This is a genomic window from Paenibacillus sp. J2L1-98 (assembly GCF_056269405.1).
In genome coordinates, this window is the sequence record NZ_JBWDNW010000010.1 from 1 (window position 1) to 115,343 (window position 115,343).

Genomic DNA, 115,343 nt, shown 5'->3' on the forward strand with positions numbered 1-115,343 from the left:
CAACGAACGGTTACAAGCAAAACTAAACGGCCTCAGTCCAATGGAATACAGGACCAAGGCCGCCTAATTATTTTTATTATTTGTACTGTCTACTTGACGGGGAGCAGTTCAGTTTTGGACTGCCGCTGTCTTTATTTTTGTTAGCATTCACTTAAGCGGGATACAACATTTTCGATTAATTTGATGCCTGCATCCCCGCGCAAGGTAGCGATTGATTCGGGATGGAATTGCACCGCTGTAATTGGCAGCGTTTTATGCTCGATTCCCATGACGATTCCATCTTCAGAGACCGCATTGACATTTAAGCAGCTCGGCAGTTCCTTTGCATACAAAGAATGGTAACGGCCTACATGAAATTTCCCAGGCAATCCCGCCCAAATATGGCTTAACCCGTCGGTCTTAACTAATGAGGATTTACCGTGCTGAGGATAATCCAGCACATCCAGACTCCCCCCAAAATATTCAACAATACCTTGCAGTCCCAAGCATACGCCAAAAATAGGTATTTGCTTCTCCAAACAGACAGCAATCGTTTTATTCAATGCAAATTGGGAAGGCTTGCCGGGACCAGGAGAAAGCACAACCATATTGAACGTTTTTTCTTTTAAAATATCCCGGGCATAGGGTGCGCGCAAAGTCATTACGTTCGCGCCGGTTTGCTTCATATAATTGGACAGCGTATGGACAAAAGAATCTTCATGGTCGATAAGCAAAATATTTTTGCCCTGTCCTGCATTTGAGCGAGTCGGTTTAGATTGTTCAGCTCCCCCGCTATGGGATCCGCGCACAGCTTGGACTAGAGCAGCCGCTTTGGTGAGCGTTTCCTGTTCTTCTGCCTCCGACACAGAATCGTATAATAACGTTGCCCCAACACGAATTTGTGCGACACCGTCTTGAATTCTGATCGTCCGCAACGTCAAACCCGTATTCAAATCACCATTGAAAGCAAAATAGCCGACAGCCCCGCCGTACCATCCCCTTGGGGATGTTTCATGATCTTCAATCCAACGGATAGCGGCGCGTTTAGGAGCGCCTGTCACGGTAACAGCCCACATATGGGACATAAATGCATCCAATGCGTCAAACTCAGGACGTAAGATTCCCTCCACGTGATCGACAGTATGAATAAGGTGGGAGTACATTTCAATTTGCCGTCTCCCGATCACTTCAACGGAACCAGGTTCGCAAATACGGGATTTATCGTTCCGGTCCACATCCGTACACATCGTCAGCTCAGATTCTTCCTTAACGGAATTTAACAGCTCTCTAATTTGATCTGAATCTTCAATCGCGTTACTCCCGCGTTTTATTGTTCCTGATATCGGACAAGTCTCCACTCTTCTGCCCTCGACTCTAACGTACATTTCGGGAGAAGAACCGACTAAAAATTGATTACCCAAATTAATAATGAAGCCGTATGGGCTCGGATTAATCCGCTGCAGCCGCTCGAATATCGTTGATGGAAGGCTGGAACATGACTCATACAGCGTGTGGGAGGGAACGACTTCAAACAAATCCCCCACCTTGAAGGATTTAATGGCTTCCCGCACCAGATTGGCATAGTTTCCTTCGGTATAACTATTTAACGGGATTTGCCCATAAAGCTCCGGCTTTGTAAGCGCCCCTGTTCTTTCGAGTCCGGCGGTACTTTCATCATTAAACCTGAAATCATAAGATAACTGATAAGCGGAATTCAGATGGCGGTCAACAATAATGATCTCATCAGGAAAATAAAGGATTACATCTGAGTCACGGCTCTCCCGCTCATGCTTGAGTTCCATAGGTTCAAACTGAAAAACCAAATCATATCCAAACGCCCCGTACAAGCCAAGAAAAGAATCCTCAGGCGAATAAAAAAAATCTCTGATCGCACGGATTACAGTAAAAATAGAAGGCTGTTTCGTTCTTTCCTCTTCATTAAACACCGCTTTACTGATTTTAATGTTTCCTGAAACTTTGCTTCCCGTATAATCGAGATTTTCAATAACGTCGATTTCTCTAAGTTTGTGAAAAGTGGCATGTAATAATATTTTTCCTCTTTCATTCTCCGCCGTCAAACTGAACCCGTTTCCACTAGCTGCAAGCTCCAATGCGGGGTTTCTAAAACCAATGTCCCAACGCGAATAACGTCCAGGATATTCAAAACCGCTGGAAAATAACGCACCTTTTTTATTATCGATTTCTTTTAAGATGACTTGATTGGCTGTCGTGACATCAATGCGGTCTGCCGTACGGGTAATTTCAATGTTTCCTTTGGTGGTGTATAAGCTTTGGCGGGGAATAGAAACGAACGATGACAAAATACTCATGCGGATTACCTCCTCTAAATTTTAGAGGAGAACAGGAATAACCTAAGAGAGGATATTTGGGATTGAAAAAACTCAAAACTAAATACACTTCGCATCTCTCGACTAGTCTCATCTCTTCTCGGCTCAGCTAACCTGTTCTCATCTCAACTGCTTAAAGTTTAATAGGTTTTCCAAATATTTTCAAGACACAATTTGAAACTCTGCCATTCTGTAGGTGTTCTCGATTGTGATGTGTTATAAAAGCTAATAAGGCTGCCGATTCATTCGCTTAGGCAGCCCCGCTGATGGTTATTTAGCTATTGCATTGAAACAAACAATGATCTTATTTAGCTGGTATATAAATATCAATTTGAGCTGCTTCACTTTCCAATGCATGTATATCGTGCCAATATTCAATATCAATTGGTCTTTCGCCATACGTCTTGTTTATAAAATCATAAGTTGCACCGATCTGTGATTCTGCATCTTTATGTATAATTTTGATATAACGGCCGGAAGGCACAGTATGCGTTATCATGTCATTAGGAATTTCGCCATACGAGGTTACTTCGAAGCCGATCACATGTTGATATGACACATGATGAGTCCAATGACCGTCATAAGGATAAATTTGGATTAAGTAAATGCCTGATCCTTTCCTGTTTTCGATTTCATTCACCCGTTTCTCCAAACCCTCGCGTAACGATCCAATAATCTTCGATTCTAAAACAGCGTTTAGACTTGCGGTTATTGAAAAACCAACCAGCCTGATCTCTTCTCTTTCCAAACTATCGACTTGATAACTTTTCATTTTTATATCCCTCCCGTTATATATAAAAATGCACCTACAAATAGATTAGCAAATTTACGTTCGCTTGTAAGGTGTATAACGTAATCATTTGCTAGAGAAAAAATCATAGAGCATTACAAAAGAATAATCGACCTAATGGCGGACATACTAGCGCCTGAAAGGAGTGTGGAAGATTTTCACTTATTGGATCGATCACTCCCCTTGTGGCGTTCTAATTTCATTAAGCCTCTTTTTATAAATCTCGCCCCATTCTTTCATGGATCTTATGATCGGTTCCAACGTTTTGCCGAAATCAGTGAGAGAATATTCCACTCTGGGCGGAACTTCTTTATAAACTTCTCTATGGATGATGCCGTCCCGTTCAAGCTCACGTAACTGAAGTGTTAGCATAAACTGCGTAATACCCGGATTAAGACGCCGGATTTCATTAAATCTTTTCGTTCCGCTGATGAGATGATAAAGAATGATCCCTTTCCATTTGCCCCCGATGACATCCAAAGTTGTCTCCACAGGACATGCCTCCATGTTTGGACTGGCACCGTATTTGTTTCTTCGGTCTCCCATTATTCTGTCTCCTCACAATGGTATGATTTTTAATACTATGTAATAAAATTATGCGTACTTTCTAAAAGTAAGTATACAGCATATAATTCAAATGCACGATATACCAACTTGAAAGGAAGTAAAATATGAGCAATCACCAAAAAATGAAAGCAGTCGGAGCTTACCGATATCTCCCTTTAGCCGACCCGGAGTGCCTTGTTGATCTGTATATAGAAAAACCGAATCCAACCGGCCGTGATCTATTAGTAAAAGTAATAGCCATCTCTGTTAACCCTGCAGATTTGGGCGTTCGGGAGAAAAACAACTATGAAGAAGAATCACCCAAAATTCTTGGTTGGGATGTATCCGGGATCGTGGAAGAAGTTGGACCTGAATGTCAATTGTTTAAACCTGGAGATGAGATATTTTATGCGGGCAGTGTGACCCGCCCAGGGGGGAATAGTGAATTTCACTTGGTAGATGAACGAATTGCGGGAAACAAACCGAAGAGTTTAGATTTCGCGCAAGCTGCCGCTTTACCGCTTACCTCGATTACGGCTTGGGAGGGTTTATTTGATCGATTAGGAATTAGTCATAGCGTAGAAGAAAACAAAAATAAAAGCTTACTCATTATCGGTGCAGCAGGAGGAGTAGGGTCGATTGCTACTCAACTTGCAAAATTAGCAGGCTTAACTGTAATTGGCACTGCTTCCCGCCCAGAGTCCATCCAGTGGGCCAAAGATCAAGGAGCAGATTTTACAATCAACCATAACAGCCATTTTTCATCGCAACTTAAAAATATTGGGTTTGAGACCGTGGACTATATATTTTGCTTAAATGATACGGTACAACATTTTGCGAATATGGCTGAAGCCATAACCCCCCAAGGCAAGATTTGTTCAATCGTTCCAGCAGATAAAGCATCATGGACGGGAAGTTTGGATATGGATATGCTTTTTTCTAAAAGTATCACGTTTGTTTGGGAGCTGATGTTTACCCGTTCCATGTACCAAACTGGAGATATGATCAAACAACATGATCTACTGAATAAACTGGCTGATTTAATCGATAACGGGAAGTTGAAAACGACTTTAGCTGAACGAATTGAACCCATTAATGCAAAAAACCTGCGTTTAGTACATGAAAAAATGGAAACAGGAAGAACGATAGGAAAGATTGTGTTGGAAAATTTCCAATAAAGCTTCAATGATAAAGGAGCAGCCGGCACACTGCTCCTTTGAGTCGTATCGAAGCGACTCCTGTGTAAAGTTCCCCGCTAGTTCAATCTCTGGTAATCTCATTTCGCTCATTCCACTTCAGCAAGACGTATCTTTTTATTTGTTCTGCTACTTCGGATGGTGGGGTGGTAGTCGTATCGATTGTTGGCATCGGGGGATTGTCGATATAGGGAAAGTTTTCCTATAAAAATATTCAACCGCAGCCGAATGCTGATACGCCGGTTGCCTGTCTATACCCCTTCAGCCGGGTCCATCGAAAGCCCAACAACCTTATGAGGTTGTTGGGCTTCTTAGTACTCCAATCACTCACCCATGAATTCGTCTATTTCATTCTTTCGATGTTCGCATTCTATTGTGCAATCCCGCCGTTTAGGTTATTTGAGGTGGTTTTCTCACTAAGTAAATTTATCAGGCAGCGCCTTAATGATTTCTTCATACTGTAGAGCAACTGCCACTTCCAGAATATGTATAGGGTTTTGATGAGCGTAAGCTACAAGCAATTCTTTATTAAACTCATCATCATTTAATTTCAAACTTCTTTTTATCAATTCCATCATAGCTCTTTGATTGCGAAAATTAAGCTGCTCTATTTTTTCCATTGCCAATTCAATATCACCCTGCATAGTACACCCCAATATCCGTGATCCGTGGTTTTAGTTTATTTTTAAAATAACTTATCGTTCGTTATACATAATACTAATTCGATGTACTTCCATTTTTTCAGGGGGGATGATGTCAATTTGGTAGGAGATTGGATTGGTTTCAAGACGGTTGACTTCGATTTCATATAGAAATTCCACAGCATGAATAACCCTTTTTTGTGTGCAAAAAAATGCCTGTCCTCCGAATTCGCCATGAAACATGAGAAAATTTTAACAAGATTATCCGATTAAAGCTGTGCTAGAATAAACGACACCAAAGGAATTCTATAAATTTACTATTATTCGTATACGGAGGAATTCAACATCATGTACAGATTTCTGACTCTATTCACCCTACTCGTACTAGTTACCGCAGCCGCATCAAATCACAAGATCGATGCTTCGCCTGTCTTGAAAATCGGCAGCGAAGGACAGGTAATTTCGGATCTGCAGTTCCGGCTTCATACGCTCGGATATTACAATTTACCGATCGATACAAATTTCGGAAAAGTAACCCGCAGCGCGGTTCAAAGCTTCCAAAAATATAACGGACTTCAGAGTGACGGCATTGTAGGCCCGAAAACATGGAGGAAGCTCAAAAGATTGTCGGTCAACAAAAAAGAGCTTTCCATGCTTGCGCGTGTCATTTATGCAGAGGCAAGAGGGGAAAACTATAAAGGCCAAGTGGCGGTCGGTGCGGTTGTTATGAACCGCCTGCAGTCTCCAAAGTTTCCCAAAACAGTGAAAGAAATCATTATGGAGCCCAATGCTTTCTCAGCCGTAAAGGACGGACAGTACTGGCTAATACCGAATCAAAAGGCGTTCACGGCGGCAAAAGCTGCGATAAAAGGTATGGACCCGACCGGCAATGCATTGTTCTACTATAATCCAGATATTTCCAACTCAAGTTGGTTCAAGACGCGTACAGCCACCATGAAAATAGGCAATCATCTATTTACACTGTAGGTATAGCCAAGAAAGAAAAAAATAATTATCCAGAACAGGGGAACGAATAAATGAGAATTGATACCAAAATCCGACAAAAGGCAAGAGTTGAAGTGGTAATTGATATTATTAAAGATATTTCTGAGAAAGAGACCATTCCGGAAGCTTTCAAAGATAAATTAAACGCTATGAGCTATGAAGATTTGGGAACCTTGGTTATGAATATCGTTAAAACCCGATCCGTTGATGAAATCCTTAATTGAATACGTAATTGAGTCCATTTTCGGAAACCTAATATAAAAAACGAAGCCGCACCTATAGCTATGCTGGGTGCGGCTTTATTTTATGAGCTTCAACTAAACAGCCATCAATCGATAAATGGCTTGAGCTGCCTCGGCGCGGGTCATTGGCGCTTTCGGTACGAATCGATTATCATTACGTCCTTTCACTAAGCCGATCTTCAAGGCGGACTTGATGGACGACATAGCCCACTCGTCTATCCGGTCAGCATCATCGAAAGGCAGAACATGCTCCGATGTTATGGAGCTATCCGTTTTAAACGAGTAAGCCTTCATCAGCATGACAGCCATTTCTTGGCGAGTAATCGAAGCATCGGGATCAAAGACCGACTTACTGCGGCCGTTGATGATTCCAGCCTCAAATGCGGCGGATACAGCTTCCGAATACCATGCATCAGCTGCTACATCGGTAAAATTATGCTCCGTTCCTCTTGTAAGCTTAAGGACTCTTACCAGCAAAGCCGCGAACTCCGCTCGGCTGATTGAACGGGCCGGCTCAAAGGTGGAGGCGGTTGTTCCTTTAACGATCTGCTTCGCCGCAAGCTCGTTAATGACGTCACTTGCCCAATAGCCGGCCGGAACATCGTCAAACTGCATCGTGACCTTGAGCACCGCGTACATACTGAAATGATTGATTTGCGCGATCCGCTCGCCATCGATCAGCATGCTCTCCACATACTCCAGACTGCCATCCCCGGCGATATAATAGACGCCTGCTTTATCGGAATTAAAAGCTTCTTCTTGCTTAAGGCGGATCGTGATCGGCTTGCTGAACTGCGTCAGGACCCGTTCATCTCCCGCGCTGTTTTTGATGGACAGCTTGAACTCATAGGCTTCTCCAACGATGTCAATTTGAGTGTGTTCCGTTTGCTTGCCGCTTTGTGCAAGCAGCTGTTCCGTATCTGTTTTGCCTACAGGCTGCAGCTTTAAAGTTATGGAGCTGTTAGCCGTATCGGTCAGTTTGTTTTGGAGCTCATGGAACAGCTCGGCCGGAATCTCAACGGATAGGTTATCCGTTTGGAATTTCACAGGCTGCTTATACAACCGATCATAGAGAGCTGACGGAATCACGACCTCCGAGACAGTCGCAGGCAGCTTAACCGTGCTGGTCCCGTCCTCATTCACCGTTATTTGTCCCGGTGAAACCGTAACCTTGCCCGGCGCCGGATCACTGCCCGAATTTGCTGTTCCCCCCTGCTCAGGTTCAGCCTTTTTGTCCATTACGAGCTCAATATCATCGAAATAACCCCACGTTCCCGCTGGCGCTTCAACGTCAAAGCCGACCGTTGCTTGACCGTTTGTTACGTTAATATTTTGCACGGTATATTCCTTCCAGATATTGTAACCTGCATTGACGACATCGGTGCTGAGCGTCGTCCCGCTCCCCGTTTCCGCGAAAAGCTTCAGCTTCGTTTCGCCGCCGCCGCCCGAAGACCAAGCTTTAAGCGTATAGGTTCCGTTCTCTAAGCCGGTCACGGTTTGTGTTAATTGATAAGCGTAATTCGAACCATTCCAATAATTGAAGGCATTCGTACCGGAATGGGCATTGCCCGCGTTTTCTTCAATTTTCCCGGAGTTCTCTGTTCCCGTTAAGAACCAGTGGGTCAGACTGCCGCTTTCGAAGCCTTCGTTCTGAACTAGGTTAGGATTAGCCAACACCGTTATTTCCATCGATGCCTTCTGATCTAGTCCGGCGACTGTGCCTTGAAGCGTGAATTTGCCCGGCACATTCAACTTATCTTTATCGATGGCATCCCAAGTTACGGCTGCCTGGGATATGGAGCCCTCGTTGTACAGCACGCCTGCTGTAGCTGGCAGCGAAGGCATCGCGCCCTTCGCAATGGTTATGGCCGGTGAAGTATAAACCATAACCGGAACCTTTGCGGCATTTGTGTCTGGCGTAAACTTGAACGCGTTAAGAGAGCTTAGTGCATTGCCGTCAAAATCAAACATCGCTTGATTTTCCCAGCCGTTTCCTTCGCCGGTTTTCCAGCCTACCCCCGCCAGCCATGCAGGCTCCCAATAGAAGACGCCGAGGCCTTTGTTGTCTTTCACATGGGCAACCGTATTCATGACGAGCTCTGTCACCAGCTGTTGATTTTCAGGCGTAGCTTCAAAACCAGCATTCCTAACTTGATCCGCACCGGCAATATTGCCGGGTCCGTCTGCATCCGCGAGTGTGTGCGGGTAAGCCGTTTCGGCAACGACAATCTGTTTGCCGTAACGGTCAGCCATATCATCCATATTCGTCTTCAACTGCTGAAACGTGCCGTGCCAATAAGGATAATAGGACATGCCAATGACATCGTAGTCCACTTCCAGCGCTTTAACTTGATCGAAGAAGCTGCGGAATTTATGGTTGTCGCCGCCTTCCGCCAAGTGAATCATAATTTTCGTTGTTTGGCCATCCGGAGTCGTCTCGCGGACCGCGCTCACTCCTTCCTTCAACAGCTCAGCCAATTTCGCAAATTGACTGGTCGAGCCGTCAGGAAGCATCATGCCGTTATTGATTTCATTACCGATCTGTACCATGTCCGGATAAGCATTAACCGCTTTCAAACCGTTCATGACTTCAGCGGTATAATCGTATACGGCCTGCTTCAATTCAGGAAACGTTAAGTTTTTCCAGGCATCCGGCTTCACCTGTTGGCCGGGATCGGCCCAGAAATCGGAGTAATGGAAATCGACAAGCAACTTCATGCCGGCCGCCTTCACCCGCTGAGCCATCGTTATCAAATGAGCAGCGTCGTTAAAACCATCCGAATGCATCGGATTATTCCACACACGCAAACGGACGTAGTTGACGCCGCGTTCTTTGAGAATGGCAAGCAGCTCCTTCTCTTGCCTTTGGTCATTTACCTGGTCATAATATTTAATTCCCTTCGCTTCAATCGCCTGAAGCGTCGAAATGTCTACCCCTTTGATGAAGGTGTCCGGATCGGACAGCGCCGCTGCGTAAGCCTGATCTCTCGTCCCGGAAACGATAATCGTTGTAAGCGCTAACACAAATACCAATAGAGCGCTTAATCCTTTTCGAACCCATGCTCCCATCACATTAATTCCTCCTTAGCAGGTTATGTATACCATTTTAGTAGGGGGACCGCATGCCCTTGAACGGTCGATTTTGTTGTGCTTAATGAAAAGGAGGAGGCAGCTGTCACCTCCTTTTTGCTTTTATTTATTTGCTGGCAAGAAATGCGTCGATTTGAGATTGAAGCTCTGTCTGAAGCTTATCAATGCCGGCCGCTTTCAGCTGCTTGATCAGATCCGCTTGACCTTTATCAATATCCTTAATTAGGCCGTATTCGAGAGGAATGGCGTAACGAATCATAACATTGCCGACGTTGGCAACTTCGTTTTTCACCTTCGTATCGTCGAATACGAAGGTTTCCAGATCGAAGTTATAAACCTTTTGCTTCCATGCGTTTTCGATAGCGTCCCCTTCAGCTGGGTAAGAAGCATCCTTGCGGTTCAGCGGCGAGTTAGCGCCCCAGTTGGAGAAGCCCATGAAGTTAGCCGTGCTTGCAGTCGCGTTGAATTTGTCGTCGCCTACCGCTTCATAGTGGGTGCCTGCAATGCCGTACATGAACAGATCATGAATTTCTTTATCGTTTTGCAGCAAATCGATGACCATCAGTGCGCGCTCCGCTTTTTTGGACGTTTCGTGAATCGCAAAGCCGTTTTGCGTTGAGATCGCGGCAATTTTCTTTTTGTCAGGCGTAAGATCCGCAATCGCGAGCTCCACCTCCGGCTTCTCTCTGCGCAGCTCGGCCAGGTTCGAGGATAGCGTACCCAGGTTGTGAACGTAGGATGCCGTTTTGCCGGCTTTCATATCCTGCCATACGTCATTCTTATTATTGACTATGTTTTTCGACCATGCATTGTTGTCAACCAGATCTTTGTAATATTTCAGAAGCTCTTTGAATTCCGCCGTATCGTAAATGTTGAATACTTTTCCGCTTGCATCGTCAAGTTTGTAAGCCAGCGGCATGTTGTAGTCTACCAGATTCCACTCATTTTTCTGCTCGAGCAGAATTTGATCCAGCTCATGCCATTTCCATCCGTCAGCGGGTTTAGCGCTGTAAGCGTTAATGCCTTTTTCGTTAGCAGCGATCGTTTTTACGTAATTTGCAAACGTTTCAGGGCTGTTAACAGGGTCGAGATTGTATTTTTTGCGCAGGTCTTCGCGGATTAGAACCGCTTTGTCTATCACCTCAGGATTGTTGTTTGGAACCATGTACTGCTTGCCGTTCACCTTCGATTGCTCCCAAGCGACTGTCGGCATCGCTTTCCACGTAAGCGGCATATTTTTCTGAAGCAGCTCGTCGGTCAGCTCAAGGAAGCCGCCTTTAAGTGCTTGGTCGTTATAGAACGCCCAGTTTGCCGTATATGCGATATCGAAGTCTTCGCTGGCAGCGAATTTCAATGGGTACTTTTGATTCCAATCGGACCAATCCAAAAACTCCGCTTGAACTGTTGCATTGATTTTCTCTTTCAGCTTTTTGTTCAGCTCTCCAAATACCGTATCATAGTCGATCGGCTTTCCGCCAAGGAGAAGCATCTTAATGACAAGTTCCTCCGAATTTCCGCCATTAGTTGTCGGCTCCGTTGTTCCTTCAGCTGGCGCGTTGCTTGCTCCGGTATTATTATTGCTTGCAGTGTTGTTGCTTCCGCATGCGCTTATTACCGTTGTAAGCACAAGCATTAAGGCGAATAATAGCATGAGTGTTTTTTTGTTCTGCATGACGGGTAATTCCCCCTTAAAATAATTTTTATATGATAACCAGGTTGCCCTGAGGTCATCCTTTCACAGCGCCAATCGTTAAGCCTTGCACGAAATACCGTTGAATGAACGGGTATGCGAGCAGAATCGGACCGGTAGCGACAATCGTCATCGCCATCTTCAGGCTTTCGGTCGGGATATTCATCGTAGCGACCGCTCCTGAGCTGACCATTGCCTTGCGCATGCCGTCCATATTGCCAAGCATTTTGTACAAATAATATTGAAGCGGCATCAAGTTTTCACTGCTGATAAACAACAGCGCGTTATACCAATCGTTCCAGTAAGCCAAAGCGATGAACAATCCGATCGTAGCTAATGCGGGCTTGGACAGAGGCAGCATGAGCTGGATAAAAATCCGGAAGTCGCCCGCCCCGTCGATCTTCGCTGACTCCGTAATAGCTTCGGGAATGCTGCTCATGAACGATTTCATAACGATAATATAGAACACGTTCAGCAGCATCGGGAGAATGAGCACGATCAGCCTGTCCTTTAAATCAAGATAGTTGACGATCATCAAATACCAAGGCACAAGCCCCCCGCTGAACAGCGTCGTAAAGAAGAAGAAAAACGAAAACTTGTTGCGCCATTTAAAATCCTTGCGCTGCAGCACGTAGGCCGTCATCGCCGTTAAGAACAGTCCGGATAGCGTTCCGAGCGCCGTTACCGCAATCGTTACTCCGTACGCCTTCAGCATCTGCGCAGGATATTTAAACAAAAGCAAGTATGCCTCTACCGAGAAAGCGGTTGGAAACAACTGAAAGCCGCTTTCGACGATTTTGGATTCCTCTGTCAGTGAGGAGGAAATGATTAACAAAAAAGGTATGATGCATACAATCGCCAGCAGTGAAATAAACACATATCCGAGAATCGTAAGCAGCAGGCGGTCCATTTGCTTTTTTCCTGCGCCTCTCAGCGCATTGTCTGATTTTTCTGTTGTCATAACAGTACTCATGGTCATCCCTCCGTTTTAGAACAAAGCGTGATCTTTGTCATATTTACGTACCGCGTAGTTTGCCAGCAGGATCGTTGCAAAACCAAGAACGGATTGAAAAAAGCCCGCGGCGGCCGACAGTCCGATTTCATTCGATGTCGTCAGTGACCGGAATACGAAGGTGTCAATGACGTCGGTTGACGAGAACAGCAATCCGTTATTGCCCACCATGTTGTAGAACATTCCGAAGTCGCCTCTAAAGATGTTGCCGACAGCAAGCAGTACCAAAATAATAATCGTTGGATACAGGTTAGGAATCGTAATATGGATAATCCGCTGGAAAACGTTCGCGCCGTCGATTTCGGCCGCCTCGTACATTTCCGTATCAATGCCGGTGATCGCCGCCAGATACATAACCGAGCCATAGCCGAGCGCCTTCCATGCAGATACGAATACGAGAATGAAAGGCCAGTAGGCAGGCGTATTGTAGATGTCAATCCGCTCGAGGCCAATCGCTGTCAGGATGGAGTTCAACGTTCCTACATCGTAGTTGAACAGGTTATATGCGATAGCGCCTACGACGACCCATGAAATGAAGTATGGCAGAAACATAACGGTTTGTGATAACTTACGGAACCATTTGCCCACCGCTTCGAATAATAGGATTGCCGCGGCGATTTGCAGCACATTATTTACGATAATAAACGCAATATTGTAAAGAGCGGTATTTCTCGTTACAATCCATGCATTGCCCGATTCGAAGAAAAACCGGAAATTGTCCAGCCCGTTCCAAGGGCTTCCGAATATCCCCCCGCCGTAATTAAACTGTTTAAAAGCAAGCACGATACCGGCCATTGGCACATAAGCGAACAATATAAAAAACAGGACCGCCGGTGTCAGCATGAGCAGCAGCGTTTTATATTTTCGTACGTCGTCCCAAAATCCATGTCGGTTCATTTGTACTCTCCTCCCGTAACTCTTTGTGTGTACTCATTATATAAAGAAGTCCGGAGCGCGATAATGAAGGCAAACAACTAAAAGTAATACATAATCTACGATTTGAAACAAAGAAGTTTATATCCGTTGGCCTGACAGCAAAAAGCCCGCTATCGGTTACGACACGGGCTTACGTTTTTCATTCCGGCTATATTTTATGTTTTTTACGGTATTCTCCCGGCGTCATTCCCGTCGACTGTTTAAACTGGCGGTTGAAATAAATAATATTTTTATAGCCTACCCGGTCGGCGATCTCGTATATTTTGAGCGTAGGATCGGCAAGAAGCTCGCATACCCGGTTCATCCGCCTCTCGTTCAAAAAATCGCTGAACAGCATACCTGTTTCCTCTTTGAACAACGTTCCGAGATAATTCGGCGTAAAATCAAAGAAGGCCGCAACTTCCTTGAGCGTAATGCGCTGCTCCAGCCCTTCGTCGATATATTTCATAATTTCTTCGATCAGCTTACGCTTTTGCTTTTGCTTCTTAACATACAGGAACTCCGATAATTCGAAAAATCTCCGTCTTAGCCATGAGAGGATATCATCCATCGTCTCAAATTGAAACAGAACGGCCGGCTGGTGCGATTCCCATTTGAGCAGCTCATACAGATTTTCGTTTTTCTGCAGCAATTCTGCATGAAGCTTAGACGTGATTCGAATAATAAGATCATAAATGTCGCTCTTATGGGACAGAGGCACATGACGGTTAAATAGCATTAGCAAGCAATCGTCAATCGTAACTAAATCATATTCCAGAATGGCCTCAAGCATCTTCTCGACGTTCTTGTCTAAATTGGGAGTGAAAACTCCTGTCTGTGTTAATGCAGTGACATCTTTAATCAAACGATTTTTCCCCAGCAGCCACTTCGCGCTTAAGGCAGCTAGCGCTTGTTGATAGGACTTGTGGAGTTGACTCATCTCATACGTGTAAAAACCGGCACCGATCGTTATCGTAACGGGGAATGATTGGCGAACCGCATGAATGAGTTCCTCGAGCAACGCTGTGAAATGATCCTCCTTAACTGCCGACAGTATGATAAACCGATAATCGTGACTAATAATCAATGTGCCCAAGCCGTTTTTCTTTATAAATTCTTCGATAAATTGTGAAACATTCGTCATGAAGGCCCGTCTTTCTTCCTCCGGAATTTTCCATTCCACATCATCGGTTTCAATAATGGCCACGGCCGTACCGAATTTCAGCTGCGGCTCCAGAAATTGTCTGACGTGGTGCTCGCTAGCTTCTCCGAGTGACGGGTCATTGAACCAGCGCAAAAGCAGCTCCTGATTTACAAGTGATAAGGCCTTTGCCACACTGCGGGTTTGTTCCCTTTCCTTTTCCACCTTATCGCATAAAGAGGCGAGCATGTCGTACAGCTCAGCATCGTCTACGGGCTTCAACAGATAGCCGGAAGCATTGATTTGAATCGCCTCTTTGGCATAGCTGAAATCCTCATGCCCGCTAATAAATACGATTTGAACATGAGGATGGAGCTCCCTAACCCTGCGCGCAAAATCCATTCCGCTCATGATCGGCATCCGGATATCGGATAAAATAATATCCACATGCTCCGACTCCAAAATCTTTAATGCGCTAAATCCGCTGTTAGCTGTTCCGATCACATTTAAAGCTAAATGATTGTTAACCACCCTGCGGCGGAGCCATTCAAGATCGACCGCCTCATCATCAACCAACAAAATATTCATCGCTGCCTGTGCCCCTTTGCTGTTATGAACGCCTAACGCCTTATCTCTCACTCTCACCGTCATGATATTTATCGCCCAGATCGAACGGAAGCCTGATTCTCACCGTAGTTCCCCCACCGTAGACGCTCCCGATTTGAATGCCAAACTCATCGCCGTACCTGAGCTTTATACGGTCATCCACATTTTTCAGTCCATAGCTATCCGATTGGCTCGGCCCGACCAGAAGATGCTTCACCATATCCGGCTTCATGCCAATTCCGTTGTCGATGACCTTGAGCTCGATGTTTGGTCCAATACGCCTGCCGGTAATACGAATCGCAATCCGGTCACCAAACCAAGCATGCTTAAAAATATTTTCAACGAAGGGTTGTAATATCAATTTAATAACCTGACAGCCGGCGATCTCCGAATCGATATCGAAATAAACACTGAAAGCATCGGCATACTTGATTCTTTGAATATCCAAATAGGTCTCGATCTGTTCCAGCTCTTTCATGAGAGGAATATAAACGTTCCCTTGGTTTAATGACAGCCTGTAAAATTTCGCCAGACCGCTAACCATGCCCGTTACCTTCTGCGTTTCCCCGAGATTGGCCAAACTGCTTATGGTTGAAAGCGTGTTATATAAAAAATGGGGATTGATCTGCGCCTGCAGCGCCTCAAGCTCCGCCTGCTTCTTCTGAATCCCCTGCAAATAGACACTCTTAATGAGCTCCTGAATATTGGATGCCATAATATTATAAGCATCGGCAATATGGACAAACTCATCGTTTCCGCTGAAGCGCAGCCTCTTCTGGAAATTATCTTCCTGGAAAGAACGCAGAAACGTTACGATCCGTTTCATCTTGCGCCCGGACAATCGCGCCACAATAAAGCCGATAAAGGCCATAACGAGGAAGCTGATTGCGCATACTGTAAAAATAGCGGACTGCAGCCGGCTGGCGTCTTTGGCAAGGTACGAGTAAGGGACAAGCGTCTCAATGACAAATCCCGTCCCGGGAACACTTTCCCTCAATATAAGGTAGGAGTCCGGGCTGACCGGTTCTCTCGTTTCACCGCTTTGATACAGGTTAGTACCAGAAGCTTCTTCAAGCAGACGCAGGACAATACCTTCTTCAACCGGGAACGTATTGAAATCGCCTAGCAGATCATCCAATCGGGTTGTTATTCTGATGTAACCAATCGTAGTCTTATAGTCGTTATAGGATACCAGCCTGCGAATATGTGAAATATTGTCCAGATTCTGATCTGTATCGATCTGCAGCCATAAGTTATCTTTTCCAGAGCTTTGAAGGGAACGATACCACCTGCTATCCGCAATATCGGTAAACGGGAGCACGTAATAATCGCTTTCCTCTATCTGCTCCGCCATATTGTCGCCAAGAATATAGTTAAGATTCTCGTTCGTCGCATATACGGCCAGGCGGATATGATTTCCGAACAAGTGCAGCGGCGCTTGCATTTGCGGAACAATCTCATCCAGCATAGTCAAATAAACTTCCAAAGGATCTCCTTTTTTCTGAAGCGCGCGCTGAAAGGGCTGACTCCCGAAAAAGGTATCGGACATTCGTTGGATTTCATCCAGCTGGTATTTTAAATTATTTCGAGTCTGTTCCATCGCGGTGCGAATATTGGTTTCGGCCATTTCGGTCCTCGATTGAATCAGCATCGAATAGGATATATAGCCGATAAATACGTCGGTCATTAACACCAATATGAGGTATGGAATCATCATCTTATAAGTGAAGGGCATAAAGTTTTTTTTCCGTTTCTGGTTCATCATTTGCTCCTCCGGCTCTTATCGCAGTAATAGGACAAATGATAAACCATCTCTCAACAGAAATAAATAGCGCTCCGCAGGGGGCGTAAGAAAGCGGCAATCCGGAATAGGTTAGCCTGTACATCACTATTTATCGTTCTTCCCCCGATACAGCCGGTCTTCCAATTACTGTTCCGGTCGTCTCTAGCTGTAATTTAACATGGATATCGAAAGGAATTTCCGCATATTGCTTGTCCCAGGTCCCTTTCATTTTTTTCCATTTTTTCGGGTCCGAACTTGCAATCTTGTTGCCAATCCCAATGATATCGACTTTTTTCTTTTGAAGATCATAGACTGTCTCCAGCATTTGATGTTTGATCTGGTTTTCCATTTTATGAGTGAATTCAGCTTCATCTTTTCTTGTCTTAATGATTGTACACTTCAATTCCCCGACTGCCCCCTGCACCTCAGACTTGACCTGTACGCTTACCTTATTTCCTATCAGCTTCGGCTTCAATTTCGTTTTGAAGTTAAGAATTTCAAGTGACTCCGTTTCAAGCTTTTTGCCTGGACAAGGGATTTCGACAATCCCGGATACAATCTCATTTCGCAGCATGACCAGACCCTCCACTTTTTTTGATGACAAGATACCCATCATTTTACCTTTTTTCAGAAGGGCAAGACCGGTCGCGTTTAAAACATCCTTTTTGTTCTTGTCTTCATAAACATAGGTAATAGAGGCATCCCCCTCCGGGCTTTTCATTTGCAGCGCTAATTTGAGCAGTGTGGTATCCATCGATTTCGCGGATTTTTTGAAGGATACTTGCTTAGTCAACATAAGCTGCTGGCCTATCGTCTTCTCAATGTCCGGCGTCTTTTCCAATACTTTTTCCGCACGCCCTTTCGAGATCATGATAGATACCGTATGCCGCGGCTCATGATCACGGTAAAAATAGTCAATCAGCTTACCGACGTCGGTTGCAGCGGCAAGCTTCTCTCCTATTACAATAATACGCAAATGACTCCACTTGGCTTTTCTGCCCAAATGCAGCGGGATGTCACGGATCGCTTCTAACACAGAATCATCCGACGTCCTGATCAGAAGATTCTTTTCTTGTTTTAACTGACCTCCACTAACGCTTTTCGAGTTAGTCGGACGGTATATTTGTGTCGTTAATTCGAGTATCCCATCCTTACCCTGATCCAGCGCAATTGCCATCGCAAAACCGGATTCATCCAGCTCCTCTTTGTTCCAGCAGCCTGGAAGGATGAATAGAATAGCCGACAAGAAAATAAAAACCATGCCTTTATTCATCATTTCTCATACTTTCCGGATTTATATTTGTCGTATGCTAATTAATTGCCATTGCGAAATTTTCAGGGGCAAGTCCCACTGTTTAAATCTAATGACTATTTTGCTTAGTGTAATTATGGATCTTATTTACAGAAACCATTCACAGGTTTCGTTATCTTCCATATAGTATGAGCTTCCTCACAAGCCTGCGAAAGGAAGGCTCTTGAAAATCCTCCGGATGGCCAAGCGTCGTCATGAATGTGCATCCTCCGAAATCGTTCTTGAAAGTCCATGCTTCTTTGGCGATCATCGCAAGGGTGTGCTGTGATTGATATTCGACTTCCGCCGCAATAAATACGATATGGAACGGTTTCAGCGACGCATTCTTGTCAGGCATATCATTTCCCCTTTTGGCAGGAGGCTGGTGTCCTTATCAAATCTGCAGCTGAGAAATGTAATCGGCAGTGCGGATGGCCAGCGCCACAGTCGTCAATGTAGGATTGGTCGCTCCAATACTCGGAAGCACACTATTGTCAGCAACAAAAAGACCTTTAATACCGTGAACTTGCCCATGACGATTAGTAGCCGAGGTGTTCCAATCATCCCCCATGCGGCATGTTGCGGCCACATGATAATCGCTTCCCGGAATTTTGGTGCACACGGATTCGATCGATATGTCTAATTGATTCGCGAAGGTTGGAATCTCATCAACTGCTTGTGCAAATATGCTGCGGTCCCGGTCGCTTGGATGAAAGCGGGTTGAAATAAGAGGCTGACTGTAGGCGTTTAGCCTGCTGTAGTCCAGCGAAATGCTGTTCGGATAGCGGGATTCCACCTTCGTAAATAGCGTCAATGTAATCCCTTCCGGTCCAGAGTACATATTTTTGTGGTTAAGCCTGTCAGGCTGCTGGGGGATAAATACGGGTTGAAACGCAGGAACGGGGTTCGACGGCTTTGCTTTGAGCGTTGCAACGATAAAAGGATGATGGACCAAGAAATGTCCGATAGCCTTGCCTTGAATGCCGGACGAGAGCAGCAGCCGCGGCGTCTGGAACGCATTAGCTGCAAGAATGACGACACGAGAGCGCACTTCGAACCGCCTTTGATCCGGGGTGGCTGCGATTACACCGATTCCGCCTCCTTGATAAGGCTTTATTTGTACGGCGCGAGCGTTCACGGTAATATCAACGGGACTTAAATTTATCGCTTTCCCAATTGCTACCAGAGAACTGTATCTGACCTGCTCCTGTATACGGCCTTCTTGAAGCCCTAATGATCCCGCGTTCGGAATTTCCATTGCCTTAGTGTAACCATACGCCCATAAGCGGTTCAAAAATTGTTCCGTTCCCGAGGTGCGCGGAGGCACCGAGACGTTCATGACTTGTTCGGCAATGTTGTAATAATACTCCATTTCCTTCTGCGTAACGGGCCAATCCGCATATTCAAACGGCTGAAAACGGATAGAATGGCCTGCCCAAAAAAGCGACTTTCCGCCAAATGCAATGGCTTCTCTGTCTCCGGGCAGATCTGGCGCTCCGATCGGATTTGTGATCCGCGGATTCAGCATGTAGTTGTCTACATGACCTGCTAATGTCGGGATATTATTCACATGCGTCGGCAAAAGAAGATTACCCGCTTCGATAACGCCAATTTTTTTGATTTTCTTGCTCCATTGCTGGCAAATCCGCCAGAGCGCTGAGCCTCCTCCAGCACCGCTGCCGACAATTAAAACATCGTATTCGTTTTTTTGCATGTCTTCCAGTGAAACGAGCGGGATCCACGTATTCAAAAAGTAGTCAGGGCCTGCGGGGCAGAAACCTTCACTCATTAAAGATCCATGGTCCGGGGCATTTGAGTCAAGTTTGGAATATGCCATAACATCCTCCCCCGTTTTAAAACTGGATTTCTATTTCCGGTACCTTCTCCACTTTTATCATATGAACATTTTTCCATGTAAAGACTAACTAAAAAATGGTCCGTGTCAGCGCATTTACAAAGACGCATAGATTACGATTTGGATACATGACGAGTCCAAAAACTTATGAATAACGGATAAGCTGTGCGGATATTTTTATATAATGGCTATTTCAGCCGGAAGGACGTCATTGGAGGGAAGAACATGCATACGATTAAAACGATCGTTTTTGATGCGTATGGCACTTTGTTTGATGTAAATTCCGTCATCACAATGGCAGAGCGATTATTCCCCGGTGAAGGAAAAAAGATAAGCGAACTGTGGAGGCGGAAACAGCTGGAATATACCTGGCTGCGTTCATTAATGGGACGCTATGAAGATTTTTGGAAGGTCACGGACGATTCTCTGGAGTATACTCTAAAAACATTAAACTTACAGTCCGATGCCGAAATCCGAACCATTCTTCTTAATGAATATTTGTTTTTAAAGCCCTTTCCCGACGTACCCGCAGCTTTAAATCGATTAAGACATTATACCTTGGCAATCCTCTCCAACGCCGCTCCCCATATGCTGCATTCGATGGTGAATCATGCGGGGCTAAACCATATTTTTGCCGCTGTAATCAGCGTGGATGTATTAAAAATTTATAAACCTTTTCCGGGGGTATACCAACTTGCCCTAACTAATCTAAATATCAGAAAAGAAGAAGTTCTGTTTATATCAGCCAATTCATTTGATGCGGCTGGCGCAAAAAATTTCGGCTTTAAGGTTTGTTGGGTCAACCGGATTAATACGATCTTTGATGAATTAGATGTGACACCGGACCTGGTTGTGGGCAACTTAAATCAATTAACGAATATACTTGTCAGCGGCAGTTGAATAAAAAAAGAAAAGGGCTGCCAACCGGCAGCCCTTCAAATATTGTAAGCTCATGTCGTTAATTTAGCATATACCACAAAGAATACCGCCACTTCTCCAATGATCATAAGATTTGATGTCTGGAAAAATAAATCCAACGCAAAAAATATCCCAAGTAATCCTAATAATAACGCAAAATGATATATCCCGAGTCTAAGATGAATATGCCTATACTTATGGAACACCCATGTAGTTGAAAAGAAGTAGAGCAGCACCGATCCAAAAATAAAGCACAACATAAAAGTATCATTTAATTGTTCCATAAATAACAATTGAATCGAAGCCGCAATCATGCACATGGATAAATAAATGAATAGATGGCCATAAATAATGGTTTGCCCGGCCGTCATTATCGTCTTATCCACTTTCTTCTCAATATTGTCAAAGTATTGCCACCACATCGCAATAATTAACAAAAAAGTGATTGCCGCAAATAGAACCGACTGCCATGTCCACTCGCTGGACTGCAATACGGCGAGTATGCTGATTACAGATTCGCCTAGCAGAATCAGTGTAAACAACGAGAAGCGTTCTAATAAATGATAAGTATTAATGGGGGTTTTCACCAAAAATCGCCTGCCGATTAATGGGAGAAAAATGTCTACAACAATTCCCGCATATAAAACGGCATAACGAATCCATGAATCAAAGAATAGTGAAAAAGAAGAGATTACCAGTCCGATCCAAAAGCGGCTGCCTAAATAACGGGCGGTGATCTTTCTATGTTCCACTTCTTTTTTATGTACCGAAAGATATTGAATGGCTGTCATCGCTCTTAAACCAACATAGCCAATAAAAAAGGAAACATAGTACTGGTCAAAATTAACCGATAGGCTGGCCGTCATGATTAATACAAAAAATAATTGTAAAATTAGAAATATCCGGTGCGATGCGGTATCTTGTCCAAAACGATTTACAAAAAGAGATTGCCCCACCCAAGCCCACCAGATCGGAACAAATATGAGCACGAATTTGGTTAAATATTCAAATGAAATTGTACCATGTTCGACATGCAGCAACACATGACTCGCTTTTGAAACCGCCGCTACAAACAGCAGATCATAAAAAAGCTCCAGCCAAGTAACTTTTTTCTCCGCAAATGCAGTGCTGCGTTGAATATCCGGTGTGTGTTTATTCATCGTTTTACTCCTTCGCCTTGATGAGGTTGAAGTTCCAATCACAGCTCAATTAAGAACATATCTATCATAAACGATGTAATCGGTTACAGTATATAAAATTCCTTCGAGCATCTTTCACCCCCCGCTAACTGCGAACTTCTCTTTTGTTACTCTATTCTCCTGCAGCAGACCAAACGCCTCATCAGGCGGCAAAGGCCTGCTTATCAGGTACCCCTGTACTTCGTTGCATCTTCTGGAAGTTAAAAATGCGAGCTGTTCTTTTGTTTCCACTCCTTCAGCAATCACTCTTAAATTGAGTCTTCGCCCCAATGCAATGATCGTTTTGGTGATTGCCGTATCTTTAGGAGCCACGGGAATATCTTTAATAAACGACCGGTCAATTTTTAGACTGTCTATCGGAAAGTGCTTCAGATAGTTTAACGATGAGAACCCTGTACCGAAATCATCAATAGATATTTTGATACCCAGCTCTTTCAATTGCTTCAGCTTTACAATGGTCATTTCTCCATTATTCATAACGACGCTCTCCGTTAACTCGAGCTCCAATAAATGAGGTGCTATGGCTACCTCTTCCAAAACTCTTTTGACGGTATCGAGAAAATCATTATCTTGAAATTGAAAAGCTGAAATATTAACGGACAAGCTTACAGGTGAAGTCATCTTCGTAAGCCAGGCTTTGTGCTGAATACAGGCCGTACGCAGCACCCACTCCCCAATCGGGATAATTAATCCCATTTCTTCGGTAAGCGGTATAAAATCTGCCGGGGATACGAAGCCGAGATCCGGATGCTTCCAGCGGATCAGCGCCTCCATTCCGGTAATTTTTTCGCTAGCCAAATCGAATCGGGGTTGATAATAAAGAAGAAACTCGTCACGCTCCATAGCTCTGCGCAAACTGTTTTCCATTTGCAGCGTTTTTTCAGCTTTAATATTCATATCGCGATTGTAAAAGCGATAGTTGTTTCTGCCTTGGTTCTTGGCGGCGTACATGGCAATATCGGCATTTTTAACTAATATCCCGATTTCATCCCCGTCGTACGGATACATACTAATTCCAAGGCTCGCCGAAATGAAAAGTTCATGTGAATTGATCTTAAAGGGCATTTTTAACTGGTTGATTACTTTTTCTGCAACGATCCTCGCTTGGCTGATTCCGCCGATTTCCAGAAGCAGAAACAAAAATTCATCCCCCCCCATTCGGGAGATCGTATCGCCCTGACGCAAACTTTCCGTCAGCCGCCCAGTAACCGCTTTCAACAATAGGTCTCCCGTTTCATGACCAAGCGTATCGTTAATAATCTTGAATCGATCCAGATCCAAAAAAATAACGGCCAGCAATTTCCCGGATCCGTGCGCATCGGATAATGCGATTTTAAGCCGATCGTTGAACAGAATGCGGTTAGGCAAACCGGTTAATGCATCATAATAAGCATGGTATTCAATCTTTTCCTCATAGCGTCTTCTCTCTTCCATCATATCGGAGAAGGCATCCGCCATCGTATTAAATGCATGGTCTACATGCTGCAGCTCATCTTGTATCTGAAGATCAATACGTGTAGATAAGTCTCCTCTCGAAAATTGAAGAGATGCCTTTTTTAACGTAAACACAGTACGGATGATGGATTCATAAAATGCACTAAAGAGGTAAAATATAGATAAAATTATCATTAATGAAAATCCGATGACATAACGCTTCTTCTGTGACAATTCATGAATCCGCTCTACTAGCAAGCTGTTTAGGCGAGGGGATTCCATATCATAGAGTTTAAACCCCGAATCAATCGCGTTTGTTGATATCTTGTAAAATTCGCCTGTTTGAATATGGATCGTTTTTGCATCAATAATATCATTGTTAAGTATCTCTAAAAATAATTTCGTTGCAGTAAAGTGATCCAGAATATATGGCTGCAAGAGTTCGTTTAAATGGGGGTTTACGAATTCGTTCCTTTGGCCGCTGACATCATTTATCGCAGATTGGACCATTCCGGTTAAAATAATTAATTGAATTTTTTCTTCCGGTGTGAGTTTCTTTTTTGCCGCAATCCCTGAGCCTAAACCTCTTAATTGGCCTGTCGATTCAATAATCAACGGAAGCTTATTGACGATCGTGTCCATTAGAAGATAGCTATCGTCACCCGGGTCTAGTTTAAGTCTAGAGATATCCCCAACATGAACAATAAGGGAGAGCAGGTCCGATATCATTTCGGTATGCGATTCGAAATTGTCTTTAATCAACCTGGTATGTAATTCATCATTTTGTTCCGGCCCTAGAAGAAAAGATTTTTTATCAAGTATGTACCACTTATCTTTAATCGCCTTCCATTTAGCCGTTGTTTCTAAATAACTCCCCAGCTGCAGGTTTAATCGGTCAAGGTTACGGATGTCCTCCTTTATCTCGATCCTCTTGCCCAACAGCACTTCCTTAAAAGACGTATCCCCATTTAAGCTTGCGTTCGCCATGCCTCTGTGCTGCTGGAGATGCTCCAGCAGCTTTCGAATGCCGTTGTTATACTCGATCCCTAATCGTTCATTTTTTGCAAACTTGATTTCCTTGTCTATATTGGTGACAAGCATAAACATCGTTAACCCCACAGGAAGCATAAAAAGTACAGCAATCAATAAAAACTTCTGCAAATATTTCAGCCGGTTCATTAATGCGACGGCAGGGAAAAGCAAGCTTCTCATCATAAAATCTCTCCAATAATAGCTATATTTCTGCCTGTAAATCTAAGTGTGCTTTTCGCAGAATCTCCGAACGGTTTCCGTTTAGAAAGCATACAGCCATGCTTGTTATGCCATTTTTTTCTCCGTCATTTTGGATATATTGATTTTATAGAAATGTTCTACCACATCAGGATGGTAACGCGTTCCGCTCATACGTTTGATCTCTTCCAATGCCTTCTTCGGACACATCGGATAATGATAAGACCTTCGCGATGTCATTGCATCATACGAGTCGGCAACATGAATAATGCTTGCTGAAAGCGGAATGCTCTCCCCCTTCAATCCTTCCGGATATCCGGTTCCATCCCAGTTTTCATGGTGATACAAAACTCCGCCCAATAACTTATTGAACGGATCAACCGGTTTAAGAATATTGAATGAAACGACGGGATGCCGCTTGATTTCAAGAAATTCCTCGGTGGTCAGGGGACCGCTTTTGAGTAAAATATTGTCTTGGATGCCGATTTTCCCAATATCATGGAAAAGAGCAGCGAGGCGCACCTGCTCGCATTTGGAAGAGGATAAGCCCATACTTTTAGCAACTTCCCATGACAGTTCACTAACGCGCCGGGAATGCCCCAAAGTGTATGGATCCTTCACCTCTAATGCGTTATTTAATGCTTCGACAATGCCCACCACCAGCTTCTGATTCGCGATCACCTGATCGTCCAAATTAAGTTTCGTATCAGACAGCTGCTTAATCACTTTAAAAAATTCTCTTTCTTTCTTTACCAAATCACGTTGAAACAAGGAAAACAAGTAGTCATTCATTACGGTCACTCCTAATGTTTTCTCTCGAAAATCACATTGCTATCCAAATTACTATTTATCTCTCTATATTACTTTCTCTATCAATGCTTGCTTAAGACTCCATCCATTCATTAACGATATCCATTGCCCGCTTGAACCGTTCTCTGCCTTTATTGATTAGACCCTGCTTTGCTTTTTCATACTCGCCTTCCAGCATCCACTTGGCATTCTGATCCTTCACTTCGCTGAATTGCTGCCATGCACTTTGCAATGAGCTGAAATATTCCTTGTTTTTGCTGTCAGCCGATTTCGCTCCAAGCTGCTGAATGCACGCTGCCAGCTCGCTCTCCATCGCTTCTTTTTCCTGATGCCAGTAGCGAATTTGCTCAGCGTTCCGCGAATCAATCATGGACACCATGACGGATCGGATACCCAAAGAGCATTCCACCCACCGGTCCAATTCCTTTTGCAGAGGATGGGACTCGCTTTTGGAAGGAAGCTTAAACTGCGATACGATGGAACGCAGCGACAGACTGCTGCGCGTAGCCTCCCGAATGTCCTCGTTTATTTGCAAAATATTGTCCTGCTGGATTTCCGTCGAAGCGAGCACTTCTTCGCAGCCTGCAGCCACTTCCTCGATCATTGCTGAGGTTTGATTGAGGGAATCGGCGATCGAAGAGCTGTTTGCCGTAATGACTCCGAACTGGCCATCCACTTCCTTCATTTGGTTTAAAATGCGGCCGAGGAACATCTCCATCTCCTCATATTTGTTTACTGACGCCTCCATCGTATGTACGCCTACACCGACTGCCTCATGCAAGTTATCGACTCCAGCCTTTAACCCTTGAGCATTACCTGTTACCCACTGGATCTGATCATTAATGCTTAAGGTAGCCTGCTTCGTCTGAATAGCCAGCTTTGAAATCTCGCTCGCCACAACAGCGAAGCCTTTTCCTTGCTCGCCTGCCCGCGCCGCTTCAATATTCGCATTCAAAGCGAGAAGCTGTGTCTGGCCCGATATTTCCTCGATCAGCCGAACAATATCGGTTATTTGACCCAGCGCTTTATTTAATTGATTCATTCCTTCATGAATGTCCGTGCTTTCTTCAGATATCCGATTCATTTGTTCCTTCGTAGAGATCATTTCTTGTTTGCCAGCAGCGACCTCCTCCGAAAATTCCAGCGCTTCCTGGACCAGCGAGGCATTATTTTGACCGACTTCCTGTAGAACGGCATGAATTTGTGCCATGTCATCCGCCATTTTCTGTGCATGCTCAGAAGTATCCTGCATGCCGATCGCAATTTCCCGGATTGTAGACGTGATTCCTTCCACATGCTCGGTAATCAGCTCGGATCTGGACCTCATATCCACCAATTTTTTGTGCAAATGCTTGGAAGATCGATCCACCAAACGAATCAAAGCCTTTAAACTGCTTATCGTTTTTTTGAGCGCAACCATTAACAAATGGTCTTTACCGTTCGATGAAAGATTCATACTAAAGTCACCAACTGCCATGCTCGCCAATTTCTCTTCCATCCAACGACTTGTCAATGACCGAAACAGCTTCATTCCATATCCCCCTATAGTGTTCACTTCACAACCGCAATACAAAAAACCCTGCAAAACCTCTTTGTAGCCAGACAAAAAGCATCTTTGTCTATCCGCTTAATCAAAAGGTCATGCAGGGCCCCATTGCCCAAGATGGCATTAACAGCAATGTGAATACCTTCTTACTTTTGCCGATCGTATATAGTTAAATTATACTAATCAGCTCGAATTTTGTCTAGTAAAAGCATAATGCTGGAAACCAGCTAGTTCTATAGAACTAGTTTCGCCTCCGAGAAATTCTCTAATAGGGCAATACACTCAATCCGCTTACCCTTGCGGCGGAGTTTTCTCTTTCCAAACGCTTATATGTTAAGTTATCTAACACAAATTCATGAAAACGCTATGATTTTAGACCTAAAAATTTTTTTTCAATTTTCTATGTTATATTTGTTGACATTAAACAAAAAGCTAATTATAGTAATTCCATAAGCACAACGACACAATGATGTGTCACATTACGGCAATGCAGTCTATCCTATATCAAATTGTACGATAGGCTTTTTGTGAGTTTTTTCCTACATCGATTAACATTAAAGTCAGTCACGACGGTGTGGCTGCAATGGCAACGGGGCCGATTAATCTAGATTCGCAATTGTGCGGTTCTATTAGTCGGCCCTTTTTGCCTAATTATTACCGGGAACTGGAGGGAATATAGGGAAATAAAGAGTGCGGTTGTATAAAGAAGCAATTATAGAGAGCAGCATCGAACGCGAGTTGTCCCTGCAAGCTATAATTTAGCCGGGAAAAGAGAACGACGGTATACCAATAATAGGGGGCATGAAAAATGGATGCTAAAGGATTTCGTAAGGCTGGTCATTTTCCAAGTTTGTTGTCAGCTTTTCTCTACTTTGATGTAAGCTTTATGATTTGGGTGTTTATCGGAGCTTTATCCCTCTTCATTACGAAAGATTTTGGTTTGTCGGACACTCAGAAAGCTTCTCTGGTAGCTATTCCGATTTTGGGCGGTTCTATTTTCCGGATTCCGATGGGGATCTTGGCGGACCGTATAGGCAGTAAAAAAGCAGGCCTTATCGGGATGTCGCTTACTACTATTCCTCTTCTGTGGGGCTGGCTCGGCGGAACGAGCATGATGGAAGTGAAATCGATCGGATTCTTGCTCGGTATCGCTGGCGCAAGCTTCGCTGTATCGCTTTCCTTGGCAAGCCGCTGGTACCCTCCGCAATATCAAGGTTTGGCGATGGGGATTGCCGGAGCAGGTAACAGCGGTACTGCCCTAGCTACATTCTTCGGACCTCAGCTTGCAACAGCTTACGGTTGGCACAATGTTTTTGGATTGGCACTCATACCTTTGATCCTTGTCCTTATTGTTTTTGCGATTATGGCCAAGGATGCTCCGAATGCTCCTGCGCCTAAAACGATGGCGGACTACCTCAGTGTATTTAAATATGCGGACACTTGGTGGTTCTCCTTCTTCTATATGATTACGTTCGGCGGCTTTGTCGGATTTGCCAGCTACTTCAGCATTTTCTTCTACGACGTTTACGGTGACGCCGTCGTATCGGGCGGCCTGACGAAAATTCAAGTAGGTTACGTCGTTACCCTTACCGTTATTGCCGGCAGCTTCTTTAGACCTGTAGGCGGCTGGATTGCGGATAAAATCGGCGGTATGCGTTTCTTGACTCTCTTGTTTGCTGTCGTTTCGGTTTGCGCCTTTGCGGTTGCTACTATGCCAAGTTCCTTCCTCGTTATGCTTCTTTATACAAGTGTGATGATGGCTTGCCTCGGTATGGGTAACGGATCGGTATTCCAAATCGTTCCTCAACGCTTCTCCAAGGAAATCGGAGTTGTTACTGGAATCGTCGGCGCTGCGGGCGGTCTTGGAGGCTTCCTGCTCCCGAAATATATTCTCGGTCCATTAAAGCAATCGACTGGCACTCACGTTACCGGCTTCCTTGTTGTTGGTTCTGTCGTTTTAGTTTCGACACTTATCTTCTACGCCGTAACACGCTCTTGGAAAAAATCTTGGGCTACAAAGGAATCCGGCGTTAATTTCTAAGCAAGACAGCTCCAAAGATCAGACATGGATTCGCATTAACAATGTAGCAGAAATCAAATAAAAGGGGGTATCCAGCCCCCTCCCTCCATTAACTTATCGGGAAAGCCTAGATTTTTAGGGCTTTCTTTTTTATGCTTTCTAAGCAAGAGCTTCAATCTAATGTCGAAATTCATTAACTAACAACATCTCAACTGGAGAAACACTATTTGAGTTAGACTTCTCAAGCTCAATCGGTAAAACGATCTCCACGATCGCACCTTCGCCCATTTCACTCATGATGTTTATCTGCCCCTGATGAGCTTCAATAATTTTATAGCTAACCATCAAGCCCAGTCCGGTTCCTTTTTCTTTGGTTGTATAGAAGGGTTCTCCCAGTTTAGGTATTCTCTCTTTAGGTATCCCGCAGCCTTGATCAATGATACGGATCAAAATACTTTTTTCGTATTTTTTCTCAACCTTGATTTCGACCCTCCCGCCGGACGGCATGGATTCAATAGCGTTTTCCAATACATTTATAAACACCTGTTTCAAATGATTCTCTTCACATGTTATCATCGGGATGTCTAGACCAGCTTCCAGCGAAAATTGAACATTATTCATAATGGCTTGGCTATCAAGCAATTTAATGACATCTTCCAAAAGAATGAGCGGATCCTTTAGTCTGATCTGTTTAACCTGCGGCTTTGCGATAATTAAAAACTCCCCCACGATAACTTCAATACGGTCCAGCTCACGCAGCATGATAGAGAAATAATCTTGAAACCCATCAATTCTTCTGCATAATAATTGAATAAAGCCTTTAACCGCAGTCAATGGATTTCGGATCTCATGAGCAATACCCGCAGCCAATTTACCAACAACGGCCTGTCTGTCCGACTTCTGCAACAATTCCTGCGTCCTCTTTTGCTCCGTTAAATCCTTAACAATGACGTGAACGCCTACAATTTTATCTTTTACAATAATCGGAACATTTTTCGCATAACACTCTACCTGATGTCCACGCTTATGAAGCATCGTAATTTCATAGATTTGGGGCCTGCCCTGCAGCGATTCCTCAAAGCATTCCATTGTCCTTTTCACACTTTCCTTTGAAACCAACAATCGGAATGACTGCTCAAGCAGCTCTTCTGAATGATACCCTGTAATGATTTCCGCTATCGGATTAACAGCAAGGAGATTACCCTCTTGGTCAAAAGAATAAACAGCATCCGGGTTATGTTCAAAAAGCGATCTAAACTGCGCTTCACTTTCTCTTAGCGTTTTCTCCGATCGATGGATCAAAAAACAAATTATACAGACCGATGATAGAATAAGGAGAAAACCCCTTACGATATGAATGTTGACGATAATCTCTTGATTAGCATCCAATACCAAAGTGAAAAATAGTTTATCGGAGAACCATATCCCTAACCCTCCAATAAGAGCATATAAAATAGGAATCCTTAAAGTATTAACCTTACACACTAACCGTTCCCAAAATTTCAAAATACGCTTCAATTTTAATCTACTCCTTGGCTGCTTTTGATTGGCGATTACCCGATCATCCAAATCAAGCTTTATTTCGGATTCCCGATGCATTCTACAGGAATCTCTAATCCGCTCTCTACTTCAGCGCTCTTCACAACCGCAATACAAATAACCCTGCAAAACCTCTTGAAGCCAGACAAAAAAAACTACTTGTCTATCCGCTTCATCAAAAGGTCATGCAGGGTTGGCATTAACAACAGTGTGAATACCATCGTATTTTCCCGCTCACATATAGTAAAATTATACTAATTCACTCGGAATCTGTCTAGTGAAAGTATAATGTTGGAAGTTAGCTAGGTCTTATTCACTAGTTCTCCAAGATTCGGTCATTGGGACAATATGGTAAGCATATTGCTCCAAATACAGATTTTTATCAAAGTAAATCAGTTAATGTAACTTTACCTAACACAAAAGTCGCGAAATCGCTGAGAAATTAGACCTGGAAATAAATTTTCAATTTTTTAATGTTATATTTGTTGACATTAACCTGAAAGCTATTTATAGTAATTTTATAAGCACGACGACACAATGATGTGTCATCCTCCGGCGATGCAGCCTATCCTATAATAAAGTGCACGGATAGGCTTTTATGATTATTTTGCTGCATCAATCATCAATTAAGTCAGTCACGACGGTGTGGCTGCAATGGCAATGGGGCCGATTAATCTGGATTCGCATTTAAGCGGTCCTATTAGTCGGCCTCTTTTTGCCCCATTGCTGCCGGGAAAAGAGAAGTGGGTTAATGGTTTACCAATTTTAGGAGGTATGCGTAATGGATGCTAAAGGATTTCGTAAGGCTGGTCATTTTCCAAGTTTGTTGTCAGCTTTTCTCTACTTTGATGTAAGCTTTATGATTTGGGTGTTTATCGGAGCTTTATCCCTCTTTATTACGAAAGATTTTGGTTTGTCGGACACTCAGAAAGCTTCTCTGGTAGCTATTCCGATTTTGGGCGGTTCTATTTTCCGGATTCCGATGGGGATCTTGGCGGACCGTATAGGCAGTAAAAAAGCAGGCCTTATCGGGATGTCGCTTACTACTATTCCTCTTCTGTGGGGCTGGCTCGGCGGAACAAGCTTGATGGAAGTGAAATCGATCGGATTCTTGCTCGGTATCGCTGGCGCAAGCTTCGCAGTATCACTTTCCCTGGCAAGCCGCTGGTACCCTCCTCAATATCAAGGTTTGGCGATGGGGATTGCCGGAGCAGGTAACAGCGGTACTGCACTAGCTACATTTTTCGGACCTCAGCTTGCAACAGCTTACGGTTGGCATAATGTTTTTGGATTAGCACTCATACCTTTGATCCTTGTCCTTGTTGTTTTTGCGATTATGGCCAAGGATGCTCCAAATGCTCCTGCGCCTAAAACATTGGCGGATTATCTCAGCGTATTTAAATATGCGGACACTTGGTGGTTCTCCTTCTTCTATATGATTACGTTCGGCGGCTTTGTCGGATTTGCCAGCTACTTCAGCATTTTCTTCTATGATGTTTACGGTGACGCGGTCGTATCGGGCGGCCTAACCAAAATACAAGTAGGTTACCTGGTTACTCTTACCGTTATTGCCGGCAGCTTCTTTAGACCTGTAGGCGGCTGGATTGCGGATAAAATTGGCGGCATGCGGTTCTTGACCCTATTGTTTGGCGTCGTTGCAATATGTGCATTTGCGATCGCATCCATGCCAAGTTCCTTCCTCGTTATGCTTCTTTATACAAGTGTGATGATGGCTTGCCTCGGTATGGGTAACGGATCGGTATTCCAAATCGTTCCTCAACGCTTCTCCAAGGAAATCGGAGTTGTTACTGGAATCGTCGGCGCTGCAGGCGGCCTTGGAGGCTTCCTGCTTCCGAAATATATACTCGGTCCATTAAAACAATCGACAGGCACTCACGTTACCGGCTTCCTTGTTGTTGGTTCTGTCGTTTTAGTTTCGACACTTATCTTCTACGCCGTAACACGTTCTTGGAAAAAGTCTTGGGCTACAAAGGAATCCGGCGTTAATTTCTAAGCATAACAGCTCCGAGGCCCATAAGTTGATTCCGGTCAACGCCTTTGCAGGATGAGAAAGAGGCCGTTCACTTGGTAGAAAGATCTACTAAGTGAACGGCCTCTTCGTTATTTGCTATTTAAGAACTGATTCGATTTACATCGCCGGAGGCGTGAAAGTGCGCCCGGCAAACTCTGCATCAAGCATATAGAATGCATTGCTGTCCTTGTCGATACGCTTCAGCTTATGAATGATGCTGTCGAACAGCGCTTCTTCTTCAACCTGCTCATCGATAAACCATTTCAGAAAGTTAATCGTCGCGTGCTCTCGATCGTTGATCGCCAGATCGGATAAATTGTAGAAGCGTTTCGTATTTTGCTGCTCATGCCCGTAGCCTTGCTCGAACGTGTCAAGAATGGACGTGTAATCGTTATTTGGCTCCCCTAGAGCGGAAAGCGTCGCACGACGGCCACGGTCGTTCAAAAACTTGTATATTTTCATTGCATGAAACCGTTCTTCCTCTGCTTGTACAATAAAGAAGTTAGCAAAACCATCAAGACTCTCACCTGAACAATACGCTGCCATTGCAAGATACACATGCGCAGAATAAAATTCAAAATTCATCTGTTCATTCAACGCTTCTGCTAGTCCATCATTCATGCTCGTGCACCTCAGCTTTCCTAGATTGTATTTATTCTAACATAAAAATAAAGAACGGCAAATGCCGTTCTTGTAAATGTATCCATATTTAATAACTAGCCGATCATTTTCTTTAATCGCTTGTAGAGCTTCTCTGCAGACGGCGCGCTTACCGTCTTCGACTTAATGACGACAAAGCACTCTAGCTTACAGGTTTTGCAATCGCCGAGACAATCGCTTTTCTTCTGCTTAATATCCGGATATCGATTTTTCATTGCCTTATAAATCGGCTCTAAACCATTCTTTAAATTCCTTTTGCAATACTTGATCTTCTTCATCCGACTCACCCCGCAGCGCAACGAAGTATTTGCTTTCAATTAAATGATAATGATTATCATCCCCGTTGTCAACTACGATTTTTAAGAACTTCAATTCCTTTTTGCAGCTGGCTGTCCTCGCGTCCAAGCTTCTCGCGAAGCCGCTCCAGCAGCTGGTAGCCTGTCTTATCATTAAAGCTGCCCGTAGCTTCCAGTTTCTCCGCTGACTGGAATTTGCTTAATGCTTCGGCAGTCTGCTTGTCGAACATGCCTTGCTGACCTGTAGGCGTGTAACCGAGCTCTTTCAGCATCAGCTGAAGCGTCTTTACATCCTCGCCATAGCTTCCAACCTTCATATCCGTTCCAATCGCAAGCGGCCTTAGCTGCGTGTACGCAGGAAGCGTAACCGTAATATCCGGGGAAACGCCTGTTTTGTTAATCCATGTGCCTCCCGGCGTCTTCCACTGCGCTTCCGTTAGGCTTAAGACAGAGCCGTCCTTAAATTGATTAAAGGCTTGAACGACGCCCTTGCCATATGTCTTCTCTCCGATGACCTCAGCCCCTGCCGATTCTTTCAAGGCAGCTGTCAGCACTTCGCTTGCGCTGGCAGATTGTCCGTTTACGAGCACCGCAATCGGTACCGTCCATTCCTTCTCCTGCTTCGACTTGTAGGTAATCGTTTGACGCTCATTTTTGTACACGACATTCAAAATAACTTTATTCTTCGGAATAAGCGTGCTCGCAATTTTAATGGTCGGCGCAAGCAGGCCTCCGGGATTAGAACGCATATCGAGCAGCAGGCCCTTAAGCGGCTTCTTCTCCTGCAGCTCGGTGAGCGCAGCAGCAAATTCATCCGCTGTTTTTTCGGCAAAACGGCTGATCGTTACATGACCGATTCCGCCTTCCAGCAGCTCGGACGTCACGGTATGGATCGGAATCGCTTCCCGCTTTAACGTTAGAGTGATCGGCTCGGTTTGATTCGGCCTCTGAACCTGCAGCGAGACGGATGTTCCTTCTTCGCCTCTAATGATCCCCAGAAGCTCCTCAAACGTTTTGCCGCTCAGCTTCTGATTATCTACCGAGATAATGATATCGCCCGGCAGCAAGCCTCCTCGTTCGGCAGGAGCGCCTTTCGTTAGCCCGCTGATTACGAACTGTCCTTCCTCCTCGCGAATTTCCGCGCCGATCCCGTAAATTTGACCTTCATAGGACTCTGTATAAGCGTTCCCTTTTTCCTCGGCCAAATAACGGGAATAAGGGTCTTCAAGCGAGGCGACCATACCTTCCGCCGCTCCGTTAATAAGCTTTTTCGGCTCAGCGCCGTTCAAATAATCATCGATAATTTTGTTGTAGGATACCGTAAATTGCTGGAATGCCGGTTCCTTCAGCATAGGATACCGGTAACTCATCCATAGCAGCCCCAATGCGAAGCCTACGGCTGTAAACAATACAACGCCCAGCGCACAGAAGGTCAGAAATCGTTTTTTTGCAGCCGCTGATGTAAAATCGTTCATCTGTTCATCTCCTCAAAAGTTTTACGAAGTAGAACTTACATCGTAATCATAACCAAGTTTTGTGTTATAAAACTTAACTTAAAAGCTAGCGTTTAGTCTTGTATGTGTGGATCATTTTAGCTACAATCAACCTAATCTTAACTTTAGAGAGCTGGAGAGGAGCTTCACTGCTAGTATGTATAAACTTATCGCTATTGATGTTGACGACACCTTATTAACAGATGACCTAACCGTAACGGAAGGCACCAAGCGTGCGATGGAGGCTGCCATTGCGCAGGGGGTAACCGTAACGCTCGCAACCGGCCGCATGTTTGCTTCTGCCCGGAAGATCGCCAAACAAATTGAACTCAATGTTCCTATTATTACTTATCAAGGCGCCCTCGTCAAAACGCTGCTCGACGGACAAGTTTTATATGAGAGAAACGTACCTATCGATGCGGCTAAGGAGATTCACGCCTTCGCAGAAGCGAACGGTCTTCATCTGCAGCTTTATGTGGATGACGAGCTGTATGGTACAGAGGATAACGATAAAATAAAAGCGTATTCCAAGCTTTCCAATATTCCGTACAAGATCGAGCCCGACTTCAACAAGTTGCTGGACTTTCCAATGAACAAATTGCTTATGATCGACGAACCGTCCCGTCTCGACGAAATAGCCGAGCAGCTAAAGCCGCTTGTCGGCGATCGCGTGCACATTACGAAGTCGAAGGCGCATTATTTGGAGTTCATGCACAAAGAAGGCACCAAGGGACACGCCCTTCGATTTATGGCCGAGCATCTCGGCTGTACGATGGACCAAACGATCGCTTTCGGCGATGCGTGGAACGACAACGAAATGATTCTCGCGGCCGGTCTTGGCGTAGCGATGGGCAACGCGATTCAATCGCTGAAGGACATCGCAGACTATGTCACGCTATCTAACAATGAGGAAGGCGTACGCCACGTCATCGAGAAATTTGTGCTGCAGCCGTCCGCAGAATAGCCCCGCCGCACGATAAAACATGCAAAACAGCCCTTCCGCCAGCAGCGAAAGGGCTGTTTCTTTAAGAAAAGGAGCGTATAGACTATGCATTGTCCGATATGCAATCAACCGAATGAGTGCGGCATTCAAGCTGTTCAAGAGAATGGTGCGGATTGCTGGTGCTTTCATGAAACGTTTCCGAAGGAGCTTCTTCAACAAATCCCGATAAATAAACGCGGCAAAGCTTGTATTTGCAAGCGCTGCTTGCTAGCATATGAGGCCTCGCTCAAGGCCTAGATGGATATTCGCCCGTAAGAGCAATAATAAAGTTTAGACCTAAATAGGGCTGCCGATTGTTATGAGGCATGCTTTGACCGGCTGCGCCAATCGCTTGCGGGCTCATCTGTAGAGCAGGTGTAGTGCCATAAACAGTCGGGACACCCCGTCCTTGAGCAAGTCCGGCCCATATTGCATTTGCAGGAGAGCTTGCATTACCGACTGCTACAGCCGCAGGGGCATGATTGTGCAGCGGGATGTCGTTGACTGTCAAGGTCACATTCGCGCTTCCGCCCGCTTCACCTAGAATGTGCTCGCTAAGACCAAATCCTTCACCCTGCTGCATTGGCGCCATTCCCGTCATATCAGGCAGAGCGAAAGTAGATTTCCCATCGCCGCCGTACACGGTACCCAATAACGAAAACAAGGCCGTATTTTGGGCGATCGGCAGCAGTTGTCCATTACAAAATGCCCAGCCTGCCGGAGCAAAGTTTCCTGCAAAAATACGAATCTCGCCAATATACGTATCAACCATATTTATGCCTCCCTGCTTTTCTAATTACGAGACGGAAAAATACCATTAATGCAAATACAGTAATTTAACGATAAATACGGCTGCATATTGGAATGCGCCTGGCTTCCGCCAGATGGGGAGAGCGCATTCGGACTCATGCTCGTGTCTGCCGTTGTTGTATAGGATCCGCTGTTAAGACCCGGTATACCCCATGCGTGACCGATTGGCGAATATTCAGTGGCTGGCTGCTCATTGCCTTGCGCAAAATGATGATGAGCGGGCAGCTCACTGACCGTTAACGTATGAGCCTCTTCCCCGCCGCTTTCGCCCAAGCTTATGCCATTGCCTAAATGAACCGGCGCTCTTCCTCTTAAGTCAGGCAGCGCAAACGTCGTTATCCCGTCTCCGCCGTAGGTAGTTCCTAAAATAGAAAATAATGCTTGATATTGATTAATGGGTAAAATCTGACCCGTGCAAGTCATCCAATCTTTCGGAGCAAAAGTGAAGCCGAACAGCCTTACATCGCCAATAAATGCTTCAGGCATCTTTATTCCTCCTTAGCTCTGTGATGGGAATATACCGGTGAGCGCAATAATGAAATTGATAGGCAGGGAAGGCATCATATTGTCATGAGGCTGGCTTCCGCCGGTGGGCGTAATCGATTGCAAATTCATCTGGCCTTCCGGTACAGCAGTCGAATAAATATTTCTGGAGGTTTGCGCCGCCCATACGGCTGCATTGGGGGAAGACTGTGTTCCTCCGGCATTCGAAGCATACACGGGATGCGTATGAGCGGGGAGCTCATTGACCGAAATCGCGGCACTCTCTGTTCCTCCCTGCTGTCCTGCTGCATAGGTTGTCCCTGTTTGCGGGCTTGTGCCTTGGCCAATAGGTATCCGGCTGACCAAATTTGGCAGAGCAAAGGTCGTCTGCCCATCGCCTCCATATGTTGTGCCAAGCAAAGCGAATAACGCGTCGTTCTCTGAAATGGATAGAAGAGCGCCATTACAAAGAGCCCAGCCCTGTGGTGCAAAATTGCCTGCAAACATGCGAATTTCTCCAAGATATGGATCCATTGCATAATCCCCTTTCCTATTTAAAGTCAGCATCTATAAGTAATCGGCGGTGAGCTTTAACCGATAACTTCGTTCTTGCCGCCTTTCCAGCATGTTTGGCGGAATTGTCACGCCGCATCGATAACGTTAGAGGCAGGCCCGCATGCGAGCCTGCTCCCCAAACCTCTTAATGAGCGTCGTTCCCATTCATCTCCTTAGATGAATTGACCTGTTTGGAGCAGCCTCACGACCACAGCTGCCAGCTGCTCCCTTGTCATTGATTCCGACGGATGAAGCCGGTTGTTGCTTCCGTTGACAATTCCGAGCAGCACACTAAGCCGAACTGAAGCCGCAGACCAACTGTGCAGCTCATCACGATCCTCGAAGGACGCAAGACCCGCATCGAGCTCCGCTTGCGTGAAACTTGGCTCCAGCTCCATCAGACTGAAAGCGCGGGCTAAAATAACCATTGCTTCCTCTCGGGTGATGCCTGCGTTCGGATGAAATGATCCATCAGCGTAACCGCTGATCAAGCCATACCCGGAAGCTGCTGTCAAGGCTCCAGCACACCAGCTGCCCTCGCTTACATCCGTGAATAAGTTATTCTCTGGCTCTTTATATAAACCGAGTGCTCTTGTAATAACAGCCGTAAACTCTGCGCGGGTTACGCTTCTTTTCGGCTCAAACTTCTTATCTCCCGTCCCTTGTATAATAAGACGCGCCGCTAATTCTTCGATATAAGGTTTAGACCAGCCGCTTGCATCCTTGAATGTTTTCTCGAAATAGATAAGCGTAAATACTCCATTTGCAAAGCTGTGTACATGGATCGCCAATTGCCCGTCCGTATTGCTGAGCTTCGTCGGAACATGTACCAGCTTGCCGTTTGGCAGCAGCAGCACAGCCGTTTTCGGTTTTTTTCCTTTCAGCTCCTCGTCACCGTAAGAGATCGTAATGTAGCCCTTAACCGATGGCAATTGAACTCTCGCACTGCCACTCTGGAAGTAGAGCTGATAGCTCTTAGGCGTAACCAATAACGTATATCCTTTATTTTCCGCGAGCTTTTTCAGCTTAACGGCTGCAGCAGCATCCGCTTTGATAATTTCAATTTTCAACTGCGCATTTGCGTCATTCCAATCGCGCAGCACCCCTCGGACCGCTGATAAAGATAGTCCATACCCCGTTCCGCTAACGATGAGCTTCACCGTGATTTTACTGTTATTAAGCTGCTTAATCAGCTCCAAATCCATTGCGAGCTCAACATTCTCAATAGTAGAACCGACTTCAATCGTTAACTCATTATCTTTCACATTTTTAATGATCTCCGTTAATTTTTCGCCAACCAGCGAAACAACGGCTACTTGCTCCCCATCCTTTACAGTAACCTCAGTTTTCACGCCTGATGTAACGATAAGCCCTTCGATTTTAACCGGAACAATCGTTGAGCCTTCGCACCCGCATCCGCTGCTTGGAGGTTTGCGGTTCACGATTGTGACAGTTGCCACGTTTGAATCCGCCTGGCCGTCATTCGCTTTGTACGTAAAGGTCACGTCTTCGTAATAACCGGCTTCCGGTTCAAAGCTAAAATTTCCGGTTGCGGAATTCAACGTAAGTTTGCCTTTGCCGGGCTGATCAACGATGGTAAAAGTAATGGGATCTGCATCCGCGTCAGAAGCCGCTAGCCGGTCTTCAATCTTTGCTCCCGCCATCGTAGAATAAGTAACATTTTGCACGGCGGGCTCATCATTCACAGCTGCAATCGAGAGCCGCAATATTGCCGTATCCGCCGCTGAGATTGTATTCGCCGCAGCGGTCCATTCGAAGCTGGCTTCGCCATTCCAGTCTTTAGGAGAAATAAAATGAAGATAAGAAATATCAAGTGCAGTCATCGTATCGTTTGCCAAAACATCGGTGCCGCTAAGCTGCAGCTTACCGTTTGCGGGAAGCGTCAAAATCGTTATTTCATCCAGCGGCGTGCCATCCGCATTGGTAAATAAGAAATCGCTTCCGCTAAATAAGAACGGTGCGTCCTCCGATCCATTCACATTGCTGTCATTTACTGCTGGTACTGATCGATAGATGATTTTATCCGATACTTTTCTCGTATTGCCGGCCGCATCCTTCAATTCCAAATAAACGTTCTTCTCTCCAAAACCTGCCGGAAGCTTCCAGTTTACTGAGGAAACGGCTTTCCAATCGTTCCAGCTCAATCCATCATCGGACAATCGCATTTCAACCTCACTAGCGTCTGCAGCGTTTATTGTCAAACTTACATCCGCATCAATCGTCGTCGCATCGTTGTCGTTAATAACAATGCTTCCATCCGGCAGCGTCTTATCGATCGTAAACGCGACCGTTGTGACATGCCCCAGATTATCCGTCACGATGAGCGAGTACGATCCTTCAGCACTAATCGTTGTACCGTTTGTGAACGCGTTCCCGTTCAATGTTGCCGTGCCTTCGTCAAATGCAGGGGTAACGTCATCGTTCGTCACTTCTCCATTAGCGATCCCTGTCACGACAGGAGCCGTTGTATCCAAAATAATGGTATCGCTGAAGATTGCCGTATTGCCGCCCTCATCGGTCAGCCTCATATATACGGTCTTGCTGCCGTCTCCAGCCGATAAGCTCCATGCTTTAGCGCCATTGAATGGCGCTTTTGCGCTCCAATCCACATTGTTATTCGAAAATTCGATATCAACATCGTCATTCTCCGGATCGGAATATGTTAAGCCAAGCGTTACACTTGTGCTGTTCGTGTAATCATCTCCGCTATTTATTTGAATCGTCCCGGTTGGCGGCTGATTTGGGGCATACACATATTGCAGATACGGACGTCCGCTGTCGCCGCTCTCTTGATCATCCAACATGATTATGTTTTGTTTGACGCCCGCAGCGCCGGAGTTGGTATCCACCACGGTTGGTCCTGTTAAAATAAAAGAGGCCTGTTGATCCAAGACACCAAGCTGGGTTTTGATAAACGGAGTGACATCATATTCTAATAAAAGCCCGCTGCTTGAGCCTAAAAAATCAAAGGATTTTTTTTCTAAAAAGTCAGCTGCAGGATTGTACGTCGGTAAATCACTTAAGAGCGTTCCAGCCTCGCTCCAGCTATCCGTACTGGATCGATACACATTAATATAAGGATCCACACTCGAATTCGTCCGCGATACATAACCATTAAGAATAGGAATAACGAGTTTGACCGATTCCAGACTTTTATTCGCGTCTATTCCGGCAAGCGAATAATGCAGGTACGTCGTATGCTCTCCATATCCCGAGTCATAGCCAACATAATTTTTCAAATCTTCCCCATCATAAACGCTGGAGCCGTCATAAAACTTATCCTTGGTTGGATAAATAAAGGGCTCTGCTGCTGCACTTACAGCCGGTGCTGCGATCATCTGCTGCAGCAGCATGATAACAAGGGACGAAATCAATGCCACGGCCAAAAACTTCCTCATAAATACCTCCTCTTTTCGTTGAAATATGACTATTTTCATTCAAAAAAAGCGAAGAATCGACAAAATCCACATTTTACCATGAATGCGCTCGCAACAAATACTTTAACATAAATTGTTTATTTGAAAAGCTTTATTTTGAAAGCGCTAACCTGCTGCTTCTGCTTGATGGACATGATTCCGTTCGCGCCTACAGACAAAAAAAAGAACATTCAACTTGAATGCTCCTGCATATGCTTCAATAAAGCGCGATTCTATAAGCAAGCAAATTAGATGGAATTTTTCATTTTTCAAGATACGGCTTTACGCGACCGTTTGCATTCACCCTTGCTGCATGACTGATAGGTCCCTGTAAAATCAAGCCGATGGTCCGTCACCTTAAAGCCAAACTCCCGTTCAATCCGCTGCTCGATCTCGAGCAGCCAATCCTCTTTTATTTCCGTGAGCGAGCCGCATTCATCGCATATGAGATGATGATGCATATGCTCATGATCCTCGTCGCGAAGATCATAGCGGGCTACGCCGTCTCCAAAATTCATCTTCGCTACGACATGAAGCTCAGCCAGCAGCTCGAGCGTTCGGTATACGGTAGCCAGACCGATCTCGGAATATTTTTGCTTTACGAGCATGAACACACCTTCTGCGCTCAAGTGATCCGTTTCGTTCTCGAGCAGTACTCGTAATATAATTTCACGTTGAGTCGTCAGTTTGTATCCGTTCGCCATCAATTGCCGATTTATTCGGTCCATTTCTGCCGTGATATTTAACACGCTGGGATACCTCCTCATATTGAAAAGCCAGTACATGAATACTATTCCATTTTTGTAAAGGCTTACTTTTAGAATGATTATAATCTAATGGTAGTATACTTTTGCGAATTTAGCAAATCCCTAATAAAGAAGTAAAGCTCCCGGCAAACATCCGTGCGATACGGCCGCTTGCAAGGAGCTTCTATTGACTAATACTGCAGTGATTTAAAGCACCGCTGAAATACCGCCGTCAATGTTAACGGAGGTTCCCGTCACGAACGATGCCGCCTCGGAAACGAGGAAGCCAATGACATTGGCCGCTTCCCGCGCATTGCCTATCCGCCCAAGCGGTATGCCATGACGCGCGTCGGCCGCGAATTCATCCCAGCTAAGATCGGGGGCACTCACTTTCCACATCCGCTCAATTTGTGCGCTGCGAATGAGCCCGATGCATACCGCATTTACGCGTATACGGTCAGCAGCCAGATCCTTGCTCATCGCTTTGGTGAGCGCAAGCCCTGCCGCACGGCTAACGGAGGTTGGCAGCGATGAAGCGCCGGGCGTTTTTCCTCCGACCGCAGTTACATTGACGATAGCTCCGCCGCCAGCTTGACGCATATGAGGCAGCACCGCGCGCGAAAATTGAACGGCTCCGAACAGCTTCAAATCAAGGTCCGCCGTCCAAGCATCCGTCTCAACGTGCTCGAAGGGACGAGCTGCAGACGTACCCGCATTATTAACGAGTATGTTGACGCCTCCAAAGCGCGCCACTGTCTCCGCAACCGCCCGTGCGGCCTCCTCCGGCCTCGATACGTCAGCACTAATTGCCAAAGCCTCTTTACCTGTTTGCTCCTTGATTTGCTCCGCCGATCTGCGCAGCGACTCTGTCTCCCTGGCGACGATTGCAACCTCAGCGCCTTCAGAAGCCAGCAGCAATGCCGTTGCCAGTCCAATCCCCTTGCTTCCGCCCGTTATAATCGCTACCTTTCCTTTCAACCCCAGCTCCATCGTATGATTCGCCCCATTCTGCCCGCTGCTTATTTTTGAACCGTTGCTATAACTTTTTGCACTTCATCGTTAATATCGACCGCCGTATCCGCAGGTAAATTCACGATAAAGATACCTCCGAATACTTGCTGGGACTTGCCCTGCCAATTACGGATTTTATTTTTCAAAATTTTCAGCTCCACCGAATAAATGACTTCTTTGCTAAGCAGCCAGTTATGTCTGGTGAACCTTGATTTTTCAATCGTTTCTATGTATAAGGAAACATCGTTAGACGGTTTTACACGGATAACGTCTCCGAAAGCAACGTTTTCCGTAAAAACAGGATTTTCCTCAATTCTATAAATATCATCATCCAATTGAATAACATCTAATACTTCAACCTCTCGGCCAACACCATCGAAGCAGAGATGCAGTTCTATAAAATCTTGAATGCTCTTCACCCTCTATGCCTATTATCTATTTCATTCCTGAAACCCGCTAGCCCAGATCCACATTGGTATAATGCTCCACGGTAGGAAACGGATCGTAGAAGTGATGAAGCAGGCTCTTCCATTCCAAATATTCCGCCGATCCCCGAAAGCCCTCTGTATGATCCTTCAGCGTTTCCCATCTCACAAGCAATATGTATTTGCTTTCTTCTTCTATACATTTCTGAAGCTCGTGGCAAATGTAGCCCTTCATGCTGGAAATGATAGCCGAGGCCTTCTTGAAATTATGCTCAAATTCATCAGACATTCCCTGTTTAACCTGCAATACAGCAACTTCCAAAATCATTTGACCAGTCCTTTCATACCAATCTAGCATAAACGAATTGCCAAAAAAACACCATATGCGATCCTGTATTTCCGTCGTATGGCCGAATTTATGATTTACGGTTGATTATATTACTGCTTCCAGGTAAGTAAAAATGTCCGCCAAATAAAACGGCTATCCTGCAATACTGCAGGATAGCCGTAATCCGAAACAAGAAACAGGAATATTTCTGCATTTGTGCAGCATAACATCTCAAGCCTGCTTTAATCTTTTAATCATCGTTTTTGTTATCTTTGCCGCGGTGATTGCCTTTTCCTTTTTCTGAGTCGTCATGCTTCTTTCTGTCTTTCTTCTCTTCTTTTTCTCTTTCTTTCTGCTCCTTTCTATCCTCCTTCTCTTTGTCTCTGTCACTCTCTTTATTCGATTGATCGTTAGAGCTCCCTTTATTCCCCTTATCCTTCTTATTTGGCAAAAGATTTGGAGCCTTTGGAAACGGCATCACCGGTTCATCCTTTAAAGCCTCTGCCAATAACGCATGGAACACGACAGCCGCAGCCTTGGAGCTCGTGGACAAATAATGGCTGCTGTCGCTTTGGTCATAGCCTAGCCATACCGCGCCTACAAGCTGAGGCGTATAGCCGACAAACCAGTTATCCTTCGCGCTGTAGCCTGACGTTCCCAGCATTTGCGTCGTACCGGATTTACCGGCAAGCGGGCGGCCCTCAAGCGCGGCAGCGACACCCGTTCCCTCCTTAATGACACCCTCCAGCATGGACGTCATCGTTCGCGCAATGGCAGGCTCCGTTACCTTCTCGCTGCCCGAGTCCTTCTCGAATTCAGCCAGCACTGTGCCGTCAGCGGATTCAATGCGGGTAATGGCGTGCGCATGCATGCGTACGCCGTCATTCGCGAATACGCCGAAGGCCTCGGCCATATGCAGCGGCGATACGCCTTCATGAAGACCGCCAAGCGCAAGTCCCAGCGTACGATCCTGCTCCGTCAACGGAATGCCGAACCGTTCTGCAGCATCGATCCCTTTATCGATCCCCATCTCATTTAACAATTTCACAGCCGGTATGTTGTAAGAGTTAATTAACGCATCATACAGCGACACCCGTCCGTGATAGGAGCCGTCCGCGTTCTGAGGCTCATAGCCGTTAATGCTGATCGGTTCATCATCTACTTCATCGCTTGGCTTATAACCAAGCTCCAATGCAGGTGTATAAACGGCGATCGGCTTGATCGTTGAGCCCGGCTGGCGCTTCAGCTGTGTCGCCCGATTAAAGCCTCTGAACGGCTGCTCCCCTCTTCCGCCCACAAGCGCCCTTATTCCGCCATCGCGCGGATCGACAAGGACAGCACCGCTTTGGATGAGCTGGTCTGCCGCGCTATCCGGAAACAGCTCTTCCTGAGCATAAACCTTCTCTGCCGACTGCTGCATTTTCGTATCCAATTCCGTATAAATCCGCAGTCCGCCCTGCAGCACTTCATTTTCCGTCAGACCGTACTGCGCCATAGCCTCCCGAATGATCTGATCCACATAATAAGGATAGTTGATGTCATCTACCCGGTTAGGCTTCGAGCTTAACAATTGAATCGGCTCACGAAGAGCCTTATTGTAAGTATCCTCGCTAATCAACGATTGATCCTTCATTAGCTGAAGGACGACATCCCGTCTTTCGCGAGCCTTGTCCATATGCTTGTAGGGAGTAAGGGCGGACGGCGCCTTTATTAAACCGGCGAGCAGAGCCGCCTCCGCTACCGTAAGCTGCTTTGGCTGCTTGCCGAAATAGGTTTGCGCCGCCCTCTCAATTCCCCATGCGCCTTCGCCGTAATAAATTTGATTAAGGTACATGCCCATAATTTCCCGCTTGCTGTAGTTCTCCTCAATCTTCTTCGCGAGAAGCACCTCGTTCCACTTCCTCGACCAGGTCCGCTCATGCGACAAAAAAACGTTTTTGGCCAGCTGCTGCGTAATCGTGCTGCCGCCCTGTACCGTACCGCCTGACGTGATATTCTTTAAAAAAGCACGTCCGATCGCCCGCATATCCATTCCATCATGCTCAAAATACCGCCTGTCTTCCACCGCAACTACGGCATCCACCATATGCTTCGGTATTTCCTCATATCCAATTTCTTCAATTTTATTGAATGAAATCCGTGTAGCTTCCGTTCCGCTCTGATCATACAAGATCGTCGCTGCCGGCAGTGGCACATCCAGCTGTCCAATATCCTGCGCGCCGACCAGTATGCGAAAGGTGATCCATGCGCCAAGGAAAGCAACGATGAGCAAAGCTGCAGCTGCGAGCAATATGCTTTTTGCCTTTTTTCTTTTCACTTTTAAAGCTTGAGTGGTTCTCATCCGTATTCCCCCATAATCTTGCTTCTCTAATTTCTACACTATTCGCAGAAAAATACGATTTTTAGTACGTGCGGTTCAGTTGCCACTTTTTTGCATAAAAAAATGCCGGGGAACAGCTGTCTGCTCCCCGGCATCTTTTTGACCTATTTGGTTAAGCCTGCATATCGGAATGATGATGACTGTCGTAAGCTTCGGGCTTAAGAGGAGTGAAAACCGTCCGCTTGTTCAAAAATTGCTGATACTGAATCCTTGCAATTTCGTCGTCCGGGTATGCTTCCAAATAAATTTCCAGCTCCGCTATCGTTTGTTCAATCTCAAATAGAACGTCCCTGCTGCCGCCGCCGCTTTTCTCCGGGTTCACCCGCAATTGCTCCCATGGTTTGTTCAAATTATCTGCCTCCTGCCGCCCTATTCTATTGTTTTGCAAAAATTACGCTAGACCTGCAACATAGGGCTTCATTACCTAATATATTCAGAGCGGCTATAAACAGAACCTGCAATGCGAAAAAAATTTGCGCAACAATTACATCCCCATCACTTATTGGAACGCTTTGCATTGCTTACGCTCATTCTTCTTGGTGAACCCGCAGCGTGCATCGCCTCGAAACGATATCTTGGCCAAATCGATTATTAAAGAGGGTTTGTCCCACCCATGCCCACCAGATTGGAATGAATATTAAAACAAATTTAGTTAAATGTTCAACCGGAATAGTTCCATGAATATTTTGAAAATATTGAAAGGAAAGTGAGTAAGGATATACAAACTGCCGGCCAAACGATTATTTATGGCCATGATTCTTCAACTGTTCTTTGTTTTAATTATGACAGCAATCCTGTCCGTTAATTTTGATCATTTCTATATTCCCTTCTTTGTAGGCTATATTTTCAGTGGTATTGTCATTCCGCATACCGACTTGGCTTGCTAAATTTAATAACATGAGGTATCCAAGCTCGAATGTCCTCCACATTTTTTAATTCAATTTCAGTATTGCGAGTGATTAGTGTACTAGCTGTTTTTCAGTTAAGTGATTGGACCATGCCTTCTATTTTGTTTGTGGAATCATTGGATGTTTTATAGCGTTGGACTTGGTTTTTCATATGCCTAATTATGCAATCATTGGAGAAATGATGGTATTTTTTATCGTATACGCGAAATTAACGATTTGAGTTTTTTATTAGTTTGAATAACTTACTCCCGGCGTTGCAGTTGGAGTTAAGCCGCTAAGAATAAGACGTCCTTCCAATAGTTAGTAACTAACCAATAGGTTAGTTAATTAATTTATTTACTTTACTTACTTTTTTATGATAAGATAAAAGTAAGTCGGCCGACTAATACAACTTTGAAGGAGCTTATCACATGAAATTCCAACTCGTTAAAAAATTAGCAACTGGTGCACTCACTCTTACTATCCTTTCTTCAGTAGCGGGTTTTGTTGTAGCCAATGGAAATTCAGCAGAATCTAACACGGTTAATGCAGCAACGAAAACTGTACAGGCGTCACCTGTAGCAGCAAAGCAACTTTTAACACCTGATAATCATTCCTTGATGCTAATTGACCACCAGCCACAAATGGCTTTTGCGGTTAAATCTCATTCTGTGGAGCTAGTTCGTAATAATACAGTAGCACTTGCTAAAGCGGCTAAAGAATTCAACGTTCCAACGATTTTGACGACTGTAGCATCTAAAACTTTCAGTGGACCGATTTTCCCGGAAGTTCAAGCGGTGTTTCCTGACCAAGTACCAATCGATCGCACAACGATGAACCCGTGGGAAGACAAAAATGTTACGGATAAAGTAAACAGTTTTCACAAACAAAAAATTGTAATGGCTGGTCTTTGGACAGAAGTTTGCTTGGTGGATCCAGTGCTTTCCGCACTTGATCAAGGCTTTGAAGTTTACTTCATATCCGATGCCTCTGGCGGCGTGAGTCAAGAAGCTCATGATATGGCTGTTGAACGTATGATCCAAGCTGGTGCGAAACCAATGACTTGGTTGCAATACATGCTTGAGCTGCAACGCGATTGGAAAAACCAGGAGCATTATAAACAAGTTCTTGCAATTGCTCAAGAGCACGCTGGTGCTTACGGATTGGGCGCCTTCTATGCAGCAGAAATGTTCAATGCTCAAGAAGGTAAATAATTATAGATTTAAATGTAAAAAGGTTGAGCAAGGGATTACACTTGCTCAACCTTTTTACGTCGAAATGACTCTCATTGAAAAGGAACGGATAGGACGAGTGCTTGAATGCTTATTTACTGCCTTCTTTTGCCCCGAACATCTCACCCGCATAAAGGACACCCAAACCATAAGCGCCACCGTGATCTTTTGCTATAGTGAGTACATCATTATAGGTTTTTTGATTTTCCAAATCGCGTTGCATTTCAAGCAAATACTGCAGCCAAGTGATTGGAACGGCGCCAGCCTGTACCATACGTTGAACAGCCATTTCATGCGCTTCAGTGGTTACACCGCCAGACGCATCTGTAATAACGTATACTTGGTAGCCCGCGTCAATCGCGGATAGAACTGGATCAACAACACACACTTCAGTCCAAAGGCCCGCTATGACAAGTTTCTTTTTCCCGAAGCTGTTGACTTTATCCACTACCCGCTGGTCTTCCCATGCATTCATGGTTGTACGGTCAATTGGTGCTTGATCAGGAAAGACTTTCTGAATTTGTTGTTTAGAAGGGTGGTACTATTCAAGGACTTTATTCCCATACTGGAAGTATTTTAGTCAGGAAAGTGTGAAAGGATAAAGCTTGCCGTCCAAGCAAAAGGATGCTTTCCCTGTTTCTTCTGACACGATAAGGATTAACGCATCCGTACGCTCCGACATTCCAATCGCTGCACGGTGGCGGGTACCCATCTTTTCATTGCCGTATGATTTTTCGGTAAGGGGGAGAATATTAGCTGCAGACACGATAATATCGTGATGAATCAAGACTGCGCCATCGTGTAATGGGCTGCCGGTAACGAAGATGGATTCCACCAGTGAACTGGATATTGCCGCTGAAAGAGGAATACCCGGGGTAATCCATTTATCTATAGGATCTTCTCTTTGAATGACGATGAGAGCTCCTTGCCGTTTTAGACTCAGATGGCTTATGGCTTGAGAGATCTCATTATATTTATTCGAATAAGGAGCCAAAAAACAGCTTAGATAATAAGTCGAGGCCAGCGTGCCGGTATTCGAAAACGTTTTAGCTATGCTTTCGATTTCATTAAGAAGGCAAGTATTTTCTTCATCGAGGGTGGAAATGATCTGATTAATGTTTTCGGAGATGGTTATTAACTGCTCTTTTAATTTCAGTCTTAAAGGCGAGAAGTCACACTCCGTATGTTCCATCTGTTCAATCTCCTCTTCCGCAAGTAACAAAATAGGGTTGCTTCACAGTCAAGAAGACCGTGAAACAACCTCATTTTTGTTCTCAGCATTTATACACCTTTCTTTACCCATTCAGCAACTGTTACGGTACGTTTCGCCTGATGCTTAACGGCGTCCTGAACATTCTCGATCATTTTTCCGTTCTGGTCTACGGTGACGCTTGTCCCATAAGGATTCCCTCCGGAGCCAAATATAACAGGATCCGTATAACCTGGCGCTGCAACAATTGCGCCCCAGTGATACATCGACGTATAAAGGGAGAGAATGGTTTGCAGCCCATTGGGCCATTCGATAATTAGTCCCGGTTTAGCTGTAATAAATAACCGCGAGGTTAACATATGACATAGGTTTAATCTCCTCCGATGAAGTTCTTCCAAAGATTTTTTTCAGTAAACTCATTGTTATTAATCACCACCAAAAGTATTATTTCGTCCTGGAAGAAATCTATGCATTCAATGCTTTGCTTTTGATAAGCGAATAATGCTCCAGCCTCTCGTTTCAGATAAAGAAATAATACGAATGTTACTTCACCGCGTCACGCTCTGCAAGCACTTTGGTTACTTCATCCGTTACTTCTTGTCCGCCGGATCTTAACCAATCCATTTTGAATTTATCAAAATCTTTTTCCGTGTTCGCTTCGCCTGTGATGGCCATAATCACATAAGTGTCCTGTAAAGTCTTTAGATTTCCCCAATATTTTGCTTTGCTGTTCAACACAGCAGGACCAAGAATGTCAAACATCGATGTTACACCGGCATTAAGCTTTTCTTTTAACGCAATCAGCTCAGGCTTCAAAGTATGCTTTGTCATGGAAACGTCTACCGAGTTAAGCGGATTGTAGAAGGCTCCCGCGCCCATTTTATAGGCAGCAACCGCCTCATCCGTTTTCGCTATAGCTAAATCGCCTTCCATACCATAGCTGACGCCCAGTTGTCCAAAATTCGTTAACAAAAATCCTTCGGAATTTGTTGAGACATATTCCAGCAGCTGTAATATTTTAATCCGCTTCTTTTCATCCTTTTCCAATTGAGCGCCTAACAGTACCGGAGCCTGGCGGGCGCCGTAAGCGAATGCTTTCGCATCGCCGTTTGGTCCGGTAACAGGTTTTCCTGCGATTACTGTCAACCCTTTTTCCAAGGCTGGTCTTGTAATGTAGCCTGATCCCTTGTCAAAATTGCCCCACTTCATATTGTCGACCAATCCGATTTTTTGGTCCATAAATTTTCCGTTAAGCTCAATATTATCAGCTGTAATGAATTCAGGGTCGATTAGTCCGGATTTGTACCATTTACTCAAAAGCATCAAAGCAGTACGAGTTTCTTCTGTGATACCGCCATATACAACTTTACCGGCAGCATCCCATTTAAACTGATACGGAGATACGCCGTAAGCCGAGAATACTATAGTGAACAATTGCTCCGTCAGCTTGCCTCTTCCTGACATACCGAATGTATCCTTCTTGCCGTTGCCGTCAGGATCGTTATGGACGAATTTAGTCAGAACATCCTCAAGCTCCGCGATCGTCTTCGGCGGTTCGGTATAACCGACAGCCTTCAGCCATGCCTCGTTATAGCCTGGTAAAAAGCCGTCCAGACCGCCCGGCCACACCTTTGGAATGCCCCAGTTTTTCCCATTATAAAGACCCACTCCCCATGCTCCCTCATCAACCGAGTTTAGAGCTGCTGTAAAGTTAGGCATATAAGTTGCGATTTCTTCCGGGGATATGCTGGCGATGATGCCTTGATCCGCCCATTGAACCATGTCCGTTTCATTTGCATCAATTGGAAAAATATCAGGAATGTCTCCCGAAGCCAGTAAAACGGTAAATTTTTCCTTCCAAGTGGCGCGTTCCAATTTGACATTTTTAATTTTGATATTGAATTTTTCCTCTAATTGCTTCTGTACATAGTTACCGTCTGCTTCTGGAGGATTGAAGTTGTTCGCAATCGTAATTTCGATTGGCTCTTCTTTTCCTTCCGTCCTTGAAGTGCTCTCCGCGGCATTTTCCGTGTTGCCGTTGTTACTCTTCTTACTGTTGCTGCCGCTGCAGCCTGCTACGGCTAATGACATCGATAAGACGACGGAAGTCATGACTAACCATAGTTTCTTTTTGTTTCTCACTTCTATTCTCCCTTTGTTTATCCATACTATATTGTCCGTCTTATTTGGATAATCTTTGCCTGCCTCAATCGATTCCCACCGTCATTCAGGCTCGTTTCTTACAACCGGAACATCGATCGTCACGCATGTTCCTCCCCCGTCAGGGCTGCTGAAACGCAAACCCGCAGGCAGGCCGAAGTACAGCTCCAAACGTTTTTCGATATTTTTAATTCCGTAGCCGCTGCCTTTGTGCTTGCGCTCTTCCCTGCCTTCGCGATGCAAGCCAACGCCGTCGTCCTTCACTTCCAGCAGCAGCCGTCCATGGACGATTGCTCCCGTAATTCGAATGATTCCTTTGCCACCTTGCTTTTCGGAAATGCCGTGAATAATCGCATTTTCGACGAGCGGCTGCAGCGTTATTTTCGGAATAAGACAGCCCATCGCTTCTTCGTCGACGCCGAACTCGATTTGAATCCGATTCCTGAAGCGCTTCATCTGAATTTCCATGTAAATCGCGCTGAGGCGAACCTCGTCCCTGACTGTAACGAAATCTTCCCCTTTATTGAGGATAAGCCTGTAATAATCGGACAGCACGTATACGACCTGTTGAATATTGTCGCGCTCGCCCTTCTGCGCCATCCAGTTCAGCATATCCAGTGTATTGTATAGAAAATGAGGATTGATCTGAGATTGCAGCGCCTTGAGCTCCGCCTCATTCTTCTCCTGTCCAAGCTTGAACTGCTCGGCCATCAGATCCTGCACGCTGCCTATCATATAATTATAGCTGGAAATGAGCTGCCCGACCTCATCCTTGCCGGGCAATATGTCGAGCTGGTTCATCCGTCCTTGGCGCACCTGGCTCATCTTGTTCATGAGCAGGAAGATGCGACGGGTAATCGATCTCGCCGCCGGAAAAATAAAGATCAATATAATAAGCGAAATAATTAAATAAATAGTCAACATTTGCGTCCGGATACTGTTGATCGCTTCCGTCGCGGCCTTATTCGAAATAACGGTCATCAGATACAAGTTCGTTCTGCCGATTTTCTGGCCGCGTGCCAAATGCTCGCCGCCATCAAGCGTTACCTTCTTGAACGCCTCGCCGGTGTTTATAGGCTTCGGCAGATGCATTTCCGCATATTCCTCTTCTCCCGTGCTCGCAATCAGTTCTCCTGTCGCCGAGGCGATATAAACCAATTGGCCCGGACTCGACTTGGTCAAGCTTAGCCGGATCTGATTCAAATCGATATTCAACGTCACGATCCCGACAGGCTCGCTTAGATTTGTTGGATTCCACAATAACCTGCCGAGCGCCAAATACCGATTCGGAACGCTGTCCGACCCTTCTCTCGTTACCCATGCCGACCTTCCATTGTTCGCGTAAACGCTTTGCGCCCACGGCATATCCTTGACTGCTCCGAGCTTGCGAAACAACCCATCACTGCCGGTCAACATAAATCGGTCGTCGATAAAGTAATTAATGCTATCGAATTCGGGATTGCTCTCGATAATTTGCGTATACGCCACGACATTGTTAAAGACCGCGAGCTGCTCCGTCACACTCATTTCCGCCGGTTTCTTGGACAATATTGTATTCAAGTCCTTATTGATGCTAATCATTGTTGTCAGTTCTTCCAAATGGTAAAACTTATTGGATAACGTCGCGAGCATTTGCTCGTAATTCTTATTCTCGGCATAGCTCTGTCCATCTACGGCCAGCTTCCGTATTTCTCCGTAAGAGATGAAGAACGTGACAATAAGCGGCAAGATGCCGACAATCGCGAATAGAATCATGATTTTATTGCGCAAAGACATGTCGTTCATGTAGTCGATCAGCTTCATGTGCTAGCTCTTCTTCCGGTATTGCAAGGGCGATAGGTCCGTAGACGCCTTGAATACCTTGACGAAATAGCTTGCGCTGGCAAAGCCGCAAAGCTCGGCTATCGTATGCATCTTATAATGCTCGCTCTCCACCAGCTTCTTAGCGAGATCGATCCGATAATCGCTGATGTATTGCTTGATGGTGGTGCCCGTTTCCTCTTTGAAAAGCTTGCCCAGATGGTTCGTCGATAAATTCATATGGCTTGCAATCATGGTCAGATCCAGATCGATGTTGCGATAGTTGGAAGCGATATAGTTCATCACTTCCTGCACAAGCCGCGAATACTTCGAAACCTGCTTCTTCTCTTCCAACCATACCGAGGCGACCGCAAGCGTAATGGACTCGGCCCTCTCAATCATAGCGCATTGTTTTAAGGATTGTATGGCATCTGCTATTCCATGCTCATTCTCGAGCGCAGCAATCAGCTTCCGATTGTCGTTAATCAACGTCTGTGCTATCGTTTCAAGCAGCGCGATGACTCTCTCCCTTGCCGGATACTGCTTCTCTCTAAACGACACGAACAGCGCCCTCAGCCAATCGTGCAGCTTCTCCGGGCTTTCCTTGCACAGCTTATAGAAGGACGGAAGCGACTCCGAATAAAACTCGTTCGATCGGCCCGGCTCTTCCTGATGCGTCAGGCAGCGGGAATCCGGGCTGTAGAATGAACGGTCAAGCGCATTTCGCGCCGTCAGGTAACTGCCCCGAATCGCATTCACGCCGCTCGCTTCCGCTCCGATACCAATGACATAATGAACATTGCGCGTCAAGAACATTTCGTTTAAATAAAACAGCTTCTTATATTCGCTGCTGCCGCAGGCCACAACGATAAAGCAATGCCGGCGGTCAAGCTGCTCGCCGATCACCGTGAAGCCGTTGTCGCGCCAAAACGTAATAAAGGAATCCAAATCCGTCTTATGCGCATCCGACTCCATTCGGTTTCGCGCTATGAAGCATACGCACCGCTTATCCTCCGGAAACCCGGTCTCGCGGCACAGCCTTGCTATTTCATCCCGGTCGGCATGCTCGTCTCTGAGCAGTCCGGCCAGCTTCTGCTTGAGCAGCTCGTTCTTCTGGCGGAAGACGTCCGTCTGGGCCTGCTTCGCCTGAAGCGCGCGGACGGATTTGAGAATAGCCTGCTCAACCTCCGTCAGTTTGATCGGCTTCTCGATATATTCCACGGCAGACAGCTTAATGGCGCTCCGCAAATATTCGACGTCCATGTAACCGCTCATAAATATCAGTATGCTGCCCGGCGACTTCTCGGACAGCTTCTCGGCGAATTCGATGCCGTTAAGCTTCGGCATCCGAATATCGGTCAACACGATTTCAGGTTTATTGACTGAACTGATTCGCAGCGCTTCGGCTCCGTCGCCGGCAAGCAAAATCTCGTCGATTCCGTATGTCTCCCAATCGATGCTCTCTTTGAGCCCTTCTCTCGTATAATCGTCATCATCCGCAATCAACAATCGCATATGCATTCACCTCAGAAGTACAATGTTAATGATAACGCTTGCAATTTCTATTAATAGAATAACAGAATCATATTGGCTTATCCATGTGGCAATAACTGACATCGGCCTTGTAATATCATGAAGAAGCTCACCCTTCCGATCGAACGGAAAAATGAGCTTCTTCATTATAACATGTTAGATTATTTGCTTGCTGCGCGGCGCTCTTGATATACTTTTGTCGCCTCGTCGAGAATTTCTTGTCCGCCGGCTTTCAGCCATTGCGCTTTGAAGTCTGCAAACAGCTTGTCTACATCGCCTGCGTTCTTAGCGATGATTGCTTTCGTGTAAAACTCATCCTGCAGCGCCGACAAGTTCGCGAAGTACTTGCCTTTGCTTTCCAATACTGTCGGTCCAAGAACGTCAGCGATTAATTCGCTTCCATCCGTAAGTTTGGCTTTGAAATCGAGTTTATCTTGCGGCATGTGGAATTTCCAGGTCGATACAGCTCTTTCGATAAGCGGATTGTAGAAACCGCCAATTCCGAGCGCTAACCGCTTGTCCGCATCCGTGTCGTACGGCGCTTTCAGAACAGCAACACCGTCCTTCAAGTCATAAGATACGCCTGCTTCACCGAAAGCCGTAGTCAGGTAATTCTCTTCATTTGTCGCAATTTCTTCGAGAATTTGCAAAATTTTAATTCTCTTCTTTTCATCCTTTTCAACTTGCGCACCTAGTAAAAGCGGCGTTTGCAAGGCGCCATTCGACATTGAAAGCGATTTGCCGGCAGGACCGATCAAGCCTTTGCCGAATGCCGGTTCGATGCCGTTATCCGTAAACGTTTGCAGTTGTCCAAACAGATGGTGGTACATGTTCGTGTCGATAATGCCGATTTTTTTACTATTGAACTTTTGGCCCATGAGTCCGTTATCGTCCGTCATAAATTCTGGATCGATTAGACCCGCATTATACCATTTGTTCAGCAGCTTCGTTGCTTCGAGCGATTCATTCATAATACCGCCCCATGCAATCGTTCCATCTGATGCTTCCAGGAACATATACGGGTTAACGCCAAATGCGGAATAAACCTCATTGAACATCTGGTTTCTCGCGTTTTTGCCACGGCCGCTCATGCCGTACGTATCCTTCTGTCCGTTGCCGTCCGGATCGTTGTTGCGGAATTTCGTCAGTACGTCCTCGAACTCCTCAATCGTCTTAGGAGGCTCGCTGTAGCCAATCGCTTTCAGCCAATTATTGTTATAGGTCGGGATAAATCCAGTCGAACCGTTCAGCCAAACTCTCGGAATGCCGTAGTTTTTGCCATCAACCAAACCGATATCCCAAGCGTTCGGATTAACGGATTCGACGTCCGCGACATACTTCGGCATGTACTGTTTAATTTCATCCACTGGAACGTTCGCGATGACGCCTTGCTTAGCCCAGGTCACCATATCGACCTCAGTAGGCGTTTGCGGGAAAATGTCCGGAATTTCGTTAGCTGCGATTTTGAGCTTAAAGTTCTCGTCCGTAACTCGCATATTAATGATCTTCACGTTGTACTTCTCTTCGAGATACTTCTGAACATAGTTATTGTCTTCCTTCGGAACATCCCAAGTCGATGCCGCGAAAGTAATTTCGATCGGCGCTTCTTCCTTAACCGGAGTATTGGTCGCTGCTTCGGTAGCGGACGTGTTGTTGCCTTTATTGCCGTTACCGTTCGACGAGCATCCTGCCACCAGCACTGAGAACGATAACAATAACGCGATACCTAATTTCATACCATTTTTCATTTCTCTTTCTTCCTCCCTTTTGTATCGTGCAATAAATTTATTTAAACGGTGACATCATGTGCCACCGAGTAAACCGAATCAACCTTTGAGCGAACCGATCATCGTTCCTTTGACAAAGTACTTCTGCAAGAATGGGTAAACGACCAGGATCGGCAGCACTGCAAACATGATGGTGGCAGCTTTAATGGAAGCTTCGTATCTGATATTCGAGACAGCGGATCTGCCAAGTGTTTCCGCGTCCGTATTCGTAATGACAATCTCACGCAAGAAGAACTGCAGCACTTGCTTGCTTTGATCGGAAATGTACAGCACGGCATCGAACCAGGCGTTCCAATGTCCGACTGCGCTCCATAGCGCTAAAGTAGCGAGTACGGGCTTCGATAGGGGCAGCACGATGCTAAGCAAAATGCGGACATCGTTGGCGCCGTCAATCTTGGCCGATTCCACCAGCTCGGCCGGAATCGACATGAAGAAGTTGCGCAGGACGAGCATTGAGAACGTAGGAACGAGTCCCGGAAGAATATACACCCATACCGAATTCATCAGATGCAGCGACTTGATCAGCAAGTAGGTTGGTACTATGCCTCCGCCGAAGAACATCGTGAAGAGAATAATCATTGTGTAAAAATTTCGATGCGGCAAAGTTTTGCGCGAAAGCGGATATGCGCAGAGCGACATCATGATTAAAGTCAGGAAAGTCCCGACAACGGTCCTGAAAACCGAATTGCCGAACCCTGTCCATATTTTCTCTTGGGCCAGCACTTGCTTCCAAGCGGTGAAATCCACTTCTTTCGGATAGATATGAATTCCGAACCGGCTGGCCTCGGCCGGGGAGCTTACAGATAAAGAAGCGATATGCAAAAACGGATAGATCATGACGACGCACATCAGCGTAATGAATATGATAAGTATGGTTTGGAATATGTTTTCACCTGTAGTCGGTTTCAAAGTTTCTTTCCCCTTCCATGCGCCCTTTTACAGGACGCCTTCTTGTCCCATTTTCTTCACGACGTAGTTCGTCCCCAGCACCAAAGCAATGCCGATTATGTTCTTGAACAATCCAACCGCGGTCGTTAGCCCAAATTGCGCTCCCAGGATACCGGCCCGATAGACGTAAGTATCGATAATGTCGGCGACCTCGTACACGGCAGGGTTGTAAAGGTTGAAGATTTGGTCGAAGCCCGCGTTCAGGATGCCGCCCAGCGAAAGAATGAACAATATCGTAATAACCGGCAATATCGAAGGAAGCGTAATATACCAAATTTGTTTTATTCGATTGGCGCCGTCGATGACGGACGCCTCGTATAGCGACGGGTCGATCCCCGATAGCGCGGCCAAATATATGATCGTTCCCCATCCGATCTCTTTCCATATCCCCGTCCCTACCAGCGTCGAGCGGAAATAGTCCGTATCGGCAAGAAAGTAAATCGGCTCAATGTTCACCAGCTTCAACAGGAAGTTGACCGGTCCCTCCGACGGCGACAGCATGACGATAACGACTCCGGAAAGCACGACCCACGAGAAGAAGTGAGGAAGGTACGAAATCGTCTGGGCGATCCGCTTGAACCATCCGAGCCGCAGCTCGTTCAGCAATAAGGCGAGTATAATTGGCGCGGGAAACCCTAATATCATGTGGTAGCAGCTAATCAGCACCGTATTTCGGAAGATCCGCATAAAGTCGGGCGATTGGAAGAATAAAAACTTAAAATGATCTAACCCGACCCATGGACTGCCCAGTATTCCCAGCCTCGGGCTAAAATCCTTGAACGCCAACAAAACGCCGTATAACGGAGCGTAATGAAAGACGGCGTACCAGGCAATGACGGGAATGAGCATAAAAAACAAATACTTGCTCTTCTTGTACTCCCTCCACGTTGCCGCCCATTTCGAATCCTTTCGTACGGTTGCTTTGTTAACGCTTTCAATCTTGGCAATATTCACATTACTCATAGCTAAACATTCCTTTCCCACAATCGCATAGAAGCTTGTTGCGTACGACGATGAAGTCTAGACATAGCGTCCGGCGAGATGCTTCCGCCCTGCTCCCTATTCGTTAGCAACGCTTTCATAACTTAATCATAAGCGCCTCATTTGGCGCGGAATATAACAATTTCGCGAGATTTATTGTAATTTTCGGTTGGCATCATCCAATTACGTTAATATAAATCTCAATTTCGATTCGACCAATTTCGATGTTTTTTCGGCCCTTTTGATACGCTCAAGTTCAAGGGCGTTTGCCGGATTCATGCAGTTAAGCTCCTTTCAAAAAAAAATAGTTAGGTGTAAGGCGTCGGTTCCCCAACTCGCTTGCCTCTTACATTACAAATGTGAAAGCGTTTTTTCCATTGCAAAATCATTTGAATGCCTATACTTTCTTTCAATTAGGCTTGTATTATCTTTAATAAAAAGAAAAAGCAACCCGTCATGGGCTGCTTTTTCATTTTTTGGAAGCGTGCTAATGGGCCATTGTAACCCTACTATTCGCATTGCGGTATTGAACCGGTGTGATACCGAATCGGGCCTTAAATTTATTGTGAAAATATTGCGGATTTCGATACCCGACAAGGGAAGCGATCTCTGCAACGGACATCCGTGACTCAGCTTGAAGCAAGCCTGCAGCTCTTTCCAGCCGTGTCCTGGTGACATATTCGGTAAATGTTTCCCTCATGACTTCACCGAACAAGGTAGAAATGTATGCCGGAGCGAGCGAGGCCACTTCAGAAAGTATATTCAACGACAGATCTTCATGCAGATGCTCATCAATGTAGGTTTTTAATTTTAAGATGACATCCGCATGAGCATGACTTCCCGATTCACGCACATGAAGCACAGTCCGTTCGGAAAGGGCCCGAATCGAATCGATTGTTGACACAAGCGTATCTTTTTTCAGTTCATCAAACAAATGGGAAGGAGGAACCAGATTTTGCAGCTCCAATTCGATAACGATCTGATACAATGTGGAAACCAGCTGAAGCAGCGACAGCTCAACCGTCTCGAGCTGTAGGCTACGTTCCTCCAAAATCGCTGCAAATTCATCAATAAACCGGTTCGCGCCGTTCACGTCCCCGGCCTTTAACGCATTTTTATAGAGATCGAATGTAAACTGATACGGACTCGGATTGAAGCTTGAAATTTTCGAGTGCATAACGATCGCTTCCGGTCCATACATAAAGTGATAACGGGAGGCTTGCTGTGCCAATTGATACGAAATCGGGATTTCTTCCGGAGATTGAACCAAAGTGCCGATCGCAGCACCGAAACGGATATCTCCTTGTACTTCCTCTTTGATCCGGACCAAATGTGCGGCAATCGTCTCGTCTTCCAATGTGCTATTCGAATCTATAAAGTAGATAATGGCGGCCTCCTGCGGATTCAAGCTAACAAACTCGCACCGCACCGACTCGTCAATCCCTTCATAACGCTGCATGAATTTTTCGCTAAAGCTGCCTTCAGTAAGCCGAATATGCACAACCTTGTAACGGCAATCCTGCGGTAAGCCATCCATATGCTCCAGCTCGAGACTGGCGCCCAAAACAAGATTTTTCATCTCGATCGTTTTTGCACGGGACTCAAGATTCACGATTTTTTGTCCCATGAAATGAAGCGCACTGCCGATAATAGCATATTCATTCGCTTGCGGCTGCGATGAATCGGGATGATAAAGACTGCGGATGTGCTGAACTAACCGCTTCATTGGGATATAAAATTGCTTCGAAAACAGATAAGAAATGATTAAACCGAACAAGAGTACCAGACTGCAGCCCACGAATATGCTCGTTTTGAATTGTTCCGAAGACAGAACAAACGAATTTATAGGGCGAATGATCGCATAGGTCCAGCCGTTTTCCGACTTCTCCCCCTCAAGATAGGATAAAACGATATTGACTTGTTTTTCGTCATTTATTTCCTTGACCGTTTCACCGGAGCTGATTGCTTTCTTAAGGAGACTGACATCTTCTGGATTCGCATCACCCGTATGAACGATTAAACTACCGGATTTATCGAATATATATAGCTTTTCAAGCGGTGAGCTCATAATTTTAGCAGTCGTCTGAGTAATATGCTTCAGATCGATATCAACAAAGAGATAGCCCTTGGGCGAAGAATTCAAATTTTCATAGGGAAGCTTAACGATATAGGTCATTGCTTCCTTTCCGTCCGGCAGCGTTCGAATCATCCACTGGTTCGCAATCATTTGATCCAACTGCTTGATGAAAACAGCGTCCTTAGAGTTATCGGGCGCCATATAAAAATGATTTTTATCCACTACGAAATTATCTTTATGAAAATAGACTGTCGCGTTAGAAGCACCTTCATTTGCATGTACGATTAATTCGAGATCTTGTAGAAAGTGTAAAACTTGGGTAGAATTACCTACCCAACCGTTCTCCAATAAATAGTTTAAATTGGAATTTTGTTGAGTGAATAGGGTTGATAAAGTGGTGTTTTGAAGATTGGCTTCAAACTTGCCAAGCAGCGTCTGCTCGACATAATCCTTAGCGGTAACGAGCCGGATTTGACTGTCCCTTGCGATTTCGTCGACCATCATACGATTGGCTTGGGAATACAAATAACCTCCCGCAAGTCCTATTAGGACGACAGCTAATACAGTGTAGGATAATATGAGACGGGTAAAAAAGGAATTTCTATACTTAGGCAGTGATCTCATTCTAATATCCTCCTACAAGATGAAAATCAATCTATGAAATGCGGCCTATAAACCTCGATCTATATTATAAAAGCCATTACTTTTATTTGCAAGCGCTTACATACATGATTGTTCTACTTGTATTTTGCATTATAAATGAAGTATTTCAGAATGACTAGCTTATTTTAGGAAAGATAATAAAGAGTTTCAGTTACATACGATCTTACTTTACATTCAGAAAGCCTTTTTATCCAGTATAAAATCTTTCGATTTTTTAATCATTCTTCCATAAGAACGATACAAGATCCGAAATTTGATCAGAAGATACGTATAACTTTCATTCATAAAAAAAGCAGCAGCCCTAATAAGGGCTGCTAATAAAGGATTCCAGCTGTTCAATTATTTGTTCCATTCGGTTTAGATAAGCGTTTGAGCCCACCGGATCAGGATGTCCGCTTGTTCTTTCGTAAAGAATTTTCCGGATTGATCCGTTACTTGACCAATATAGTCGGCCATCATGCTCTTCGCCGCGTTTATTTTTCCGCTGGCAGCGGCTGCCTTCGCCTGATCTAGTTTGGAATTCAATGATTTTGCAACACTGCCCCATCCTTTGACATTCGTTGCCTGTAGAAATGCAGTTGTTACTGTCTTTAAGCTGTCAAACGTTGCCTTAACGGTGAACGTATGCGTAACCGTCGTTACATAGCCAGCCTTGTCTTCTGCTGCCAACGTCACCGTATTCTGACCGGATTTCAAGGTATACGCTTTGACCTGCAGCAGCGGTTTTGCACATGGTGTACCTTTTACGCCCGAAGTAACATCGGTCGCGGTACACGTCATGGTAACCATCTGGTCGATCGTATACGAAGCTGCACCTGTTATTTGCACCACAGGTGCCGTAAAATCGATTTTGACCTCCTGTGATTTCTCCTCTCCCGTCTTAACGGAACGGTACAGAAGCTGATGCGTTCCTTCTTCTTTCAGATTAATAGGCGCATCGTAGGCAACCCAGCTGCTTCCTCCATCCAGGCTGTATTCCGCGATTGGCGCAGGAGACAAAGTCACCGTGACAGGTGACGTGTACCAGCCGTTCTTGCCATTCGGAACTGCAGGATCCAAGGATGGGGATATATCCTTCCATTGCAACCCTTTCAGTGCTGCAAGCAGGCTGGCTTCCGCCGCATCAATCTCTGCCCGGGTTGCATCAGCATTTGCGGATACATGCTCCGCATTCGATACAGCTGTCTGAAGGACTGCTACACTTTCCTCCGTATAATTGACGGCATTAATCGCTGCAGCTTCTTCCAACAAAATCGGAAGCAAGCTGTTGTCGGTCCACTTCGCCGCATTGTTCACGACGGCCTGAATCTCTTCCGCGCTTAAAACGTGGTCATAGACGCGGAATTCGTCGATCAAACCATTGTACAGCGGATCGGGCCACTGGCTCTTTCCAATATAGTTCTTGCTCGGTTTGAAATCGCTCGGTTTGATCGTGAAGCCGTTAACAGTGGCCTTCTGCTCGCCGTTAACATACAATTTCGCCGTACCGTTTCCGAGCGTTACCGCCACATGAACCCATTGATTAGTGGCCAGCTGCGCGGTTTGCACCATTTGTTCGCCGCCGCCGTTCTTGATCGCGAAACGCAGCGTATTGTTGCCTGAACTTGGCGTTAGGAACATGTATTGATTGGTGTTATTCCCGAAATCGAAAATTCGTTGCCAATTGCTTCCACCCTTCCAGTTCACCCAGGTTGCAAAGGTGATCTCATCGTAAGTGGACATAATATGCGACGATGGCAGCGTTGCATAATCGTCACCACTCAAATTGAAGGCTTGGCCGACTTTTCCTTCCGCGTAAACAGGCGTCCCGTCGACGGTTCCGTGAGACGTTCCTATGGAATTGTCCGCATTTCCTTCAAACGCATAAAGCGATGGAACCGGTACAAGCAGGCCTTCCGCCTGGTCAAGCTCAGCTGCAAGCTGCACCTTATCGGATTCCGGTTTTGCCATCTCCGCTTCGATCCGCTCTACTTCCTTCATGTAGAGGTAGTAGCTGCCTTTCGTGATGTCTGTAGACGGAAGAATTTGAAGCATGACCTTAAAGTCCACGATTTGTGTAACTGAAAATTGACTGTTGCTAACCGTAAAGGTTACCGGATGATTTCCATAATCGGCTTGGCCCGGTGTCCATATGAAAGCTCCGGTCGATGCGTTGAATACCGCGCCTGCAGGCAAATTGCTCGCGCTGTAAGTCAAAGCCTCGCCTGATAGATCGGATGCCGTTACATTATAGGTGAACGGTTGTTTCGCCGTCAGCTCCACCGTCTTATCGGAGGTGAAAATCGGCTGTCCTTTTACGGTAATTTTGATCGTTTGAGATGAAGACTTCTCACCGGATGTTACGGTAAAGGTTACGGCATACACGCCGCTTTGTTCCTTAGCCGGCGTCCATTCGAAGGTTTGGGTAGCTGCGTTGAAGGTGGCTCCCTCAGGCAGACCGTTGGCCCCGTATACGATCTCTGCATCGGTATTCGTCGCTTTGACGATAAAGGTAAGTTCTTTTTCCGCGATAACGGTTTTGTTTCCAATGGAATCAAGCACCGGCATTCCCGGAATATACTGCAATCCCTTCAGCGCCGTCACTAAACCCTCTGCTGCCCCATCGATTTCTTCTTGGGTTGCACTCTCGTTGCCGGCAGCCGGCGATGCTGCGGTTACAGCCTGCTCAAGTGACTGCAAGCTTTCAGCCGTATAAATCTCAGCAGCAACTGCTACTGCCGATTCATCCAGCAGGTGCGTGAGCAGCGTTTTGTCAATGCCTCTCTCCATGAACTCTACTTCCTGAAAGTTCACGAAACCGGAATGATCGTCATAGATACGGATATACCGGTATGGCGTCGTATCCGGATTGATGGCGGAATACCATTTGAATCCCGTTACGCCTGTAATCTTATGCAGGTCGACCCAGTTTACGCCATCATTAGAGCCTTTAAAGACCGTATTGTTGGCACGGGTGAAATGACTCTCCCTAGGAAGATAGCGGAAGGTGTCAACCACTTTTTCATTGCCTGCGCCGAAGTCGATATCCACCCAGCTTACAACCGACCTCGTGTGGGTAAGGTTAGTCGTTATGCCATCGAATAAAAACCATCCGTTTTGCGCTTCAGAGATATTATCATTATTCCAATATTTTTCGGAGGCTCGAACCATGGAAGGCTGCATCTCAACTTTCGTCAGCAGCATTCTGAACGAAACAAGCACATTTTTAGCCGCATAGATATCGTTTATCAGCTGCTCCTCGTCAAAGCCCGGTTTTGCCATTTCGGCTTTGATTCGGTCCAGCTCTTTGTGGTACAAGTAGAAGCTGGCTTTCGTATAATCTTTTGCCGAAAGGCTCTCGGCATCTTCCATGACGACTGCAATGGAATCCGCATAAGCGGAAACGGTTGCTGAGAACGGCTGTGGTGATCCATCGCCGTGGACGGCCATGACCTTGTAGTGCAAGCTGCCGTATTTCAGGCTTGCTTCATCGAATGAAGTCGCTCTCGCACTCGTAAGAACTTGCGTCCAAGGGGAACCGTCTGCGAGCTCTGTCGTACCCGTTTTAAATACCGGATCGGTCAAACTCGCTGCTTGATCATTGGTGCGGTACAGATGGAAGGAGGCCGCTTGCTTCGGTTTATTCCAGTTAACCGTAACTTTGTCCTTCACTTGTACGATATAAGGCTCGATGATATTGCGCGGTGTTTCCGTTACGGATACCTCGCTGAACTGCGCCCCAGCCGCTGCCACAACGCCTGCATAGTAGGCATATGGCAATAGGGTCATCATTTTCTTGACAAATTTCCAGGTTACGCCGTCCTTGGACACAAACGCATTCACATTTTGCGAATCATGTTCGCGTACCAATTTAATATACGGATAATCGGCTGCCTTGTATCCGGTACTTCCCGGGTTGTATGGACTCATGACGATACCGGACCATTGGATGCGGGAATCCCTTGTCCGGCTTTGCAAGACGAGATTGCCGTCTTGGTCTGCGCCAAAATACATATAACGCGTATTTGAAGCAAGCTGATCACGCAGCATAATTCCGCTTGCTGCTCCGCTATGGCTGTCAATCTTCGCGCTAATCGTGCTGCTGCCGGCTACGACTTGGCTGACGAAATGCAAGGAGTCGTTAATGTCCCTCTTGTAAATGTTATAATCGTCGCCTTTTCCGAGCCCCTTGCCATCGGCAGACTCAATCGTGATCGAAGCGCCATTGACCGTTGCACTTCCGGATGTTGTGCCGATCCGGTCGTCACGCCATACCCCGTCAATGCCGGATATCGGCGCTGTCAAATCGACCTTCGCCCGCCAGGAATCCCATCCGGATCCGTTATCGTTTACGGCAGCTACTTTGTAATAATAGACGTTGCCGTTCTGTACATCGGTATCTTTGTAAGTATTGCCTGTTACTCCTGTTGCAATGGTCTCATACGTAGCGTTTTCCGTTGTCGAACGTTTAATCGTGTACGTTTTCCCACCGGATGACGTTCTCCACGAGAGGCCGACATAGCCGTTGCCTGCCAGCGCATTCACGAAATCAACGTGGTTCGGCTTCTGGGCCGCATCGAAATCGGAGGACAGCTTCAGCACCATCGCCGATTTGTGCGAAATCGTCACTTTCCCGTCCTCAACCGGAATACTCGCTCCCGTCACCAGATCCAGCACCGTGCTTCCGTTGTAATCGGACGGCAGCTCAATCTCAAACGATTGTTCGTTTCCGTATTCGCTCCGGGTTGTATTGATGGCCATGAAATATTTCCCGTACCTGGCCGTCATCAAATCCGGATAACCGGAATACGGATGGTCCACTTCGAAGTTATCGCGGTTGACGCTGCCGACGCCCGGCTGATAAGCGGAAGGATTCACTTCGCCGGCCAGCGCTTGCGGCAGGTTGCCTACATTGGCTGCTTGATCCGACATAAAATCTACGTCTACATTCTGCGTACGAATGTAATAGTCCTCGTACTGGAATTTCGAGTTGGTGGCTACTTGTACGACGCTTTCATAATTGTCTTTCATGACATGAAGACGTCCGTTGCCCGCCAGTCCGCGATTGCGGAAATACAACGAGCCGTTAAACGAAAGATCGCCGTCTCTTACCGACAAGATCATGTTGTCGATGTCTGCCCATGCAAACTGCTCATAATCAGCCGGATCAACGCCCAGTTCGGCCATTTCTTCCGGCGTATAGTAATCAAAATCCGTATGCGGCAAAATAACGCCGGCTTTTAATGTTCCTCCTGTCCGCTCGTAGGAGGCCCGCTCTCCGGTCAGGTATCTGTATACTTCCGAAACCAGAAAATTCTCGGAGCTCATGGAGCTATACGAACCGAAACCGTAATTGAACAGCTGGTTATCCAGCATTTGCTGCTGCGTAAATCCGACTGCCTCTTTCGCATACTGCCAGTACTTATCCCATTCCGGACTGCTGTATCTTTGCTCGTTCTGAACCATCGCCATTTCCAAAGACGCGAACAGCAGGGCCGTTCCAGAGCCCGCATTTGTTGCATAGGCGTTAAATCCGATCGGACCTTCGTTCCGTTCATCCAGCGTTTGATCTGCGGTCATGACCCGATTCTTGTCGCCACTCAGCATCGGAACGCGGAGATACGAGCGGGCATCAACCGTTTTTAACGCCAATTTCAGAATTTCGTCGTTCAGTTCTTCATCGCCTGCGTGATTTAATGTTTTGTAGAAATATTCCGGAAGATAGTTGACGGCTTCCCCATAGTTGGCTACATACGTATTTTCTCTCGACAAACCAGCTTCGGTAATGCCTAAGTAATGCTCGCCGTACGGCTTCCGCCTGACGACTTTCCCTTCCGCATCCAGCTTGCTCTTGGCATATCCTTTACCGACAATATGCACATAATCATTCGTGAATACCGCTGCGCCATCGTGATGGAAAAGGGAGTGGTACAGATCCAATTCCTCACTATTCGGTCCAACCAGCACTTCTTCGCCCAGAAACGGTATGACGCCGATCGCTTCAAGCAGAATGTCATGGCTGCGCTCCTTGCCTTCAAAGAAGCTCGATCCGATTATACCAAGCCCTTCGTGAGCTTCCCATGCGCCTTCATAGGTATAGAGCTGCTGGTTATAAATATAGGACAGCCTTGAGCGGGCAAAGTCGAAGCTTGCCTTCAGCGCCCTTTCCCATGCTTCGCGGCGCGTCAATTCGCCGCCATTCCAGTCTACGCCTGCAAGCGAGAACTCGCCAGCGGCTGTTCCAGTAACGAAAGGTTGGTCCAGGAAAGCATCGAATGCTGCTTGTCCATATACCGCGTCATCCTTGATGAGGTTCTCGACAATGTATAACGCTTCGCCCAGAGCGCTGTAATAACTACCCCAGTCGCCTTGATGTCCGCCGCGAAGCACCCTTCTTGAATCGGCGTAATAATCTTTCACATGATTGTCAATCGATTTGAAAATACGCGCCAGCGCCGCTTTTTTTAGTTCCGGCGTATTCGCGGGAGACCAGGACTGATTCAATATCCTTGAATAATATCTCATATCATCCTTGTACCGCTCGATCGAAAACTTAGCTCCTGCCGAATCATCGATATTGCCCGACAGCGTATTAAACCGGTTGATTTGTGCCTGCCTGTGCGCATCTACTTTGGCTTGCTTCTCCTGATCCGTAATGTCTGCCTTCACAATGGAAGCCATGTTCTCCGGAAACAATTCCGCTCCTTGAGGTTCATCCTCCACATTCAGGTAGGCTTGCGGATGTGTGTAGGCCGTATAATATTTCTTAGAAGTAGTATCCATATTGCCAAACACGTTCATCGTTTTGATGGTGATTTCAACAGTCTCCTTGCCTACCGTCGTTTCCAGCGGAAGCATGATCGTGTAGTAGAGAAAGCGGTTCGGGATTCCCCAGCTCCGGTTGAACTCATAATCGCCGTTTCTATAGAAACCAACTTGCTCGCCGTTAACGACAAGAACCGGTTGATGCCCTGCTTCATCCGAGAACTTCATCGTGAAATAGTTCTGGAGATAGGGATCGACCTTCATCGTAAACGTTAAATCTCCACCTTGCCCTTCCAGCGGAGTACGCGGATTCGATACCCGGGCAGGCTCGCCTAAAAACCCGGTAATGGTGCTTGTGAAATCGCCTGTAAATTGGTGAGCGCTTTCAGAGGCGGCGTCGCCAAATACGACTTTATCCAAATAGCCGTTACTATTATTACTTGATGCTGTTTCTGCATGCACCACGGAAGGCTGCATCGGAATAAATATTTGCGAAATTAGCGCAACAATGAGGCTGACAGCCAGCACTCTCGCAGCCTGGTTGGACAAATATTTCTTTGAGTTAAAGACACTCCTAGTAATACTGCTCATTTTCGTCCTCCTTAAAATAAAAAAATGCATCTGTCCCTTGACCCCTTCTTTTTTCACCTCCAAAAGAGCATGTCTTCCATGGTTATGAGACTGAACAAGATGCTAAGGAATCATAGCAAATACTACCATAATGAAAACGCTCCATCTATTGTAACTTCATTCATTTTCCTCACAATTATTTGAAATCGTTAAAATTCAATACATCGTTATTTTTCAAACCATGTTTTTACATTCAATCGGCTAATGGCTATACACTCGGGCAGCATCCTAAAGACCAAATCATACTCCTACAGCTGCAAAACACGCCAAAAGGCTGCCCATCTGATATGCTCCCCAAATAGTAGACAGGTGAAATAATAAAACCTGCTGCTATGAGGGGAGTATTTTCATGTCTAGAGTTCAATATAACGCGAAGGAGAAACTCGCCATTATCGAAGAAATCGATAGTGGTGAACTTGTCGTCATGGCCGCTGCTTATAAATATGGGATTTCCAAGACAACCTTGGTGAAATGGCGACGCCGGTATGAAGTCTATGGTTTTGAAGGACTAGAGGTACAAACGGAAAACCGCAGCTATTCCGCAGAACTTAAGCTTCATGCGGTGTTGGATTACCTTGAGGGGGAATTATCCCAATACGATATCATTGATAAATACAAGATCGCGAGCAGAACACAGCTAACGGACTGGGTGAAGAAGTATAATAGTCATAGCAGCTTAAAGGAGCATTTAGAAATAAAACCAATCCCTCTATTCAAAAAGAAAGGAGGAAACCGTCGTCTTCCATGAGACGCCGAATCTCCTCCGATGCTTTCATTTTCATTTTACTACTACTACGTTATTGACATATTTCCCTATTTGAATATTTCCCGATTGCGCATCTGTAACCTCTATGCCGTTGATTCTGAAATTCTCAAACGTAATCCCATCAACGATCCGCTCCTCGTCAAAGCCCTCGATAACGGATGGATTGTCGCATATTCCGTTGAACTCAATATTTTCAAACCTAATATTTTCAACTCTGCTGCCAGGACTCGGATTATATTTCGGATTTTGAAAGACGCGTATATCGATGAGCCGTCCCAGCTCAAATTGCTCAACCCGAATATTTCTGTACGTAACATTCCTAACGGTGTTCTTGTCGGCGGCATTAATGGCCATACATCCCCAATAGCCGTCCTGCGGCTCATGGTGCTCCAAAATATCGATGTTATCGAAGACGATGTTCTCAATGATGTCACCATCATGCTCGTGGTCTCCGTGGACGCCGATCATGATCGGATGCGCGACATCCGCCCATAACACGGAATTGGTCACGGAAATATGCGTACTATCCCCATAAAAATCCCCCCGGCTTCCATAGATCGCGATGCAATCGTCGGAGGTGCGCAGAAATACGTCGTCGATATGAACATAAGAGCAGGACATCATGTCAATGCCGTCAGACCACCCGCGTGTACTGAACGTCTTAAAGTTGTTGATGCGAACATGCTCCGACTTCCCAAGATGAATACTGTAGTGGGGGGGATCTACCGAAATGATGCCCTCCACCGTTATGTTGCGCGAGAAATCGATTTGTAAGGTACGCAAATAGGTTGTCTTCTCGATATTCGTCAAATAAATAATTCCGCGTCCCCTGATCGTAACGTCTTCTACATGGTCGCATATCATTGAGCCCACTACCATAGAGCCGCCGGCGAGATATACCGTCTTGCCCGAGGGGATTCGCAATATATTATCCTCAAAATAATGCATGCCCGGTCCGAAATAGAGCACCTCAGGAACCATTTCTTCCCTGTCACTGGTGTTTCCAATGGATGATGTAAGACGGGCAATAAGCTCTTCCGACCGGTGCCTGCCTGCTTCTAAGTAGATTGTCCGGTCGTCTCCCACTTCCGGCACGTTCGTCTCCAAACCATTTGCAAATATATGAAGGTTATGAAATCTCTCGCCATTCGCTTCGAATGACAGCTTCCTTGGCCGGTCAAGCATGAAAGTTACGGTATTCCCCGTTTGAACGAACGGGATGTCAAAGCTATTGGGACGAATAGCAACGCTTTCAAAAATGCCTTCTGTTTTCGTCACCTCCACCTCTACTTTACCCTCGAAGTCAAAGGTAACCATGGAAGCCTCTCGCACATTATGCATATCTACTTTAACTAAATAGGAGAAAAGCTCCCGCCACTCTCCGTTTTCCACTCGTACACGAACGTAGAAATCATGATTAGCGACTGCCTCAGGGGGAGCCGGAAAAGTGATTAATGCAGCGCGGGTAGATATCATCCGTATCAGCCTCTTTCTCTTATTATTTCGCCATACACAAAGCAAACATTAACAAATTGAAAGGTTTATAGCTATTGTAAGATCATTCAATTTAATCAACTTTCTTTTAAATTAGAGAGGATAAATGGAAGCTGGACTATATGGACGCGCGACTATAATCACATACGTCTTTTGAGCGTACCGACCTTATCGTCTATTTCCCGAGAAATACTAATTTGAAAAGCTAGGAGTCAAAAAGGGGACTGCCTTCAGGTAGATAAATCTACTTGAAGAACAGTCCCCTTTGCCTTATAAATCGCGCAGCTTTGTCCGAAATCAAAAACTGATGGCGTTGGCACGCTTCTTGGTTATGGCGTAAAGAGCCGAGGCAGCCGCGCAAAATATGCCAAGAATGAAATAGAGAATAGTCACTCCCAGATGATCAACGATCATTCCGCCCGCCGCATTGCCGACAATGCCTCCCAGCCCCCAGGTAGTAGCCGCAAAAATGGTTTGCAGTGTCGCCTTGGTTCGATCGCTGGAGAAGCTGTCGACAACCTCAACGGCCGTACCCGCGACAAAAGCGAAAGCGATCCCGTCCAAAAGCTGCAAGGCTAACGTCAAATAAACATCTGTGAACGCGAACAGCATGACATATTTAACAGAATAAATGGCTGCCGCGATACAAAGCACATTGTACCGGCCAATTTTTTTGCTTAGCTTCGCGGAAATCCAAAACATAGGCACTTCGATAATAGCGGCTATCGCAAAGGCGCTGCCAAGCAATCTTTTATCAAAGCCAAGTTCCTTGAAATAAATAGGTAAAAAAGAAAAATTGATTGCGACGGACATGAAGGTCAGCATGCTGATACCGACAAAAATCAAAAACGGCCTATTTCGGGAAACCTCGCTAATCTGCTCGAAAATGGTCGTCTTTTTAAAGGACGGCTTTGCCTTTGGAAGCAGCAAGGTGACGAGCGCTAATATCAAATTGACGGCAAGGTAATAAAAGAAAATGTGGTCATAGCCGTATTTTTCGTATAAAAAACCGGTCGCAAAGGCACCTATCGAATAGCTTAACGCCCCCCATAACCGTACGCTTCCGAACGAAAACCCCTCTCTGTTACCTATCTCAACGGCAATGGAATCGCTGAGCGGACCCATAGACGATTGAAACCAAGCGAACAATACGGAAAGCATAATAATGGCGGACAGACCGTCGAAGTAATAAAACCCGAGCCCGATAACAGGCGCTGCAATCGCCGATACCATCAATATTTTGCGGGGATTGCTTAGACGGTCGTTCAGCATACCCATAACGGGCTGAGAGATGACGCTGACAAACGCCCATAGTGAAAGGATCAGTCCCACTACCGTATTACTGAAGCCTTTATCGCTAAAAAAGAGACTCGTGTAAGGTGTGTAAACAGATATAGCCAAATAAAACAAAAAATAATAGCCTGCTAAGCTTCTCACGGCGCTTCTCCTCTGTGTATTTATGATTAAGCCATCGTTAATAAAGCCGCCGTTTCACCGTCTTCAAATAAGGTATGGTAAAATACGGGTAACGAATTGATGAAGGTATTTTGAAGGAGTGCATGATCTATGGGTCGTTTAATCGATCAATATATCCGCAGTGCTGCGGAGAGGGAGCGCGCCGAGCAGATGGAGGCACTGGCTTCCCGTTTTGCCGAAAGAGCGGCCTTACACGACCGGGACGGGTCGTTTCCGCACGAAAATTTTGCCGACCTGCATAAGTCCGGCTACTTAAAGCTTACGGTTCCGCGTATATTCGGGGGCGAGGAAGCAACGCTTTACGAGCTCGTTTCGCTGCAGGAGCGCCTTGCATACGGTGACGGCTCGACTGCCCTAGCCGTCGGCTGGCATCTCGGCCAAGTGCTGCATCTCAGAACAACCCGAAAGTGGCCGGATAAATTGTTCGAGGAGCTGTGCCGGGCAATCGTTGATGACGGCGCCATGATCAACACCTTCGCCAGTGAATCGGCCTCGGGAAGTCCAAGCCGCGGCGGCAAGCCCGAAACTACAGCAATCCGAACAGAGGGCGGCTGGCTCATTACGGGGCGCAAAACCTTCAGCACCCTATCCCCAATTCTTGACCGTTTTGTCGTATCCGCCTATATCCCGGAAGAAGACGGCACTGCCGATTTTCTTATTTATAAAAACGGGCAGGTAAGCATCATCGAGACCTGGGATACGATAGGGATGCGGGGTACGGGAAGCCATGACGTTGTGTTGGACAGTGTCTTTACTCCAGGTGACTGCCGCCTTCCGGGAAATGGAATAGATGACGGCGGCGGCTGGCTGCTCCATATCCCTGCATGCTATATGGGTATCGCATTGGCTGCGCGCGATTTCGCGGTTTCATTTGCCCAAACGTACCGTCCCAACCATCTTCAGGGTCCAATTGCTGAGCTTCCGCTGGTCCAGCAGTCAATCGGACAGATGGAGGCTGAGCTCCGTACGGCCCGCTGTCTCCTGTATACAGCGGCCGACCGCTGGGACCGGGAGACAGAGAGCCGGCCGCTGTTGAAGCCCGAGCTTGGACTAGCCAAATACTCAGCAACAAATAACGCGATTAAGGCGGTTGACATAGCCATGCGAATCGTTGGCGGTGCCAGCTTATCCAAAAAATTGCCGCTGGAGAGGTATTACCGCGATGTCCGCGCCGGCCTTCACAACCCGCCGATGGACAATACGGTGCTGCATACACTCGCCGCAGTCGCTTTGAACGAGATGCGTTAACTGCTTAATAAGTAAGTGGCGGTTGAAACAAATCATCATTCACAAGCAGCGAAACTTTTCCACTTCCTGCTAAAAAATATTCATACCCGCCAAACCTGGAGAGCGCATCGCGATCCGGCATCCATACCCACTCGTCTATTTCGGTCTGGCAGCGATGCGCGCGGAAAGCCGCAAGCTTGGCTTCTAAATGCTGACGGATATCGATTCTAACGACTTCCTTCTTTGTGCAGCCGAACCGCTCGGGATTTTCCATCGCATCGCCGAAGCTGATGTAATAGAGTGATCCCTGCCCGCAATTCCGTTGAAAAGCCGCCGACGCTGCTTTTCCGATTGCACAGTGGTCAGGATGCCCGCCTAGTGTTTCATGAAAGGTTAGCACCACATCGGGACGAATCTCTTCCATAAGAACGGCAATTTTTTCGATTAAACTTTCCTGATCGTAAAACTCAACCATTTTATCGCGGATGTCCAAAAAAATAAGGCGGTCAATGCCCAGTTCTTCACAGGCCTTCCGCAGCTCTTTTTCCCGGATGGCCGGCATGGACTCTCTATTCACATAAGGAGGATTGCCCATCCGGCGCCCCATTTCGCCCCGGGTGGCGCTTACAAGCGTAATTTGGGTTCCCATGTTCGCATACTTTGCCAGCGTTCCTCCGCAAATAAACGATTCGTCATCAGGGTGCGCAAACACGGCCAGCAGCTTACGCGTCACTTTAACAGCTTGTTCACTCATTCCGGAAACGGCTCCTTTCCTAACTGGAGGGCAACGTTCATTCTGCCTTGTTCATCGTATCCGGCCAGCAGCAGCTTCCCTTCCGCCGTCACTTCATAATGAGTAAGCCCTTCCATACGCAGCCAGCCTAATCCGTCAAACCGCAGCGCAACCCGGTACGGGCCCTCGCCTGCAGTGAAGGCATCTTTAAGGCTAACCTTAAAATTCCGCACAAAGACGAAGGAGGTCGCTTCACTGTGCATGTAGACGTCCTGCGCCAGGAAAGCTTGAAAAGCCGCTTCCAGCCCGCTTTTGTTTATGTTATTCATCGTCGCTTCATTCCAATTCTATAAGATTGATAGGAGCAGCTCAATTTTATCATAATTGGAAAAAAAGAAGGAGCTGTTTCATCAGGCCTGGGAACGGCTCACAAAAAAACCTCTGTTCCATGCGCCTCACTCAAATGACGGGCCGCATGGAACAGAGGTTTTCAATTCGTTTCTTAAGCTTGTTCCGTTATTTTAAATATCCGCCAAAACCTGATACCAGACACCTTTCTTCGAATAAAGGTTTTTTCTGACCTCGGACCAGCCGCCCAGGTACGAGATGTCGAACAGGCCTTCCGGCACCTCGAAGCGATCCTTCGAATCTGCGGCAACCTTCTCGTCGACTGAGCGGAAGCCATGCTCGACGAACAAACGCTGCGCTTCAGCGCTGTGCAAATAGGCGATAAAAGCTTCGGCAACTTTGCGGGAGCCATGCTTATCTGCATTTTTATCGACTACAGCCGCCGGATTCTCGATCAGAATGGTGCTCTTCGGCACGACGATATCGTAATCGACGCCCTTCTTCTTTCTGGCGAGCAGCTCATTCTCATAAGTAACAATGACATCGCCTACACCGTACTCGAAAGCAGCCATCGATGCGCGTCCGCTCTTGTCGAGCGATTCCACGTTAGCGTGAACCGCTTTAAGGAAGCTTTTGGCATAGGCAGCATCCTTCGTACCGTTCTTCTCTTCGGATTGCTTCAGTCCAGCGCCATAAATGGCATTGATATCCCACTGCGCGCCGCCGGAGGTCTTCGGATTCGGATACAGCACCTTAACGCCATCGCGGGTCAAATCATTCCAGTCCTTGATCCCGAGAGGATTGCCGGCGCGGGTTCCTAAGACGACGATCGAGTTCGTAATCATCCCTTTATTACGCTGAGCCTTCCAATCATGCGTAATAAAACCGGCATCGGCTATTTTGTCTAAATCGCCTTCCATCGCGAGTATCGCGACATCCGCTTCGAAACCACCGGCTATCGCACGAGCCTGCGTACCTGAAGCCTCATACGATTCCTGGAAGGTTACCTTTTGACCCGTCTCCTGCAGCCAGTAGGCCTGGAACGCAGGCAGCAGATCTGCGAAAGCGTCCTTGACCACCGAATATGCACCGATTACAAGTGTTACATCGCCGTCTTGTACGGTAGACCCAGCCGCATTGTTAGCCGGATGCTCCTCTTTGCCGCAGCCCGCCGCAACAAGCAGCATAACTGCAGCAAGCAGCAGCACGAACATGCGCTGACTTGTTGCTCGATTGATTTTCATGTTTGCATACAACTCTTTCTACGTAGCTTATTGGTTAAATATGAATAGGCATAGGATCGACCTTCAATTTATTTTCCGCAATCCAGCTCTCGTTATCATTGAACAAATAAGCACGGTGCACAAGCACGCTTACCTGATCGCCAGGATGCAGCACTTCCTTCTCAAGCGAACGGTACGTGATCAGCTTCGTATCGCCAACGAGCAGCTCGACCATCCACTCGCTGCCGCGGAAATGCAAATGCTTCACTTTCCCGGGGAGCGTAGCGGAAGCCAGCTTGATTTCGCCCGGCTTGCCGATCTCAATATATTCCGGACGAATGAGTGCTTTGGTGCCGGGACGGCTTGCCGCATCCTCAAAGCCTTTGAGCTGCGCAATGTTGTCCACGATTGTCGATTCGCCAATGAAGCTCGCGACAAACGGCGTCTCCGGACTTTTATAAATATCCCACGGGCTGCCCTTTTGCTCCAGCCTGCCCTTGCTTATAATCATAATTTCGTCGGCTACTTCGATCGCTTCCTCCTGGTCATGCGTAACGAAGATCGAGGTGATGCCGACACGCTCGATCATATCCTTCAGCCAAGTCCGAAGCTCCGTACGGATCTTGGCATCGATAGCAGCGAACGGCTCATCGAGCAGAAGCAGCTGCGGTTCTGGCGCAAGCGCTCTGGCGAAGGCAACGCGCTGGCGTTGTCCTCCGGACAGCTGGTGCGCATAGCGATGCTCGAAGCCCTTCAGACCTGTAAGCTCCACCAGGTACATAACACGCTCGCGAATATACTCTTTCGACTGCTTTTTCACCTTTAGGCCGAAAGCGATGTTATCATATACGGTCATATGCTTGAACAAAGCATAGTTCTGAAACACGAAGCCAATTCCCCGCTCCTGCGGCGGCAAATCATTAACCCGTTTGCCGTGAAAAAGAATATCGCCCGAGGAAGGAGACTCCAGTCCCGCTAGCATACGAAGTATGGACGTTTTACCGCCGCCGCTCGGGCCGAGCAAGCCGATCAGATGACCTTTTTCGATTTCAAAGCTAACATCTCTCACCGCATGAAAATCGCCAAAGTTTTTGTTTAAGTTCCGTACTTCAATATGCATGGCTTAATGCACTTCCTTTCGTTTTTTCGCCCATTCCATCAGCAGCAGCAATCCTACGGAAAATGCCGCCAGGACAAGGGCTACGCCGTTCGCGGCAACCACATTAAAATTTTCGACATCCTGATAAACGAGCGTTGTAGCGGTTTGCGTTTTGTTCATAATATTGCCCGATACGACGAGCACGGCTCCGAATTCACCGAGCGACCGCGCTACAGTCAATACAATGCCATAAATGACGCCCCACCTTATAGACGGCCAAGTCACTTTCCAAAACGTATACCAGGAATAAGCGCCAAGCGTAGAAGCCGCTTCCTCCTGCTGCGCCCCGATCTCCTGAAGCACCGGCATAACCTCACGCACCATAAGCGGGAACGTTACGAACAAAGTCGCGAGAATCATCCCGGGCAGCGCATATACGATTTTGAACCCTGCGTCCTCAAACAAAGTGCCGATGATCGTATTCGGGCCCAAAATAAGCACGATCATCAGACCGCCGATAACCGGCGATACCGCAAACGGCAAATCAACTAAGCTATTGAGCAGACGCTTCATCCGCCGTCCGATCCATTCGGCACGCACGAGATACATCGCAAGCATAATGCCAAACACCGTATTCAAGCCCGTAACGACAACTACGATAATTCCCGTCATCATTAACGCATGCAGCGACTGGGGCCGTGTAATGCCTTCGATAAATCCGCTCCAGCCGTCCGCCCACGAACCGGTAAATATTTTGATAAGCGGCGCAATCAGCAGCAATGAAAATACAATATAAGTTAGCGTAATCCATATTCTTCTCATCATTGGTCGCTCCTCCTGCCTTGAATGAGGTTAACCGTCCATAAGATGAGGAAGGATAGCGTCAGAAGCAGCACCGATACAGCAGCCGCTCCCTGAGGATTGCTGCTTTCGATTTCTCCGAAAATATAAACGGAAGCAATTAATGTTTTGCCCGGAATATTGCCGGCTACGAGCACGACTGCACCGAACTCCGCAAGAGCGCGGGAGAACGCAAGCATCGCTCCGCTCATAATTCCCGGCAGCATCGTCGGAAATATAACGCTGAAAAACGTCTTCGCGCGGGTAGCGCCCAGCGTATAAGCCGCTTCTTCCTCCGATTTGTCCATTTCCTCCAGCAGCGGCTGAATAGCGCGAATAACGAAAGGAAACGTAACGAACAACATTGCGACTATTATCGCCGGCTCATGGAACACGATCTCGATACCGAGCTTCTCTGCCAAGCCCCCTACTAGACTATTAGGTCCAAGCAGCAGCAAAATCATAAGGCCGCCTACTGCCGTAGGCAGTGCAAACGGCAAATCGACAAGGCTGTTGAGCAAGCGCCGTCCCGGGAACCGGTAACGAATAAGCACCCAGCCGATCATCGTGCCAAGAAACATGTTGAGAATCGTAGCGATAAGCGCCAATTTCACCGTAAGCAGCACAGCTTTCCAAGCTAATGGATCCGACACGCTTTCCCAGAAAGGGGTCCATCCAAGCGAGAATGATTGCGTATAAATGCCGACGATCGGTAGAACGATTAGGATGACAAAATAAAGCATTATGGCGCTTCGAAAACCGAAGCTCCACCCTTTTCCGCGAAACAAAGCATTCACTGTGACTTTACCTCCAGACCATCGGCTCGTGCCGTAGGTATAACTAAGCTAAACAAGTAAAAACATAATTCCTATTAAGTTACTAGGTATTAATAATGTAGCATCCAGACTGGGATTAAGTCAATGCTAAATTTAGAAAAGCTGATCGCTTTCATTGCTATTTCTTATGCTGAATCCTTTTATAGGCATCTCCATGTACAAAAAGAGAGGAGATCAGCTTAACGCCGATACTCCTCATCTTCTTATTCACCTTCGATATAGTAGACATTGTCGCCTTCAGTAATGATAGCTTGTCCTTGTGTCAGATCGGTTATCCACGTTATAAACGCATCTGCTTCAGGAGCCTCCGGCAAGCAGCGCACCGTGACGCGATCCGTAAAATCCGTTCCGCCCACTCGTGTACCTTTGCCATGCAGCACATTTTCCAGCTTGCCGTACCATGTATAGTCCACATCAACGAATACTTCGCGATGAAGCACGTTGACGATTTCATCGGCCGCCTCGATTCCGGCAACCGCGCCGTCGGTGTAAGCCCGGACGAGTCCGCCGGCTCCAAGCATAATGCCGCCAAAATACCGCGTCACGACGACGGCGACATTTTTCAGCCCCTTATGCTTAATAACCTCGAGAATTGGCTTGCCCGCCGTACCGCTTGGCTCACCGTCATCGGACGCCTTCTGGAATTGATCGCGTTCGCCAACGATGTAGGCCGAGCAGTTATGCGTCGCCTGCTTATGCAGCTGCTTGATCTCTTGAATGAAAAGAGCGGCTTCTTCTTCAGACTCCACAGGCTTTGCATATCCGATGAAACGGGACTTCTTGATCACGATCTCTGCGCTGGCCTGCCGCCTGACCGTCTTATACCTCTCAAGCATAAGCTATGACTCCCGTACACCGGTCAAGCCGGTTTATTACAGCCTTGCTTCCAGCTCGGCTTTTTCTTTCTCGAAGCCCGGCTTGCCGAGCAAAGCGAACATGTTCTTTTTGTATGCCTCAACGCCCGGTTGGTCGAATGGGTTAACGCCAAGCAGGTATCCGCTGATTCCGCAAGCTTTTTCGAAGAAATAAACAAGGTATCCGAATGTGTAAGGCGTCATGTCGGCAATGTTAACGATCAGGTTCGGAACTTGTCCGTCCGTATGAGCAAGAAGCGTTCCTTCGAATGCTTTCTTATTAACGAAGTCCATTGTTTTGCCTGTCAGGAAGTTCAGACCGTCAAGATCCGCCTCGTCGTGCTCGATCGAGATATGCTCAGCCACTTCATTCACTTGAATGACCGTTTCAAAAATGTTCCGGTTACCCTCTTGGATAAACTGGCCCATCGAGTGCAAATCGGTCGAGAAATCTACTGCCGCCGGGAAAATGCCTTTAAAATCTTTGCCTTCGCTTTCGCCGAACAGCTGCTTCCACCACTCGGATACGAAATGCAGCGACGGCTCGTAGTTCACGAGAATTTCCGTTGCTTTGCCTTTACGGTACAGCGCGTTGCGGGCCGCCGCGTATTGGTAAGCCTCATTCTCGGCAAGGTTAGGGTTGCTGTATTCTTTGGACGCGTCCGCAGCGCCCTGCATGATCGATTCAATGTTGATTCCTGCAGCTGCGATCGGCAGCAAGCCTACCGCTGTAAGCACGGAGTAACGACCGCCAACATCGTCAGGAATAATGAACGATTCATAGCCTTCCTCTGTGGAAAGCTTCTTAAGCGCGCCCTTCTCGCTGTCTGTTGTCGCGTAAATGCGTTTGCGGGCTTCTTCTTTGCCGTATTGCTTCTCAAGCGCTGCGCGGAATACGCGGAAGGCGATTGCAGGCTCAGTCGTTGTGCCCGATTTCGAGATTACGTTGATTGACCAGTCGCGGCCTTCAACCAATTGCAGAAGATGAGTCACATAAGTCGAGCTGATGTTGTTGCCGGCGAACAATACTTGCGGCGTTTTGCGCTGCTCTTTCGGCAAAATGTTATAGAATGAGTGCGACAGCATTTCGATTGCAGCGCGCGCGCCAAGATAGGAACCGCCGATGCCGATCACGATCAGCACTTCGGAATCCGATTTGATCTTGTCAGCAGCTTTCTGAATGCGTGCGAATTCTTCTTTATCGTAATTAGTCGGAAGGTCGATCCAGCCAAGATAATCCGAGCCTATTCCCGTTCCGTTATGTAATTGCTCATGGGCGAGGCGAACCGGTTCCGCCAAATAATCAATTTCATGCTTGCCGACGAAAGTCAGCGCTTTGGTATAGTCAAACTTAACTGTTTTGCTCATGGAAACAAATACCCCCTAAAATTTTTGTGAAGCATGATTGCTTCGAAAGCTTACGCTCTTGTTCGATAAGCAGCTGATGCGATAGTATGTACAAACATAATGATAACTATTTTCAACTTTGCCTCTAGGATATCGGATTTAAACTACAAACACAAGCATACAAACGATGAAATATTGATGAAGAGCATGTATAATCGTGTAAAAAGCTTATCTGGAGCGGAGGAAATGGAAATGAAAAAGATCGGTTTTATCGGATTGGGCGTGATGGGCTTAGGAATGGCAGCTAATTTGCTGAAGAACGGCTACGAGGTAGCCGTCTATAACCGGACCCCGGGCAAAGCGGGCTCATTGCTGGCACTTGGCGCCACGGAGCTTGAATCGCCATCCGCAATCGCACAAGCAGCCGACGTTGTCTTTACGATGATCAGCAACGATAAAGCAATACATGACGTTTATTGGGGCGACAATGGTATTTTTGCCGGTGCCCGCAGCGGCATCACGCTAGTTGACTGCAGCACCATCTCTCCAACGCTTGCCAAGGAATTAGCAAATGCTGCTGCAAGCATCGGCGTTTCGTTTCTTGATGCGCCGGTAACAGGCAGCAAGCCGGCTGCCGAGGGCGGCACGCTCGTATTTATGGTTGGCGGTCCTGCCAAGGCGCTGAACGGCGTCGAGGATGTCCTGCTCGCTATGGGTCGCAAGGTAATCCCTATGGGGCCTAATGGCAGCGGCTCAATCGCAAAGCTCGCCCATAATACGATCGTCGGCATTAACGTGGTGGCGCTTGCCGAGGGCATGGCCATCGCAGCAAGCGGCGGCATTGACGGCAGCGCGTTTTTAGAGCTCGTTCAATCCGGCGGCGCAGCAAGCAAAGCGGCCGAGATGAAGGGGGCCAAGCTGCTTGAGGGCAACTTTGACGTTCAATTTTCGCTTGAGCTTATGTTGAAAGACCTGCGACTATCCTCTGTTCTAGCGGACAGTCTGCATGTGCCTGCTCCGATGCTCGAAGCGACTAAGAGCCTATTTCAGATCGGCGAATCATTAGGACTTAGCGATCTTGACATGTCCAGTGTAGGCCAAGCTTACGAGCAATGGATTGGCCGCAAGCTCAGCGGTCGCTCCGATAATTTACACTAGCAGCTTATTTGACTAAAGGGGCAGTCCATCGTTATAGACGGCGGACTGCCCCTTATTGCATATTTAAGAAACAGGAATCAGTAGTACGGAGAAATCATCAGGTAAACGACAACGCCTGTAAAGCTGACATAAAGCCAGATCGGCATCGTCCATCTCGCGATTTTACGGTGCTTGTCCAGCTTCATTTGCAGGCCGCGGACGGCGGACAGCAATGCAAGCGGAACTACAACGATCGCGAGCAGAATATGTGTGAGCAGAATGAAGAAATAGACCGAGCGCAGCACGCCCTCTCCGCCGTATTTCGTTGATTCCGTCAAATAATGATAGGTGACATAGGAAACAAGAAACAGCGTCGTCGAAGTGAAAGCCGCCCCGATGAAAGCACGGTGCAGACGGATGTTCTTTTTCAAAATCGCAGCCAACGCAACAACGAGCGAAATAAAGGTGAAGCAATTGAAAATCGCATTGAGCAGCGGCAATATCGTAACATCGAATCCAATCTCACCGTCATAAGCCGGCAGAAAGAACAGAACCGTAATGATCGCTACCAAGACCAACGACAAAATCGCAATAAGGGGCCCAACGTTTTTTTCCTTCAACACATAACCTCCTAATAAGCGCGCCAAAGTGTAGACAAGAGCACTTTTCTCTATTAACCTTATCCGATTTGCATAGTCCAAATCAATTTGATTTGAGGCGCATATGTCACGAAAAATCGAATTTTCCGCTATATCGCATCCATACAAAAAAACCGCCGCAGGAAAGCCTCGATAGAAGCTTTCCTGCGGCGGCATCGCTGCGGGCCGTTTCCTAATATACGTTTAATACTTCGAATCGCTGCGGATCGCGTCCTTTACGCGGGTCGTGCTCTGCCTCATCCGTTACATAAAGGTACGCGGCTTGCCGCTCTTCTCCCTTTCCATCGCTCAGGGTCAGCACTTTCCCTGTCGTACGGTTGCGAATCCGCACTCTGCTATCAGCATCCGCATCCTCCAGCGCCCACTCACTGCAGCAGGAGTTGCCCTGTTGCTCCAGCAGAACTTGCTCCTTGCACAGCCGCTCCCCGGCAGCAGTTATCGGAACAGCTAAGCATCGGCCGTCTGTCCTGCTCCTGAACCGAACATAACCTGCTTCTTCAGTCTGCTCTACGATCCATTTCTGATCATCAGCGGAATAAGCCAGCACGCTGCCGATTACGCCGGCAGTCTCGCCTTTTGTTTGCCGAGCTGCCAAATACCGCTCCGCTCCGCTGCTTTTGATTCGGTGCAGTCCGCTCTGCCGCAGCTCTGTCTTAATGGAGCCATTAACGGGATCTATTGTTAACCTGTCCGCCCATTCCACTTTCAATTGCTTATCCGATGGGAAGCTAAGCGGCAAAAACACATAAGAGGAATTATGATAGCTAGACGGATCCCAGCGGTCTCCCACGTACAAATATTTTGTCTCTCCTTGCGATTGCAGCGGCAAAATGAAAGCCGGCTGCGTATCGTAGGTCGTGGAATCGCCAAACGGCAAGAGCTGCGACCATCTGCCTGTCAGGCTATCGGAATAAGCGTAGGCTCCCTGATTCGGCAGCCAGCCCGTACAAGCCGAAGTAACCAGGAAATAGATACCGTTACGTTTCACAACGGCAGGCGCTTCCCGGTACTGCCCCGGCCACAATGTTTTAACCAGCTCATCCACGCTCAAATAATCATCCGATAGGCGATAAACCAGCAGATCGGCATTGTCCCTGGCAGCCGAAATAAAATAAGCGGTACCGTCGTCATCCTGGAATACGGTGCAATCTCTCGACATATGCCCGATCGGATTAAAGCTGCCATGATAGACATAGTCGCCGTCTATTGTATCGCAAGTAGCTACCGCACAACGGGCATCGCTGTAATTGCGGTCATTTTCCCAGTGCATCCACATAACAAATTTGCCTGTCCGCTCGTTGTACAGTACCTTGGGCCGCTCGATAACAGCCCCTTGGCCGCAGCCTTTGTCCGTCGTATCAGTGGGGCAGAGCTCCAGCGAGGTCCGGTAATATACCGGCTGTACCTTGGACTCAAGCGTCAGAACCGCTCCCCGGTTCTCCCAATGGCAAAGATCGCTTGAGCGGTAGCAGGATACTTTCCTGCCGGCTGTCCGATCCTCCCCGAACCAATAATAATATCCTTCCTGCTGGAGCATCCAGCCTCCATGAGCCCTAATCGGCTCCCCTTCCGTATCCCTCCATACAGTGCCACTATGAATCGTTGCTTCGTTCCCCATCCTATTCATCCTCTCCCGGTTAAACGGAATGCTGATCCCTATATTCTTGAGGCGTCATGCCGTACACCTTCTTAAATTGCTTAATGAAATACGGCGCGTTCTGATAGCTGAATCTATTTCCGATTTCGTATATTTTAAGACTGGTTGTCTTCAGCAAATAAGCTGATTTCTCCATCCGTATGCGCAGCATATAGTCGGTCAAACTTTCTCCTGTTACCGTTTTGTACATTTGCGATACGTACACGGGATGCAGATGAACGCGCTCCGCTATCATCTGCAGCGAGATCGGCTTGTCCAACTGCTCCTCGATAAATCGCTGTACCTTGTAAATCAGCTTGGAATGGCCGTCTGCCGCCTCTCTCTCAAGCGATGCGCGCATAAGCGCCGATAAGCGGAACAGCCCGTCCCGCAGCTGCCCGAACGTCTCGAACGATTCGAAGGTAAGCGACGCCCGCTCGCCGGGATCCAGAAAATCAAATAAGCCGAATCCGCTCTTGTGAGCGATATAGGTTAATGCGCCAGTCACGGCACAGAACGACTCGAAGGCATGCTCGGCAGAATCGCTGAACTCCGTCTCAAGCTCCTCGAATATTAGCGCTAGCTTGCTCTCGAACGCATCCCAGCGTCCCGCCTCCAGCAAATCCTGCAGCGTCGGCGGTTCATACAGCTGCCTGAGCGTTTGTACGGCCGTTTTCTCTGTATGTTCTCCCAGCGGCAGCAGGTAGCCCTTGCTTCTCCCGATATGCTTGCGAAATGCGGCGAGAGCGCTGCTGTAAGAGACGGCAAGATGCTGGGGAAACGCCCCTTCTTCACCGATTGCAATCGATATCGCGCCCTTCAAAAAGGTTTCGACTTGGCGCTGAATCAGCTGGCCAAGACGTTCCAGCTGTTCCCGCGCAGCGGATTTTGACATAACCTGCAATTTCGCCTGATCGGTTCTTTTTACCGCAAACGCCAAATAACCATGCGCTTCCTTGCAGACCCATACCTGACAGAACTCCCGCAGCACCTCCTCCGCAACATTGCTGACGGCGTATTCAAGAAGCGTCCGGTCCTTATAGGCATAATGAACGAACGGCTCCTCCAGCCTGATCAGCAGTAAAGCGACAGCATCATTGTGCGAGAATGGCAGCATAAACTGCGACAGCTTATCGGCTAGCGCATCTGCTGAGTCCGTATGCCCCTGAAGCAGCTCGATCAGCAAATCCCTTCGCAACAGCGGCAAATTATCCCGCATAGTTTTCAGCGTGTTGTCGCGGGAGACAAGCTCCTCCCACTCTTTCCGGACAGTACCCAGCGCCTTATCGACGGCTTGAATCAGGTCATCATCATTAACCGGCTTCAGCAGGTAGTCGGATGCTCCGCCAGAGATCGCCCGCTTGGCATATTCAAACTCGGCATGGCCCGTCAATAAAATGCACTGTGTAGACGGTGACGCCTCATGAATCTTATCCATAAGCTCCAGTCCGGAAATACCGGGCATCCGGATGTCCGTAATAACGAGATCGACTGGATGCCTCCTCATAATGGCAAGTGCGTCCGTTACAGAAAAGGCCTTGTGAACCATAGCGATTTTCAGATCATCGCACGGCAGGGTCGCGGCAACCCCTTCAACAACCGACCTTTCGTCATCAACGATCAATATTTCGTACATGCCCTTCCCCCTCCTTCCACCGTACGATCACTCTCAAGCCGCCGGCAGGGGAATGCTCAAGCTCCAGTCCCGAACCGTCATCGTACTTATGGACTAGCCGCTGATGGACGTTGCGCAAGCCGCAGCTTCCATCCACCTCGCCCGGCAGGCTTATCGTTTCTCTCAGCTTGACGAGCTCTTCCGCGCTCATGCCGATGCCGTCATCATCGACCATAATGACAAATTCGTCTGCGTTAGACATGCCTTTGATAGTAATCAACCCGGCGTCCTCCTTCTGCTCAATGCCGTGAATGATCGCATTCTCGACAATCGGCTGAAGCAGCAGGCGCGGCAGCGTAAGCTCCTCCATCTGCTGAGGGATATCGATATCGAAATGTATCCGATTCATTCGCATGTTTTGAATCGATAAATAATTGCCGATTAGCTTGATTTCATCCCTGACAATCGTATCCTGCTGATCTACATGCGTCGTATAGCGATAATACTCGCCCAGCTTAACCGCCATCGCCATGACAGCCTCTTTCTCGCCGAGCCGCGTCATATTTTTCATAAAGAACAAGCAATTGTACAAAAAGTGAGGATTGATCTGCGATTGAAGCTGCTTTAACGTCGCTTCTCTGGATCGCAGCTTCTCCTCGTATACGCGGTCGATAAGATCTTGAATCTGTTCGCTCATCAGATTGAACTGGTCGAATAAATAACCGAATTCATCCCGCTTTCCGCTGTCGACACGCACCGTATAATCGCCCATCCGCAGCCTCTTAGCAGCCAGGAACAGCTCGCGTATAGGTACCTGAACATTTCGATAAAGCAGGAAAGCAGCCAAAACACTAACCATTGCAATTACGCTCATCGACAACCAAAACCAGTTGCGGCTGGACGTAATCGGATACAATATGCTTTCAAGCGGCACGTATTCGATTAAATACCAGCCGATCGTATCCGATTTGATGTAATTAACCATATAGCGTTCGTCCTGCAGCGCTGTAATAAACGTACCCTGCTCCTGTGTCAGCCCGCTTTTCTCCGCAAATAAAGGAATAAGTTCTCCGATCCGGTCCATATTCGCAGTACGGGTCACGATCGGAGCGTAATCCGGATGATACAGAAACGGATCTCCCGAGCTGTCCGACTTAAACGCAGTCAGCATCTCCCCGATATCTTTGATATCCACCCGAATTTCGCCGATCAGATCCGCATCCTCCGTATGATCATAAGCCGATAGCGGCTCTACCGTACGAAATACGAACGAGTCTGGAACACGGGAATTGGCCATTGGCTCGAAACTCCATTTGAAAGCTTCGATAGGCTTGTTCACCATCTCGTCGCGAAACAGCTTCTTAAAGGTTAGCGAACCGTGGGTGCTGACGACCTGGTCCGATAGCGGCGCATAAAGCGTATACGAATGAGACCAGCCGCCTGTCTTGCTCCGTCTCTCCAGCTCCTCCTGCAGCTCCAGCTTGAGCTGGAAGGTAGCATAACTGCTGGACTTCTCATCCATCGCGATAAAAGATTTGACCCTAGGCTCAATGCCCAAATTGTTGACAGAGGTCATAAACTGATCGAATTTATCTTCGAGCTGCTGGACGAGGAAGGAGAGCCTGTTGCGGTTATTTTGCTGAATTTCCTCTTGCACGACTTTGACGCTGACTTGATTGGAATACGTATAAAGCGCCACGAACGGAATGAGCAGCAGTCCCATAATGGCCAATATTTTTTTGAAAATATTCGATTTTTCCATTAGGCAGTACCGCCCTTTCCGACAAGGAAAAGCACCTATTCCCCTTTAGGAGGAACGGGTGCCGTCCTTGAATCCGATGTCGCTTATTAATTGGCTTTTACCGAATCGTACCACGCGTTGACTTCTTCCGTGATCGTATCTCCGCCGGAAGATTTCCACTGGGCCACGAACGTATCGAACGCGTCGATCGGACTTTCGCCATAGATGATCTTGTTGAACGTTTCCTTCTCGCTCTTGTTCAGAAAATCCCAACGCTTCTTATAAGTTTTCGTAGGTGAGCCATTGTACAAATTCGGCATCGCATACTCAATCTGGCTAAAGTTAACGGCGCCTGCATGAATGTTTTTATCCAAATCCATCGCCGATTTTTTCTCGAAAGCGGTAGCCGGTTCCTTGCCGCTGTCTAAATCGTTCATCGTCTTCATAACGAGCGAAGGTATACGGGCGCCATCGAACAGCAGCGTGTATTTGCCCAAATTCATGGTCGGCTTGTCTTCAGGGAACAGCTTAGAATCCCAAGTCGGCTTCCCGTCTTTGATCAAGTAATCATAACCCTCTTTAAAGCCGTATTCAAGCGGGCTTCCCGCCTGCGGATTGCCTTGATTTTCATAAAGATAGTTAGCGTAGAGGAAGAACGCTTCCGGATGCTCGTAATTTTTGTTGATCAAAATAACCCCGTTGCTCACGCCCGACTGACTGCGGCCAATATGCCCTTCCGGTCCCGCCGGAAGCGGATAAGCGCTGTAGTCCGCGTTTTTGTCAACTTCCTTAACGGCCGGCAGCGGCCAGCCACCAGCCCAGTATGGCGCCGCTACGATGCCTGCTTTGGCTGAGGAAAACAACTCGGCAGCCTTGCCCTCGTCGTGAAGACCGGCTTCCTTATGAATGTAACCCTTATCCATCCAATCCTTAAGCTTGGCTAGCACCGTTTTCACAGCCGGTTGAATCGAACCGTAGGCCAGCTTGCCCTCTTTGTCCGCATTCCACTGCGCAGGCATCACGCCGTAAGCACCGAAGAGGAAGTCCGCATCCGCAAGTCCCCATGTATTCATTCCGTTTTTCAAGCCGACAGCGAGCCCTACCGTATCCTTCTTGCCGTTTCCGTCCGGATCCTGATTGACGAACAAATCCATCATTTTCTCCATGTCTTCGATCGTAGCAGGCGGCTGCAAATTAAACTTCTTCATCCAGTCGTCTCTGATCCAGAGAACCGTATCGTTATTGTTTGAGTAGTCGAGAACAGGGATCGCATATTTCTTGCCGTCGCGGACGTACGGGTTCCAGACGCTCGCATCCTCTGCCATTGCAGATTTATAAGCATCGCTGGCGTATTTATCAAACAAATCGCCAACCTCGACAAATTTACCCGAGTCGATCAGCGCGTCGATGACATCCTGCGAGCCGCGGTATTGAACAACGTCCGGCAGGTCTTCATTCGCTGACAGCAGCAGCCTGATTTTCGTATCGATCGAGCTGCTGTCAGCCGTCCATACATAATTCAGATCGATATTAAACGTCTCTTTCGCCCAGGCTACATGCGGGTTATTGTTAATGTCCTCCCCATCGCGAAACTTAACGTCGCTTGTCATTTGACGAACGATATCCATTTTGACCGGCTCGCTGAACTTTCCGGCCTCAATCGTGCTCTCTACAGCAGCCTGCTTCCCGGGATCGGCTGCAGGCTCGCCTGCATTACCGCCGTTCGTATTTGAAGCTGCACAAGCGCCTAACAGTCCTATGCAAATAACGAGCGACGTCATTAAAGCGATAAGCTTGATCCATCGTTTATTCAAAATGAGTTCCCCCTTAACATCGTTCGATTGTTAGCAATCATTACTCCTTCACGGAGCCAAGCACGATTCCTTTGACGAAAAACTTTTGCAAAAAAGGATAGACGGCAATAATCGGCAGCGTAGCGATAAAAATTTGCGCCGTCTTGACTGTCCGGTTCGAAAGCTCCTTCATCTCGTCCGCATTGACGCTCATGCTGCTCAGATCGCGCTGTACGACGAGCGTCTGCAGCAAAGTCGACATCGGATATTTCTCCGTTTGCGTCATATAAATAAGGCCGTCGAACCATGCGTTCCAGTGCCCCACCATCGTGAATAATGAGATCGTGGCGAGGGATGGCAGCGAGATCGGCAGGTAAATTTTCCACAGTGCCCGGAAATGTCCCGCCCCATCAATAAACGCAGCTTCCTCCAGCGCCTTCGGCACCGAGGTTCGAAAGAAATTCATCAACAAGATTGTATTATACACGCTGACCGCCCCCGGAAGCACGAGCGCCCAGATGGAGTTCAGCAAACCCAGCTTCTGAACGACCATATATCCGGGAATGAGCCCGCCGCTGAACAGCATCGTGAAGACGAAGAACCACGCATACAGATTGCGTCCTTTAAACTCATTTGTCTCCTTGGACAGTGAATAGCCGATCAGAACGGATAAGCCTACGGCAATGGTCGTACCGATCACCGTCCGCATAATAGAGTTAATGAAGGAGCCTACGAAATGCATATTGGTTAAAGTCACCTTGTAGGCTTCGAATGAAAATCCAACCGGCCACAGCTTCACAACGTTCGCATCCGCAGCCGCCGAGGAGCTGAATGATACCGCGAGCACGTGAAGAAGAGGAGCGATACAAAGGAATGACAGAAGCGCTAGAAATACGCCATTTCCTACTGAGAAAATACGATAAGTTAACGAGCGGTGATGCATCTGACTCCCCCCTTTCAGAAGATGCGGTAATTGGCCAGCTTATAGGCGAGCCGGTATGAGATGACGATCAGAATGAAGCTGACAAGTGACTTGAACACGCCTACTGCGGTACCAAAACCGAAGTCGCCGCCGATTAGGCCTACGCGATACACATAGGTGTCGATAATATCTCCTTTTTCATAAACCAGCGGATTGTACAGATTGAAAATTTGATCAAAGCCTGCGTTCAAAATATTTCCGAGAGACAGTGTCGCGACAACAATCGTAATCGGAATGAGTGACGGAATCGTGATCGACAAAGTCTGCTGCCAGCGATTTGCTCCGTCAATAAGCGCTGCCTCGTAAAAATCAGGATTTATGCCGGAAAGGGCTGCAAGAAAGATGATGGTAGAGAAGCCAAAGTCCTTCCACACATCGCTGACGATGACCGTAAACCGGAACCAGTCACCGTTGCCGAGGAAAAAGATCGGCTCAATGCCGAGCCAGCCCAGCGTCTGATTCACAAGCCCGCCATCGGTCGACAGCATGTCCAACAAGATCCCCCCGAGAATGACCCAGGACAGAAAATGCGGCAAGTAAACGAATGTCTGCACAAACCGCTTAAACACCATTTTGCGCACCTCGTTAAGCAGAAGCGCGAACACCAGCGGCACAATCAGGTGAGCCGCTATTTTGATGACTGCGATAAGCAAGGTGTTCCATATGACCTGTCTGGCATCCGGATATTCGAACATGAGCTTAAAATTTTCAAGCCCGATCCAGTCGGAGCGGAAAAAACCAAGCTGCGGCTGGAAGTCCTGAAAGGCCATGACAAGGCCCAGCATCGGCAAGTATGAGAAGATAAGGACGAGCACAATTCCCGGCACAAGCATGACATGCAGCGGCCAGGTAAGCTTGAAATTCCACCTCCGTGCAATTCGTTGTTTCAATAGGTTCTCCCCCTTTCACCCTTTACGTTCTGTCTATGTTAGCGATTACAGAACTAATTGTAGCCCGTCTGTGCATAGCCCTTATATAACAATGTTTTAAGATTGGTAGCACGATTTTAGGGAATTATGGACAGACAAAAAAAAGGCCCTCCTGCAGGCGAATGATCGCCTAAGCAGGAAAGCCTTCTCTTAACTATAAAAGAAACGATTACTCGTAAATGTACGAACAGCAGTAGTCCGTTACTTCAGCAACCTGAAGCTTGAACTTTGTGTTCGCAGGCACTTTGAATTCGCCTTCGCCTTGAATGTGCAGCCACTCCGTTTCGCCCGGGAGCAGCACTTTCAAATCGCCAGCCAAAATCTCCATGATTTCGAGGCAGTCCGTTCCAAACTCATAGTCGCCCGGCAGCATGATGCCGAGTGTTTTTTTGGTGCCGTCCGCGAACAATACAGCGCGGCTCGTTACTTTACCGTCGAAGTAGACGTTAGCCTTCTTGACGATTGATACATTATCGAATTGAGACATGGTAGCCGTTATCTCCCTTATCTATCGGATGCTAAGCTTAGATGCGTTATTACAGCAATGCTTTCACTTTGCTCACAACGTTCTCAACCGTGAAGCCATACTCTTTGATTACGCGATCGCCAGGTGCGGATGCGCCGAAACGGTCGATAGCAAGAATATCGCCTTGGTCTCCTGTGTAACGCTCCCAGCCGAATGGATGAGCCATTTCGATTGCAAGGCGGGCTTTAACTTCAGGAAGAATGACGGAATTTTTGTATTCCTTCGATTGCTTCTCGAACAAATCCCAGCTTGGCATGCTTACGACACGTACTTGAATGCCCTCTTCCGCCAAAGCTTTTTGAGCAGCTACTGCCAGTTGAACTTCAGAGCCTGTTGCAAGAATTTGCGCTTGCGGCTTGCCGCCAGCTGCATCAGATACAACGTATGCGCCGCGGCGCAGGTTTTCTTGAACGCCGTTAACAGTGCCTTCAAGGATAGGCAGGTTTTGACGAGTCAGAACAAGCGCTACCGGTTGGCCTGTGTTTTCAACAGCATATGCCCATGCAGCGGAAGTTTCGTTAGCGTCAGCCGGACGAATAACCGTCAGGTCTGGAATGATGCGGATCGAAGCAAGCTGCTCGATAGGCTCATGCGTAGGACCGTCTTCGCCAACCGCGATACTGTCATGCGTCAATACATAAACGACTGGCAGCTTCATCAGAGCGGCAAGACGAACAGCAGGGCGCAGGTAATCCGTAAATACGAAGAACGTACCGCCGAATACTTTCAAGCCGCTGTGGAGCGCAATACCGTTCATTGCAGCAGCCATTCCGAATTCACGAACGCCGTAGTAAAGGTTGCGGCCATCGTAGCTGCCTGGTTTGAATTGAGCCAAACCTTTCAGGTGAGTCATTGTCGAGCTTTCCAAGTCAGCGGATCCGCCGAAAATAGTTGGCACGTTTTTCGCAAGTCCGTTAAGCGCGTTACCTGAAGCTACGCGGGTCGAGACTGCGTTGTCTGCAGTTGTGTATGCAGGAAGGTCAGCATCCCAGCCCTCTGGCAATGCGCCGGAGATCGCAAGCTCGAACTGAGCCGCAAGCTCAGGGAAAGCTTCTTTATATGCTGCAAAGTTAGCATTCCATTGTGCGTTCGCTTGCTCGCCGCTGCTTTTCACTTCTGCGAAATGAGCGCGAACTTCGTCAGGCACGTGGAATTGGTGATCTTCCGACCAGCCATAAGCTTGCTTCGTCAATTTTGTTTCTTCAACGCCAAGCGGTGATCCGTGAGGACCTGCATGTCCGCCTTTACCGCCTTTGTTCGGGCTGCCGTAACCGATAACTGTTTTCACTTCGATCAAAGTCGGTTTGGACAGATCCGCTTGCGCCTCAGCAACTGCTTTGGAAAGGGCATCGAGGTCGTTACCGTCCTCTACGCGGAGCACTTGCCAGCCGTAGCCTTCAAAACGTTTTTGAACGCTCTCGGAATACGAAAGGCTCAGCTCGCCGTCAAGCGAGATATCGTTGGAATCATATAGGACAACCAATTTGCCAAGCTGCAAATGACCTGCGAAAGAAGCAGCCTCGTGAGAGATGCCTTCCATCAAGTCGCCGTCGCCGCAAATGGAGTACGTGAAGTGATTGATAATATCGTGGCCTTCTTTATTGTAAGTCGCTCCAAGCTGAGCTTCCGCGATCGCCATACCGACAGCCATAGCAATACCTTGTCCAAGCGGACCAGTCGTTGCGTCAACGCCAGCCGTGTGGCCATATTCAGGATGTCCCGGTGTCAGGGAGCCCCATTGACGGAAGTTTTTCAGCTCTTCAAGCGGCAAGTCATAGCCGGATAGGTGAAGAAGACTGTAGAGCAGCATCGAGCCGTGACCCGCAGACAAAACGAAACGGTCGCGGTTAACCCAAGTCGGGTTCGACGGGTTGTGCTTCATGTTTTTTGCAAACAGCTGATAGCCCATTGGAGCAGCGCCCATTGGCATACCAGGGTGACCTGATTTCGCTTTCTCGATGGAATCGATCGCGAGTGTACGGATCGTATCGATAGAAAGCTGTTCAACCGATTTTTGTGTAACAGTCATTCCAATTTCCTCCTAATTTCTAATCTAGTCTAAGTTCGTATCGTTATAAGGTTTCTCAATTACGATACAGCGCCATACCAGAACGCAATAACTTTGAATATTGTATCATTCTGTATACTTGTTTTCCATCACAAAAACAAAAAAACAAAAAAAAAAACAAAAAAAATTGATTTTTCGCATAAAAATATATTTAGTTGAATACAACCGTCTTATTATGGTGCACGATTACGCGATCCTCGATATGCCATTTCACAGCGCGGGCGAGTACAACGCGTTCAATTGTCCGTCCAATCCGCTTCAAATCATCCACATTGTCGCGGTGGCTGACGCGCTGAACGTCCTGCTCGATGATTGGCCCACCGTCTAATTCCTCGGTCACGTAATGCGCTGTTGCTCCGATAATTTTCACGCCGCGTGTATAAGCCTGTGCATAAGGCTTGCCGCCAACGAAAGCCGGAAGGAACGAGTGATGGATATTAATAATCCGATTCGGAAATTGCTCGATAAACTTTGGCGAAATGATCTGCATGTAGCGCGCCAATACAACGATATCCGCTTTATCCGCTACGACCTCCAGCTGCTTGCGCTCCGCTTCAGCCTTCGTGCCTGCTGTAACAGGAATATAGTGATAAGCAATGCCGAAGGACTCCACGAGCTCCCGCATATCCTGATGATTGCTTATTACCATCGAAATATCGGCATCAAGGTCTCCGGCCTTCCACTGCCATAACAGCTCAAGCAAGCAATGATCCTCTTTGGATACAAAGACAGCAAGACGCTTCTTACGGCTGGCGCGGAATGTATGCCACTTCATATCGAAGCGGTCAGCGACTCTGGCAAAATCCTCCACAAGCACCGGAAGCTCTTTATCCAAATCGTTCAGATCGAACTCGAAGCGGATGAAAAACATGCCGCCTTCCGGATCCATCGTATATTGATCTGATTGCACGATATTCGCTCCGTGCTCATAAAGGAAATGCGATACGGCCGCTACGATGCCCGGGCGGTCCGGACAAGAAATAAGCATGCGCGCGCGGCCGCTTTTTCCGCCGAGATCATTTGTGGTTTCGGGCGGGTTAGATGGAGATGACATGGACTTCAAACTTCCTTTCACAACGATATAAATGAAATGTGCGAATTAGTTTATATTACACTCTCGCCAGCAGTTCTTTACCGCCAAACCAAGCGGTAATACGCTGGTTGATCTGTTCCTCCGTCAATTCGGAAGACAATGGATTACCTGCGAGAACAAGGTCGTACAGACGCTCCATCGGCTCGCGCGGATCAGCTTTTTTCGCTTTCGCGTCATTTTTCAGCAGTTCCCATGTGGACAGCACGAACAATCTAGGATCGATTTCTTGCTTGCCGAAGAAATGATGAAGACGCTCCACGTCCTCGAAAAACGCTTCTCCTAGACGATTTCTTCCATTGCCGCTCAGCAAAGCGATTTCCGCTTCATACATCGGCCGCTCCGTCTTGTCTTCCTTGCCGATCCACGGCGTCTCCAGGATGAAAGGACGTCCCTTTAGTGCTTCATGAGCGATGATCCGCTGGATCGCCTCATGTCCAAGCCAGCCTGCGCCGACCGGAGCATGCCTGTCCTTGCCTGCTCCGCGCGAGTTTTTGCTGTCATTCACATGAACGACCGCTACGCGGTCCAGTCCGACCAAACGATCGAACTGTTCAAGTACGCCGTCCAGATCATTTATTAGATCATAACCGGCATCGTGCATATGGCAAGTATCCATACATACGGTTAGGCGATGATTATCCTGAACCTTGTCCATAATGGCTGCAAGCTCTTCAAAGCTGCGGCCGATTTCGGTACCTTTGCCCGCCATCGTCTCAAGCGCAATGTTAACATTCGTTTCTTTCGTCCCGGCGAGCACTTCATTTAGGCCCTCCGCTATACGCGCAATGCCATATTCGGCATCCTTATCCGTATAAGCGCCCGGATGAAGGACAATATTACGAACACCAATATAGTCCGTCCGGCGAATTTCTTCCTGTAAGAAAGAAACTGCAAGCTCGTAAGTAGAATCCTTATATGAGCCTAAATTCACAATATAAGGAGCATGTACAACAATTTCGTTGATGCCCGATTGCTCCATAAGCGACTTGCCTTCTTCAATATATAACGAATCGATCGGCTTCCTTCTTGTGTTCTGAGGTGCGCCGGTGTAGATCATAAATGTGCCTGAGCCATAAGATACTGCTTCTTGTGCTGCGGTGAGCAGCCCCTTGTCCGAAAATGATACATGGGAACCTATTTTCAACATGAATATTACGCCCCTTTCAGTTGATCAAACCTTATTTTACAAGGAATGTCGAAATAAATCTAGGAATACGGTATAATTCATTATTGAGGTGAAAAACACGTATGAAAGTTGCGCCAGATTGGTTTATGTATTTTATCGTTTTCTGGGCGATCGTCATGGTTGCGGCTATGTCGATTGGCGGATTTTTCATGTTTCGAAAATTCCTCAAGGTGCTTCCGATGCGAGACGGCAAGTCTAAGCTCGATTGGCAAAACTACTGGGTCGAGCGCAGCCGCAGCATGTGGAGCGACGATTCCAAAGCGCTGCTCGATGAGCTTGTATCCCCGGTGCCGGGCGCTTTTCGTGATATAGCTAAACATTCCATCGCAGCTAAAATCGGCCAAGTGGCGATTGAACACGGCGCATCGTCAGTTACGCGCGAGCACTGCATCGAAGGCTACATACGGGCTACTCCAAAACGCGATTACCGCAGCCTGGTATCGTTTCTTGAACGTCAGGGAATCGACTATGGACCCTATAAGCATCTACTTAATAAATGAGTTTGAGCCGCCCTGTGCGGCTTGAGCTCATTTATACTTTCGGCAAGTGTTAACGGCCTTGGCCCGTTTCTTGCTTCATATCATTATTTTCCGGTTATTATAAAAGTGTAACCTAATACGAATCCATTTCGTTATTAAATGCAGGAGGTGGTTCTTATGACGAACTCATCGAAGCGAAGAAGAAGCAAAAAAGCAGCTGCAGCAGGAGCAGTTCTTCTAGCTGTTATGCTCGCCGCATCAGCTTGCGGCGGCACGGACACGAACAATGCAAATACTGGGAACAAGCAGCAAGGTACAGTGAACGAAGGACCGGTTATCAGCGAATTACCTGAAGAAAGCGGTGTGATTGAGCCTGATGTATCAGCACCTGAGCCGACTGCAGATGCAGCAGGCAACAGCGGCGCAATTGAGGAACCGGCACCGGCTCCGGCAGAGACAGTCAAAGTCAGTGAGGGCACTTATAGCGGTCTAATCGACTCGCACTCTATAGAAATTGTAACAGCTTCAGGGGCAATTGCCCTGCAGGTAACCGAAAAGGATATGAGTACGTTAGAAGCGCTGCCGGAAGCTGCAAAAGTAAAATTCGAGTATACGGAAAAAGCAATCGAAGGCGAAGCGGACCTCAAACAAAATTGGCTCGTCAAAATCGAGGAAATCAAGTAACGGGGTAAAAGAAGGAGCGAACAGAGATGAGGGTTGCGATTGCCGGCGGAACAGGCTTTATCGGAAGTGCGCTAACGAAGGCCTTACTGGAGAGAAATGATGAAGTATGGATTATTTCAAGGCAACGCTCGAAGGAGCAGTCCAAACAGTCCGGTATCACTCAAATAACCTGGAGCGAGCTTGATGATGCTCCCGCTTTGCTTGAAGGCATTGATGCTATTGTCAATCTCACCGGTGAATCCATTAATCAGCGCTGGACGCCAGCAGCCAAGCAGCGTGTTATGGATTCAAGATTAACGGCAGCAGCCCGCATCTCTAAGCTCGTTAAATCGCTTAAGCACAAGCCGCCGCTTGTCGTTAACGCATCTGGCATTTCTGCTTACGGCATATCGGCAGACGGTATTTTCGATGAAACAAGTCCAACTAAGGTAACTGATTTTTTGTCGGAAGTCATTCAGAGTTGGGAGCAGGCCGCGGACGGCATTCCGGCAGAGCGGCTAGTGAAGCTTCGGGTCGGCGTCGTATTGGACAAGAAGGATGGTGCTTTTCCTTTAATGGCCATGCCCTACCGGTTGTTCGGAGGCGGTAAAATCGGCAGCGGTAAGCAATGGCTGTCTTGGATTCATCTCGAGGACATGATCCGGCTTATTTTATATATTTTGGACAACAAGCAAATAACCGGGCCTGTCAACGGCTCCTCTCCCGACCCGGTAACGAATGATGTTTTTGGCCGCGCGATTGGCAAGGCTATGGGGAGACCGCACTGGTTTCCGGTTCCGGCCTTTCTGATGCGTGCCTTGTTCGGCGAGATGTCAACACTGCTCTTAGGCGGACAGCGCGCACTGCCCCGCAAAGCGCTTGAGCATGGCTTTAGCTTCCGGTATCCGACAGTGGAAAGCGCCATGAATGAACTAGTAGGCCGCGGCTAAGCCTGCCTTATCATCCCGATTTCAGCTCATAGGAAGGGCCTCTTGCACCTGCTAGATGGATAACGTCGCCTATTGAAAGCTTATAGCTTTTGTAAGGAATCATCGTTTGACCATTTAGCAGGCTTCCATTCCTGGAGCCAAGATCCTTCGCCCTATACTCCCCCTTCAAGCTCTCAATCTCCAAGTGAAGACGCGATATGCCGCCAGCAGCATCCGCATAATTGATCTGGTCTCCCATCCGGCCTATTATAAAGCAGCCCTCTATTAATTCCAGCTCGTCATGTTGTCCCTCCCAGCTTCTTTGCAGCCATATGGCAGGATCGCTCGGATGCTGTTCATGGTGATCACGCCCAAGCAAAACTGTCGGCTCAGCAATGGGAGACACGGGATTCGCGGCGGCTGCATGCAGCGCAGCTGCGGAATGAGCTGTTGTTGCCTCATAAAGATCATCCGATGACCGTTTTGAAGCAGCCTCGTTTATCTCATGCTCTGCATATATGTTTGCGAGTCCCGGGAACATTCCGGAGTCAGGCTCATAGGGCTCATATTGACCCAGCTCAGATTCCGCTTCTGCCGGGGAAGCATGCGGACTCACTCTTTTCCTCCAAACAAACAAGATAGCAACTAGGAGAAGTAAGGTTATACCCAGGCTGATCATCAGGCTTTGTCTTGTCGCTGCCGCGAAATGGATAAAGCGCCATACGCACGCAATCGCAATGACAAGTCCAGCTGTCAGCATCCATTTTTTCTTCGTTTCCGGCTCTGCCTCCTCTAAAGAGAAAGTACGTGCCATATCAATTTCAGAAGCCGCTGAATGACGATTAGTCTCACCTTTTTTATTCGAAAAGAGCTGCTGTGGAGGCGGCAGAATCGCTGGACCGGCTTGCTCTTCAGCTCGCTGCTGCTGTACGGGCCGAAAAACTTGCTCAATCGGCAGTGACGGTTGTACCCGATGCTGCATCGTTGGTTCTATTCTGTTTTGCTGCTTTGCAGGAGCTTCGCCTATCAAATCTAAAAGCGTCGCCCGCAGCTCTGCAAGCGGCCATCTCTTTCCGGTCAAATGATGCAGCACGCGCTTTAAACCCTCTCCGTCGATTTTATCAATATATGATGTGAAACGAACGATCAACGACAAAAGGTCGCCCGCTCCGATCATTTGTTCTTCTGTGCCTCCCTTCATAGGGACGTATGCGAGATGAATGTCATGCAGCTTCTCTGAGGTGAAAATAAACTGCTCGTCAAGCAGGCAGCCTTCCGGCCTTAGCATATAATGCTTGCATTCAAAAAGCGCATCCGTAATACCTAGTATAAGCATATAATATTGCTCCATCGTAAGCGGCTGCTGCTGCAGACGGTGAAGGAGCATTTTCATACCTGAAAGCTTGTATCGGAAGGTGACTTTGCCGTCCAGTTCGAACCAATCAACAGGCAGCAAATAAGGAATTTCCTCACTGTGAAGCATATGAAGCTCTATCTCGTCCAGTTCGCTTCTACAAATGCCGCTTTCTCGATCAATCGTCATCTCATGCCCCTGATTCATTTCAAAATCAATTCGAAAGCTTTGCATTTCTCCAATCTCCCTTCAAACAAGCTGGCTTAACTGACCATCGACCATACCGTAACAGCTGCAGGAGCGACCGCCAGCATGAACGGAAATTTATTGCCTGACTCCGCCCATTGCAGCCACTGGCGTTTTCTCCATCCGGCCTCAGGAACGAGGATCGCTGTTACGCCTGCCGCAACCCTTTTCCCAAAAGCACGATTAACAATAATTAGACATACCCCGATAACACCGGCATACAAAATGGCATACAGCATCATATCCAGAACGGTCCATACCCCAACCCAAGCGCCCAATGCTCCAAATAGCTTCACATCACCGGCACCTATCCCTCTCGCCAGGTGAAGCAGCAGCAAAGGAACAAAGCCTGCAGCGGCACCGGCTGCTGCCGTTGCCGCTCCGTCCATTCCGCTCAGAGCGGTATGATAAATAAATGCGGCGGCAAAAAAGCTTGCCGTAAGGCGGTTCGGAATGATTTGCAGCTTCAAATCCGTTATAAAAGCAATAATTAAAAGTACGGCTATGGCAGCCGTCTGTATAGGGTCCATTCTGCTCTCCTCTCTGCTGCAGCTTGACGATCCGGTTAATTGCTGCCGCTGCTTTTCTCGACTAAAAAATGCATCGATACTTGATTGTCCTGCTTGTTCACCTCAGAGGCTGAAAGCTCCCAAACACCGGGAGTCGTATTTCCGGATACATGCCATGTCCACTTTACGTAGCCATTGGCATCCGCAGCAGCTTCTCCCAGATGCTTCGCTTTACTTGACCCGCTTTTGTACATAACACCCAAGGATAGAGCAGCCCCCGGCGCTGTTTTCACGGTAACGGTCGCCTTCCGGCCTGGCCTAAGAGGCTTCGGCTCTATAGCTACGATTTGTATAGGAACGCTCTCTTGATTGCCGCTTTCCGCTCCATACCTGGCAGGGGATGCGTCGCTTATCCAAACCCGCTCAGAGGCCTGCTCTTTCAGCACGATCGGCTTGCCGTAAAAGGGCAGTTTCAACGGGAAATCATATTCCACCTCGATTGACAAATAAGGCTCATTCGCCTTCTCCAAATCAGGCAGCGTTAACCTTGCCAGCCTTAACCTCGCCGGCTCAATAATCGCTGCGTCGGCGAATTCTCTCATTAATGGCTCGACGACAGTGCGTCCTGTTTCCGTTGCAGCCATATTTTGAAGCGGCCCGAAATCGCCTCGAAGCGCAGACGACACTAATTCACCTGCCGGCGACGGCAGCCATTCCGAAGCTTCAGCCGCAATCCCGCTCCAAGCAGACAAAGGGATGAGCGCCTGCGCCGGCACTGGATTAATGGCTGCTGCCTGCTGCCATGCCAGTTCTACAGGATGGATGTTCGCTGCAATTTGCCTTACCGTCTGGGAGGCAGCTGAATGCAACGCCATCTGTACGGCGCATAGACGAATAAGCATGACAAACACTAACAGTACAATAATAACCATTGGCATCACTAACGCGGCTTCTACGACTATCGAGCCTTGCTCATTTCTAGAGCGCCCGCATTTAATAGGACCAGCCAATCGTTTGTGTCGTCTCATAACGGTTGCCGACAACCTTTCCATCCAAAAGTCCGAACCGGCCTAATGTTCGCATTAAGCCGGGAATAAACCATAGCTCGACAGAGACGCCGGCCTCTCCCGTTACTCCGCTGGGAACGGCCGAAAGCACCGTTCCGCTATTTTGCTCGATGACCGCAATCATGCGGGACAGTCTAGTCCCGTCACCTGCACCATGCATAAGCAATAAAAGCCGTAAATAGTCCGTGTACGAAAGCTCTGCCTTCACATATTTGGATAAGGGGGCTGATCCTCGCTCGGTGAAAGCAAGCATATCCTCAATCGTCTTCTCTAATCCGTAAATCAGTGCCGCTGACAAAATAAGCAATGGATGGCCAAGCGATTTGCTTTCAATTAACCCCTCCATCGTCCTCACAGCCAGGCGTGCCGCGAACAGCTCCCCATAAGCAGCGGCTATGTTTCCTACCGGATTGTGAAATCCATAAATCACATACTCCGCTTCCTGATTATTAAAAGAGACGGCATGCGATAGCTCTGATAAATTCCCTTCCGTCATCAAAGACCGCAGATGCTGAGGAGCAAAGGAGACATAGCGGTGAACCACATATTCGCCAAAATAAAGCGAATCTCTAGTCTGTTCCAGCATCCCGGCCATACCCGCAAACATACCATCCATAGTTGCAATGGACTGCTCTGCTGCCTCATGCGCATCGCTTGCTTGCCCAAGTTCCGCTGCAGCATCTGTTTCGGCTAACTGTTGATTGAACAACAGGTTATCGTTATAACGCTTCTTGACCTGCTCGAAAACCTGCATATGCTCTTCTGTCTGCGGGATAGAAGTCAACCCGTGAAGCAAGCCCCTCGCCTGCTTCCACAGCGCTCCGGCTTGCTTCTCCTGCTGCTCCAGCTGCGCCTTTACACTGCCTTGCTCTTGTGCCTGCTTTCGGCTGATCATAACGCTGGCGGGCCGAATGTATTTCTCTTCATAGCCACCGTAGGCAAGCCGCAAGCTAGTAATTCCCTCAAGCCATGTATCTGCGGCTATACTATTGATTGGCTTCGCCAAGGAAGCCAGGCTATTGGTTTGGAAGCCACCCGCTTCCATATCTATCGCTGCTGCAGCCGTACCTTGCGCCTCCAGCTCCTGCCTATACTCACTAAACCATGCATCCGGCTTTACAAGCTCATTTGCCGCTTCCTTCACCTGCTCAATATCGGAAGCAGCGCTAGAGGGCACCTGATACTGCTCAGCTCCCGTTACGCTTCGTCTGGACACAGCATCATAAGCTGCGTGATCGGGCAGCTGATTCGCTTGTTGAACAAGCCTCTGCATATCCTCATTCAATAATCTTGCCGCTTCCAGCTCTGTGATGGCATCTGCATGCAGCTTCACATGCCGCTTCAGCATTTCGCCGCTTACCTTTCGCAGCTCCAGCGCGAATGCTCGAACTTTTTTCTCGTAAGCTGCAATCTCTTCTGCATAAACCGCTTCCTCTCCGGCTTGCAGCGATTGATCATGCATAACCTGTGCTGCATATGCGCTGTATTCTCCTACGATGGTAAGGGCGGTATCGCCAGCGATCGTTACCGCATCCGGCCGAACCGGAATCATCCCATGAATTCCGCTTCCGCTTACCGCCAAGGCCGCCTGCTCCTGCAGCTGAAGCACTTTAGCCAAATGGCCTTCCCGTTTCTCGTATAGCTTCCTCATGCTCTCCAGCAGGCTGACCGTAACGGAAGCTTCTTTCATCGCCCCTGCCATCGGCGCAAACCTCGCAGCAAGCTCCAGCGTAAAATCAACAGGAGCTTTATACTTCATCTCCTCCAGCACCTGTCTCGCAAACACCTTATGATCGCCCAGAAACGAAGCTGCATGCAGCGTAGAAGTCTCAAGCTTGGAACGAACCAGCTTCAAGCCTTGTTTATCCGATCCGGCAGTTCCTTCTGCATTAGCTGCCATCACTTCCGAGAAAAGCTTCTGCCCCTCAGTTCCGCCGCGGCCGAACAGCCCGTATCTCTCATACAGGGTAGAATCATAGGCAGAGAGCACGGACCGGACGCTGGAGCGGACAGCATCCTCAGTAAGCTTATGCACAGCCGCAATCCGGGCATAATCTATGAGCAAAGAGAAAAACAGCAGCAGCGACGATAAAACGATAACCGAAAATACCGTAACTGCCCCGTCCTCCCGAAACATCAGCCTGCTGCAGCGGCATTTATGTATAGCTCCCGCGCCTTTCTTCACAGTCACAGCTGCCATGCACCTCCATCTTGTCCAATCAGTCTCGAAGGATCAGTCCCTCTTTAAGGCTGCTGCACTTCTGCTGCGCCTTTGTAAGGAGCCAGAGCCTGCCCAGCTTGAGACCTCGATTGCCCTGCTCCGCCTGTCCGATTGGCAAACTTCATTGAATAATATCGCATAAGATCCACGCTGCGTATAAATTCGACGGGGTCAACAACAGCAGCAGCCGATACCGTCTTAGGCTCTCTTCGCAACCAGCTGTTCAAAGCAAAACGAACCGATAAAGGCGCCTTCAGCTTTACTTCGATCTCTCTTTTGAGGACACCGCCCGAATAGCTGATTTGACCTTCATATTTCAAGCCAGCTTGGCCCAGCCATTGAACCGATTGCTCCATTTTGCGTCCGGATAAATCATCCTTACCCGTTTCATCCGTACTTGCCAGAGGGAGCGCGACAGCCGCAGCTGTCTTCTCTCCTCCTATTCCAAACAAGCTGCTGAGCAGCTTGTCCTCGCCAATCCGCCAGTACAAGCCGTCATACTCGGGCGCGATAAGCATGCCGCTCCGCGCTTCGCGGAAGCTATTGTCCCAGCCGAATGCGGCACGTTCAGCGGTGGCCGATGCGGTATAGTACAGTACCGCCTTCTGATACATATACATCCCGAACAGGATAAATAGCAAAATGAGGACCATCAGCATTGGAAATACGATCGTCGACTCCAGCGTAAAGCTGCCCTGCTCCTTCTTCAGCCATCGCAGCAGCCCCGCTCTCATCCTAAGCGTGCTCATAAGCCTCACCCGCTAACTGAAAATTTTGTCCGCCTCGTCGTCCGCTTTGCCCATCAGCCGTTCAATCAGCTCAATAATCCAATCCTTAAACAGCAATGCAATAATAATAACGACCGCAATAATCAAAATAATTTCCAGTGTTCCCAAACCATCTTCCTCTGCCCAAAATGACCGAATAGCTTGACCTAGCTTTTTCATCTTTCCATCTTCCTCTCTGTTTTTGGTTAAGACATGAGCAGAACTGCCGGGGCAGCTACTAGAACCATAAGCACCAGCAAAATACCGACAAGGGGAAATACGAGCTTGGATGACGCTTCCTCTCCACGCGATCTGGCGATTGCCTTGCGCTTCTCCCATAGGGTGTAGGAGAGCTCTCGTAATGCGAGTACGAAATGCTCCCCTCCGCGGCTATAATTCAGCAGCAGCACAGTCGTAAAAACCGATACCTCCTGCACGGCGCACCTCCTGTTAAACCTCTCCATCGCTGAGCTGAAGGATTGACCATTGCGAAGCGATGACACCGCATCGCTCCACTCCTTATAGAGCGGATGCTGTTTTGGATCCTTCCCTTCCAGACATCTTGCCAATGCTTTCTGTACCGTCTCCCCGGCGCCAACGAGCAGCATCAGCTTGCTCAGCATATCCGGAAGCTCTGTAATCATTTGCCGCTTGCGCTGCTCTACACGCCGTGCCGCTTCCGCGAATGGTCTTATCGTAAGCACCGTGCCAAATACGACACCCATCGCAAGCAGAACCGGCTCCTGCCCGAACAGGCTCAGCCAGGCGCAGCCCGTTAAGGCTGCATACCCGGCGCCGAAAGCGACAGCAGCCTCTGCCTTTGACCGCTCTATAGACCAGTCGCTGTCCATCAATAGGAGCAGCCTCATATGATAGCTGCTCATAGGCAGCTGAAGGGAATCGAACAGATGAAGCCGCTCAAGCACACGCATAAACGGATTTATTAAGCAAAGCTGCCTAAGCTGCTGCCTCGCTTGATCACCGTGCCGTTTTCTGCCCGGCAGCCGAAGCCAAATCGAATAAAGTGCTCCTCCTCCAGCTGAATAAAGCCATAGTGCCGTTAGAGTAACAGCGGCAATCGCTGCAGCCATGATCCGCCCTCCCTTCTCCTACATCCGGATGCTCATCATTTTCGCCATCAACCAGAAGCAGAAGAGCAAGAGAAGAAGCGCAGCCGTCAACAATAAATAACCGATCCCTCCATAGAGAGGAGCCATATAATCGGGGGCAGCCAAGCTTAGAAAAGCAAGAAAAACGAAAGGCACCGCCATCATAATCCGTCCCTCGAATCTTTTCTGAGCGATCATGACGGCAATTTCCTGCTCGGTTTCCAGCTTTTCTCCGATAATGACCGAGGTTCGTTTCATGACCTCCAGCAGATCGCCGCCCGAGCGCTTGCAAGCTGATAAAGCATCGACGAACTGGGTGATTTCATCGATATCCGCACGATCGGCGAAGTTGCGAAGGGCGTACTCAAGCGGCTCGGCGTTATCCAACCGGAAGCGTACAATTTGGAATTCCAGCAAAAGCTCAGTCCGCGGATCCGGATAAAGCAGCCTCAAATCATCAAGCGTGGACAAAAATGCGTTTTCGAGGGAGCGTCCGGCTGCAAGCGAGGACGTCAGCGAGAATAAAGCTTCCTTAAACTGCAGCTTCAAACGTTCCTTACGCTGCGCCAGCAGCGATTTCCGCCTATATCTAGGTGCGATAATGCCAAGAGCCGCCGCCAAGAATGAAAGGATAGCCGAATGATAGAATAGATAGACGGCTCCATAAATAAGCAATGCTCCCGCTATAGCTGCGGCGATAAACTGTTTTCGGCTTAGATGGTATTGCCCATAATTCGTTAATAACCGGCCCGCTCGAATATTTGCCATAGCAGCTTCGCTCTCCCAGCCGCACCAATCAAGCGCTTTCTGCATTCGTCCGCCTTTCAGTCGATCAGGACGATCCAATTTACTAACTGCGCTAGAGCTGGTTGTCATATCGCCATTCCTCCGTTTATGCTTTTCCCGGCCATCTTCAGCTTGTCCATCCGTACAAGCGGATTCGCTGTTCGCTTAAGGCCGCCGACTATATGTCCGTTCCGTTCCCCCTCCTCCTCAAAGAGGAAAAGCGGATTAAGCTGCACTTCACCCGCTTCCATGCCGACGACCTCGCATATTTCCGTTACTTTCCGCGATCGGTCCCGGAATCTCGACAGATGAATAACGAGATCGATAGCAGACGCAATTTGCTGACGGATAACCTGTACGGGCAATTCCGCCGCGCTAAGCACCATCGTCTCAAGGCGAGCCAGCATATCCTTTGCCCCATTGGAATGCCCTGTTGACATGCTTCCCTGATGTCCAGTGTTGAGCGCTTGCAGCATGTCAAGAGCTTCTCCGCCGCGCACCTCGCCGACTATGATCCGATTAGGACGCATCCTCAGCGATGCCCGGATGAGGTCACGGATCGTAATCTCTCCTTTGCCCTCCGTATTGGCATTTCGCGTCTCCATCGAAACTAAATTCGGAATCGTGCGAATTTGCAGCTCCGCCGAGTCTTCAATCGTTACGATTCGCTCGTCCGCTCCGATAAATTGCGACAATGCATTTAGAAAGGTCGTTTTGCCCGTTCCCGTGCCGCCGCTTATGAAAATGTTATATTTCGCCCCGATCATCCCTTTCAGGAAGGATGCGGCTTCCACAGAAAGCGAGCCGATTGACACAAGCTGCTCCATCGTCAGCGGCTGCTCAGGAAACTTTCGTATCGTCATGCAAGGTCCTTTCAGCGCTACTGGCGGCAGCACGACATGTACCCTCGAAATCCTTCAGACGGGCGTCGACAATTGGAGAAGACTCATTAACGACACGGTTCACGCTTGCTACGACCGTCTGAATTAAATCTTCCAGCCGCTCTCTGCTTTCGAATGCAACCGGAAGCAGCGTCATTCGCCCTCTTCGTTCAACGAAAATTTCCGCATGATGGTTAATCATGATTTCACTGACGGAAGCATCCTCCATAAGCGGCTGCAAAATATCCAGACCTCTAAACGAATGGAACAGCCTGCGTACAAGCTTCACCTTCTCGTTTGCCGTAAGGGGATGGCGCTCGCACCATTCGAATACGATCTCTTCAACGATTCTCATAAGGCTGTCATCTGACAGCGCGCCGCTAAAATCTATTTTCGCCCGCACCTTGTTGCGCAGTTCCAGCACCGTCTTATCGCTTAACAACCAAACTCCCTCCTTCAAGGCAAAGATGCTTGAACAGCTTATCTGCCGCCGCCCTGTATGAAGGCGATGACAGCAGCTTTGCTTGGCCCGGACCGCGCCATTCCGGAACCTCTGGCAGCAGAACCTGGGCATTGGCCAAACCGTTCATCCCGCTTAATGAGACGCGTTCAGCTTGTGCTGCACAATTAGCTACGAATACGAATTTAGAAAACAAACGTTTAAATCTCTCTCCCCACTTCTGTTCCCCGTAGCGAAGAGCCATCCTTTGCTTATTTCTCACTGAAGTATCGTCATTAAGCATCCAAAGCACCTGATTCGACTGTTCGAAAATAGCGGTATGCAGCTCTTCCAGCCCGCTATCCAAATCGATGACGATAAGATCGTATTGCCCGCTCCGGGCAATGACGTCCACTAAACCAACCGCTTCTTCCCCGCTTAGCGTCATCCGGTCCTCCAAATTCGTGCAGGCTGCCAAATAATCACCCTGGAGCAGTGCGTCCCGCTTCCGATGCTCCATCAGCCACGTCACCGATTGCTCCGGCTGTGCTTTAAGACCATACAACAGCTCAGATAATCCTTCGCCTTGCGCTTCCCCGTCGCTGCTGTCTCCATTACGCTGCGGTTTAAGCCACACTTCCGATGTGTTCCACCGCTCAAGGTTCAAATAGAACGTCCGGTAACGATACGTGCCCGCGGCTTGCGCCAAATGCAGCGCCAAGGCGGTTTTTCCGGTTCCGCCCGATGCCGAGTAAACCGAAATAACCTTTATCCCGGGCACCGTCTCCAAAGCTCCAGCCGTTTGGACAGGATGGGCGGCGGCTCTGGCATGAATCTCCGTTAAGCGCTGAAGCAGCAGCGGAAGCGGCTGATATTGATGCAGCTCTTGCTCCTCTTTACTATCTCCCAGCTTCAAGACAAGCGCAGCAGTAGGCATGCTCGGCAGTTCCGCTTTCATCTCCTTCAGCAGCTCGGGTTGTGCGGCTAATAAGTCAATTTTGTAGCCCTGCTTCACATACCTCTTGCACGCATCCGCATGTGTGAAGGCAATCACCTGCCACTGCTCGCCAAACTTGCTGTCTCGAATATAATCGGCTAAGCGCTTCGAATATTCCTGCTCCTTCACCGCTACTGCCAGCTGATATTTGTTCAGCTTAATCCCCCTCCTTTCAGCTAATAAAACACAAAAAAAGCACCGTAGAAGGCGCAGATAGCTGCGTCCTTATACGGTGCTTCCGTGTTTGATCGTTAACTTTGTATAAAATTTACCATATTCTTATTCCATCCGTCAACCAAGGAATTTATTTTTGTTGCCCCAGTCGCTTAAAAACTTCTCGATACCGATATCGGTAAGCGGGTGCTTCCAAAGCGAAGGCAGCAGCGAACCTGGAATTGTCGCGATATGCGCCCCGGCGATTGCCGCTTGCTCCAGATGGCCGATATGACGTATGCTGGCAACAATAATTTCAGTGGAATATCCATAGTTACGAATGATGGCATTCAGATCTCGAACCAGCTTCAAGCCTTCTACGCCGATATCGTCCAGTCTTCCGACGAATGGACTAATAAAGGTTGCGCCTGCTTTCGCTGCCATCAGCCCTTGCGCTGCGGAGAACACGAGCGTCACATTCGTTTGGATGCCTTTCTCCGAAAGCGCATGCGTCGCGTACAGCCCGTCCTCCGTCAGCGGCAGCTTAATAACAACGTTCGGAGCCCACTCTGCTATTTCAAAAGCTTCCTTCAGCATATCATCGGCTTTCGTGCCGATAACCTCAGCGCTGACAGGACCGTTTACGATACTGCAAATTTCTTGGATAACTTCTTTAAAATCCCGTCCTTCTTTCGCGACGAGCGAAGGGTTAGTCGTAACCCCGTCGACGAGTCCAAGCTTAGCAATCCGTTTAATTTCCTCTACGTTTGCTGTATCCAAGAAAAATTTCATATCCGGCCAATTCCCCTTTTTCTAATGGAAAAATAGTTTAATTTCCTGCTCCGCGCTTTCAATAGAGTCTGATCCATGGATGATATTGCTCGCAACGTCGAGCGCAAAATCACCGCGGATCGTCCCTGCAAGCGCTTCAGACGGATTCGTCGCACCAATAAGCGCTCTCGCGTTTTTGACGGCGTCCTTACCTTCCCATATCATGGCGAATATTGGCCCCGAAACAATAAAATCGACCAGCTCGTCAAAAAACACCTTTGAGCGCAAATGCTCATAATGGTGCTCGGCATGCTCTCTCGTTAATTGCATGACCTTCGCATCTACAAGCTTAAAGCCCTTCTCTTCAAAACGGCTGACAATGCGGCCTACCAAACCGCGTGCATACCCATCCGGCTTAACCATAACAAATGTTCTATCCATTAGAATCCCCCTTCTCTCTAACGGTATAGCCATTTATTTGTTAAGCCATTCAGTAATAATGCCGGCAGTCTCTTCAATTGCGCGATTTGTGACATCAATAACAGGACAATTCAATGATTTCATAACGGATTCCGCATATTTAAGCTCTTCTTGAATCCGTTCAGTTGTCGCATATTGCGCTGTGGCAGGCAGCCCCAGCGTCTTCAGCCGTTCAGAGCGAATTTCAAGCAGATGCTCTGCTTGCATCGTGAGTCCAATGATCAGACGTCCAGGCGCAGGCTTTAATTCCTCGGGCGGATTGACCTCGGGCATGAGCGGCAGGTTAGCCGTCTTAATTCCTTTATGGGACAAAAATATGCTAAGCGGCGTCTTCGACGTCCGCGATACTCCAATTAACACGACCTGCGCCTGCATGAAGCCCCGCGCATCCTTGCCGTCATCATATCTCACCGCAAATTCAATCGCATCCATCCGGCGATGGTACTCATCGTCAATAGAGTGCAGCAGCCCCGGCTCCCGCTTCGGAAAGCTGCCGAACGTATCAACATAAGCCTGCATCATCGGTCCCATGACATCTACTGCCCGAACGCCGGATCTGAGTGCCTCTTCCTTCATTAGCTCCCTAAGCTCCGGCTGAACAAGCGTGTAACTGATAAAGCCTCCAGTGCTGACGGCTTCGGCAACGATACGCAAAATCTCATCCTCGGACTTGATATGCCCGTAGCGCTTTATTTTCACGTGTTCGGATGAAAATTGACGTAAAGTTGCCTTTGCCACCGCTTCCGCCGTTTCGCCGACAGCATCGGAGCATACATATATGATTTGCTCTGTCATAACTCTGGCTCCCCCAATTCCCCATCCATCGCGATGTCCGCCATCAGACGTATAATGTTCGACTTCGATACCCAGCCGGTAACTTCCGGATCAGCAGCCTGTTCCTCGCGGGGAACAATGACCGGCAGACAATCAATTTGATGGAGCGACATTTTACGAATCGCATCCATAACGGAATCATCGGGCATCAGCGTCACAATATTCGGATAACGGGTCATCACCATACTGACGGGAATAGATATAGCGCCAGCGTTGCCAAGTGTTATTTTGAGCAAATCTTTAGGGGTTACGATACCAACGAACCGCTTCTGCTCATTTACGACAAGAAGGGTGTCGGCATTCTCGGTAAACAACGTAATGACCGCATCATGCACGGACAAAGAATCCGGCACATTGACGGGAACCCCCTGTACTTCTCTCACCTTCATACTTTTGAATTGCTGCATAGGCTCACTGCTCGACCGATAGGTATTGCCAAGGAAATAACCGACCTTTGGCTTTGCATCAAGCAAACCAAGCATAACGAGAAGCGATAAATCCGAACGCAGCGTAGGCCTGCTGACACTAAGATATTCTGCAAGCTGTTCACCGGTAATCGGCGCATGCCTCTTCACGAGTTCAAGAAGCTCCAATTGCCGAGTGGATAACTGAATCGTACTCTCCTCCAATCTGTATATGAGTCATAATAATTGATATAATACCACTATTCAAAAAATAATACATCACACTCATGCTTTGTTCAAAATAAATAGTAATTTCACTCTGGGAATATGACTTTATACAAGGCTTGAGTGCCGCTGTTTTCATCACCAAGCGCAATAACCTGCTCGTACAAGGAGCGTGCCAGCAATAAGCCAGGCAATGGCAGTCCCAATTCATCGGCCGATTCAATCGCAATTTTAATATCCTTCATGAAATGCTTTACATAGAACCCCGGCGTAAAATCTCCGCTAATGATGCGCGGACCCAGATTCGACAGAGACCAGCTGCCCGCCGCACCGGCTTCGATGCTCTTCAGCACCTTGCTTGGTTCCAGGCCCGCCCGCTTCGCGTACGCGAGAGCTTCACTCACGCCAATCATATTGGATGCAATCGCAATTTGATTGCACATTTTGGTAAATTGACCGGAGCCGGCAGCGCCTTGGTGCACGATGTTTTTGCCTATTAGTTTGAACAGCGGCAGAACCGCTTCAAAGGCTTCCTCCGAGCCGCCGGCCATGATCGATAATCTGGCTTCCCTAGCGCCTATATCTCCTCCGGAAACGGGAGCATCGAGCGCCGCAAGCCCTCTGTTTCCAGCCTCCAGCCCAATACGTTTAGCAAGGGATGGACTGGACGTCGTCATATCAACCAGTACGCTATTAGAACGTGCATGCTCCAAAAGGCCTGAATCGCCAAAGTACACCTCTTCCACATCAGCAGGATAACCGAGCATCGTAATGATAACATCAGAATGCTCCGCTACCGACTTTGGCGACTCATGCCAGACGGCCCCTTTCAACACCAAAGAATCCGTTCTCGACTTCGTTCGATTATAAACATTTACTTTATAACCGCCGCTAAGCAAATGTCCCGCCATACTCGCACCCATAATGCCAGTCCCGATAAAACCGATCACACTCTCTTGATTGATGGCCAGTTCTGTCAATTGCACTCCGCCTCTCAATAATATTGCGAATATAATTTCAAAATAAGAGGATTCCCTCCGAAAACGGCAATCACCCTCAAAGCGGCCGTTTTTCGGCCTCTTTGAGGGTCGTTACAATGCCAATGTGTTTCGTTAAGATTCTCTAGTCTAGCAATTGCCGCTCCCTATTCCGTTGCGCGCAGCGTTTCGATCTCGCGGCTGATCGCTTCCTCCGCCTTGCGAAGCGCCGTGTTGACATCTACGCCATTTAAAGCTACCTGCTCCGCGGCTTCGGATACGAACTTCGTCACCTGATCCTCGTACTTATGAATCTTATGCGTTTTTTGCTGCTCGCCGATAAATACGTTCTCGATGTGCTTCCCTTTTAAAACCGGGACATCAGCACCGAACTCCTTTTCCAGCTCCGGATTAATGATTGCAGGCACACGCGCATTACGGGCTAAAATTTGCTGCACCTCATCGGATAAAATATGGGTAATCGCTAAAAAAGCCTCTTCCTTATGCTTGCTATTATTGGATATCACAAATGAATGCACCTGAGCCTCGCGCGCCTTTCCGATGTACCCGTCAAAATTAGGCGTAGGCGCAATGTCCCAATTCATCTCCTGTCCCTTTTGTCTCAGCTCTTCAAGCGGACCGACCATATTGGCCAAATTCGCCACCCTTAACGCCAGCTTACCTTCCTTGATAAATGCGTCACGGCCGTACGAATACTCGTTATTCGGTCCGATATAGCCGGGAACCTTGTATGACTGCTGGGCAAAATAGAACAGCTTCATCCATTCCTCCCTTTTCGTGAGCAGCGGCTCTCCGGTCTCGGCGTCGAGAATAGGCAGCGCCAAGTCTCTCATAAGCGCTGTAGGCCCGCCGGTGTCGTAGCCTATGTAATTGACGCCGTCATCGGTTCTGGTCAGTTTCGAGCCTAATGCCAGCACTTCCTCCAGCGTGAGCTGCTTCTCATTAGGAGGGTAATCCACTCCAAATTTATCAAATATATCCTTATTATAATACAAAATAGCCTGATTAGAATTAAACGGCAGCGATACAATTTCTCCATTCTCACCGAACTCTTTAATATGATCATAGAGCACCGGCTTCAAGCGGCTCTCGTCAAACTTGTACTTCTCGATCCACGGACGCAAATCCTCTACGACATTTAAGCGAATAAGCTGCTGCGGATTGATGATCAAAGTTAAGTCGGGAGCAGGCTTTGTTGTAAATACCTCCTGAAGAGACACCCCTTCCAGCGCCTCAATCCGCTCGATCGTGATATGCGGATATTTCTTGTTGACCGGTTCTGCAATCAACGTCTTGAACTCGGTACCGGTAAGCGTCGGTCCCGAAACGTATAACAGCAGCTTTACCGGCTCGGGAGCAGCATTCGTTACAGCTGAAGATTCCCTCTTACCCGCAGCTTGCGCGCAAGCAGCCAGCATAAAGAATGCAAGAAGAAGGAGCCCCAGCTTAAACGATTGATGTCCCCATATCCCTTCCATCTTAAACATCTGCCTTTAGTACAGATTGATGGCGGATATTGGCGGGACGCGCCAGTCCTAAATTTTCGCGAAGCGTCTTTCCTTCGTAGGCTTTGCGGAATAGGCCGCGATTTTGCAGCTCCGGCACGACCTTGTCGACGAATGCTTCCAAGCCGCTAGGATAAAGCTGCGGCATAATATTGAAACCATCGGCACCGCCGTTTCTGAACCAGCGTTCGATTACATCGGCCAGTTGTACCGGCGTTCCTGTGAAGGTCACATGCCCACGAGCGCCTGCCAGACGACGGACGATTTGGCGAATCGTCAGGTTTTCACGAACCGCAAGATCGACGACAAGCTGATAGCGGCCTTTGCGTCCGTTGATCGCATCTATGCCAGGCAGATCATCGATCGGCAGCGGACCGTCGAGCGGATAACCGGAAAGATCAATCCCTACGCGTCCTGACAATCTTTGGACTCCCGACTCGATATTCGCCAGAGAGTTCAGCTCTTCATCGATTTCCCGCGCTTCCGCCTCCGTATCCGCTATAATCGGGCTAAGGCCCGGAAGAATATGCAGCTGATCCGGCGTGCGACCGTATTTGGCCAGTCTGGATTTCACATCGCTGTAGAAAGCCTGAGCCTCTTCAAGCGTCTGCTGCGCGGTAAATACTACCTCTGCTGTTCTCGCAGCAAGCTCCTTGCCTGTCTCAGAGGAGCCGGCCTGCACCAGCACCGGGTACCCTTGCGGAGGCCGTGGTATGTTAAGGGGACCTCTAACCGAGTAATATTCACCCTTAAAGTTGATCTCGTGCACCTTGCTGTCATCGACCTGTATGCCGTTTTCTTT

General features: G+C 47.5%; 93 protein-coding genes and 3 pseudogenes (1 of these 96 running past the window's edge). 15 read left to right on the top strand and 81 right to left on the bottom strand.

Annotated features, from left to right (window positions below):
* Window positions 1-140 precede the first annotated feature (140 nt).
* The 3 genes from AC0YNZ_RS18270 to AC0YNZ_RS18280 all read right to left on the bottom strand — a co-directional run bounded on the left by AC0YNZ_RS18270 (window position 141) and on the right by AC0YNZ_RS18280 (window position 3,663).
* A complete protein-coding gene (locus AC0YNZ_RS18270) occupies window positions 141-2,309 on the bottom strand; it encodes an anthranilate synthase component I (protein ID WP_475827980.1) in 2,169 nt (722 codons plus the stop codon).
* 322 nt (window positions 2,310-2,631) lie between these two features.
* The gene (locus AC0YNZ_RS18275) at window positions 2,632-3,099 is read right to left on the bottom strand and encodes a GyrI-like domain-containing protein (RefSeq protein ID WP_475827981.1); all 468 of its coding nucleotides are present in this window, start codon (window positions 3,097-3,099) and stop codon (window positions 2,632-2,634) included.
* Between the two features lie 192 nt (window positions 3,100-3,291).
* Window positions 3,292-3,663 carry a winged helix-turn-helix transcriptional regulator gene (locus AC0YNZ_RS18280; protein ID WP_475827982.1) on the bottom strand — a complete coding sequence of 124 codons (372 nt, stop codon included), beginning with the start codon at window positions 3,661-3,663 and terminating at the stop codon, window positions 3,292-3,294.
* A 125-nt stretch (window positions 3,664-3,788) separates the two neighbouring features.
* Between AC0YNZ_RS18280 and AC0YNZ_RS18285 the strand changes: the two genes are divergently transcribed.
* Entirely contained in the window at window positions 3,789-4,841 is a 1,053-nt protein-coding gene (locus AC0YNZ_RS18285) for a zinc-binding alcohol dehydrogenase family protein (protein WP_475827983.1), read from the top strand.
* 434 nt (window positions 4,842-5,275) lie between these two features.
* Here AC0YNZ_RS18285 and AC0YNZ_RS18290 read toward each other — a convergent pair whose 3' ends face one another.
* Window positions 5,276-5,479 carry a hypothetical protein gene (locus AC0YNZ_RS18290; RefSeq protein WP_475828114.1) on the bottom strand — a complete coding sequence of 68 codons (204 nt, stop codon included), beginning with the start codon at window positions 5,477-5,479 and terminating at the stop codon, window positions 5,276-5,278.
* A gap of 369 nt (window positions 5,480-5,848) precedes the next feature.
* Between AC0YNZ_RS18290 and AC0YNZ_RS18295 the strand changes: the two genes are divergently transcribed.
* Window positions 5,849-6,487: a cell wall hydrolase gene (locus tag AC0YNZ_RS18295; RefSeq protein WP_475827984.1), complete on the top strand. Its 639-nt coding sequence runs from the start codon at window positions 5,849-5,851 to the stop codon at window positions 6,485-6,487.
* A 50-nt stretch (window positions 6,488-6,537) separates the two neighbouring features.
* The gene (locus AC0YNZ_RS18300) at window positions 6,538-6,729 is read left to right on the top strand and encodes a hypothetical protein (RefSeq protein ID WP_110774338.1); all 192 of its coding nucleotides are present in this window, start codon (window positions 6,538-6,540) and stop codon (window positions 6,727-6,729) included.
* Window positions 6,730-6,822: 93 nt separating this feature from the next.
* Here the strand turns inward: AC0YNZ_RS18300 and AC0YNZ_RS18305 are convergent, their stop codons facing one another.
* The 9 genes from AC0YNZ_RS18305 to AC0YNZ_RS18345 all read right to left on the bottom strand — a co-directional run bounded on the left by AC0YNZ_RS18305 (window position 6,823) and on the right by AC0YNZ_RS18345 (window position 20,112).
* Window positions 6,823-9,816, bottom strand: a complete 2,994-nt coding sequence (locus AC0YNZ_RS18305) for a glycosyl hydrolase 53 family protein (protein ID WP_475828115.1) — start codon at window positions 9,814-9,816, stop codon at window positions 6,823-6,825.
* A gap of 127 nt (window positions 9,817-9,943) precedes the next feature.
* Window positions 9,944-11,509: an ABC transporter substrate-binding protein gene (locus tag AC0YNZ_RS18310; RefSeq protein WP_475827985.1), complete on the bottom strand. Its 1,566-nt coding sequence runs from the start codon at window positions 11,507-11,509 to the stop codon at window positions 9,944-9,946.
* Between the two features lie 55 nt (window positions 11,510-11,564).
* The gene (locus AC0YNZ_RS18315) at window positions 11,565-12,488 is read right to left on the bottom strand and encodes a carbohydrate ABC transporter permease (RefSeq protein ID WP_475828116.1); all 924 of its coding nucleotides are present in this window, start codon (window positions 12,486-12,488) and stop codon (window positions 11,565-11,567) included.
* Window positions 12,489-12,515: 27 nt separating this feature from the next.
* Window positions 12,516-13,436: an ABC transporter permease gene (locus tag AC0YNZ_RS18320; RefSeq protein WP_475827986.1), complete on the bottom strand. Its 921-nt coding sequence runs from the start codon at window positions 13,434-13,436 to the stop codon at window positions 12,516-12,518.
* Window positions 13,437-13,623: 187 nt separating this feature from the next.
* Entirely contained in the window at window positions 13,624-15,246 is a 1,623-nt protein-coding gene (locus tag AC0YNZ_RS18325) for a response regulator (protein ID WP_475827987.1), read from the bottom strand.
* On the bottom strand, window positions 15,224-16,966 hold the full coding sequence (locus AC0YNZ_RS18330) for a sensor histidine kinase (protein ID WP_475827988.1): 1,743 nt from the start codon (window positions 16,964-16,966) through the stop codon (window positions 15,224-15,226). The genes AC0YNZ_RS18325 and AC0YNZ_RS18330 overlap by 23 nt, the downstream gene beginning before the upstream one ends.
* Window positions 16,967-17,093: 127 nt before the next feature.
* A complete protein-coding gene (locus AC0YNZ_RS18335; protein WP_475827989.1) occupies window positions 17,094-18,260 on the bottom strand; it encodes a Ger(x)C family spore germination protein in 1,167 nt (388 codons plus the stop codon).
* 148 nt (window positions 18,261-18,408) lie between these two features.
* Complete coding sequence (locus AC0YNZ_RS18340; RefSeq protein WP_475827990.1) at window positions 18,409-18,633, bottom strand: hypothetical protein; 225 nt, start codon at window positions 18,631-18,633, stop codon at window positions 18,409-18,411.
* 36 nt (window positions 18,634-18,669) lie between these two features.
* A complete protein-coding gene (locus AC0YNZ_RS18345; protein ID WP_475827991.1) occupies window positions 18,670-20,112 on the bottom strand; it encodes a GMC oxidoreductase in 1,443 nt (480 codons plus the stop codon).
* A 243-nt stretch (window positions 20,113-20,355) separates the two neighbouring features.
* On the opposite strand from AC0YNZ_RS18345, the gene AC0YNZ_RS18350 reads away from it, so the two are divergent.
* Window positions 20,356-21,030, top strand: coding sequence for a haloacid dehalogenase type II (locus AC0YNZ_RS18350; protein ID WP_475827992.1), 675 nt, complete (start codon window positions 20,356-20,358; stop codon window positions 21,028-21,030).
* A gap of 50 nt (window positions 21,031-21,080) precedes the next feature.
* Here AC0YNZ_RS18350 and AC0YNZ_RS18355 read toward each other — a convergent pair whose 3' ends face one another.
* The 4 genes from AC0YNZ_RS18355 to AC0YNZ_RS18370 all read right to left on the bottom strand — a co-directional run bounded on the left by AC0YNZ_RS18355 (window position 21,081) and on the right by AC0YNZ_RS18370 (window position 27,252).
* On the bottom strand, window positions 21,081-22,208 hold the full coding sequence (locus tag AC0YNZ_RS18355; protein ID WP_475827993.1) for a low temperature requirement protein A: 1,128 nt from the start codon (window positions 22,206-22,208) through the stop codon (window positions 21,081-21,083).
* Between the two features lie 114 nt (window positions 22,209-22,322).
* Complete coding sequence (locus tag AC0YNZ_RS18360) at window positions 22,323-24,896, bottom strand: EAL domain-containing protein (protein WP_475827994.1); 2,574 nt, start codon at window positions 24,894-24,896, stop codon at window positions 22,323-22,325.
* A gap of 102 nt (window positions 24,897-24,998) precedes the next feature.
* Window positions 24,999-25,703 carry an HD-GYP domain-containing protein gene (locus AC0YNZ_RS18365; RefSeq protein ID WP_475827995.1) on the bottom strand — a complete coding sequence of 235 codons (705 nt, stop codon included), beginning with the start codon at window positions 25,701-25,703 and terminating at the stop codon, window positions 24,999-25,001.
* Between the two features lie 91 nt (window positions 25,704-25,794).
* Complete coding sequence (locus AC0YNZ_RS18370; RefSeq protein ID WP_475827996.1) at window positions 25,795-27,252, bottom strand: methyl-accepting chemotaxis protein; 1,458 nt, start codon at window positions 27,250-27,252, stop codon at window positions 25,795-25,797.
* A gap of 823 nt (window positions 27,253-28,075) precedes the next feature.
* Between AC0YNZ_RS18370 and AC0YNZ_RS18375 the strand changes: the two genes are divergently transcribed.
* Window positions 28,076-29,308, top strand: coding sequence for an MFS transporter (locus AC0YNZ_RS18375; protein ID WP_475827997.1), 1,233 nt, complete (start codon window positions 28,076-28,078; stop codon window positions 29,306-29,308).
* A 156-nt stretch (window positions 29,309-29,464) separates the two neighbouring features.
* Here AC0YNZ_RS18375 and AC0YNZ_RS18380 read toward each other — a convergent pair whose 3' ends face one another.
* Entirely contained in the window at window positions 29,465-30,805 is a 1,341-nt protein-coding gene (locus AC0YNZ_RS18380; protein WP_475827998.1) for an ATP-binding protein, read from the bottom strand.
* Between the two features lie 802 nt (window positions 30,806-31,607).
* On the opposite strand from AC0YNZ_RS18380, the gene AC0YNZ_RS18385 reads away from it, so the two are divergent.
* Complete coding sequence (locus AC0YNZ_RS18385) at window positions 31,608-32,840, top strand: MFS transporter (RefSeq protein ID WP_475827999.1); 1,233 nt, start codon at window positions 31,608-31,610, stop codon at window positions 32,838-32,840.
* Between the two features lie 135 nt (window positions 32,841-32,975).
* On the opposite strand, the gene AC0YNZ_RS18390 is transcribed toward AC0YNZ_RS18385, so the two are convergent.
* From AC0YNZ_RS18390 to AC0YNZ_RS18400, 3 genes are all read right to left on the bottom strand, one after another.
* Window positions 32,976-33,479: a ferritin gene (locus AC0YNZ_RS18390; RefSeq protein WP_475828000.1), complete on the bottom strand. Its 504-nt coding sequence runs from the start codon at window positions 33,477-33,479 to the stop codon at window positions 32,976-32,978.
* A gap of 95 nt (window positions 33,480-33,574) precedes the next feature.
* The gene (locus AC0YNZ_RS18395; RefSeq protein WP_110773373.1) at window positions 33,575-33,796 is read right to left on the bottom strand and encodes a DUF1450 domain-containing protein; all 222 of its coding nucleotides are present in this window, start codon (window positions 33,794-33,796) and stop codon (window positions 33,575-33,577) included.
* Window positions 33,797-33,864: 68 nt separating this feature from the next.
* Window positions 33,865-35,289, bottom strand: coding sequence for a S41 family peptidase (locus tag AC0YNZ_RS18400; protein ID WP_475828001.1), 1,425 nt, complete (start codon window positions 35,287-35,289; stop codon window positions 33,865-33,867).
* A gap of 175 nt (window positions 35,290-35,464) precedes the next feature.
* Between AC0YNZ_RS18400 and AC0YNZ_RS18405 the strand changes: the two genes are divergently transcribed.
* A complete protein-coding gene (locus tag AC0YNZ_RS18405; protein ID WP_475828002.1) occupies window positions 35,465-36,271 on the top strand; it encodes a Cof-type HAD-IIB family hydrolase in 807 nt (268 codons plus the stop codon).
* Between the two features lie 84 nt (window positions 36,272-36,355).
* Entirely contained in the window at window positions 36,356-36,547 is a 192-nt protein-coding gene (locus tag AC0YNZ_RS18410; RefSeq protein ID WP_475828003.1) for a cysteine-rich CWC family protein, read from the top strand.
* Here AC0YNZ_RS18410 and AC0YNZ_RS18415 read toward each other — a convergent pair.
* From AC0YNZ_RS18415 to AC0YNZ_RS18465, 11 genes and pseudogenes are all read right to left on the bottom strand, one after another.
* Window positions 36,537-37,061, bottom strand: a complete 525-nt coding sequence (locus AC0YNZ_RS18415; RefSeq protein WP_475828004.1) for a phage tail protein — start codon at window positions 37,059-37,061, stop codon at window positions 36,537-36,539. The two genes, AC0YNZ_RS18410 and AC0YNZ_RS18415, sit on opposite strands and share 11 nt — an antisense overlap.
* Before the next feature lie 20 nt (window positions 37,062-37,081).
* The gene (locus tag AC0YNZ_RS18420; protein WP_475828005.1) at window positions 37,082-37,585 is read right to left on the bottom strand and encodes a phage tail protein; all 504 of its coding nucleotides are present in this window, start codon (window positions 37,583-37,585) and stop codon (window positions 37,082-37,084) included.
* A gap of 12 nt (window positions 37,586-37,597) precedes the next feature.
* The gene (locus tag AC0YNZ_RS18425) at window positions 37,598-38,116 is read right to left on the bottom strand and encodes a phage tail protein (RefSeq protein WP_475828006.1); all 519 of its coding nucleotides are present in this window, start codon (window positions 38,114-38,116) and stop codon (window positions 37,598-37,600) included.
* 194 nt (window positions 38,117-38,310) lie between these two features.
* Entirely contained in the window at window positions 38,311-41,556 is a 3,246-nt protein-coding gene (locus tag AC0YNZ_RS18430; protein ID WP_475828007.1) for an S-layer homology domain-containing protein, read from the bottom strand.
* 287 nt (window positions 41,557-41,843) lie between these two features.
* Entirely contained in the window at window positions 41,844-42,302 is a 459-nt protein-coding gene (gene fur, locus AC0YNZ_RS18435; protein ID WP_475828117.1) for a ferric iron uptake transcriptional regulator, read from the bottom strand.
* Window positions 42,303-42,527: 225 nt separating this feature from the next.
* A complete protein-coding gene (locus AC0YNZ_RS18440; protein WP_475828008.1) occupies window positions 42,528-43,310 on the bottom strand; it encodes an SDR family NAD(P)-dependent oxidoreductase in 783 nt (260 codons plus the stop codon).
* Between the two features lie 29 nt (window positions 43,311-43,339).
* Window positions 43,340-43,750, bottom strand: coding sequence for a DUF4265 domain-containing protein (locus tag AC0YNZ_RS18445; protein ID WP_110773382.1), 411 nt, complete (start codon window positions 43,748-43,750; stop codon window positions 43,340-43,342).
* Between the two features lie 37 nt (window positions 43,751-43,787).
* Entirely contained in the window at window positions 43,788-44,084 is a 297-nt protein-coding gene (locus AC0YNZ_RS18450) for an antibiotic biosynthesis monooxygenase family protein (RefSeq protein WP_475828009.1), read from the bottom strand.
* 250 nt (window positions 44,085-44,334) lie between these two features.
* Window positions 44,335-46,425: a transglycosylase domain-containing protein gene (locus AC0YNZ_RS18455; protein WP_475828010.1), complete on the bottom strand. Its 2,091-nt coding sequence runs from the start codon at window positions 46,423-46,425 to the stop codon at window positions 44,335-44,337.
* A gap of 151 nt (window positions 46,426-46,576) precedes the next feature.
* Window positions 46,577-46,813, bottom strand: a complete 237-nt coding sequence (locus AC0YNZ_RS18460; protein ID WP_475828011.1) for a hypothetical protein — start codon at window positions 46,811-46,813, stop codon at window positions 46,577-46,579.
* A gap of 208 nt (window positions 46,814-47,021) precedes the next feature.
* Window positions 47,022-47,141: pseudogene (locus AC0YNZ_RS18465) on the bottom strand (low temperature requirement protein A); the annotation flags it as partial.
* A gap of 830 nt (window positions 47,142-47,971) precedes the next feature.
* Between AC0YNZ_RS18465 and AC0YNZ_RS18470 the strand changes: the two are divergent.
* Entirely contained in the window at window positions 47,972-48,565 is a 594-nt protein-coding gene (locus tag AC0YNZ_RS18470) for a hydrolase (protein ID WP_475828118.1), read from the top strand.
* A 109-nt stretch (window positions 48,566-48,674) separates the two neighbouring features.
* On the opposite strand, the gene AC0YNZ_RS18475 is transcribed toward AC0YNZ_RS18470, so the two are convergent.
* The 11 genes and pseudogenes from AC0YNZ_RS18475 to AC0YNZ_RS18525 form a co-directional block, all read right to left on the bottom strand.
* The gene (locus tag AC0YNZ_RS18475) at window positions 48,675-49,103 is read right to left on the bottom strand and encodes an isochorismatase family protein (protein WP_475828119.1); all 429 of its coding nucleotides are present in this window, start codon (window positions 49,101-49,103) and stop codon (window positions 48,675-48,677) included.
* Between the two features lie 60 nt (window positions 49,104-49,163).
* Window positions 49,164-49,775 (bottom strand): sporulation-specific diadenylate cyclase CdaS, encoded by a 612-nt coding sequence (gene cdaS / locus AC0YNZ_RS18480; protein ID WP_475828012.1) that lies wholly within the window; start codon window positions 49,773-49,775, stop codon window positions 49,164-49,166.
* Window positions 49,776-49,864: 89 nt separating this feature from the next.
* Window positions 49,865-50,098 (bottom strand): annotated as a pseudogene (locus tag AC0YNZ_RS18485) (NAD(P)H:quinone oxidoreductase, type IV); the annotation flags it as partial.
* 238 nt (window positions 50,099-50,336) lie between these two features.
* Window positions 50,337-51,935 (bottom strand): extracellular solute-binding protein, encoded by a 1,599-nt coding sequence (locus tag AC0YNZ_RS18490; RefSeq protein ID WP_475828013.1) that lies wholly within the window; start codon window positions 51,933-51,935, stop codon window positions 50,337-50,339.
* Window positions 51,936-52,016: 81 nt separating this feature from the next.
* Window positions 52,017-53,756, bottom strand: coding sequence for a cache domain-containing sensor histidine kinase (locus AC0YNZ_RS18495; RefSeq protein ID WP_475828014.1), 1,740 nt, complete (start codon window positions 53,754-53,756; stop codon window positions 52,017-52,019).
* A 3-nt stretch (window positions 53,757-53,759) separates the two neighbouring features.
* Window positions 53,760-55,268: a response regulator transcription factor gene (locus tag AC0YNZ_RS18500; RefSeq protein WP_475828015.1), complete on the bottom strand. Its 1,509-nt coding sequence runs from the start codon at window positions 55,266-55,268 to the stop codon at window positions 53,760-53,762.
* Window positions 55,269-55,447: 179 nt separating this feature from the next.
* Window positions 55,448-57,034, bottom strand: coding sequence for an extracellular solute-binding protein (locus tag AC0YNZ_RS18505; protein ID WP_475828016.1), 1,587 nt, complete (start codon window positions 57,032-57,034; stop codon window positions 55,448-55,450).
* A gap of 78 nt (window positions 57,035-57,112) precedes the next feature.
* Entirely contained in the window at window positions 57,113-57,982 is an 870-nt protein-coding gene (locus AC0YNZ_RS18510) for a carbohydrate ABC transporter permease (protein ID WP_475828017.1), read from the bottom strand.
* A gap of 27 nt (window positions 57,983-58,009) precedes the next feature.
* The gene (locus AC0YNZ_RS18515) at window positions 58,010-58,984 is read right to left on the bottom strand and encodes an ABC transporter permease (RefSeq protein WP_475828018.1); all 975 of its coding nucleotides are present in this window, start codon (window positions 58,982-58,984) and stop codon (window positions 58,010-58,012) included.
* A 505-nt stretch (window positions 58,985-59,489) separates the two neighbouring features.
* Window positions 59,490-61,703, bottom strand: coding sequence for a helix-turn-helix transcriptional regulator (locus tag AC0YNZ_RS18520; RefSeq protein WP_475828019.1), 2,214 nt, complete (start codon window positions 61,701-61,703; stop codon window positions 59,490-59,492).
* 396 nt (window positions 61,704-62,099) lie between these two features.
* Window positions 62,100-69,077: a LamG-like jellyroll fold domain-containing protein gene (locus AC0YNZ_RS18525; protein ID WP_475828020.1), complete on the bottom strand. Its 6,978-nt coding sequence runs from the start codon at window positions 69,075-69,077 to the stop codon at window positions 62,100-62,102.
* A 388-nt stretch (window positions 69,078-69,465) separates the two neighbouring features.
* On the opposite strand from AC0YNZ_RS18525, the gene AC0YNZ_RS18530 reads away from it, so the two are divergent.
* Window positions 69,466-69,864, top strand: coding sequence for a transposase (locus AC0YNZ_RS18530; protein ID WP_475828021.1), 399 nt, complete (start codon window positions 69,466-69,468; stop codon window positions 69,862-69,864).
* 30 nt (window positions 69,865-69,894) lie between these two features.
* On the opposite strand, the gene AC0YNZ_RS18535 is transcribed toward AC0YNZ_RS18530, so the two are convergent.
* Both AC0YNZ_RS18535 and AC0YNZ_RS18540 read right to left on the bottom strand, forming a co-directional pair.
* Complete coding sequence (locus AC0YNZ_RS18535) at window positions 69,895-71,358, bottom strand: glycosyl hydrolase family 28 protein (RefSeq protein WP_475828022.1); 1,464 nt, start codon at window positions 71,356-71,358, stop codon at window positions 69,895-69,897.
* Between the two features lie 315 nt (window positions 71,359-71,673).
* Window positions 71,674-72,813: an MFS transporter gene (locus AC0YNZ_RS18540; RefSeq protein ID WP_475828023.1), complete on the bottom strand. Its 1,140-nt coding sequence runs from the start codon at window positions 72,811-72,813 to the stop codon at window positions 71,674-71,676.
* Between the two features lie 129 nt (window positions 72,814-72,942).
* Between AC0YNZ_RS18540 and AC0YNZ_RS18545 the strand changes: the two genes are divergently transcribed.
* Complete coding sequence (locus AC0YNZ_RS18545) at window positions 72,943-74,100, top strand: acyl-CoA dehydrogenase family protein (RefSeq protein ID WP_475828024.1); 1,158 nt, start codon at window positions 72,943-72,945, stop codon at window positions 74,098-74,100.
* A gap of 4 nt (window positions 74,101-74,104) precedes the next feature.
* Here AC0YNZ_RS18545 and AC0YNZ_RS18550 read toward each other — a convergent pair whose 3' ends face one another.
* The 8 genes from AC0YNZ_RS18550 to AC0YNZ_RS18585 form a co-directional block, all read right to left on the bottom strand.
* Window positions 74,105-74,833 (bottom strand): PIG-L family deacetylase, encoded by a 729-nt coding sequence (locus tag AC0YNZ_RS18550; protein ID WP_475828025.1) that lies wholly within the window; start codon window positions 74,831-74,833, stop codon window positions 74,105-74,107.
* Window positions 74,830-75,141, bottom strand: coding sequence for a DUF1806 family protein (locus tag AC0YNZ_RS18555; RefSeq protein WP_475828026.1), 312 nt, complete (start codon window positions 75,139-75,141; stop codon window positions 74,830-74,832). Before AC0YNZ_RS18555 ends, AC0YNZ_RS18550 begins: the two co-directional genes overlap by 4 nt.
* 192 nt (window positions 75,142-75,333) lie before the next feature.
* Window positions 75,334-76,404 carry a sulfate ABC transporter substrate-binding protein gene (locus tag AC0YNZ_RS18560; protein WP_475828027.1) on the bottom strand — a complete coding sequence of 357 codons (1,071 nt, stop codon included), beginning with the start codon at window positions 76,402-76,404 and terminating at the stop codon, window positions 75,334-75,336.
* A gap of 34 nt (window positions 76,405-76,438) precedes the next feature.
* Window positions 76,439-77,503 (bottom strand): sulfate/molybdate ABC transporter ATP-binding protein, encoded by a 1,065-nt coding sequence (locus tag AC0YNZ_RS18565; RefSeq protein ID WP_475828028.1) that lies wholly within the window; start codon window positions 77,501-77,503, stop codon window positions 76,439-76,441.
* 3 nt (window positions 77,504-77,506) lie between these two features.
* Window positions 77,507-78,304 (bottom strand): sulfate ABC transporter permease, encoded by a 798-nt coding sequence (locus AC0YNZ_RS18570; protein ID WP_475828120.1) that lies wholly within the window; start codon window positions 78,302-78,304, stop codon window positions 77,507-77,509.
* Window positions 78,304-79,065, bottom strand: coding sequence for a sulfate ABC transporter permease subunit CysT (gene cysT / locus AC0YNZ_RS18575; RefSeq protein WP_475828121.1), 762 nt, complete (start codon window positions 79,063-79,065; stop codon window positions 78,304-78,306). The genes AC0YNZ_RS18570 and cysT overlap by 1 nt, the downstream gene beginning before the upstream one ends.
* A gap of 296 nt (window positions 79,066-79,361) precedes the next feature.
* Window positions 79,362-79,994, bottom strand: a complete 633-nt coding sequence (locus AC0YNZ_RS18580) for a YigZ family protein (RefSeq protein WP_110773397.1) — start codon at window positions 79,992-79,994, stop codon at window positions 79,362-79,364.
* Between the two features lie 36 nt (window positions 79,995-80,030).
* Window positions 80,031-81,380, bottom strand: a complete 1,350-nt coding sequence (locus AC0YNZ_RS18585; RefSeq protein ID WP_110773398.1) for a glucose-6-phosphate isomerase — start codon at window positions 81,378-81,380, stop codon at window positions 80,031-80,033.
* A gap of 186 nt (window positions 81,381-81,566) precedes the next feature.
* On the opposite strand from AC0YNZ_RS18585, the gene AC0YNZ_RS18590 reads away from it, so the two are divergent.
* On the top strand, window positions 81,567-82,517 hold the full coding sequence (locus AC0YNZ_RS18590; RefSeq protein ID WP_475828122.1) for an NAD(P)-dependent oxidoreductase: 951 nt from the start codon (window positions 81,567-81,569) through the stop codon (window positions 82,515-82,517).
* Window positions 82,518-82,594: 77 nt separating this feature from the next.
* Here AC0YNZ_RS18590 and AC0YNZ_RS18595 read toward each other — a convergent pair whose 3' ends face one another.
* The 11 genes from AC0YNZ_RS18595 to AC0YNZ_RS18645 all read right to left on the bottom strand — a co-directional run bounded on the left by AC0YNZ_RS18595 (window position 82,595) and on the right by AC0YNZ_RS18645 (window position 96,685).
* On the bottom strand, window positions 82,595-83,119 hold the full coding sequence (locus AC0YNZ_RS18595) for a DUF420 domain-containing protein (RefSeq protein WP_475828029.1): 525 nt from the start codon (window positions 83,117-83,119) through the stop codon (window positions 82,595-82,597).
* A 208-nt stretch (window positions 83,120-83,327) separates the two neighbouring features.
* Complete coding sequence (locus AC0YNZ_RS18600; RefSeq protein WP_475828030.1) at window positions 83,328-84,773, bottom strand: family 43 glycosylhydrolase; 1,446 nt, start codon at window positions 84,771-84,773, stop codon at window positions 83,328-83,330.
* Between the two features lie 19 nt (window positions 84,774-84,792).
* Entirely contained in the window at window positions 84,793-86,427 is a 1,635-nt protein-coding gene (locus tag AC0YNZ_RS18605) for a response regulator (RefSeq protein ID WP_475828031.1), read from the bottom strand.
* Window positions 86,405-88,168, bottom strand: a complete 1,764-nt coding sequence (locus tag AC0YNZ_RS18610; protein WP_475828032.1) for a cache domain-containing sensor histidine kinase — start codon at window positions 88,166-88,168, stop codon at window positions 86,405-86,407. Before AC0YNZ_RS18610 ends, AC0YNZ_RS18605 begins: the two co-directional genes overlap by 23 nt.
* A gap of 86 nt (window positions 88,169-88,254) precedes the next feature.
* Entirely contained in the window at window positions 88,255-89,961 is a 1,707-nt protein-coding gene (locus tag AC0YNZ_RS18615) for an extracellular solute-binding protein (protein ID WP_475828033.1), read from the bottom strand.
* A 40-nt stretch (window positions 89,962-90,001) separates the two neighbouring features.
* Complete coding sequence (locus tag AC0YNZ_RS18620) at window positions 90,002-90,883, bottom strand: carbohydrate ABC transporter permease (RefSeq protein WP_475828034.1); 882 nt, start codon at window positions 90,881-90,883, stop codon at window positions 90,002-90,004.
* A 14-nt stretch (window positions 90,884-90,897) separates the two neighbouring features.
* A complete protein-coding gene (locus AC0YNZ_RS18625) occupies window positions 90,898-91,755 on the bottom strand; it encodes an ABC transporter permease (protein ID WP_475828123.1) in 858 nt (285 codons plus the stop codon).
* Between the two features lie 265 nt (window positions 91,756-92,020).
* Complete coding sequence (gene ppnP / locus AC0YNZ_RS18630; RefSeq protein ID WP_056630549.1) at window positions 92,021-92,338, bottom strand: pyrimidine/purine nucleoside phosphorylase; 318 nt, start codon at window positions 92,336-92,338, stop codon at window positions 92,021-92,023.
* A 49-nt stretch (window positions 92,339-92,387) separates the two neighbouring features.
* Window positions 92,388-94,406 (bottom strand): transketolase, encoded by a 2,019-nt coding sequence (tkt, locus tag AC0YNZ_RS18635; protein ID WP_110773404.1) that lies wholly within the window; start codon window positions 94,404-94,406, stop codon window positions 92,388-92,390.
* Between the two features lie 190 nt (window positions 94,407-94,596).
* Complete coding sequence (gene purU / locus AC0YNZ_RS18640) at window positions 94,597-95,499, bottom strand: formyltetrahydrofolate deformylase (RefSeq protein WP_475828035.1); 903 nt, start codon at window positions 95,497-95,499, stop codon at window positions 94,597-94,599.
* A gap of 55 nt (window positions 95,500-95,554) precedes the next feature.
* Window positions 95,555-96,685: a deoxyribonuclease IV gene (locus tag AC0YNZ_RS18645; protein WP_110773406.1), complete on the bottom strand. Its 1,131-nt coding sequence runs from the start codon at window positions 96,683-96,685 to the stop codon at window positions 95,555-95,557.
* Between the two features lie 101 nt (window positions 96,686-96,786).
* Between AC0YNZ_RS18645 and AC0YNZ_RS18650 the strand changes: the two genes are divergently transcribed.
* From AC0YNZ_RS18650 to AC0YNZ_RS18660, 3 genes are all read left to right on the top strand, one after another.
* A complete protein-coding gene (locus AC0YNZ_RS18650) occupies window positions 96,787-97,224 on the top strand; it encodes a DUF2621 domain-containing protein (RefSeq protein WP_475828036.1) in 438 nt (145 codons plus the stop codon).
* A 156-nt stretch (window positions 97,225-97,380) separates the two neighbouring features.
* The gene (locus AC0YNZ_RS18655) at window positions 97,381-97,887 is read left to right on the top strand and encodes a hypothetical protein (RefSeq protein WP_475828037.1); all 507 of its coding nucleotides are present in this window, start codon (window positions 97,381-97,383) and stop codon (window positions 97,885-97,887) included.
* 26 nt (window positions 97,888-97,913) lie between these two features.
* Window positions 97,914-98,816: a TIGR01777 family oxidoreductase gene (locus AC0YNZ_RS18660; RefSeq protein WP_475828038.1), complete on the top strand. Its 903-nt coding sequence runs from the start codon at window positions 97,914-97,916 to the stop codon at window positions 98,814-98,816.
* Between the two features lie 10 nt (window positions 98,817-98,826).
* Here AC0YNZ_RS18660 and AC0YNZ_RS18665 read toward each other — a convergent pair whose 3' ends face one another.
* The 17 genes and pseudogenes from AC0YNZ_RS18665 to AC0YNZ_RS18745 all read right to left on the bottom strand — a co-directional run.
* Window positions 98,827-100,383, bottom strand: coding sequence for a DUF6382 domain-containing protein (locus AC0YNZ_RS18665; protein ID WP_475828039.1), 1,557 nt, complete (start codon window positions 100,381-100,383; stop codon window positions 98,827-98,829).
* A 29-nt stretch (window positions 100,384-100,412) separates the two neighbouring features.
* Window positions 100,413-100,925 (bottom strand): A24 family peptidase, encoded by a 513-nt coding sequence (locus AC0YNZ_RS18670; RefSeq protein WP_475828040.1) that lies wholly within the window; start codon window positions 100,923-100,925, stop codon window positions 100,413-100,415.
* Window positions 100,926-100,960: 35 nt separating this feature from the next.
* Window positions 100,961-101,932: a TadE/TadG family type IV pilus assembly protein gene (locus tag AC0YNZ_RS18675; protein WP_475828041.1), complete on the bottom strand. Its 972-nt coding sequence runs from the start codon at window positions 101,930-101,932 to the stop codon at window positions 100,961-100,963.
* The gene (locus AC0YNZ_RS18680; protein WP_475828042.1) at window positions 101,898-104,171 is read right to left on the bottom strand and encodes a hypothetical protein; all 2,274 of its coding nucleotides are present in this window, start codon (window positions 104,169-104,171) and stop codon (window positions 101,898-101,900) included. The genes AC0YNZ_RS18675 and AC0YNZ_RS18680 overlap by 35 nt, the downstream gene beginning before the upstream one ends.
* A gap of 44 nt (window positions 104,172-104,215) precedes the next feature.
* Window positions 104,216-104,941, bottom strand: a complete 726-nt coding sequence (locus AC0YNZ_RS18685) for a TadE/TadG family type IV pilus assembly protein (protein WP_475828043.1) — start codon at window positions 104,939-104,941, stop codon at window positions 104,216-104,218.
* 12 nt (window positions 104,942-104,953) lie between these two features.
* On the bottom strand, window positions 104,954-105,139 hold the full coding sequence (locus AC0YNZ_RS18690) for a Flp1 family type IVb pilin (RefSeq protein WP_056630584.1): 186 nt from the start codon (window positions 105,137-105,139) through the stop codon (window positions 104,954-104,956).
* Between the two features lie 26 nt (window positions 105,140-105,165).
* Window positions 105,166-106,050: a type II secretion system F family protein gene (locus AC0YNZ_RS18695; protein WP_475828044.1), complete on the bottom strand. Its 885-nt coding sequence runs from the start codon at window positions 106,048-106,050 to the stop codon at window positions 105,166-105,168.
* Window positions 106,051-106,068: 18 nt separating this feature from the next.
* On the bottom strand, window positions 106,069-106,944 hold the full coding sequence (locus tag AC0YNZ_RS18700; RefSeq protein WP_475828045.1) for a type II secretion system F family protein: 876 nt from the start codon (window positions 106,942-106,944) through the stop codon (window positions 106,069-106,071).
* A pseudogene (locus tag AC0YNZ_RS18705) lies at window positions 106,941-108,090 on the bottom strand (CpaF family protein). The gene AC0YNZ_RS18700 and the pseudogene AC0YNZ_RS18705 overlap by 4 nt, the downstream one beginning before the upstream one ends.
* Before the next feature lie 73 nt (window positions 108,091-108,163).
* Window positions 108,164-109,300, bottom strand: coding sequence for a P-loop NTPase family protein (locus AC0YNZ_RS18710; protein WP_475828046.1), 1,137 nt, complete (start codon window positions 109,298-109,300; stop codon window positions 108,164-108,166).
* A 162-nt stretch (window positions 109,301-109,462) separates the two neighbouring features.
* Entirely contained in the window at window positions 109,463-110,116 is a 654-nt protein-coding gene (gene fsa, locus AC0YNZ_RS18715; protein ID WP_475828047.1) for a fructose-6-phosphate aldolase, read from the bottom strand.
* Between the two features lie 21 nt (window positions 110,117-110,137).
* Window positions 110,138-110,536, bottom strand: a complete 399-nt coding sequence (gene ndk / locus AC0YNZ_RS18720; RefSeq protein WP_475828048.1) for a nucleoside-diphosphate kinase — start codon at window positions 110,534-110,536, stop codon at window positions 110,138-110,140.
* 33 nt (window positions 110,537-110,569) lie between these two features.
* The gene (locus tag AC0YNZ_RS18725; RefSeq protein WP_475828049.1) at window positions 110,570-111,370 is read right to left on the bottom strand and encodes a pyruvate, water dikinase regulatory protein; all 801 of its coding nucleotides are present in this window, start codon (window positions 111,368-111,370) and stop codon (window positions 110,570-110,572) included.
* Window positions 111,367-112,038: a CBS domain-containing protein gene (locus AC0YNZ_RS18730; protein ID WP_475828050.1), complete on the bottom strand. Its 672-nt coding sequence runs from the start codon at window positions 112,036-112,038 to the stop codon at window positions 111,367-111,369. The genes AC0YNZ_RS18725 and AC0YNZ_RS18730 overlap by 4 nt, the downstream gene beginning before the upstream one ends.
* An 89-nt stretch (window positions 112,039-112,127) precedes the next feature.
* Window positions 112,128-113,009: an NAD(P)-dependent oxidoreductase gene (locus tag AC0YNZ_RS18735; RefSeq protein WP_475828124.1), complete on the bottom strand. Its 882-nt coding sequence runs from the start codon at window positions 113,007-113,009 to the stop codon at window positions 112,128-112,130.
* 173 nt (window positions 113,010-113,182) lie between these two features.
* Window positions 113,183-114,514 (bottom strand): ABC transporter substrate-binding protein, encoded by a 1,332-nt coding sequence (locus AC0YNZ_RS18740; protein ID WP_475828051.1) that lies wholly within the window; start codon window positions 114,512-114,514, stop codon window positions 113,183-113,185.
* Between the two features lies 1 nt (window position 114,515).
* Window positions 114,516-115,343: the 3' portion of an LLM class flavin-dependent oxidoreductase gene (locus AC0YNZ_RS18745; RefSeq protein ID WP_475828052.1), read on the bottom strand. 507 nt of this gene lie beyond the right edge of the window; the window shows 828 of its 1,335 coding nt (coding positions 508-1,335); the start codon falls outside the window, past its right edge; it ends in the stop codon at window positions 114,516-114,518.

Excerpts from the sequence above, each read along its gene's own strand:
- AC0YNZ_RS18545 (WP_475828024.1), top strand. The coding sequence starts at position 72,943 with ATGGGTCGTTTAATCGATCAATATATCCGCAGTGCTGCGGAGAGGGAG.
- AC0YNZ_RS18370 (WP_475827996.1), bottom strand. The coding sequence starts at position 27,252 with ATGAAGCTGTTTCGGTCATTGACAAGTCGTTGGATGGAAGAGAAATTG.
- AC0YNZ_RS18620 (WP_475828034.1), bottom strand. The coding sequence starts at position 90,883 with ATGCATCACCGCTCGTTAACTTATCGTATTTTCTCAGTAGGAAATGGC.
- cdaS (WP_475828012.1), bottom strand. The coding sequence starts at position 49,775 with ATGGAACATACGGAGTGTGACTTCTCGCCTTTAAGACTGAAATTAAAA.
- AC0YNZ_RS18330 (WP_475827988.1), bottom strand. The coding sequence starts at position 16,966 with ATGATGAACCAGAAACGGAAAAAAAACTTTATGCCCTTCACTTATAAG.
- AC0YNZ_RS18315 (WP_475828116.1), bottom strand. The coding sequence starts at position 12,488 with ATGACAACAGAAAAATCAGACAATGCGCTGAGAGGCGCAGGAAAAAAG.
- AC0YNZ_RS18695 (WP_475828044.1), bottom strand. The coding sequence starts at position 106,050 with ATGGCTGCAGCGATTGCCGCTGTTACTCTAACGGCACTATGGCTTTAT.
- AC0YNZ_RS18310 (WP_475827985.1), bottom strand. The coding sequence starts at position 11,509 with ATGCAGAACAAAAAAACACTCATGCTATTATTCGCCTTAATGCTTGTG.
- AC0YNZ_RS18325 (WP_475827987.1), bottom strand. The coding sequence starts at position 15,246 with ATGACGGTGAGAGTGAGAGATAAGGCGTTAGGCGTTCATAACAGCAAA.
- AC0YNZ_RS18450 (WP_475828009.1), bottom strand. The coding sequence starts at position 44,084 with ATGATTTTGGAAGTTGCTGTATTGCAGGTTAAACAGGGAATGTCTGAT.
- AC0YNZ_RS18585 (WP_110773398.1), bottom strand. The coding sequence starts at position 81,380 with ATGAGCAAAACAGTTAAGTTTGACTATACCAAAGCGCTGACTTTCGTC.
- AC0YNZ_RS18400 (WP_475828001.1), bottom strand. The coding sequence starts at position 35,289 with ATGAACGATTTTACATCAGCGGCTGCAAAAAAACGATTTCTGACCTTC.
- AC0YNZ_RS18470 (WP_475828118.1), top strand. The coding sequence starts at position 47,972 with ATGCTAATTGACCACCAGCCACAAATGGCTTTTGCGGTTAAATCTCAT.
- AC0YNZ_RS18520 (WP_475828019.1), bottom strand. The coding sequence starts at position 61,703 with ATGAGATCACTGCCTAAGTATAGAAATTCCTTTTTTACCCGTCTCATA.
- AC0YNZ_RS18740 (WP_475828051.1), bottom strand. The coding sequence starts at position 114,514 with ATGGAAGGGATATGGGGACATCAATCGTTTAAGCTGGGGCTCCTTCTT.
- AC0YNZ_RS18430 (WP_475828007.1), bottom strand. The coding sequence starts at position 41,556 with ATGAGGAAGTTTTTGGCCGTGGCATTGATTTCGTCCCTTGTTATCATG.
- AC0YNZ_RS18420 (WP_475828005.1), bottom strand. The coding sequence starts at position 37,585 with ATGCCTGAAGCATTTATTGGCGATGTAAGGCTGTTCGGCTTCACTTTT.
- tkt (WP_110773404.1), bottom strand. The coding sequence starts at position 94,406 with ATGACTGTTACACAAAAATCGGTTGAACAGCTTTCTATCGATACGATC.
- AC0YNZ_RS18665 (WP_475828039.1), bottom strand. The coding sequence starts at position 100,383 with ATGCAAAGCTTTCGAATTGATTTTGAAATGAATCAGGGGCATGAGATG.
- ndk (WP_475828048.1), bottom strand. The coding sequence starts at position 110,536 with ATGGATAGAACATTTGTTATGGTTAAGCCGGATGGGTATGCACGCGGT.
- AC0YNZ_RS18300 (WP_110774338.1), top strand. The coding sequence starts at position 6,538 with ATGAGAATTGATACCAAAATCCGACAAAAGGCAAGAGTTGAAGTGGTA.
- AC0YNZ_RS18335 (WP_475827989.1), bottom strand. The coding sequence starts at position 18,260 with ATGATGAATAAAGGCATGGTTTTTATTTTCTTGTCGGCTATTCTATTC.
- AC0YNZ_RS18410 (WP_475828003.1), top strand. The coding sequence starts at position 36,356 with ATGCATTGTCCGATATGCAATCAACCGAATGAGTGCGGCATTCAAGCT.
- AC0YNZ_RS18295 (WP_475827984.1), top strand. The coding sequence starts at position 5,849 with ATGTACAGATTTCTGACTCTATTCACCCTACTCGTACTAGTTACCGCA.
- AC0YNZ_RS18680 (WP_475828042.1), bottom strand. The coding sequence starts at position 104,171 with ATGGCAGCTGTGACTGTGAAGAAAGGCGCGGGAGCTATACATAAATGC.
- AC0YNZ_RS18685 (WP_475828043.1), bottom strand. The coding sequence starts at position 104,941 with ATGAGCACGCTTAGGATGAGAGCGGGGCTGCTGCGATGGCTGAAGAAG.
- AC0YNZ_RS18530 (WP_475828021.1), top strand. The coding sequence starts at position 69,466 with ATGTCTAGAGTTCAATATAACGCGAAGGAGAAACTCGCCATTATCGAA.
- AC0YNZ_RS18590 (WP_475828122.1), top strand. The coding sequence starts at position 81,567 with ATGTATAATCGTGTAAAAAGCTTATCTGGAGCGGAGGAAATGGAAATG.
- AC0YNZ_RS18360 (WP_475827994.1), bottom strand. The coding sequence starts at position 24,896 with ATGATGAGAAGCTTGCTTTTCCCTGCCGTCGCATTAATGAACCGGCTG.
- AC0YNZ_RS18690 (WP_056630584.1), bottom strand. The coding sequence starts at position 105,139 with ATGAAAAAGCTAGGTCAAGCTATTCGGTCATTTTGGGCAGAGGAAGAT.
- AC0YNZ_RS18285 (WP_475827983.1), top strand. The coding sequence starts at position 3,789 with ATGAGCAATCACCAAAAAATGAAAGCAGTCGGAGCTTACCGATATCTC.
- AC0YNZ_RS18570 (WP_475828120.1), bottom strand. The coding sequence starts at position 78,304 with ATGAGAAGAATATGGATTACGCTAACTTATATTGTATTTTCATTGCTG.
- AC0YNZ_RS18525 (WP_475828020.1), bottom strand. The coding sequence starts at position 69,077 with ATGAGCAGTATTACTAGGAGTGTCTTTAACTCAAAGAAATATTTGTCC.
- AC0YNZ_RS18375 (WP_475827997.1), top strand. The coding sequence starts at position 28,076 with ATGGATGCTAAAGGATTTCGTAAGGCTGGTCATTTTCCAAGTTTGTTG.
- AC0YNZ_RS18535 (WP_475828022.1), bottom strand. The coding sequence starts at position 71,358 with ATGATATCTACCCGCGCTGCATTAATCACTTTTCCGGCTCCCCCTGAG.
- AC0YNZ_RS18560 (WP_475828027.1), bottom strand. The coding sequence starts at position 76,404 with ATGAAAATCAATCGAGCAACAAGTCAGCGCATGTTCGTGCTGCTGCTT.
- AC0YNZ_RS18655 (WP_475828037.1), top strand. The coding sequence starts at position 97,381 with ATGACGAACTCATCGAAGCGAAGAAGAAGCAAAAAAGCAGCTGCAGCA.
- AC0YNZ_RS18350 (WP_475827992.1), top strand. The coding sequence starts at position 20,356 with ATGCATACGATTAAAACGATCGTTTTTGATGCGTATGGCACTTTGTTT.
- AC0YNZ_RS18625 (WP_475828123.1), bottom strand. The coding sequence starts at position 91,755 with ATGCTTGTGCCGGGAATTGTGCTCGTCCTTATCTTCTCATACTTGCCG.
- AC0YNZ_RS18395 (WP_110773373.1), bottom strand. The coding sequence starts at position 33,796 with ATGAAGAAGATCAAGTATTGCAAAAGGAATTTAAAGAATGGTTTAGAG.
- AC0YNZ_RS18365 (WP_475827995.1), bottom strand. The coding sequence starts at position 25,703 with ATGAATGACTACTTGTTTTCCTTGTTTCAACGTGATTTGGTAAAGAAA.
- AC0YNZ_RS18390 (WP_475828000.1), bottom strand. The coding sequence starts at position 33,479 with ATGAATGATGGACTAGCAGAAGCGTTGAATGAACAGATGAATTTTGAA.
- AC0YNZ_RS18355 (WP_475827993.1), bottom strand. The coding sequence starts at position 22,208 with ATGAATAAACACACACCGGATATTCAACGCAGCACTGCATTTGCGGAG.
- AC0YNZ_RS18505 (WP_475828016.1), bottom strand. The coding sequence starts at position 57,034 with ATGAAAAATGGTATGAAATTAGGTATCGCGTTATTGTTATCGTTCTCA.
- AC0YNZ_RS18415 (WP_475828004.1), bottom strand. The coding sequence starts at position 37,061 with ATGGTTGATACGTATATTGGCGAGATTCGTATTTTTGCAGGAAACTTT.
- AC0YNZ_RS18550 (WP_475828025.1), bottom strand. The coding sequence starts at position 74,833 with ATGAGTGAACAAGCTGTTAAAGTGACGCGTAAGCTGCTGGCCGTGTTT.
- AC0YNZ_RS18385 (WP_475827999.1), top strand. The coding sequence starts at position 31,608 with ATGGATGCTAAAGGATTTCGTAAGGCTGGTCATTTTCCAAGTTTGTTG.
- AC0YNZ_RS18645 (WP_110773406.1), bottom strand. The coding sequence starts at position 96,685 with ATGTTGAAAATAGGTTCCCATGTATCATTTTCGGACAAGGGGCTGCTC.
- purU (WP_475828035.1), bottom strand. The coding sequence starts at position 95,499 with ATGTCATCTCCATCTAACCCGCCCGAAACCACAAATGATCTCGGCGGA.
- AC0YNZ_RS18440 (WP_475828008.1), bottom strand. The coding sequence starts at position 43,310 with ATGGAGCTGGGGTTGAAAGGAAAGGTAGCGATTATAACGGGCGGAAGC.
- AC0YNZ_RS18345 (WP_475827991.1), bottom strand. The coding sequence starts at position 20,112 with ATGGCATATTCCAAACTTGACTCAAATGCCCCGGACCATGGATCTTTA.
- AC0YNZ_RS18675 (WP_475828041.1), bottom strand. The coding sequence starts at position 101,932 with ATGAGACGACACAAACGATTGGCTGGTCCTATTAAATGCGGGCGCTCT.
- AC0YNZ_RS18565 (WP_475828028.1), bottom strand. The coding sequence starts at position 77,503 with ATGCATATTGAAGTACGGAACTTAAACAAAAACTTTGGCGATTTTCAT.
- AC0YNZ_RS18320 (WP_475827986.1), bottom strand. The coding sequence starts at position 13,436 with ATGAACCGACATGGATTTTGGGACGACGTACGAAAATATAAAACGCTG.
- AC0YNZ_RS18405 (WP_475828002.1), top strand. The coding sequence starts at position 35,465 with ATGTATAAACTTATCGCTATTGATGTTGACGACACCTTATTAACAGAT.
- AC0YNZ_RS18610 (WP_475828032.1), bottom strand. The coding sequence starts at position 88,168 with ATGGAAAAATCGAATATTTTCAAAAAAATATTGGCCATTATGGGACTG.
- AC0YNZ_RS18340 (WP_475827990.1), bottom strand. The coding sequence starts at position 18,633 with ATGCCTGACAAGAATGCGTCGCTGAAACCGTTCCATATCGTATTTATT.
- AC0YNZ_RS18515 (WP_475828018.1), bottom strand. The coding sequence starts at position 58,984 with ATGAGTAATGTGAATATTGCCAAGATTGAAAGCGTTAACAAAGCAACC.
- AC0YNZ_RS18500 (WP_475828015.1), bottom strand. The coding sequence starts at position 55,268 with ATGCGATTGTTGATTGCGGATGATGACGATTATACGAGAGAAGGGCTC.
- AC0YNZ_RS18290 (WP_475828114.1), bottom strand. The coding sequence starts at position 5,479 with ATGGAAAAAATAGAGCAGCTTAATTTTCGCAATCAAAGAGCTATGATG.
- AC0YNZ_RS18455 (WP_475828010.1), bottom strand. The coding sequence starts at position 46,425 with ATGAGAACCACTCAAGCTTTAAAAGTGAAAAGAAAAAAGGCAAAAAGC.
- AC0YNZ_RS18670 (WP_475828040.1), bottom strand. The coding sequence starts at position 100,925 with ATGGACCCTATACAGACGGCTGCCATAGCCGTACTTTTAATTATTGCT.
- AC0YNZ_RS18425 (WP_475828006.1), bottom strand. The coding sequence starts at position 38,116 with ATGGATCCATATCTTGGAGAAATTCGCATGTTTGCAGGCAATTTTGCA.
- AC0YNZ_RS18700 (WP_475828045.1), bottom strand. The coding sequence starts at position 106,944 with ATGACAACCAGCTCTAGCGCAGTTAGTAAATTGGATCGTCCTGATCGA.
- AC0YNZ_RS18600 (WP_475828030.1), bottom strand. The coding sequence starts at position 84,773 with ATGGGGAACGAAGCAACGATTCATAGTGGCACTGTATGGAGGGATACG.
- AC0YNZ_RS18605 (WP_475828031.1), bottom strand. The coding sequence starts at position 86,427 with ATGTACGAAATATTGATCGTTGATGACGAAAGGTCGGTTGTTGAAGGG.
- AC0YNZ_RS18580 (WP_110773397.1), bottom strand. The coding sequence starts at position 79,994 with ATGCTTGAGAGGTATAAGACGGTCAGGCGGCAGGCCAGCGCAGAGATC.
- AC0YNZ_RS18660 (WP_475828038.1), top strand. The coding sequence starts at position 97,914 with ATGAGGGTTGCGATTGCCGGCGGAACAGGCTTTATCGGAAGTGCGCTA.
- AC0YNZ_RS18280 (WP_475827982.1), bottom strand. The coding sequence starts at position 3,663 with ATGGGAGACCGAAGAAACAAATACGGTGCCAGTCCAAACATGGAGGCA.
- fur (WP_475828117.1), bottom strand. The coding sequence starts at position 42,302 with ATGGACCGAATAAATCGGCAATTGATGGCGAACGGATACAAACTGACG.
- cysT (WP_475828121.1), bottom strand. The coding sequence starts at position 79,065 with ATGCTTTATTTTGTCATCCTAATCGTTCTACCGATCGTCGGCATTTAT.
- AC0YNZ_RS18495 (WP_475828014.1), bottom strand. The coding sequence starts at position 53,756 with ATGAAGCTGATCGACTACATGAACGACATGTCTTTGCGCAATAAAATC.
- AC0YNZ_RS18650 (WP_475828036.1), top strand. The coding sequence starts at position 96,787 with ATGAAAGTTGCGCCAGATTGGTTTATGTATTTTATCGTTTTCTGGGCG.
- AC0YNZ_RS18555 (WP_475828026.1), bottom strand. The coding sequence starts at position 75,141 with ATGAATAACATAAACAAAAGCGGGCTGGAAGCGGCTTTTCAAGCTTTC.
- fsa (WP_475828047.1), bottom strand. The coding sequence starts at position 110,116 with ATGAAATTTTTCTTGGATACAGCAAACGTAGAGGAAATTAAACGGATT.
- AC0YNZ_RS18275 (WP_475827981.1), bottom strand. The coding sequence starts at position 3,099 with ATGAAAAGTTATCAAGTCGATAGTTTGGAAAGAGAAGAGATCAGGCTG.
- AC0YNZ_RS18270 (WP_475827980.1), bottom strand. The coding sequence starts at position 2,309 with ATGAGTATTTTGTCATCGTTCGTTTCTATTCCCCGCCAAAGCTTATAC.
- AC0YNZ_RS18725 (WP_475828049.1), bottom strand. The coding sequence starts at position 111,370 with ATGACAGAGCAAATCATATATGTATGCTCCGATGCTGTCGGCGAAACG.
- AC0YNZ_RS18305 (WP_475828115.1), bottom strand. The coding sequence starts at position 9,816 with ATGGGAGCATGGGTTCGAAAAGGATTAAGCGCTCTATTGGTATTTGTG.
- ppnP (WP_056630549.1), bottom strand. The coding sequence starts at position 92,338 with ATGTCTCAATTCGATAATGTATCAATCGTCAAGAAGGCTAACGTCTAC.